Raw genomic sequence first — 99,303 nt, 5'->3', positions numbered from 1 at the left:
GGTGGGCGTGGACCGGGGGGTGGTCACGGCCGCCGTGACCTCGGACGGGGAGTTCTTCGACCGCCGCCACGCCGGAACCAGCGGTGTCTCCTCCCGGCAGCTGCCCCGGGAGACGAAACGGGACCGGCAGGGCGACCTGGGGTATGTCACGCCCGGCGAAGCGGAACGGTATCTGCGGTTGCAACGCCGACTCGCCCGCACGCAGAAGGGATCGAGGCGCCGCAAGAGGGTCAGGGCTGCGATGAGTGAGGTCATGCGGCGAGTGCGGTGGCGGCGCGCTGACTTCAACGCCCAAGCCGCGCACCGGCTCACCCGCGCCTACGGGCACGTGGTCATCGAAGACCTGAACACCAAGGGCATGAGCGCGGCCGTCAAGCCGAAGCCCGACCCCGACTGGCCGGGCAGGTTCCTGCGCAACGGCGCGGCGGCGAAATCCGGGCTCAACACGGCGATTCTCGACAAGGGCTGGTACGGGCTGGAAGTCGCTCTCCGCTCCAAGGCCCGCTATACCGGCAGCGTCATCCATAAGATCAACCCTGTGTACACGTCCCAGACGTGCCCGGAACCTGCGTGCGGGAAGGTGGACGAGAAGAGCCGCAAGAGCCAAGCGATCTTCTCCTGCACCTCTTGCGGGCACACCGAGCACGCCGACATCATCGGGGCGAGGAACATCAAGAGCAAAGGACAGGCGGCCGGGCTGGTCGTCTCAGGGCGTGGAGACCCACCCGGGTCCGCGAAACGTCAAGCACCCCGTCCCACAGCACGGGCCGCGCAAGCGGCACGAGCTGCCGCATAGCGGCACGGGAATCCCCGCCCCTTCAGGGCGGGGAGCAGGTCAAGAGGTTCCCCGGCTTGCCGCCGCCCGTTACGACTCGTCCCTTGGCCGTCTAGATCCTTTGGTGCGACCCCTGTGACGGTCCGGCGGAGTGGAGGAAGGCGGTCCGTCGCGGTCGGGGTCCCTGGGGAGGGATAGCTCTTTCGTGGGAGAAGAAGAACGACCCTCGGTGAGGGGACCTCGTGCCGGTGCTCCGCCCGCAGGGGGATCGGGCGGATGGCCGGTTGCCCTACGTAGTGAAGATTGCCCAGAGTGACGGGCGGCAAACCACAAGTCACGAGACGGCCAATGACACGCCGGTTCGTTCTCCGCTCTAGTCGAAGAACTGCCAGATGCTGAACCTGCGCACGTAGAGAGGCGTGGCATCCCGGCCGAGCACTCGGATGCGCCTGATGCGTGTCTTCTGGTTCATCTTGACCTTCACGCACTTCAGGTGCGCGCCATGGAACCCAGGCAGGGCGGAGTAGGAGATGGACACGGCGCGGTGCGCCAGACCCCGGTCGGAGAGTCCCAGCCCCACCTCCCGGTAGAGGCGCCTCGAACCCTTCAGGGCGAACGCGGTGGAGCCGATGAGCGCGTGATTCGCCTTCGGCGGGCAGTGCACGAAGATCCGGACGTGGCTGGCCTGGCGGGGATCCCAGGGGAGGACGCGGAGCGACGGGACGTTCTTCAGCTCCGGGGGGATGGCGGTCTTGGAGCTCTTCTTGTTGGTGTTCGCGGTCGATGTGGGTGTGGGCGTAGGTGCGGGGGTGGCGGTCGGCTCGGGTGGAGTGCCCTGGCTCACCAGGAGAGTGGCGGCCACTCCGATTCGTGTGACGAGACGCATAGGTTCCTCCTGCCGGACGTCCGGGTGGTGTGACGTGGGCGTCGGTGCAGGGGGAGGTGCCCGGGATTGACGCGGATGGGGGCGTCAGGTTGATCGTCTTTATTATGTCGGTGGCGTGGCGAACAGAGCGGAGCCGCGCTGGTACGAACCTGGAACGAACCGGGTCAGGGCCGCGCTGGGGTCAAGCCGCCGTGGTCAAAAGCCGTCGTGGTCACAGGGGGAGGGGTCTGCCCACGATCGCGTACTGCTCGTAGCCGCCCGGGAAGAGGAACGGGCTCAGCAGATCGGTGAACCCCATGCTGGCGTACAGGTGGCGGGCCGTGGTGGGGCGGTCGTGGGTGGACAGGACCGCCGAACGCTCGCGGCGGCCCGCGCACAGCGTGGCGATCATGGCCCGGCCGATGCCCTTGCCCTGGTAGTCGGGGTGCAGGTGGATCTCGGCCAGTTCGAACGCGTTGCCCAGCCAGGCGTCGGCGACCTCCCTGCCCGCCTGGTTCTCCAGCGCGCGGAACACGACGTCGTGCCACCACTGGCCCGGCGCGCCCCGGAAGCCGTAGGCGAAGCCGACGATCTTCGGGGGGTACGCCTCCGACTCCCCACGCAATTCAGCGAAATAGCACTGGAAATATGGGTATGTCCCGTGATTCCGCATGATGGCCTTGCGGCCGGTGATCTGGTCCGCGGGCGGGCGCATGGCGGCGGCGTAGATGCCGATCACCGTGTCCAGGTGTTCGGTGAACTCCGCCTGTCCCGCCCCACGAAACTCGATCACGCGTCGCACACTACTCGACGTCGACGGGGGTGCCACCGGTGATCCGCACCAGCTCATCGAATGTGGTGGGAAAGACCGTGAGCGGATGCCCGCCGGCGGCCCATACGACCTCGTGCTTGCTCAGCCAGTTGTCCACCAGGGTCCGCACCGGGGCCGGATGCCCGACGGGCGCGACGCCGCCGATCGGCTGGCCCGTCGCCGCCCTGACGAACTCCGGTGTCGCCCGCCGTACCTTCTGGACCCCCGCCGTGCGGGCGATCAGCTCGACGTCGACGCGGTGCGCGCCGCTGGTCATGACGAGGAGCGGCGTGCCGTCCGCGTCGAAGATGAGGCTGTTGGCGATGGCGCCGACCTCACAGCCGACCTGCGCGGCGGCGGTGGCCGCAGTGGGGGCTTTTTCCGGCAATACGATGATTTCTCCCTCAGCACCTAGCGCGCGGAGGGCGGTTTCCACCAGAACGGCGTTGGCAGGCAACTTCTCAGGCATGGGCACACTCTAAACAGGTTGACCATTGCATTAACCTGACATGGTCCTTTGATAAGAATGTTCATGGTTTGAGAGGTGGTACGGGTGGGGGACCGACGGCTGCCCGGCGTGGCTGCTCTCTTGACGGCTGGCGCCCTAGTCCTGACGGGGTGCGGTACGACCGTCACCCATGCGCGGTCGGCGGCCGCGCCCGCGATCGTTTCCATCACAACGACACCCATCACAACGACACCCATCACAACGACACCCATCACAACGACACCCACCGCGGCGCCGCCGACTGTGGCGGCCTCCGAGGCCGGGCCCACCACGACCGTCGCCGCGCCCAAGAAGACCCTCAAGCTGGGCGCCAAGGGCAAAGCGGTCACCTGGCTGCAGACGCGCCTCAAGGAGCTCGGCTACCGTCCGGGCCGGGCCGACGGCAGCTACGGCGGGTCCACGATGACCGCCGTGTGGGCCTTCCAGAAGGTGAACGGCATCCGGCCCACCAGCACGATCGCCAAGCGCACGTGGACCGCGCTGGAGAACCCCAGGACCCCCAAGGTCCTGGTCAAGAACGGCAAGCCGACCCGCGCCGAGGTCAACCTGACCAAGCAGATCATGGTCCTGTACGTCGACGGCCAGGTGAAGCTGATCACCCACATCTCGTCCGGCAGCGGCGTCCCGTACTGCGAAACGGCGAAGTGGCAGGGCAAGAGCCAGCGCTTCTGCGGCTCGGCCAGGACGCCCACGGGCGACTACAAGACGACGTGGCGGGCCAAGGGCTGGCACAGGTCGTACCTGGGGCAGCTGTACAACCCGATCTTCTTCAACGGCGGCATCGCGTTCCACGGCGCGCTGTCGGTGCCGCTGTACCCGGCGTCGCACGGGTGCGTGCGAATGCCGATGAACGTGGCGGTCGAGCTGCCCGGGCTGCTGGGCAAGGGCGTGCCGGTGCACGTGCGACGCTAGCCTCGCCGGTGACAGGTCCGTGAGCTTCGGGAAGTTCTCGCCCGAGGTTCGCGGACCTTTCGGCATCCCGGGCCCTGCGGATGATCGTTGCAGGACGGTCTCGTCGTGAGAGGGTCCGGCGCTTACGACGGCCCCCGCGGGCTCCCTGGCGGCCCGTCGGCGGGGGAGCCGGGGGTGATCAACCCCGTCTCGTACGCCAGTACGACCGCCTGAACCCGGTCCCTGAGGCCGAGCTTGGACAGGATGCGCGCGACGTGGGTCTTCACCGTCGTCGGGCTGAGGCTCAGCCGGTCGGCGAGTTCGGCGTTGCTCAGCCCGGTGGCGAGCAGGCGCAGCACCTCCAACTCCCGGGGCGTCAGCTCCGACAGGTCGCGGTGGACGGCCGCCCTGGCCTCGTCGCGGCGGGCGAAGCGTTCGACCAGGCGGCGGGTGATCGACGGGGCGAGCAGGGCGTCACCCGCGCGGACCAGGCGCACCGCGGCCACCAGGTGCTCGGGGGTGACGTCCTTGAGCAGGAACGCGCTGGCCCCCATGGTGAGCGCCGCATAGACATAGTGATCGAGGTCGTAGGTGGTCAGGATGAGGACGCGGGTCTCGTCCGCGGCGCCTGCCATGATCTGCCGGGTGGCTTCGAGGCCGTCCATCTCCGGCATCCGGATGTCCATCAGCACGACGTCGGGCCGGGTGCGCCGGACCGCGGCGACGGCTTCGGCGCCGTTGGCCGCCTCGGCCGCCACCTCGATGCCGTCGGCGGCGAGGATCATCCCGAACCCGCTGCGTACCAGCGCCTGGTCGTCGGCGATGACCACGCGCAGCGGCCGGTTCATGTGATCGTCCATGGAAGCCTCGCCTTGATCTGGTAGCCGCCGCCGCTCCTTGGTCCCGCCTCCAGGGTGCCGTCGTAGAGCGCGAGCCGTTCGCGTAGCCCGACCAGGCCCCGGCCCTGGCCGTCTCCGGCGTGCGTCGCCCGCCTGCCGCCGGTGTCGGTGACCTCGATCTCCAGCCAGTCGCCGCTGTGGCCGATCGTTACGGCCGCCGCGGCGCCGGCCGCGTGCTTGATGGTGTTGGTCAGGGCCTCCTGTACGACGCGGTACGCGGCCAGGTCCACCCCCGGCGGCAGCGGGCCGGGCGGTGGAGAGACCTCGACGCTGACCGGTATTCCGGCTTCGCGGACCCGTTTGATCAAGGAGTCCAGCTGGTCGAGTCCCGGTTGTGGTTCGAGCCCGTCGGCGCTGCCCACCGCCCGCGCGCTTTCCGGACCGGCCAGCAGGCCCATGACGTGGCGGAGTTCGGCCATGGCGGCCCGGCCGCTGGCCTCGACCGCCAGCATGGCCTGCTTCGACCGATCCGGCGCCGCGTCCATGACCTTGCGCGCCGCTCCGGCCTGGATGACCATCACGTTCACATTGTGGGTGACGACGTCGTGGAGTTCGCCGGCGATCCGGGAGCGCTCCACCTCGACGGCCCGGCGCATGTCCTCCTCCTGAGCCTGCCGCAGGGCGTCGAGCTGTCGCCTCCAGAACCGGCCGAAACTCGCGGCGACTCCAGCGCTGAGCAGTACCACGAACGGGCCGAGCCAGCTCGGCAACGGCGGCACGGAGTCCTTGAAGGCCGCGCCGGCCAGGACGGTCGCGAGGACGATGCCGCCCATCGCCAGCGCCCGGTAACGACTGTGGGCCACGGCGCCATAGGCGGCGATGGCGAACGTCAGCACGGTGATCCAGGTCGCGTCGTCGGCCGTGGCCAATGCCGCGACCAGCACCACCCCGAAGGTGGTCAGCGGATACAGCCGCCGTACCGCCAGCGGCAACGCCGTCAGAACCACCAGGAGGGGAAGCGGGCCCGACGGGTCGTCGGCGGGCCGTACCAAACGGTCGGGCCGGACATCGCCGCTTCGTGGCTGAGGAGCGGGCCGCAGTCGCAAGGGCTCCATCAGGGAGTGCTGTCGCACGTCGACGCGGCGGAGATCACCGTCGGTCGTGCTCGCCGTCGCGGCCACCGCGACAACGGTCAGGAGGATCGCGAGCAGTAGGTCGGCGAGGAGTAACCGGCGCGAGGGCCGGGCGGGTTTCTGCTCGGGGCGCAGCACATCCAGCCCGAGCTGCCACCATCCACGTCGTTCGCTCACTGTCACTGATGCATTGTCCCGACTGCGCGGTACGTCCGCGTCAGCCTCTGTGACCGGGCCCGACGTCCTCCAGGAGTACATCGCAGGGATGACACGGCTGGGAGTCGTCCCGATGAAGGGGCCGATATCGGCATGACAGACGACGCGGGCGGATCTGCTCCGCGCATAGCTTGCTTGCTGCCATCGGCCGCCCGTGGAGACTCCATCGAGGCGGCCGCTCTCATCCGGAAGGACAGCAGTTCATGGGTCATGTGATGAATCCGACGCCGCGCCGAGGCGTCATCGCCGTCGCGGCTCTGCTCGCCTTCGCGGCCGTCACCTCCTGCGCCCCCGCCTCCGCGGCCGGACCGGCCCGGGCCGACGGCCCCGCGCGTACGACGTCGCCGAACCCCGCCAGGCCCGCCTCCGCCGGTCAGGCGTCTCTCCGGAGCGGCACGCCGTACCTCCCCAAGCCGACCGGATCCCAGCCGGTCGGCACCACGTCCTTGTACCTCAAGGACACCTCCCGCGCCGACCCCTGGGTGCCCAGCGTGAAGGCGAGGGAGCTCATGGTCTCCCTGTGGTACCCGGCGAAGTCCCGCGGCCGGAAGCCGGCTCCGTACATGACGCCCAAGGAATCAGAACTTCTCATGAAAGAGGGGGAGATAACCGATCTGCCGCTCGACCTGCTGAGCAAGACACGGACGAACGCGACCACCGACGCCGAACCCGCGGGTCGTCGGCGCGGGCTGCCGCTGGTGGTGCTCTCCACTGGCTTCACCGAGCCACGGAGCTCGCTCACCGCACTGGCCGAGGACCTGGCGAGCAGAGGGTACGCGGTGGTCTCCATCGGCCACACGTACGAGACCGCGACGAGTTTTCCCGGCGGCCGGATCACCACCTGCGTGGCCTGCGAGGTCAAGGAGAAGGACCAGACATTCTGGGACAAGGTTGGCGCGACCCGGGCGGCCGACGTGTCCTTCGTGCTGGACGCGCTGACGCGCGCACACCCCCAATGGAAGAGCGCCGCGCTGATCGACCCGTCCAGAATCGCGATGGCCGGTCACTCGGCGGGCGGCGCGAGCGCCGTGGGCGCCATGCTCAAGGACCCGAGGGTACGCGCCGGGATCGACATCGACGGCACCGCGTTCGTCCCGGTTCCGAAGAGCGGGTTGTCGCGGCCGTTCCTCTTCCTGGGCACGCAGGCGAAACACAGCCCGGGCGGAAAGGACGTCTCATGGGACAGCGTCTGGCAGAACCTGACGGGATGGAAGCGCTGGCTCGTGGTGGCGGGGGCGGAGCACGTCTCGTTCACCGACATCGCCGTGCTGGGCGAACAGATCGGGATCTACCGGAACACCGACCTGCCTCCTGCCCGCTCTATGGGGATCACCCGTACGTACGTGGCGGCGTTCTTCGACCTGCACCTGCGCACGAAGCCGCAGCCGCTGTTCGACGAGCGGTCACCCCGTTTCCCCGAAGTCAAGCTGTGTGAGGTCGAGCAGAAGGCGTGCGCCTAGCCACCCCTACCCGACCCCTACAGATGAGGTGCGGAGGGGGTTCATCGGACATTTCCTCCGCTGTGCCCCCTAAATATCCGGAATTCGCTGGCCGAAATCACCGCAAGCGTCCTGTCATGGAGTCCCACACCCCACCGAGAGGTGCTGTGCCATGCGGAGACGCCTGCGCGCCGGAGCGGCGCTGGCCGCCGTCCTTGTGCTGAGCCTGACCGCGCCGCCGGTCGTGGCGCAGTCACGGCAGGCCACGGAGCAGGTCGTCCCGGGGCTCAGGCAGCCGGTCGAGCTGGTGGTGGACGAGTGGGGTGTGCCGCACATCTACGCCCGAAACACCGACGACCTCTTCCTCGCCCAGGGGTTCAACGCCGCCAGGGACCGGCTGTTCCAGATCGACCTCTGGCGCCGCCGCGGTCTGGGAGAGCTCTCCGCGGTGTTCGGCTCCGCGTACGTGGAGCAGGACAAGGCGACGAGGATGTTCCTGTATCGCGGGAACATGGACCGGGAATGGGCGAGCTACGGCCCCGGAGCCAGGCAGGCGGCGACCCGCTTCACCGAGGGCGTCAACGCCTACGTACGGTGGCTCGAACGGAATCCGGACCGCATGCCGCCCGAGTTCCGGCAGCTGGGATACCCGCCCGCGCTCTGGCGGCCGGAGGACGTGGTGCGGATCAGAAGCCACGGCATCTCCAAGAACGTCTTCAGCGAGGTGCTCCGCTCGCTCATCGCCTGCGCGGGCGGAATCGAGGCCGCCGAAGCCCTGTGGCAGCTGGAACCCGAACACACCACGACTCTGCCCAAAGGGCTCGATCCCTGCTTCGTGCCCGTGGACGTGCTGCGAACCTACGATCTGGCCACGCGGGGCGTGGTCTTCCAGAACGGCGCGCTACGCCTGGCCCCTGCCGACCCCGCGGCCAGTGAGGGCAGCAACAGCTGGGCGGTCTCGCCGGGCCGCTCCGCGACAGGCCGTCCCATCCTGGCCGGCGACCCGCACCGGTCGTTGACGGCGCCCTCCCTGCGCTACATGGCCCATCTGTCGGCGCCCGGGATCGACGTCATCGGGGCCGGTGAACCCGCGCTTCCGGGGATCTCGATCGGGCACAACGGCACGGTCGCGTTCGGCCTGACCATCTTCGGCACCGACCAGGAAGACCTCTACGTCTACCAGCTCGACCCCGCCGACCCGGGCAGGTACCGGTACGGCGACGGCTGGGAGCGCTTCACGACGATCACCGAGAAGGTGCCGGTCGCGGGCGGCTCGCCGGTCGACGTGGAGTTGCCCTTCACCAGGCACGGCCCCGTGCTCAAGATCGACAAGCAGCGCAACCTCGCGTACGCCCTGCGCACCACCTGGCTGGAGCCCGGCACGTCGCCCTACTTCGGCAGCCTGACGTACATGGGCGCCCGCGACTTCAAGCAGTTCGCCGCGGCGATGAGCACCTGGGGCGGCCCGCCCGAGAACCAGGTGTACGCCGACACCTCCGGCAACATCGGCTGGGTGCCCGGCGGCCTCACCCCCCGGCGCACCGGCTATGACGGCCTGCTGCCCGTGCCGGGCGACGGCCGCTACGAATGGAAGGGCTTCTACGACGGCGCCCGCCTGCCCCGCTCCTACAATCCGCCGCGAGGGCTGATCTCTTCGGCGAACGAGTTCGACCTGCCCGCGAACCACCCGGTCCAGGTGGGGTTCGAGTGGGATCCTCCCTACCGCAAGCAGCGGATCGACGAGGTGCTCGCGGCGAGGCCGAGGAGTTCGGTCGATGACTCGATCCGCCTGCAGGCCGACAAGGTGTCCAAGCCCGCCCAGCGGATCGTGCGCCTGCTCGCCGGCCTGACGAGCGCGGATCCGGACACCCAGCGGGCGCTGACGCTGCTCCGGCCCTGGGACGGGGCGACGGACGCGGATTCGCCGGAGGCGGCCCTGTTCGAGCCGTGGTTCTCACGTCACCTCGTGCCCGCCGTCCGCCGCGCGGTGCTGCCGCCGGCGGTGGCGGACGCCATCCCCGTGCTCGACGTCCGCGTGCTGATCGACGCGCTGGAGAACCCGGAACGCTGGTTCGGGACCGGAGGTAAGGCCGCGCGGGACGACCTGCTGGCCACGACACTGGCCGCCGCCTACCGCGAGGTCGCCGGGCGGCTCGGTGCCGACCCGCGGCTGTGGAAGTGGGGCGCGCTGCAGTACACGGAGTTCACCAGCCCTGTCGGCGCGAACGTGGGTCCCTTCCCCCGGGGCGGCTCGGCGTACACGGTGGACGCCTCCTCCTACAACGCCGCCACCTACCAGCAGTCGTCCGGAGCGTCGTTCAAGATGGTGCTCGACGTCGGCAAGTGGGACGACTCCCGCGCGGTCAACGCCCCCGGCCAGTCCGGCGATCCGCGCAGCCCGCACTACCGGGATCTGGCGGAGCGCTGGCGGACGAGCGACTACTTCCCGCTGCTGTACAGCCGCGCCCAGGTGGAACGGCACGCCGAAAGCACGATCAAGCTGCTTCCGCAGCGGTAGCTTTGCGTGCCATGTCGTTCAGTCACAATGACCACTATCATCCGCTTCTGCTCAAGCAGATCCCCGAGGGCGCCGGGACCGCCCTGGACGTGGGCTGCGGGACCGGGCTGTTCGCGCGGCGGCTGGCCGCGAAGGGGCTGGTGGTCGACGCGATCGACTCCTCCGCCGAGGCCGTCGAGGCGGCCCGCTCGATCCCGGGTCCCGTACGGTACGAGCGGGCCGACATCGCGGTGGCCGAGCTGCCGCGCGGCAAGTACGACTTCGTCTCGTGCCTGGCCAGCATCCACCATGTGCCCTTCGAGACGGTCAGCCTGTTACGCCGATCGCTCGCGCCCGGCGGGGTGCTCGCGATCCTCGGCTGCTATCGGGAGAGCACACCCGCGGACTACGCGGTCAGTCTGTGCGCGGCGCCGGTGAACGCGGTCGCGCGCCTCCTTTCAGCGGCCCGGCCGCAGGAGGCGGAGGCTCCCACCGAGATGGTGGTCGCCAAAGCCATGATGACGCTGCCGGAGATCACCGCCGAGGCGGCGACGCTGCTGCCCGGAGCCTCGATCCGCCGCCTGCTGTTCTGGCGCTACCTGCTCGTCTACAAAGAGCCGATCAGCTAGGTCCCAGGTCCTGCCACAGGGCGTCAGGTACGGAATGGCGCAAGGCGGCCAGGTTGGCGGTGATCTGGCCTGGTTCGTGGGCGCCGACCAGGATCGAGTGCACCGCGGGATGCCGGAACGGGAACTGCAGGGCCGCGGCCGTGATCGGCACCTCGTGCTCCTGACACGCCGCCGCGATCCGCCGCACCTCCTCGGAGGCGTCGGCCGGCGGCCCGGCCAGCTCGCCACGGTGCAACAGGCTGGCCGCGACGACGGGGATGTCGCGCTCCTGGCACAGGGGCAACAGCTCCTCGAACGCCGACCGGCGCAGCAGCGTGCACTGGTTGGCGGCGAGCAGGAGGTCCGGGTCGGCGCGCTTGACGAAGTCGACGAGCATCCGCGACTGGTTCATGCCGACGCCGATCGCCCGCACCACACCCTGGGCGCGCAGGTCGGCCAGGGCGGGGTACGCCTCGTCCAGGGCCTGCGGCCAGTGGTGGTCGGGGTCGTGGATGAGCAGAATGTCGATCCGGTCCAGGCCGAGGCGCTCCAGGGAGTCCGAGACGCTGCGCAGGACGCCGTCGCGGGTGAAGTCCCACTCGACGTGCCGATCGTCGGGCACCGCGAAGATGCCCGCTCCGGGCGACCCGTTGGCGCCGGGCCGGACCAGACGGCCGACCTTGGTCGACAGGAGGTACTCCGACCGGGGGCGGCCGCGCAGCGCCTTGCCCAGGCGCTGCTCGGCCAGCCCGAAGCCGTAGAACGGGGCCGTGTCGAAGTAGCGGACCCCGGCCGCCCAGGCCGTGTCGATGACGGCCTGGGCCTGGGCGTCGGAGATGGGATGGAGGTAGTTCCCGAGGGGTCCGCCGCCCAGGCCCACCCTGGGGAGGGCTATCACGCCGACGCCAGATGAAGCCTGCTACGCATCGACACCCGCTTCCTTGGCGGCTCGGTCGATCTGGGCCAGTTCGTCGTCGGTGAAGTCGAGCCGGTCGACGGCCGCGACGTTCGCCTCCAGTTGCTCGGGGCTCGACGCGCCCACCAGGACCGACGTGATGCGCGGGTCGCGCAGCGCCCAGGCCAGCGCCAGCTGGGCCACCGACTGCCCGCGGGCCGAGGCGAGCTCGCCCAGGGCGCGGACGAAGGCCAGCACTTCGGGCGTGACCCGGTCAGTGGTCAGGAAGCGCCCCTCGGCCGCCCGCGAGTCCGCCGGGATGCCGTCCAGGTAGCGGTCGGTCAGCAGGCCCTGCGCCAGCGGTGAGTAGACGACGCAGCCGACGCCCTCCTGCTCCAGCACGCCCAGCAGTGACTCCTCGATGCGCCGGTTGAGGAGGGAATACGAGGGCTGGTGCACGATCAGCGGGGTGCCGAGCTCGCGCAGCAGCCGGGCGGCCGCCGCCGTACGCTCGGGGGAGAAGTTGGAGACCCCGGCGTAGAGGACGCGGCCGGTGCGCACCATGTGGTCGAGCGTGCTCACCTGCTCTTCCAGCGGCGTCTCCTCGTCGTCGCGGTGCAGGTAGAAGATGTCCACGAAGTCCAGGCCGAGCCGGTCCAGCGAGCGATCGAGCGTGGCCAGCAGGTGCTTGCGCGAGTTGCCCTTGCCGTAGGGGCCGTCCCACATGGGGTTGCTGCCCTTGGTGGTGACCACGATCTCGTCGCGGTGGCCGCGCAGGTCCTGGCGGAAGATCGTGCCGAACGTCGACTCGGCGGCGCCGAGCGGCGGACCGTACCTGTCGGCGATGTCGAAATGGGTGATGCCAAGGTCGAGCGCCTTGTGCAGGATCGCCCGCTGGCTGTCCAGCGGCTTGCCGCCGCCGAAGTTGTGCCACAGGCCCAGCGAGACCGCGGGCAGTCGCAGACCGCTGCGGCCACATCTCCTGTACGGCTGGCGTTCGTAGTTCAACAGCTCACCTTCCCGCTATTCCGGTCAGCGTCACGCCCCGGATGAACGTTTTCTGGGCAATGAAGAACAGTACGACAATCGGCATCATCGCGATGATCGAGACGGCCATCATCTGGTTGTACTGGGTGGCGTACTGGCCGGAGAACATCCCGAGGCCCAGGGGGATGGTGAACTTCTCGGTGGTCCGCAGGTAGATCACCGACTCCAGATACTGGTTCCAGTTGCCGACGAACGAGAACAGCATGATCGCGGCCAGCGCCGGCTTCGACAGCGGAAGCATGATCTTCCACAGGATCCGCCACTCCGACGCGCCGTCGATTCGGGCCGCGTCGATGAGCTCCTGCGGGATCGTGGTGAAGAACTGGCGCAGCAGGAAGATGTACAGCGCCACCCCGAAGAACTCCGGCACGATCAGCGGCAGGTAGGTGTCCACCCAGCCCAGCTTGGCGAACAGGATGTACTTCGGCACCAGCGTGATCTCGCGCGGGATCATCATCGTGCCCAGCATGAGCGCGAACAGGACGGCGCCCAGCCGGGCCCGCATCCTGGCGAAGGCGTAGGCGGGCAGGACACACGAGATCAGGTTGCCGGCCATCGACAGGGCCGTGATCAGGACGGTGTTGAGCAGGAACCGGGTGAAGGGCAGGTTCCCGCTCCAGCCTCGGGTGTAGTTCTCGAAGTGGAAGGAGTCGGGCAGGAACTGGGGCGGGAAGGCCAGGTTCTCCGCGTCCGACTTCAGCGACGTCGTCACCATCCAGAGGAACGGCAGCAGGAACACGCCGGTGGCCGCGATGAGCAGCACGTACGCGCCCGCCCGCTGGGCCCGTCTGATGCGCTCGGCCTGACCGGCGGTTATGGCGGCGCGCCCCGGCCGCCGGATGTCGGGGGCGGCCTTCGTCTCGACCAGCATCCCGGCCCTCCTCTCGAAAGATCAGTTGAACTCGTAGTGGACCCAGCGCCTGGCCAGGCCGAACTGGATCAGGGTGACGATGATGACGATCAGGAACATGGCCCAGGACAGCGCGGCGGCGTAGCCCATGTCGAAGAACACGAACGCCTGCCGGTAGATGTAGAGCCCGAGCACCATGGTGGAGTTGGCCGGGCCGCCCTCGGTCATGATGAGGATGAGCGTGTACGCCTGGATGCTCGCGATGAAGCCCGTCACCACGTTGAAGAAGATCACCGGCGACATCATCGGCACGGTGACGCTCCAGAACCGGCGCCACCAGCCGGCGCCGTCGATCTCGGCGGCCTCGTACAGCGTGGCCGGGATGCCCTGCAGTCCGGCCAGGTAGATGACGATGGTGTTGCCCGCGCCCCAGACGCTCATCAGGATGAGGGCCGGCATCGCCCACTCCGTCGAGCCCAGCCACGGCGGGCCCGAGATGCCGACCATGGCCAGCAGCTTGTTGATCAGGCCGAAGTCGGGATGCAGGATGTTCAGCCACAGCAGCGCGGTCGCCACGCCCGACACCACCGACGGCAGGTACATCACCGTGCGGAACAACCCCTGGAAGCGCAGCGGCTGGTTGAGCAGCAGCGCCAGCGCGAAGGTGAAGACGACGCCCAGCACCACCGCGCCCAGGCCGTAGTAGAACGTGTTGACGATCGAGTCCCAGAACTCCGGGTCGTTGACCATCTTCTGGTAGTTGGCCAGGCCCGCCCAGGTGGGGCTGCGCAGCAGGTTCCAGTCGGTGAAGCTGATCGCGATCGAGGCGAGGATCGGCCCGCCGCTGAAGAAGACGAACCCGATCACCCACGGCGAGACGAACAGGTGGAAGCGCCGGGCCTCGCGGCGGGCCAGTGTGCTCTGGCCGCGCCGCGAGAAGACGGCGGCGACAGCGCTCATGCGATCTTGTTCTCGGCCAGCAGCGGGGTGATCTTGTCGGTGATCTCCTTCAGGCCGCTCGCCAGATCGGTCTTGCCGATCATGACCCGCTCCCAGATGGGCTTGGCCGTCTCGACGACCTTCTTGTTGGCGGGCAGCTTGAGCACGCCGTCGCCGGTGCCGTACTCCTTCATGGCGCTCTTGACGGTCTCGACGACGTCCTTGGGGATGCCGAGCGCCTCGGCGTTCGGCTCCCAGGCCGACTGCCGGGCCGGGGCGCTGATGCGGCGGAACTGCTGCCCGGTCGAGGAGAGGTACTCGTTGAGGTAGATCCAGGCCGCGTCCTTCTGCGGCGACTTGGCGTACATGGCCAGGGCGCTGCCGATGACCGGCGTGAAGCGGCCCTTCGGGCCCTTCGGCGTGGGCGCGACGCCCCACTTGAACGCCGTCTGCTTGGCCAGCTCGGTCAGGATCCACGCGCCGTTGATCGACATCGCCGCGTGCCCGACCTTGAACGGCTCCACCTTCTCCAGCACCTGGTTGAGCTCGGCCAGACTCGGCACCGCCTTGTCCTTGTTCAGCAGGTCGAGCCACATGCCGAAGACCTTCTGCGCCTCCGGCTCGGAGATCATGGAGACCGACTCGTCGGCGTTCAGGTAGCGCCCGCCGTACTGCGCCAGGGCGCGGGGCGTGATGTCGGGCTCGGGCAGCAGCATCGGGGTGAAGCCGTAGACCTTCTCGGCGCCCGAGCCGCTGGTGAGCTTCCTGGCGACCTCCATCATCTTCTCGACGGTCCACGACTCGTCGGGGTACTTCTCGCCGGCCTTGTCGAAGACGTCCTTGTTGTAGAAGAGCAGCTTGGGCGCCATGTCGGTGGGTAGGCCGAACAGCTTGCCGTCACGCTCGTAGTAGCCGAGCGCGTTCACCGGCAGGTCCTGCTTGTCGAACTCGGGTGTCTTGGCGATGAACTCGTCCAGCGGCTGGAAGATGTCGTTGGCGATGAAGTTCTGGGCCCAGCTGTAGTGCGTGTACATCACGTCGGGCATGGAGCCGCCCGCCGCCTGGGCCATGTACTTGGTGAGGTAGGAGTCGAACTGCGAGGTCTCGCGCTTGATCTCGATGTTCGGGTGGCGCTTGTGGAAGAAGAAGTCGAACTGCGCGTTGCGTACCTCGGCGATCACGTCCGCGGTGATCGCCACGGTCAGCGTCACCTTCGACGCCGGGTCGGCCACCTGGGTCGTCGGCCATTTCAGCGCGTTGTTGAGCTGCTCGGCCTCCTCGAACGGCCAGGTGTCGTTGCCGGGCCGGTTCGGATCCAGCGTCGGCACGCCGGACTTCGTGGGCGCCGCGGCCTGCCGCTGCTGACGGGTGTCGCCCGCGCAGGCGGACAGCATGGGCACGGTCGCCGCGGCCACCGCGAGGGCCAGCATCTGGCGCCGGTTCATCTCCATGGGGGGTGGGCCTTTCAGAGAAAGAGCTCGATCACTGCTATCGCCTTGTCCGGGCGCTGGAATTCGGCCAGCCGAGCGGGAGAGATCCGATGTGTGGATCCGTCATCGTCCGATGCGCGAGGCATGGCCGTACCGTAGACCTGGTAATTAACTTCGTCAAGAATTGAATTGCAAGCGCTTGCAACCTAGGCTCAGGCACGTTGTGAGGAGTTCAGCGGGGTTGGCGTCGGCCGCCCTGCCCGAGCCGGCGGTCCCGAGCGGGTTACCGATGAGTCCGGCTCACTCCTCCTATCTCTGCTTGGAGGCCCTGTGTCGCAATGGACGCTCACTGACGAAGACCTGGAAGTCGCGATCGCGCTCTCGGCCGATGGCGAGCCGACCCTGGAGGTGCGGCGCGACGGCCGGGTGGTGGTGCGGCCGTCCAGGCTGGGCCTGCGGGCCGCGCACGAGGACCTGAGCACCGGCCTGGCCTTCGACGGGATGTCGTCCAGGCAGGTGACGGAGTCCTATGAGACGGTGACCGGCAAGCGGCGCGAGCACCTGTACACGGCCAAGGAGTGGACGCTGTCGTTCACCAAGGGCGCGCACCGGCTCCACCTGGAGGTGCGGCTCGGCGGCCACGGCGTGGCGTACCGGTACGTGGTGCCATGGACCGGACCGGTGACGGTAATTGACGAAATTTCGGAGTATGTGGTGCCGAGGGAGGCCCGTGCGGTGCTCCTGCCGTACGAGAACGGGCGCTGCGACTACGAGGAGATCCACCGGCACGGCCCGGTCGCCGACGCCGAGCCCATCCTGTACGGCTACCCGTCGCTCTTCCAGATCGGCGACACCTGGCTGTTCGTCACCGAGTCGAACCTGGACAGCGGCTACGCGGGCACCCGGCTGCGCTTCGACGGCCACGCCTTCCACCTCGACCTGCCCGACCCGTACGTGACGGCGGCCAGCCCGCTCATCACGCCGTGGCGCACGATGATCATCGGCGAGCTGGCCACGATCGTCGCCAGCGACCTGGTGACCAGCCTGGCCGCGCCCTCGGCGGTGGACGACACCTCGTGGATCCGGCCCGGCGCGGCGGCCTGGTCGTGGTGGTCCGACGGCCCCTCCACCCGTGACCTGGACGAGCAGAAGCGCTGGGTCGACTTCGCCGCCGCGCACGGCTGGCCGTACGTGCTGGCCGACGCCGGCTGGAACAAGCAGTGGATGCCCGAGTTGATCGCCTACGCCGCGGCCAGGAACGTCGGCGTCTGGCTCTGGTCACACTGGCAGCACGTCGACACCGAGCTGGAGCACCGCGAGAAGCTCGCGCTCTGGAAGGAGTGGGGCGCCGTCGGCGTCAAGATCGACTTCACCGAGTCCGACGGCCAGGACCGGATGCGCTGGTTCGACGCCATTCTGGCCGCCACCGCCCGGCTGAAGCTCATGGTCGTCTTCCACGGCGGCACGATCCCGCGCGGCACCGAGCGCACCTGGCCGCAGTTCATGACCGCGGAGGCGGTCAAGGGCGCCGAGTGGATCAAGCCGAAGCCCGGCAAGCTGCCGCTCTACCCGCCCGCGCACTACCTGTCGCTCGCGTTCACCCGCAACGTGCAGGGCCCGATGGACTTCACCCCGTGCACCTTCACCGCGGTCCGCACCATCTCCGCCGGATTCGAGCTCGCGCTATCCGTGATCTTCGAATCGGGCGTCCAGCACTTCGCCGACGGCATCGAGGCATACGAGGCCAGGCCCGAGGCGCTGCGGCTGCTGTCCGGCGTCCCCACCGCATGGGACGACACGCGGCTGCTGTCCGGCGACCCCGCCGACCACATCCTGCTGGCCAGGAGGAGCGGCGGCGAATGGTACGTCGGCGCGGGCGTGTCGGGCGAGGCCCGCACGCTCACCGTGCCGCTCGACTTCCTGGACGAAGGGGAGTGGACGGCCGAGATCTACCGGGACGCCCCCGACGACGGCATCCTCGCCGAGACGGCGACGGTGTCGGCCGGGGGCAAGCTCGACCTCGCCGTATCCCCCAACGGCGGGTTCACCCTCCATCTGAGGAGAGAAACCTCATGATCAAGCGCCTGAGCGGCACCCTCGCCGCCGTCACCCTCGTCTCTTTATCGGCGATACCCGCCTCCGCCTCCACCGCCGCGGCCGTCTGGACGCAGCGCTGGAACCCGAACCCGGCCAATCAGACGGTCGCCCAGGCCTTCGAGGGCATCGAGGACGACCGCTCCGACTCCCACCCCGGCGTCACCCACATCTACGTCTCCGGCGACGCCTACCGCTTCGACATGCACACCCAGGACCGCGACGGCGACGACCGGCAGCGCAACGAGGTCAAGGGCATGCGGACGAGCAGCAGCTCGTACCTCAAGATCCTCAAGAACCAGGTCTGGCGCATCTCCTACCAGCTGTACATCCCGACCTCGCTCGACGCCACCAGCTCCTTCACCCACATCGCGCAGATGAAGGTGCCCGGCTCCGGCGCGCCCCTCTACACGATGTCGCTGCCCATCTCGGGCGGCACCCCGAAGATCAACGTCCGCTACTGGGACGAGGACGAGCAGACGCACGAGGTCGGCAACACCAACCTGAACCCGATCCAGGGCAAGTGGCTCGACACCACCTTCGAGTTCAAGGCCGCCGACAACGGCTACCTGCGCTGGACGCTCAAGGACGGCTCGACGACGCTGGTCGACAAGCGCCTGGACAACACCGACCTCTGGCGCGCCGACACCGACTACCTCCGCCCCAAGTGGGGCATCTACCGCAGCATCAAGAGCTCCGGCCTGCAGAACACGTACCTGCTAATCAGAAACCTGCGCGCCGAACAGCAGACCGCCGGCGCGGCCGACACCGACGAGGTAGCCAACCCGTGAAGAAGTACGGCGCCCGCCTCGCGGGTGCGCTCGCCACGCTCGCCCTGATCGCGACCGCCACCCCCGCGGTGGCGGCCCGCACTCCCACCCCGTCGGAGGGGCCGTCGCAGACCCAGACGGCCCGGCCGCCGCGCTGGGAGCTGCGCTGGGACCCGAGCGTCAAGAAGGACGGTGTCCAGGCGTTCGAGGCGCTGGAGGACGACCGGCGCGGCTCCCATCCCGAGGGCCTGCCGCACGTCTCCACCGACAAGGACGCCTGGCGCTTCACCGCCCACCTGGAGGACCGCGACGGCGCCGACCGCATGCGCAACGAGGTACGCGGCATGCGCGACGGCAAGGGCGCCCCGCTGGAGATCCGCAAGGACGAGACCTGGCGGATCAGCTACCGCATGTACATCCCGGACACCCTCGACGCGACCACCTCCTTCACCCACATCTGGCAGCTCAAGAACTCCGACGTCGGCACCCCGATCGCGCAGATCTCGCTGCCGGTCATTGGGGGCGTGCAGAAGATCGCCGCCCGGTACTGGACGCTCCCTGACAACACCTCGCACGACTTCGCCACCGCCGACCTGGAACCGATCCAGAACAAGTGGGTCACCACCACGCTGGAGTTCAAGTCGAGCGACGACGGCTACATGCGCTGGACTCTGTCGGACGGCCGCCGGACGATCGCCGACCAGAAGATCGAGCACATCGACCTGTGGTGGACCCAGGAGCAGTACAACCGGCCCAAGTGGGGCATCTACCGCAGCATCAAGAGCGCCGGGCTGCAGGAGACGTACCTGCTGGTCAAGGACCTCAAGGCGTGGCAGCTCGGCCCGGCGACGCCGCCGGTCAAGCTGCCGGCGCCGGACCGGAGCCCGGGCGCCTATGAGGCCGAGCGGGTGGGCAACGTGTGGGAGGGCGCGGCCGAGCCCGCCTACTGCGCGGTCTGCTCGGGCGGCAGGAAGGTGATCCTCATCGGCGGCAACGTCTACGACTACGCCGTGGTCAAGGGCGTATTGTCGGAGACCACCGGCACCCGGCGGATGACCGTGCACGCGCTGGTGGACGGCGCGCAGACGTTCGCGGTCAGCGTCAACGGGGCCGACTCCATCCAGGTGCCGATGACCGGGACCAAGGACACCGTGACGACCACGACCGTGCCGGTGGACCTGGTGGCCGGGGTCAACACGATCCGGTTCTTCAGCCTGACGGCCAGGGGTCCCGAGCTGGACAAGATCGTCATCAGCTGAGCCCGTACGGCCCACGTCCTGCTTGGGCGTGGGCCGTAGCACCACCCCAAGGATGGAGTCAGGCCACATGGCACACGACCTCAGCAGACGCGGTTTACTCGTGGCGGGCGGCGCGCTGGCCCTCGCGGCGGCGACCGGCATCCAGCCCGCTGCCGCGGGCACGTTCTGGCAGTCCAAGCTGCTCTCCTACGACCGGCGCGGGCGCCTGACCTACGCGCAGGACGCCGAGGGCAACCGGTTGCCGGACTTCAGTCACGCCGGATACCGCAACGGCGAGCGGCCGATCCCGTGGGCGCGGGTGGTCAAGGCCATCCGGCCGGTCGAGGGCGACAACACCGCCCATATCCAGGCGGCCCTCGACGAGATCGCGGCGCTGCCCCGCGAGCGGCGCGGCGCGCTGCTCCTGCTGCCCGGCCTCTACCCGGTCGCCGGAACCCTGTACGTACGCGCCGACGGCATGGTGCTGCGCGGCAGCGGCGACGGCGAGGACCCGGCGGGCAACACGATCATCAAGGCCACCGGCAACAGCCCCAAGGACCGCGACGTGATCGTGGCCGGCGGCACGTCGGCGGGCGGCTGGGCGGGGGAGGTGCCGGGTACCCGTACCGACATCACCACGGACTTCGTGCAGGTGGGCGCGCGCGAGTTCGAGGTGGCGAACGCCGGGTCGCTGCGGCCCGGCGACAACATCGTGATCTACCACCCGTGCTCGGAGGGGTGGCTCAAGGCCATCGACTACGGCGGCCACGACGTGGGCCCGGCCTGGCAGGTGGGCGAGCACCCGATCATCTACAACCGCTACATCCGGGAGATCTCCGGCAACAGGCTGAAGATCGACGTGCCCGTGTTCAACCACCTGAACCGGGCGCTGTCCCAGTCGTCGGTCTACAAGTGGGACCGGGCCGGGCTCGTCACCCAGGTGGGCGTCGAGCGGCTGCGCGTGGACATCGAGTATCACGGCGACCCCGAGCAGGACGAGGATCACGCCTACAACGCGATCGTGCTGCTGCGCACCGAGGACTCGTGGGTGCGCGACTGCACGATGCTGCACTTCACCCAGGCCGGGGTGGCCACCCAGGAGACGACCCGCGCCACGGTCGAGAACTGCCGGGCCGTCGACCCCGTCAGCATCGTCACGGGGAGCAGGCGGTACAACTTCAACACTTATGTCTACTCGCAGCAGGTGCTCTTCCGTGACTGCTACGCCTACAAGTCGCGGCACGCCTTCGTCTCCAACGGGCACAGCACGGTGTCGGGCGTGGTGTTCGTGCGCGGCACGGCCGAGTACGCGCTGAACTCCAGCGAGGGCCACCGCCGCTGGTCCCAGGGCCTGCTGTACGACGGGCACCGCGACATCGACCCGCACTACGACTACACGCTGGGCCTGTACAACCGGGGCCGCTACGGCACCTCGCACGGCTGGTCGGCGGCGCACTCGGTGGCGTGGCGGTGCGACGTGTCGACCAGCAGGCTCATCGTCCAGAAGCCGCCGACGGCCCAGAACTACGCGATCGGCTGCCTGGGGACGGTCACCGGGGACGGCCCCTTCCAGCAGCCCGCCGGGTACATCGAGGGCACCGGCCAGGCGGGTCTCCTGCCGCCCTCGCTGTACGAGGCGCAGTTCCTCGACCGGCTACGAGGCGGCTTCTGAGCCCAGGTCCAGCCGGAGCAGCCCGCCGGTGGGCACTGTGATCGTGTGCGTGCCGGGGGACAGCTCCAGCGTCGTGTCGCTCACCGTACGGCCCCGGCAGGTCTGGACCCTGGCGCGGGCCGTACCGGAGTGGCCGACCTGGAGCAGCACGTCGGCCGAGTCGTCGGCGTTGGCCAGCCAGAACGTGCCCGCCTCCGGGACCGCCACCGGCAGCGGCGCGTAGCGGGCCGTGATCACCGTGCCCGCCGAACGGGCCGTCACCTGCGGATAGACCAGGTCCGGGCGGGCCGGCTCGAACGAGCCGTGCTGCAGCACATCGGCGTGCTCCTTGACGAAGCCCAGCCAGAATCGCAGCACCTCCAGCTGTCCGGGCGTCTGCGTGGTGAGGTCCACCGAGATCTGCGGGACCGCGAACAGCACGTTGACCAGCTGCGCCGCGACCCGCTCCGGGGTCTCGTCCGGGTGCCACATCAGCATGTCGGCGTGCACGGCCAGCGGCCCGGCGATCAGGCGCAGGTCCACCGTGCGCTGGCGGTTGTGCGCCGGGCTGAGCGGGCAGTCCGAGGCGCGGACCATCGTCGCGTACGGCCACAGCCCCGGGCTCACGTACGGCTGGCGCAGCTCCACCAGGCAGTCGCGGGGCAGCATGGCCAGCAGTCTGCGCACGCCCTCGTTGACCGTCGCGCAGTCGGCCTCGGGCCCCGGCTCGGGCGGGTCCTCCACGGCGAACTGGTCGATGAAGTCGATCTTCAGGCCGTCCATGCCCCACTCCTGGACCGCGCGGGTCAGGTGGCCGGCGAGCAGCTCGCGGATGTAGGGGTAGCGCGGGTCGACGATGACCGCGTTCATGTGCTCCTTGTAGGCCAGCGAGTAGGGCTGTACGCGGTCCCAGAGCGCGGTGTGGCGGCCGACGAACGGCAGGGCGTACCAGAGCAGGTAGGCGAGCCCCGCCTGCTTCACCGCCGCCACGTGTCCGGAAATATCGGGAAAAGACGTGGCGGAGGGCTCCCACTCGCCGACGTGCCCGTAACCGCGCCCGCGGTCGTCGCTGTGCCAGCCGTCGTCCACGATGATCGCCTCGCAGCCCAGCTCGGCCGCCGGGCCCGCCTGCCGCTCCACGCTCACGGCGTCGACGTGCTGCTGCATGGCGTACCAGGTCGAGTACGCGGGCATCCGCGCCACCTCGGGCACCTCTCCCGCCGGGCCGCGCCACCCCTCGGCCACGTCCGCGCGCTCGCGGACGTCGGCGCGCCACCACTCTGCCACGTCCGCGAGTGTGCGGGCGAACGGCCGTCCGGTGAGGTCGAGCCGTAGCACCAGGCCGGTGCCGGGCTCGGCGTCGTGCTCGGCCCAGAAGCCGAAGTCCCCGGTCTCCTCCACCACCCCGGTGCGGATGCGCACCGGCCGGACCACCTCGCCGACGGCGTACGTGCACAGCGACACGTCACCGGCGCCCACCAGGCAGCCCACGGGGGCGTTCTTCTCCAGGGCGGCCACCCGGGGCTTGCGCCAGAACGGCGGCAGCCCTCTGTGCTCGCCGCCGTCGGGCGCCCAGAAGGCCGTGGCGGCCACGCACGGCACCCGCCACGCCACGCGGACGACCGCCGGCCGGTCCGGGGTGATCCGCACCTCGTGGACGCCCTCGGCGTCCTCGGTGACGGTCCACGTCAGCTCGGCCGCCGCCGTCGCGGTCAGTTCCGTCGCGCCCGCGTGGACGCGTACCTCGCGGGTCTCGCCCGGAGCGCGGTCGTGCGGCTGCCAGATCCCGGTCGTCGCGGTCACTGCCACTCCTGAGTCACTGTCGCTCCTGGAGAGTGAAGAAGGTCTGGATGGCGACCGAGGCCGCGCCGCGCGCCCACTGCTCGAAGGGCCGGGGGCGCAGGAAGATCCGGCAGTCGGCCGCCGCCCCGAACGCCTGGCTCGCGAACGACCGGCTGATCTGCTCCTCGAACAGGTCGTAGGCCGCCAGCCCCTGCACGTCGCCGGTCACGATGATGCGCTCGGGCCCGATGAGGTTCGCCATGGCCGCCATGGCCAGCCCGATCGCGTGCCCCGCCCTGGCGAACACCTCGCGCGCCGCCACGTCGCCCGCGTGGGCGGCGTCGATGGCCGCGTCGATGGTCAGCGACGCGTCGCCGGTGGCCTCGCGGACCGCGGCCACGATGGGCGCGGTCCCGGCGATCGCCTCGACGCAGCCGCGTCCCCCGCAGTGGCACGCGGGCTCCTCGCCGCCGACTGGGACGTGCCCGATCTCCCCGGCGACGCCGTGCGATCCGGCCACGATCCGGTCGTTCACCACCAGCCCGCAGCCGATGCCCACCCCCACCGTGACCACCGCGAACGACGACGCGCCGATGCCCTCGCCGAACCACTGCTCGGCCACGGTGAGGGACTTGACGTCGTTCTCGACGGTGACCCGCAGGCCCGTCGCCTCGGCGGCCAGCCGGGCCAGCGGCACCTGCCGCCAGTTGAGGAAGGGGGAGTAGCGCACCATGCCGTGCGCCTTGTCCACGTCGCCCGACACGGCCAGGCCCAGCGCGTGGCAGCGCTGCCGGTAGGCCGGGTCGGCGGCGAGCAGCTCGGCCACGAGGTCGGCCAGCGTCGCCACCACGTCCTCGGGCGAGGACGCCGTCAGAGGGCGGTGCGCGCCGACGAGCACCTGGGCGCGCAGGTCGGTGACGACGCCGATGAGCTCGTCGTCGGTGATCTTCACGCCGGTGAAGAACTCCCGGTCCGGCTTGATGGCCAGCGGGCTGGCCGGTCGGCCCGCGCCGGGGCCCGGCCGGTCCGTGGCCTCCAGCTCTTCCAGATAGCCCGCCTCGATGAACGGGCGCGCCGCCTTGGTGACGGCGGCGGACGACAGCCCCGTCCGCCTGGCGATCTCCACCCGGGAGACCGGCCCCTGCGTCAGGACCATGGTGAACACGGTGGCCGCCGCGGGAGTGGTGAGCGGTGCAGGCATGATGGGCATCGTAACACTAATTAACTTCGTTAAGAATTGATTCGAAGGGCCCATCGATCTAGGCTCCGGGACATGCCTTCGGTGACCTTCGACGCGGCCAGCCGTACGTATCTGCTGCCCACCTCAACCGCCAGCTACGTCCTCGGGCTCGACGCCGACGATACCCCCGTCCACCTGCACTGGGGACCCCTTCTGACCCAGGAGCAGGCGGCGTCGCTGCCCCGCCCGGCGGCACCCCCCGCGAGCAGTTTCGACGGCGCGGGACCGGCCGAGGAGCTCGGCACCGAGGCGGGCGCGCGCTTCGGCACTCCGTCGCTGCAGATCGCCTTCCCGGACGGAGCCCGGGGCGTCGACTGGCGCCATCTCGGTCACACGATCGACGGGGGACACCTGACGGTCCACTTCCGGGACGCCGTCCAGCCGTTCGAGGTGGACCTGCACTACCGGGTGCGCGGCGACGTCGTGGAGCGGTGGACCGCGCTGCGCTCGGAGGTGCCCGTGACGATCCTGCGGTGCGACTCGGCCGCGTGGAGCGTTCCGCCGCTGTCCGGGTACCGGCTCAGCCACGCCGTCGGTGGGTGGAGCGCCGAGCACGGGCTGCGCCGTACCGACCTCACCGTGGGCGAGACGACGCTGACCAGCAGGCGAGGGCTGAGCAGTCACCACGCCAACCCGTGGCTCACCGTCGACGGAGGCGACGCGGGCGAGCGCCACGGCGAGGTGTGGAGCTGCGCGCTCGCCTGGAGCGGCAGCTGGCGCATCACGGTCACCCGCGACCCGTCGGGGAGCGCGGGGTGGACGGGCGGGTTCGGCCACGAGGGCCTCACCTGGCGGTTGGAGCCGGGGGAGGAGTGGGTGACGCCGGTGTTCGCCGGGGTCTATGCTCCCGACGGGTTCGGCGGGGCCAGCCGCCGCTGGCACGAGCACATCGCCGGGTACGTGCTGCCCCAGCCGGAGGAGCTGCGCCCGGTGGTCTACAACGCCTGGGAGGCCGTCGGGTTCGAGGTGGCCGAGTCGAACCAGAAGGAGCTGGCCGCGCTCGCCGCCCGCGCGGGGGTGGAGCTGTTCGTCATGGACGACGCCTGGTTCGGCGGGCGCACCGGCGACAGCGCCGGGCTCGGCGACTGGTGGCCGAACCCGGACCGCTTCCCCAACGGGCTGGCTCCGCTCATCGACGAGGTCCACGGGCTGGGCATGCGGTTCGGCCTCTGGGTCGAGCCCGAGATGGTCAACCCCGACAGCGACCTCTACCGTGCCCACCCCGACTGGGTGCTGCACATGCCCGGCCGCCCGCGTACGCTGCTGCGCAACCAGCTCGTCCTCAACTTCGCCCGGCCCGACGTCGCGGACTGGGCGCACAAGTGGCTGCACCGGCTGGTCGGCGAGCACGGCGTGGACTTCCTGAAGTGGGACTTCAACCGGGCCTTCACCGAGGCGGGCTGGCCCGGCGCCGCCGACCAGGACCGGCTCTGGATCGACCACGTGCGAGCCGTCTACTCGATCATGGACCGGCTCCGCGCCGACCATCCGCACCTGCGCATCGAGGCGTGCGCGGGCGGCGGCGGCCGTACCGACCTGGGCATGCTGGCCCGTACCGACCAGGTGTGGACCTCCGACAACACCGACGCCCACGACCGCGTCGCCATCCAGCACGGCTTCAGCCAGATCTACCCGGCCCGCGTGATGGCCGCCTGGGTGACCGACAGCCCGAACCCGCTCACCCGCCGCCTCACCCCGCTCAGCTTCCGCTTCCACGTCGCCATGGCCGGCGCCCTCGGCCTCGGCGGCGACCTGCTGAAGTGGAGCCCGGCGGAGCTGGCCGAGGCCGCCGAGCTGGTCGCCGTCTACAAGGACATCAGGCCCGTCGTCCAGCTCGGGCGGCAGGACAGGCTCGAGTACGGCGTGCAGTACACCTACGGCGACCGGACCGTCGTACTCGCCTGGCGGGGGCCCGTCGCGCACGGGACACCGCTCGTGCCGCTCCGCCTGGCCGGGCTCGACCCGCTGGGCCGCTACCGCGACGAGGACACCGGGCAGCTGCATCACGGAGCCCTGCTGATGTCGGCGGGCCTGCGGCCGGACCTGCCTCCGGGCGACTACACCAGCGCACTGATCCGCCTGCGCTCGGTGTAGTCGAGTCGGTCTTATCCGATTGATGAAAGGCCGCGCAGGGCGAGCTGGGCGGCGCGCACGGCCGACTCCTCCGCCTGCTCCAGCGACCCGCCCCGGTTGATGGTGGAGATGACCGCGAGCTTGGTGGCGCCGATCAGCGCGCCCACGGCCGCCGCCGCGTCCACGTGGTCGAGCTCGTCGGGAAAGGCGTCCTCCAGTGCCCGCGCCAGCTGGAGCTGGCTGTCGAACAGCAGATGCAGCGCCCGTGCCTGCAAGGAGGGGACGGTCATGATGAGCCGCATCCGCAGGGGCGCGTCCAACACTCGGAAGTCGTCGTCGCTCGCCCACCGCAGGCTCGTCCGTACGAGCCGCAGCAGCAGGTCCGCCACGCGTTCGCCGGGCATCCTGGACGAGATCATCTCGATCGCCCGCGCGATGCGGGACGCGCTGTCGAAGAACAGCACGTCCTCCTTACTGGCGAAGTAGCTGAAGAACGTCCGCGTCGACACCTCCGCCTCGGCCGCGATCTCGGCCAGCGTGGTCTCCTCGAAACCCTTCTCGTCGAACAGCCGGAGCGCGGCCTCGATCAGCGCCCGGCGTGTGCGCTGCTTCTTGCGCTCCCGTAGTCCCACCATGCCGGGAACTGTACCGCCAAACTTAGGGATTTTCATCCATTGAAGTTTTGCAGCGAATGAGGTTTTCTGGTGGAGTTGACCAAGCGAAAAGGAGCCACACCATGTCGGATCTGACCCTCACCACCACCCGCCAGCGCCCCTTCGATCCACCTGACGAAATCGCCGAGCTGCGAGAACAAACGCCGATCCACCGCATGACCTACGCCGACGGGCACCTCGGCTGGATCGTGACCGGCTACTCCGCCGCCCGCGCCGTGCTCGCCGACGCGCGCTTCAGCAACCGCCCCGAGCTCATCCACCCGCCGATCCCGGCCCGGCTGCAGCTCGCGAAGGAGCAGGGTTTCCGGGTGCCGCCCGGGTTCTTCCTGCGCATGGACGCCCCCGAGCACACCCGCTACCGCAAGCTCCTCACCGGTCAGTTCACCGTGCGCAGGATGAAGGAGCTGGAGCCGAGGATCGCCGAGATCACCGACGCCTGCCTGGACGCCATGGAGGCCGCGGCCAAGCCGGTCGACCTGGTGCAGGAGTTCGCGCTGCCCATCCCGTCGCTGGTGATCTGCGAGCTGCTGGGGGTGCCGTACGAGGACCGGGCGCAGTTCCAGGAAGACACCAAGGTGCTCGTCAACCTGGAGATCAAGGCCGAGGACGCCATGGGCGCGATGACGCGCATCTCCGCGTACCTGTACGGGCTGATCCAGCGCAAGCGGGCGAAGCCGGAGGACGACCTGCTCAGCGGGCTGATCGAGGGCGGCGAGCTGAACGACGAGGAGCTCACCGGCGTCGCGTTCCTGCTGCTGGTGGCCGGCCACGAGACGACCGCGAACATGCTCGGCCTCGGCACGTACGCGCTGCTCACCAACCCCGCCCAGCTCGCCCTCATGCGTGACGACCCGTCGGCGGTCGAGAACGGCGTCGAGGAGCTTCTGCGCTACCTCACGATCATCCACCTCGGCCCGGTCAGGAGCGCCCTGGTCGACGTCGAGATCGAGGGCCAGCTCATCAAGGCCGGCGAATCGGTCGCGATCCACCTCCCGGTGGCCAACCGCGACCCCTCCCGCTTCCCGGACGGCGACACCCTCGACCTGGCCCGGCCCGCCACGGGCCACCTCACGTTCGGCCACGGCATCCACCAGTGCCTCGGCCAGCAACTGGCCCGGGCCGAGATGCGCATCGCCTACCCGGCGCTCCTGCGGCGCTTCCCCGGCCTACGCTTGGCCATATCACCGGAGGAGGTGCCGATGCGCTCGGACATGAGCATCTATGGTGTGCACCGCCTCCCTGTCACCTGGTAGGTCAATGATGGAGATCAAGGCAGACACGACGGTGTGCATCGGTGCGGGCATGTGCGCGCTGACGGTGCCGGCGATATTCGACCAGAGCGAGGAGGAGGGGACCGTGGTGGTCCTTGACTCCACCCCACCGGCCGAACTGGAAGAAGCCGTCCGCCGCGCCGTGACGCTGTGCCCGTCAGGCGCCATCTCGGTGGTCTGATTTCGATTTGCTGGGTCCTTCGTGTCGACGGCGGGTGCCTTCTGTCGTACCGGTCTGGCCGGCCAACTTACGGCTCGCCCAGCCCGAACCTTCCCCGCCGTCGCCGCGACCGTCTTCTGGGGCGCTCGTCCATCGGGGCTGACCCTTACTGGGCCGACCGCCTATCGGGCTGACCGTGTGCCCGGATGCCCCCACGGGCCCGATCGCTTACCGGCCGGATCGCCCACCGGCCCCACCCTGCACTGGCCCACTGCGCACCGCGCACTGGCTCATGGGGCACCGGCCCATCGCCCCTCGGTTGCAGGCAGCCAGCGCGGATGCGCCAGGTTCGCGGACCTGCTGAGGCGCCGACCAGTTGGGTGCGGACCGCTGATCCCAGACCTCCGGATGGTCCTTGAGCGCGCTGCCCGTTCCGCGGACCTCCGCGTCCTCCTGCGGACCGTCATCTCACTGCAGCTGTTCGCCCCCTGGAGCCTGGACCCCCACCTCCCTGGACTTCCACCTCCCTGGGGACCCCCGCCCCCCTGGACCTCAATCCCCTTTCTGGACCTTCACAGCCCTCTGGAGACTCCGCCGGGGCGGCCTGGGCGCCGGATCTCCGCTGAGGCGGACCCTCGCCAAGGGGTCGGCCTCTACGTGTTCGCGTGCCTCTCGCATGGCCTCTACACGCCTTTGCCCGTCCCTCAACCTCGGTCCCTCAACAACCTTGGCCACCAACCTCGTCCCGCCGCACGTCAATGGGCATGTAGTCCACCCTCCCCCACGCTGATCGAATCTGTGTTCGTAGAACAGGTTGACACCGAGCGTGATCGAAATTATGTTCGACCTAGTGACGTGAGGCTCGCGGCTCACGTCGTAGGACCTGGTCGCGGGCCGTTCGCTTCCCCCAAGCGAGACCCGCGATCAGGCTCCAGGGCGAAGGGCGTGTCCTCGTCGTCGGCGGAGACGAGTGGGCGCGTCCTGGCCGGACGGGGTGCGGGGAAGCTCCTCGTCCGGCCAGCCCGGCGGAATTGTCGGTGGAGTCTGCAAACCTTGGCTTCACCGGCGGAGACGCCGGGAGCCGCCATGACTCCAAGGAGGCGCGCAAGATGGCACCAAGGCTCAGCGATACGCAGGGGCCCCGGCTGTCGCCCGCAGTTAGGGCGCACCTGACGGATTCACATTCCTGCCTGGCGGAGGCGACAGCCGCTCGCACCCCGGCATCCCGATACGTGGCAGCGCACCTGGCAGCGCTACGAGCGGCGGCGGCGATCCTGGCCGCCCGCCCACGCCCCATGGAAGGCCGCAGGCGCCGCCTGCGCAGCGCCTGGGAGCTGCTCCCGGAGGCGGAGCCCAAGCTCGCGGAATGGGCCGCCTACTTCTCGGTGAGCGCCGCTAAGCGCGCCGCCGCCGAGGCCGGCATGGTCCGTGGCGTCAGCGCGGCCGACGCGGACGAGCTTTTGGCTGAAGCCGACACCTTCGTCGCCGTAGTCCAGGACATCCTGGGCGTCCCCGCTCAACCCCCACTCCCGGTCGAGGTCCCCCTGGCCGGCTGACCACACCGCTCGCGCCGCCGACCCCGACGGCGAGTGGGCAGCCGGACAACTCGAACACGAGCGAACACACCGACCCAGGCGAGGGCCAGCAGACCATCCCGACCAAGGACGACCCCGCCCAACCGGTGGAAGCAGAGCGCGACGCCTGAAGCATGCGCAAAGACGCCGCATGCAGACGATCGAACGCCCCGAACCAGAGCGGCCAGGGGGCCAAGGAGGATCTCCGCCGCCCCGAACTTGGGCGGGCAGGCGGTCGAGGAGGCTCTCCGCAGAATTGAACGGTAGGCCAAGGGGCCTCGTGGTCCATCGGCAGGGCGGCAGGGGGAACGTCAGGCCGTCCAGTTCTCAACGGCGATCGCGCTGCTGCCGGCCTGGGCCAGCTCGATGATCTGCGTCATGGACAGGGTCTTGCGGAACCTGTGACCCATCCGTTCCTCCATGGCCGCGCGGCCGAACTCGAGGATGTCTCTGGCGTCACCCGGCTACCGGACCGACTCTGACGTGAGCAGGACTCCTATGAGTTCCTTGAGGCGGCCGGTGATGCGGCGGTACCCCTGCGTGTCGATCTGGACCAGGTCTCCGGTACGCAGCCGGCCGTTGAGGGCAACAGTGTCTTGGCGGCCTGGGGTCGGCCAGGTAGCCGGGGCTGGTCGTGGCGGCCAAGGACCTCGCGCGGCCACCGCCGGGAGGACCCCGCGCGGCCACCGCCGGGGGCCGTGCCAGGCCGAATACAGCGGGCTGGGCCCCGCTCGCCCGCTACCGCGAGGGTCCTCGTCCCTTGCCCGACCTCGTCAGGGCCGTGTTACGCCACTCGCGGCGGAAGGGGGCGGCGTTTCCGCCTGCGTCTCCTCCGTTGTGCGTTAAGTCTCATCCGCGGGTTGTTACACCGGATGCGCGGCTGGTGTCTCCATGTCGAGTTCACAACACGAGGGAGACATGATGAACGGGAACGTCGCGGTGGTCGTGGTCGGTGGCGGGTACGGGGGCGTGACGGCGGCCAATCGCCTGGCTCGGCGCGATGGCGTGTCGGTGACCCTGGTCAATCCGCGTCCCGACTTCGTCTCGCGGATCCGCCTGCACCAGCTCGTGACCGGCTCCGATGACGCGGTCGAGGACTTCGGTGAGGTTCTGGGTGGGAACGTCCGGCTGGTGGTCGACACCGCGACCCGGATCGACGCCGCCGAGCGACGAGTGTCGCTGGCGGGCGGTGGCACGCTCTCCTACGACTACCTCGTCTACGCGGTGGGCAGTGGCGCCGCCGATCCCGGCGTGCCCGGAGCGGCGGAGTTCGCTCATTCGGTGTCGACCCTCGAGGGAGCGCGACGACTGCGGTCGGCCCTGGCCGCGACGCCCGCGACGGCTCCGGTGACCGTGGTCGGGGCCGGCCCGACCGGCCTGGAGACCGCCGCCGAGCTGGCGGAACTGGGCCGCAAGGTCACCCTGGTCTGCGGCAATGTGCTGGGTCCCTACCTGCATGCCCGGGTCCGCCGCCTGGTCGCTCGCCGGCTCGCCGAGCTGGGTGTGACCATCCTCGAAGGTCCCCGCGCGCGGGTGGCGGAAGTGACACGCGAGGCGATACGGCTCGACGACGGCCGTCAGCTGCCCAGCGCGGTGACGATCTGGACCGCGGGATTCCGTGTCCCGGACCTGGCTGCCCGCAGCGGGCTGCGCACCGACACCGAAGGCCGCCTGATCACCGACACGACGCTGACCAGTGTGGACGACGTGCGCATCGTCGCCGCTGGGGACGCGGCGGCGATGACGGACCGGCCATTCCGGATGAGCTGCCAGGCCGCCGTGCAGCTGGGCCCGGGGGCCGCCACCACGATTCTGCGGCGGATCGCGGGGAAAACACCCGCTCCCGTCCGGTTGCTGTTCGCCGGGCAATGTCTCAGCCTCGGCCGCAACGAGGGCGTCACCCAGTTCTCCTACCTGAACGACAAGGTGAACGCGCTCCACATCAGCGGGCGGCTTGGTGCCCCCGTCAAGGAGATCGCCTGCCGGTTCACCCTCAATCAGTTGGTGTCCGGGGCACGCAAGGCCACCTCCGGCGCATCCCACCTGACCTGATCAGTGGGGAGGCCGCTGCCGACGACCCCGTCTTTGGACTGGGTACATATCCACGGTCTGCTTCCGGCTTGTGAGGCCGACCACGAGAGAGTGAAGCGCACGACATGAACGACCACGTCACCGACCCCGCGACCGAGGCCTTCGTCGCCCACCGAGACCTGCTGTTCACCGTCGCCTACGAGATGCTCGGATCGGCGGCGGACGCCGAGGACGTCCTCCAGGAGGCCTGGCTGCGGTGGGCGAAGGTCGACCTGGGGCAGGTGCGGGACCAGCGCGCATACCTGGTACGGATCACGACCCGGCAAGCACTCAACCGGCTACGGACTCTCCAACGGCGCAAGGAGGCCTACGTCGGCCCCTGGCTGCCCGAGCCCCTGCTCACCGCGCCGGACGTGGCCGAGGACGTCGAACTGTCCGAGAACCTGTCGATGGCACTCATGTTCATCCTCGAAACCCTCTCACCGACCGAACGCGCCGTCTTCGTGCTGCGCGAGGTCTTCGACATCGGCTACGACGACATCGCGGCCGCGATCGGCAAGAGTCCCGCCGCCGCACGCCAGATCGCCTACCGCGCACGCCGGCACGTCGACGCCCGCCGACCGTCCACACCGGTTTCCCAGGAAGAAACCCGGGCGGCGTTGAATTCGTTCCAGTCCGCGCTCGTGACCGGGGACCTGCAGGGGCTGCTCGACGTACTCGCCCCGGATGTTGTTTTCGTCAGCGACGGCGGCGGCCTCAAGCTGGCGGCCCTGCGGCCGGTCGTCGGCGCCGACAAGGTGCTCAGTTACATGGCCGGCAGTCTCGGCAAGGCCGGCGGCACCTTCACCAGTGAGCCCACGACGGTCAACGGCAACCCCGGACTCATCCTGCGCCTGGACGACGTGATCGACGGCGTGCTGGCCTTCCGCGTGGACAACGCCCGCGTCACGGGCCTCTACTACGTCCGCAACCCCGAAAAACTCACCCGCGTCGAGTCGGAAACCCCCCTCACCTCCCGCTGACCCTGCCTCGACGCGGCAGACGATCCCCCCAGCACGATCAGCCGGACGACCAGCACGAGCACACCGACCCCGGCTCACAAAAACCCCACTGACCAGCGCTTTTATGGGAGCCCAGGCAAGTGCCACCTACCGAAGGGGCGAGGAGAGTCTTCCCCCTCCCACCGGCCGCTCCCCCTAGAGAAAGTAAGAGCAGACGCATGTCCCACACCTACCGCAACGCTGTCATCCCCGAGCGAGTCGTGAACCTGGACGAGGCCCGACAACGGCACGGTGCGATGGCCGACCACGCGGCCCAGCTGGTCATGGCCGGAGACCCGCTGGCCGACGCCGTGATCGCCGAACTCGACCAGCTGGGCAAGGAAGGCCGCCACATCCTCAACAGGGGACTCGCCGACGGTCTTGCCAGCCTGGGCGAACAGCCGCCCAGCGCCATCGAGGCGCTCCTGCGGCAACTGGAGACGGTGCCTTCCTGGGTCGATCCCGCGCAGATCGACCGTGGTGAGGTCGCCCTGCTGTCGGTGCCCCAGCCGTGGTTCGAAATCTGCGCGATCAGCAGCGCCCTGGTGCACACCTATGCCTCGCCCGCCATCGCCCGGCTGCTGGCGCAGACGGGACAGCTGACGAAGATGGCTTCCCGCCGACTCGTCGAGACCGGGATGTGGGGGCGTCAGAGCACGCTGCCCGGAGGTCTTCACCGAGGAGCTCCCGGCTACATCAGCACCGCGCAGGTCCGACTGCTGCATGCGCGGATACGAGCCACCGCTGTCCAGCACGGCTGGGACACGGCCGTCTGGGGCCTTCCCATCGGGCAGACCGACATGGCCCGCACGTGGCTGGACTTCACACTCACTCCTTTCACAGCCCTCGCGGCAGTCGGTATCGATTTGAGCGCCGAAGAACAGAAGAGCCTGTACCAGTACTGGTCCTACATCGCCTATCTGCTCGGGATCGATGAACGCTTCTACCAAGGCGTCACGGACCACGCCAGCGCTCGTCGTCTCCAGAACCTGCTGGACATGACGAACGCTGAGCCGGACGACAACTCACGTGCGCTGACCGCGGCCATGGTCAGAGCCACGGCCAGCGCCATGGCCTGTGCGCCCACCCCCCTGATGGCCGAGGACCGACTCCGCGATCTCCTCCACGGCCTGCTGCGGCGTGCCTTCGGCAGCGAGCTCTCCGACCACCTGGGCATCCCTGAATCGGACGCCACTCCGCTGCTGTCTCTGGTCGCTCTCCTCAACAGCCAGGCCAGGCGCTGGCAGACCTTCACGGCTGACTCCGCCGAGATGGCCCGCCGCGAGAACGCGCAAAGTCCCGGCCCCGATGAAGCCTTCCGCCTTCCCGGCGGCACCGCTTACGAGCAGAACATCGCCGTGCCCACCACGGCATGAACGATCCTCGCGCGATCTGCTCGCCCCGAGCGCTCAGATCCGCTCCACGCGCCTCAACATGCTCGCTCTGCGAGGCCCGGCCCGCTCGGCGCACGAGTCCCGGCCGGGCTGCCCGCCCGTCCTCAGTGGCGCGTCAGGAGGTGGTTCACATCGGATCGCACAGCGGTACGGTGCTGTAATCCTCGCCGTTCACCGGTCGGATGTCCTGCCAGCGCACCCACCGGGCCTGGCCCATGTGCTCGGTGCCGTCGTCGGTGTTCAGCGTCTGCGGGGGCCATAGCAGGAATCCCCACCGCTCTCCCTCCGTATCGCCCCAAGCCAGCAGATAACGCGCCTCGCCGCCGCAGTCGGTGGTCGAGAACGTCGTCGCGGCATGTTCGACGATCGGTGGCCGCCACAACCCTGGTAGGCCTTTCATGTCGAGATGCATTGATCCATTATACGAACTGGAGTTCTATATCGCTAGACGACACGCCGTTTCCCGGGCCCCGTCTGGGCGAACGCGATGGGCATCTGGACGGCCAGACTCCGCTGGACCTGCGTGGCCGGGCCTGCGTGTACGTGTGTGGGCGTGCGGGCACGGCGGGGGTGCGGCTGGGCCTGCGCTGTTAACGCGCCCGGATGGGCATGGGGTGCGGAGGGGTGTTCGGCGGGCTTGTGCGGGGACGTGCCGCTGGGCCCGCGGCGGTGAACTCGCGCAAAGGGTCTACGGGATCGCGAAGGGCCTTCGGGGCTGCGAAGAGAAGGCAGGCGCGGCTCTTGGCAGCGTGCGTCGCGAAGGGCCTATGGGATCGCGCAGGGCCTACGAGTGCCGGAGGTGTGCGGCGGGGTCCGCGTGAGAGACCTGTACGGCAGGACCACGGGCCTGGAGGCGTGCGGAAAGGGCCGCCCTACTGGGGTCTTCGGCCTGGTCGGCGGGTTGTGGGTTCCCGTGCGTGCCCGGACAAAGCCCGTCCTCGTGCTCCCGCACGAAGGTTCGTCGTGCTCCCGTACGGAGGTTCACCGTGCCGCCGTACGCGAGCACCAAGACGAAAAAGCGGGACGCGCCCGTCACATGGCGCGCCCCGAAAAACAGGAGCGGTCAGAAGGACTCGACGGCGCGGCGGGCCTCCGCGTCGAGGACGCCCCAGCTGATGAGCTCCTCCGTCAGCTCGCTCGGCGACTTGTCGTAGATCACGGCCAGGGAACGCAGGTCCTCCTGGCGGATCGACAGGACCTTCCCGTTGTAGTCGCCACGCTGGCTCTGGATGGTGGCCGCGTACCGGGCGAGTGCCCCGGCCTTCTCCTTCGGCAGCGTCGCAAGACGTTCCAGGTCGATGACAAGCTTCGGTGTCGGGCCGAGCGGGCTCGGCGCGGCACCGCCGGGCAGCAGCTCGGAGACGGGCACCCCGTAGAAGTCGGCAAGCTCGGCAAGTTTCTGAACCGTTACAGCACGGTCGCCACGCTCGTACGAGCCCACGACCACGGCTTTCCACCTGCCACGCGACTTCTCTTCGACTCCGTGCAGGGACAGGCCCTGCTGGGTGCGGATGGCGCGGAGTCGTGCACCCAGCGACTTTGCGTACTCAGACGGCATCGTGTGGCCCCCCGGCTCTCGTATGTAGCGCTCTCAGTAGATTGTGCTCCCTTGCGGCGAATGCCCCGGCCACCGGGGGGTGTGTGCCTTGTTAGGCACCATCGGTAGCCATGGCTCTGGGTTTACCCCATAACGCCGCGCAGTGTGGTTACGCACAGTGACGGTAAAGGGGCGGACGCCGAAGGTCAAGCTGATTGGAAAAAAGATGCCGAATCCGATCCGGGATGGAACGACTTAATAGCCCCTCTTGTCCCCTGAGTAACAATACTTCGTCACTGTTTGTCCGGTGACATGCATGGTGGAAATCACCTCTAAACCATGTCAGTGATCGCGTGGAGACCGAGGTGAGAGGCACTGAGAAGGGCTGGCCGGGGCCATCCAAGAGCGCCGCGAAGGGCGGTGGACCCGGCGATGGGGCGGGTGGTGTGGCGTCGGGATCAGTCTTGACGGGTTAGGATCATGACCGGACACGTGGCCGCACGGACGATTTTGAGCGACGTGTCACCGAGGAACACCCGCCGCAACGGCCCCGCGTTGCTGGAGGCGCAGATGAGCAGTTCGCCCGGCGACCACGACGTCTGGCCCATGGCCTGTGCCACGTCGCGGCCCTCCAGGATCTCGAACTCCGCCCGGATGTGCCGCCGCTGCCCGGTGGCCGCCGCCTGCAGGTCGTCCGCCACCTGGTCGCGCAGCCGCGTGAGCATGTCCTCTTCGATCTTGGCGCGGCGGGCGCCGCGGATCAGCAGGGTGACCAGCCGCAGCGGCACGTCGAGGATGACCGCGGCCTGGGCGGCGTCGCGCACCGCGGCGTCGGCGCACGGGCCGCGGCGGTAGGCGACGGTGATCCGCTCGACGGCCGGGGGCAGTGCGTCCGCGTAGCCGCGCGGGGCCAGCATGACCGGCACCGTCGAGGAGTGCAGCAGCTGGTCGGCGGTGCTGCCGACGGAGATGCGGCCCCTGCCGCCGCCCGGCGCGGAGCCGATCACGACGACGTCGGCCGCGCGTTTGCGGGCCAGGTCCACCAGCCCGCGCCCACTGCCTTTGTTGGTGTGGACGATGTAGTCGGCCTTGTCGCCGGTGAGCGCCCGGGCCTGCCCGAGCGTGGCCTCCGCCTGTTCCTGCAGATACTTGCGCCACTCCGTCAGGTCGGCGCGCGCGGGCCCCGGCGTGGTCCACGCGGGCGGCTGCACGTACGCCACCGTCAGCTGCCCCTTGACCTGTCCGGCCAGGAGCATGGCCAGCGCCAGCGCGTCACGTCCTCTCGGCTCGGGGATGAATCCGGCCAGTACGCTTTCGAGCTTCATCGAGGCACCTCGGTGTTCAACCGCGAGTGGCGATAGCCGTACAGGAAATAACAGATCAGGCCCACCAGCATCCAGAGGCCGAACGCCTGCCAGGTGACGCCGGCCAGACCGGCCATCACGATGACGCAGAAGATCGTGCCGAGGATCGGCGTGGCGGGGAAGAGCGGCGTGCGGAAGCTGCGCGGCAGCTCGGGGCTGCGGTAGCGGAGCACGAGCACGCCGATGTTGACGATGGCGAAGGCGAACAGCGTCCCGATGCTCGTGGCCTCGGCGAGCTGGCCCAGCGGCACCAGTCCGGCCAGTACGGAGATGAACGCCGCCACGATGAGCGTGTTGGCGACGGGCACCTGGCGGCGCGGGTTCACCTTCTGGAAGATGTGCGGGATGAGCCCGTCGCGGGACATGGCGAACAGGATGCGGGTCTGGCCGTAGATGACGGTCAGGACGACGCTGGCGATGGCCACGACCGCGCCGAAGGAGACGATCAGGCCCGGCCAGGTGGCGCCGGTGGCGAGGTCGACGATGTAGGAGAGGCTGGCTTCGGTGCGTTCGGGGTCGAAGTCGGTCCACGGCATGGCGCCGATCGCGGCCACGGCCACCACGACGTAGATGATCGTGACGATGGCGAGCGACAGGATGATCGCCAGGGGCAGGTCGCGCTTGGGGTTCTTGGCCTCCTCACCGGCGGTGGAGGCGGCGTCGAAGCCGATGTAGGAGAAGAACACCTGCGAGGCGGCGGCCGTGACGCCCGCGACGCCCATGGGCGCGAACGGCGAGAAGTGCCCGGCCCTGAACGCGGTGAAGGCCACCACGCAGAAGAAGATCAGCACGGCGACCTTGATGAGCACGAACACGGCGTTGGCCGTGGCGCTCTCCGACGCCCCGCGCAGCAGCAGCCAGGTGGCCAGCAGCACGATGAGGATCGCCGTGACGTTGACCACACCGCCGTCCTGGCCGGGGGAGTGGGTGATCGACGCGGGCAGCTCCCAGCCGAACAGGCCCTTCAGGAAGGAGTTGAGGTATTCGCCCCAGCCGACCGACACCGCCGCGACCGACACCGCGTACTCCAGCATGAGGCACCAGCCGCAGATCCAGGCGACGATCTCGCCCAGCGTCGCGTACGCGTAGGAGTAGGACGAGCCGGACACCGGGATCGTGCCGGCCAGCTCCGCGTACGACAGCGCGGAGAACAGCGCCGTGATCGCGGCCAGCACGAAGGCCAGCACGACGGCGGGACCCGCCTTCGGCACGGCCTGGCCGAGGATGACGAAGATGCCGGTGCCGAGTGTGGCGCCGACGCTGAACAGCGTGAGCTGCCACAGCGACATCGTGCGGCGCAGCTCACCGCCCTCGCCGTGGCCGCCTTCGGCCACGATCTGGTCGGTGGGCTTGATGCGGAAGAGCCGTTGGGCGAGTGCCATCGAAACCTCCTAGAGCCCTAAAGCGTGCTGGTCAGCGGCCAGCGGGCGTTCGGCGTGACGATCGTGCCGGCGGTGCCTTCCAGGATCTGCTCCGCCTGCCCGAGCTCGCCGATGGCCGCCATGTCGCCGGTGGTCTCCACGAAACGGCAGACCGCTTCCACTTTCGGCCCCATGGAGCCCGCTGGGAAGTCGAGGGCGCGTAGTTCGTGCGGGGTGGTGTTCGCGAGTTCGCTCTGGTGCGGCGTGCCGAAGTCCTTCAGTACGCGCGGCACGTCGGTCAGGATGAGGAAGGCGTCGCATTCGAGCGCCTCGGCCAGCATCGACGCCGTGGAGTCCTTGTCGATGACCGCCTCGACGCCGGACAGGCGGCCGTGCTCGTCGCGGATGACCGGGATGCCGCCGCCGCCCGCGCAGATCACCACGACCCCCTCGCGGACCATCTTGCTGATCAGCCGCGTCTCCACCACGCGCTGCGGGGTGGGGGAGGGGACGACGCGCCGCCAGTCGTGGCCGTCGGCGGCGACCGTCCAGCCGTACTCCTTGGCCAGCTTCGTGGCCTCCTCCTGGTCGTAGACCGGGCCGACGAACTTGGTCGGGTTGTCGAAGGCCGGATCGACCGCCGACACGAGCGTCTGCGTCACCATGGCCAGGACCTGCCGGCCGGGCAGCGCGTTCTGCAAGGCCTGCAGCATCCAGTAGCCGATCATGCCCTGCGTCTCGGCGCCGAGCGTGTCGAACGGGTAGGGCTTGGTCAGGCGGGGGTCGTTGGCGCTCTCCAGCGCCAGCAGGCCCACCTGTGGCCCGTTCCCGTGGGTGATGATCAGCTCGTGCTTCTCCGCGAGCTTGGCCAGCGTCTTGGCCGCGTTGGCGACGTTGGCGATCTGCGGCTCCACGTCCGCCTGCTGGCTGCGCCGGAGCACCGCGTTGCCCCCCAGGGCGACGATGACCCTCATCGCTCAGAAGCCGTCCCGCTCGAGCGGGCAGCTCATGCAGCGCGGCCCGCCGCGCCCCCTGCCGAGCTCGCTGCCCCGGATGGTGATGACCTCGATGCCGTGGCCGCGCAGGAAGTTGTTCGTCGTGGTGTTGCGTTCGTAGGCGACGACCACGCCCGGTTCGATGGCCAGCGCGTTGCAGCCGTCGTCCCACTGCTCCCGCTCGGCGGCGTAGACGTCCTGCGTCGGGATGAGGACCTTGATGTCGTCCAGGTCCAGGGCCCGCGCCATGGCGCGGTGCATGTCCTCCGGCGGGTGGTCGGTGACCTTGAGCTCTTTCTCGGTGTCGCCCGGCTCGATCGTGTACGAGGGCAGCATGCCCAGCCCCGCGTACTTGGTGAACACGCCCACGTCCACCATCGTCATCACGGTGTCGAGGTGCATGAACGCGCGGGCCTTCGGCATGTTCAGCGCGATGATCTTCCGCGCGGAGCCGGCCTGGAACAGCCGCTGCGCGAGCATCTCGATGGCCTGCGGCTGGGTGCGCTCGCTCATCCCGATCAGCACCACGCCGCGCCCGAGGACCAGCACGTCGCCGCCCTCCAGCGTGGCCGGGGCGACCGACTGGCCGGGCAGCCACACGTTGTAACCGCCCTTCTGCGGCCGGCCGAACCCGTCGGCGAAGGTCGGGTGGAACTCGTAGACGGCCTCCATGTTCACCGTCTCGCGCATGCGCGCCTTCTTCTTCATCGCGTTGATCGAGACGCCGTCGTACACCCAGCAGGAGGTGTCGCGGGTGAACAGGTGGTTCGGCAGCGGCGGCAGGATGAAGTCGTCGTCACCGGCCGCGTGGTAGGACATCGACTTGGGGTCACAGCCCGCCTCGACCATCTCGCGTTTGGTGATGCCCCCCGTCAGGTACATCTGCAGGGTCTTGGAGTCCATGGAGTCAAGGGTGTTGCGGATGTCGTCGACGGCCAGGGGGCCCATGAAGCGCTCGTCGAGGATCCCGTCGAGGATGTGCTTACGCGCTTCGGGGATCTCGATCGTCTCTCTGAGCAGGTCCGCCAGCATGTGGACCTTGACGCCGCGCTCCCGCAGCACCTGCTGGAACTCCTCGTGCTCCTCCATCGCGCGCTGCACCCACAGCACGTCGTCGAAGAGGAACGCGTCCTTGTTGGTCGGGGTGAGCCGCTTGAGCGCCAGGTCAGGCTTGTGCAGCAGCACCTGGTAGAGCTTGCCCACCTCGGAGTCGACATGGAAGGTCATTGTCCCTGTATCCCCTCGAAGCAGGCGGACGTCAACGCGCTGGCACCGCCCGCGATGCCCGTCACGTGCCCCGCGTGGACGGTTCCGACACGGAAAGGGCGGGGAAATTACCCAACCGTGGGCGGCCATGGGGAGTAGGTGGCAAGAGTTCTGGCTGGTAGCCCCTGGTACTGTGTGTCACGACCAACACCCTTTTAAGACCCGTCCCGTGAGGCGGGAAAGGTGGTGAGCTCTGCCGTGTCCGAATCCCCAACGTCCGACCTGACACCCTTGTCGAGGGCTGTTCTGGAGGGCCCGGACATCCACCGGGCGCTGACTCGTATCGCGCACGAGATCCTCGAACGAACCAAGGGCGCCGACGGTGTCGTCCTCCTCGGCATCCCGACCCGCGGCGTCACTCTGGCCCGCCGGCTCGGTGACCGCATCGAGCGCTTCGAAGGCGTCAAGATCCCCGTCGGCTCGGTCGACATCACGATGTACCGCGACGATCTCCGGCTCCGGCCCGCCCGGCCGCTCGGCCACACCGAGCTGCCGCCCGACGGCATCGACGGCAGGATCGTGGTGCTGGTGGACGACGTCCTGTACTCCGGCCGCACCGTCCGCGCGGCGCTCGACGCGCTCAACGACCTCGGCCGCCCGACCGCCGTACAGCTGGCCACGCTGGTCGACCGCGGCCATCGCGAGCTGCCCATCCGCGCCGACTACGTCGGCAAGAACCTGCCGACCGCCAAGAGCGAGAAGGTGAAGGTCTACCTGCAGGAGACCGACGGGCGCGACGCCGTGCTGCTGATGAAGGAGGAGGCCAAGTGAACCGCCATCTCATCTCCGCGGGCGACCTCGGCAAGGACGACGCCCTGCTCATCCTCGACACGGCCGAGGAGCTGGCGAGGGTCTCGGAACGTTCCATCAAGAAGCTGCCGACCTTGCGCGGCCGTACGGTGGTCAACCTGTTCTTCGAGGACTCCACCCGGACCCGCATCTCCTTCGAGGCGGCCGCCAAGCGGCTGTCCGCCGACGTCATCAACTTCTCCGCCAAGGGCTCCAGCGTCTCCAAGGGCGAGTCGCTGAAGGACACGGCGCTGACGCTGGAGGCGATGGGCGCCGACGCGGTCGTCATCCGCCACGGCGCCTCCGGCGCGCCGCACCGCCTGGCCAACTGGGTGCACGGCAGCGTCGTCAACGCCGGCGACGGCACCCACGAGCACCCCACGCAGGCGCTGCTCGACGCCTTCTCCATGCGCCGCCGCCTGGGCGGCCTGGAGGGCCGCAAGGTCACGATCGTCGGCGACGTCCTGCACAGCCGGGTCGCCCGCTCCAACGTGCTGCTCCTGGCCACGCTCGGCGCCGACGTCACACTGGTGGCGCCGCCCACGCTGCTGCCGGTCTCGGTCGACACCTGGCCGTGCGCGGTCTCCTACGACCTCGACGCGGTGCTGCCCAAGTCCGACGTGGTGATGATGCTGCGGGTGCAGAAGGAGCGGATGAACGCCGCCTACTTCCCGAGCGAGCGCGAATACTCCCGCCGCTACGGCCTCGACCGCGACCGCTTCGCCAAGATGCCCGACGAGGCCATCGTGATGCACCCCGGGCCGATGAACCGGGGCATGGAGATCGCCGCCGAGGTGGCCGACTCGCCGCGCTCGACCATCGTCGAGCAGGTCGCCAACGGTGTGACCATCCGCATGGCCGTCCTTTACCTGCTGCTCGGGGGAGAGACTTCGTGATCATTCGCAACGTACGGATCGTCGGTGGCGAGCCCGTCGACATCCGCGTCGAGGACGGGGTGATCGCCGAGATCGCCCCGCGGATCGACGGGGAGGCGGCGATCGACGGCGGCGGCGCGATCGTGCTGCCCGGCCTCGTCGACCTGCACACCCACCTGCGCGAGCCCGGCCGCGAGGACGCCGAGACCGTGCAGACCGGCACCCAGTCGGCCGCCCGCGGCGGCTACACCGCCGTGCACGCCATGGCCAACACCTCGCCCGTCGCCGACACCGCCGGCGTGGTCGAGCAGGTCTGGCGGCTGGGCCGGGAGTTCGCCCACTGCGACGTCCAGCCGGTCGGCGCGGTCACCGTCGGCCTGGAGGGCAGGCAGCTGGCCGAGCTCGGCGCGATGGCCGACTCCGCCGCCCGGGTCCGCGTCTTCTCCGACGACGGCAGGTGCGTCGACGACGCCGTGCTGATGCGCCGCGCCCTGGAGTACGTCAAGGCGTTCGACGGCGTGATCGCCCAGCACGCCCAGGAGCCCAGGCTGACCGGCGGCGCCCAGATGAACGAGGGCGTCGTCTCCGGCCGGCTCGGCCTGACCGGCTGGCCGGCGGTCGCCGAGGAGGCGATCATCGCCCGCGACTGCCTGCTGGCCGCGCACGTCGGCTCCCGGCTGCACGTCTGCCACGTCTCCACGGCCGGCTCGGTGGAGATCCTGCGCTGGGCCAAGTCCAAGGGCTGGAACATCACCGCCGAGGTCACCCCGCACCACCTGCTGCTCACCGACGACCTCGTCGAGGACTCGCCGGTCGGCGCCTACAACCCCATCTACAAGGTCAACCCGCCGCTGCGCACCCGCGCCGACGTCGAGGCGCTGCGCGCCGCGCTGGCCGACGGCACGATCGACATCGTCGCCACCGACCACGCGCCCCACCCGGTCGAGGACAAAGAGACCGAGTGGTCGGCCGCGGCCATGGGCATGGTCGGCCTGGAGACCGCGCTCAGCGTGGTGCAGGAGGCCATGGTCGACACCGGGCTGCTCGACTGGGCCGGCGTCGCCGAGCGCATGTCGATCGTGCCCGCGCGTATCGGCCGCCTTTCGGGGCACGGGCAACCGATCGAGGTGGGCGTACCGGCCAACCTCACGTTGTACGACCCGTCCGTCCGTACAGAGGTGGATCCGTCCGCCTTCGCGTCGAAGAGCCGCAACACGCCGTACGAGGGCATGACGCTCCCCGGCCGGGTCGTGGCGACCTTCCTGCGCGGCAAGCCGACAGTACTTGAAGGGAAGCTGGTGTGACTTCTGCGCTGCTCGTTCTGGAAGACGGTCGCGTCTTCCACGGAACCCCGTATGGCGCCGCGGGCGAGACGTTCGGCGAGATGGTCTTCAACACCGGCATGACCGGCTACCAGGAGACCCTCACCGACCCGTCCTACCACCGGCAGATCGTCGCGATGACGGCCCCCCACATCGGCAACACCGGCGTCAACGACGAGGACCCCGAGTCGGGCCGCGTCTGGGTCGCCGGCTACGTCGTACGCGAGCCGTCCCGCGTGGTCTCCAACTGGCGGGCCAACCGCTCGCTGGAGGACTACCTCAAGGAACAGGGCGTCGTCGGCATCGCCATGCCGGGCACCCGCGCGCTCACCCGCCACCTGCGCGAGCGCGGCGCCATGCGCGCCGGGATCTTCACCGATCCGACCGCGCCGGTCGATGAGCTCGTCAAGCGCGTACGGCGGGTGCCGGTCATGGAAGGCGCGAACCTGGCCGCCGAGGTGGCCACGGCCGAGCCGTACGTCGTGCCGGCCATCGGCCAGAAGCGGTTCACGGTCGCGGCCGTGGACCTGGGCATCAAGGGCATGACCCCGCACCGGATGGCCGAGCGCGGCTGCGAGGTGCACGTGCTGCCGGCCACCGCCACCTTTGAGGAGATCATGGCGGTGGGCCCGGACGGGGTGTTCTTCTCCAACGGCCCCGGCGACCCGGCCACCGCGGACGTCTCCGCGCTGCGCGGGGTGCTGGAGGCGAAGGTGCCGTTCTTCGGGATCTGCTTCGGCAACCAGCTGTTCGGCCGGGCCCTGGGCCTGTCCACGTACAAGCTGCGCTACGGCCACCGGGGGGTGAACCAGCCGGTCCAGGACGTACGGACCGGCAAGGTAGAGATCTCCGCCCACAACCACGGCTTCGCGGTCGAGGCGCCGCTCGGCGAGCCGTTCGACACCCCCTACGGCCGGGCCGAGGTCAGCCACGTCAACCTCAACGACCGCTGCGTGGAAGGGCTGCGCCTGCTCGACGGGCGTGCCTTCAGCGTGCAGTACCACCCGGAGGCCGCCGCCGGCCCCCACGACGCCGCCTACCTTTTCGACGAGTTCTGTGAGGTCATGAACCGTGCCCAAGCGTGATGACATCAGGTCCGTCCTGGTGATCGGCTCGGGGCCGATCGTGATCGGGCAGGCGTGCGAGTTCGACTACTCCGGCACCCAGGCCTGCCGCGTGCTGCGCGACGAGGGGTTCCGCGTGATCCTCGTCAACAGCAACCCGGCGACGATCATGACCGACCCCGAGTTCGCCGACGCCACCTACGTCGAGCCGATCACCCCCGAGTACGTCGAGAAGATCATCGCCAAGGAGCGCCCCGACGCGCTCCTGCCGACCCTGGGCGGCCAGACCGCCCTCAACACCGCCGTCGCGCTGCACGAGTCGGGCGCGCTGGAGCGCTACGACGTCGAGCTGATCGGCGCCGACTTCGACGCGATCCAGGCGGGGGAGAACCGCGAGCGGTTCAAGGAGATCGTCGCCAAGGTCGCCCGCGAGCACGGCCTGAACGCGGAGTCGGCCAACTCGGTCGTCTGTCACACGATGGACGAGTGCCTGGCCGCCGCCACCGAGCTCGGCTACCCGCTGGTCGTGCGGCCCTCCTTCACGATGGGCGGCGTCGGGTCCGGGTTCGCCTACGACGAGTCGGACCTGCGGCGCATCGCCGGCGCCGGGCTGGACGCCTCGCCGACCACCGAGGTGCTCCTGGAGGAGTCGATCCTCGGCTGGAAGGAGTACGAGCTCGAGGTCATGCGCGACAAGCATGACAACGTGGTCATCGTCTGCTCCATCGAGAACATCGACCCGATGGGCGTCCACACCGGCGACAGCGTCACCGTCGCGCCCGCGCTGACGCTGACCGACCGCGAATACCAGAACATGCGCGACGTCGCGATCGCGGTCATCCGCGAGGTCGGCGTCGACACCGGCGGCTGCAACATCCAGTTCGCGGTCAACCCGGCGACCGGCCGCATGATCGTCATCGAGATGAACCCGCGCGTGTCCCGATCGAGCGCACTGGCCTCGAAGGCCACCGGCTTCCCGATCGCCAAGATCGCCGCCAAGCTGGCCATCGGCTACACCCTCGACGAGATCCCCAACGACATCACCAAGGAGACCCCGGCCTCCTTCGAGCCCACGCTCGACTACATCGTGGTCAAGGTGCCGCGGTTCGCCTTCGAGAAGTTCAGGGGCGCCGACCAGACACTCACCACCCACATGAAGTCGGTGGGCGAGGCCATGGCCATCGGCCGCTCCTTCCCCGAGGCGCTGCAGAAGGCGCTGCGCTCGCTGGAGAAGAAGGACTCCTCCTTCACCTGGGCCGGCCCCCAGCGGCCGAAGGCCGAGCTCATCGACGAGTCCCGCGTCCCGCACGACGGCCGGCTGCGCACCGTGCAGCAGGCCATCCGGGCCGGCGCCACCGCCGAGGAGCTCTTCGAGGCCACCCACATCGACCCCTGGTTCCTCGACCAGCTTTTCCTGCTGGACGAGGAGGCGCGGACCCTCGGCGAGGCCACCGAGCTGACCGCCGAGGTGCTGGAGCGGGCCAAGCGCCACGGCTTCAGCGACGCGCAGATCGGCGAGATCCGCGGCATCGACGAGGCCCGCGTACGCGACCTGCGCCACGCGCTCGGCCTGCGGCCGGTCTACAACACGGTCGACACCTGCGCCGCCGAGTTCGCCGCCAAGACCCCCTACCTCTACTCGGCCTACGACGAGGAGAGCGAGGTCCCGTACGGCGAGCGGGAGAAGGTCATCATCCTCGGCTCCGGGCCCAACCGCATCGGGCAGGGCATCGAGTTCGACTACGCCTGCGTGCACGCCTCCTTCGAGCTGTCGCGGGCCGGGTTCGAAACCGTCATGGTCAACTGCAACCCGGAGACGGTCTCGACCGACTACGACACCTCCGACCGGCTCTACTTCGAGCCGCTCACGCTGGAGGACGTGCTGGAGGTCGTACACGCCGAGCAGCAGACGGGCCCGGTCGCGGGCGTGATCGTGCAGCTCGGCGGGCAGACGCCGCTCGGCCTGGCGCAGGCGCTCAAGGACGCGGGCGTGCCCGTGGTCGGCACCTCGCCCGAGTCGATCCACCTGGCCGAGGAGCGCGGCGCGTTCGGCCGGGTGCTCGCCGAGGCGCAGCTGCCCGCGCCCAAGCACGGCACCGCGACGACCGTCGCCGAGGCGCTGACCGTGGCCGAGGAGATCGGCTACCCCGTGCTCGTCCGGCCCTCGTACGTGCTCGGCGGGGCCGGCATGGCCATCGTCTACGACGACGCGACGCTGACCACCTACATGGCGGCCCAGGAGGGCGGCCATCCGGTGCTGGTCGACAAGTTCCTCGACGAGGCCATCGAGATCGACGTGGATGCCCTGTTCGACGGCGAGGAGCTCTACCTGGGCGGCGTCATGGAGCACATCGAGGAGGCCGGGATCCACTCCGGCGACTCGGCGTGCGCGCTGCCGCCGATCACGCTCGGCAGCAACGACATCAAGCGCATCCGCGCCGCCACCGAGGGCATCGCCCGCGGCGTCGGGGTCCGCGGGCTGCTGAACGTCCAGTACGCCATGTCGGCCGGCGTCCTGTACGTCCTGGAGGCCAACCCGCGCGCCAGCCGTACCGTGCCGTTCGTCTCCAAGGCCACGGCGGTGCCGCTGGCCAAGGCGGCGGCCCGCGTGATGCTGGGCGCCTCGATCGCCTCGCTGCGCGAGGAGGGCATGCTGCCCGCCACGGGAGACGGCGGCACTCTGCCGCTGGAGGCGCCGATCGCGGTGAAGGAGGCGGTGCTGCCGTTCAACCGCTTCCGCGGCGTCGACATCGTGCTCGGGCCCGAGATGCGCTCCACGGGCGAGGTCATGGGCATCGACGAGTCCTTCGGCGTCGCCTTCGCCAAGTCGCAGGCGGCCGCGTACGGGGAACTGCCCATCAAGGGCCGGGCCTTCGTGTCCGTGGCCAACCGGGACAAGCGTGCGATGATCTTCCCGGTACGGGCTCTCGCCGACCTCGGGTTCGAGATCCTGGCCACCGAGGGGACCGCTGAGGTGCTGCGCCGCAACGGTGTCCATGCCAAGATCGTGCGAAAGCAGAGCGAGGGGCCCGGAGCCGGAGGTGAGCCCACGAGTGTCCAGTACATCCTCGACGGCGAGATCGACCTGATCGTCAACACGCCGTTCGGCAGTCCGGGCCAGTCGGGCCCGCGGCTCGACGGCTACGACATCCGCACCGCCGCCGTGCTGCGCGGCATCCCGTGCATCACCACGGTCGCCGGCCTCGCCGCCGCGGCCGCGGGCATCCAGGCCATCGTGCGGGGCGACGTCGGCGTACGGTCCCTCCAAGAGCACGGGCGGGCGCTGCGGGCGGCAGGGGCGTAGGGCTCGATCGACGGCAGGCTCCCGCGGGAGGTGAAGAGGACTGGCCGGCACTCCGGTGCAGGTGACGGGCACGGTGCTGACGACGCGCCGGGTCGACGCCTACCATGCCCTCACCGTGGTGGCGCCCGGCATCGCCGAGCGCTACCGGCCCGGCCACTTCGTGTCCGTCGCCGTCGGCGGGGCCCACACGTCCATGGTGACGCGGCGGGCCTTCTCCATCCACGACGTCAAGCCCGACTACGGCGGCACGGTGGAGCTCGTCTTCACCGTGCGCGGCCCCGGCACCGCGTGGCTGGCCGAGCGCAGGGCGCGTGACACGATCGACCTCGTCGGGCCGCTCGGCCGGCCCTTCCCGCTGCCGCGCGACCCGGTCCACTGCGTGCTGGTCGGTTCCGAGTACGGCTCCGCGGTGCTGTTCCCGGTGGCCGACCAGCTCATCGAACGCGGCTGCCGCGTCGACTTCGTGCTGGGCGGCGCCAGCGCGGACCGGGTGTTCGGCGCCATGCGGGCCAGGCGGATGGCCCAGACCACCACACTCACCACCGAGGACGGCTCGCTCGGGCTGCGCGGCCGGGTGACCGACGCGCTGCCCGCGGTGATCGCCGACACGCGGGCCGACGTGGTCTACGCGTGCGCGCCCATGGAGACACTGCGGGCGGTCACGGCGGTGGCGATGGAGTTCGACATCCCGGTGCAGGTGGCGGTGGAAGAGGCGATGGCCTGCGGGATCGGGGTCTGCATGACGTGCGTGCTGCCGGTCATCGGCGACGACGGCGTGACCCGGATGGTGCGGGCCTGCGCCGAGGGGCCGGTGTTCCGGGGGGAGCGGGTGCGGTTCGAGGATGTGGGGACGATCCCGTTCGACGCGCTGGGGGCGCCCGGGGGCCAGGGCGGTGCGCGCCATGCGGGCTGACACTGACTGCCCGCGCTTTTTCTGCCGCGTCCTGCGCGATCTGGCGGCTGTCTCTCTGCGGCGCCCGGGTCCCGCTCCTCTGCGGCGCCTGCGTTCCGCTTCTCCACGGCGTCTGCGTCCCGCGCGATCTGGTGGCTGTTTCTCTGCGTTGTCTGCGGTTTCTCTGCGGCGGGTGGGCTGACGTGTCGGTAGATATGCGGACATTTCTGGCGCATGTGGAGCTCGCCAACCCCATCACCACCGCCGCCGGCTGCGCCGCCTCGGGCCGCGAGCTGGCCCAGTTCTTCGACCTCCACCGCCTGGGCGCCCTGACCACCAGCTCGATCACCATGGCCCCCCGCGCCGGCCGCCCCACCCCCCGGATGGCCGAGACCCCCTCGGGCATGCTCAACGCCGTCGGCCTCCAGGGCCCCGGCATCGACGCCTTCCTCGAACGCGAGCTGCCCTGGCTGGCCCAGCGCGGCATCAGGACCATCGTCTCGATCGGCGGCGGCACCGTGGCCGAGTACTCGGCGCTGGCCCGCAGACTGGCCGACGCGCCCGGCGTCACCGCCCTGGAGGTGAACCTGTCCTGCCCGAACATCGAGGACCGCGGCCGGGTCTTCGCCCGCGAGGGCAGCGCCGCCGCCGAGGTGATCGCGTCGGTGCGCTCCATCATGCGGTACGACGTCCCGGTGGTCGCCAAGCTGGCGCCCGACGTGGCCGACATCGTGGCGGTCGCCCGCGCCTGCGTGGACGCCGGAGCCGACGCGCTGTCCATGATCAACAACCCGCTCGGGATGGCCATCGACACCGAGGCGCTGCGGCCCTCGCTCGCGGCCGTGACCGGCGGGCTGTCGGGACCGGCCATCCTGCCTCTTGCCGTACGGTGCGTGTGGCAGGTGCACGCCGCCCTGCCCGGGGTGCCGCTGATCGGCGTCGGCGGCGTGACGACCGGCAGGGACGCCTTCCAGCTCATCCTGGCGGGCGCCTGCGCGGTCGGGGTGGGGACGGCGCTGTTCCACGACCCCTACGCGTGCCTGCGCATCGAGCGAGAGCTTGAGGACCTGCTGCGGGCACGCGGCTTCCAGCGGCTGGCCGACGCGGTCGGCCTGGCCCACCGTCCGCCGGGGAGCGCCCCCCGGCACCTGCTCGTCGACTCCGAGGAGAGCTCCCTTTGACGCCCGCACCCATCGCCGTCGCCCTCGACGCCCCCGACCTGGAGACCGCCGCCAGGTGGGCCGCCCTGGTGACCCCGCACGTCACCACGGTGAAGATCGGGCTGGAGCTCTATCTGCGCTACGGCCCCGACGTGATCGCCTCGATCCGGGGCGCGAGCGGCGTACAGGTCTTCCTGGACCTCAAGCTGCACGACATCCCCAACACGGTCGCGGCGGCGGCCAGGGCGGTCGCCCGGCTGCGCCCGGCCATCCTCACGGTCCACGCGGCCGGCGGCCCCGCGATGATCCGCGCGGCCGTCGAGGCGGCCCCGGACACCCAGATCGCGGCGGTCACGGTGCTGACGTCGCTCTCGGAGGCCGACCTGAGCCGCATCGGACTCGCCGGCCCCGCCTCGGACGCGGTCCGCCGCCTGGCCGTCCTGTCGGTCGAGTCGGGCGCCACGGCCCTGGTGTGCTCGCCGCACGAGGTCGTCGACCTGCGCTCGGAGGTCGGGCCGGAGATCACCCTCATCACACCCGGCGTACGCCCGGCCGGGGCGGACAGCCAGGACCAGGCGCGGGTGGCGACGCCGGAGCAGGCATTGGCGGACGGCGCCGACCTCCTGGTCATCGGCCGCCCGATCACCGCCTCCCCGGACCCGGGCGCCACGGCCGCCGCCATCGCATCCTCTTTGCGGCGCACGACCCCCTTCTGAGGGGGTTCGCGCTCCCAAGGGTCGTTCCGTGTTCCTGATGGGCCTTCGTGCGTGGCCCATCGTGACGTGGCATCGGTGTGCAGCGGTAAAGCCAGGCACGGCTCGGCCCACCGTACGGCGGACCGGTCGGTCGGGCCCCTGTGTGGCGGGCGGATGTGCCGGGAGCACAGCCGTTGTCACCCGGCCGTGGTGGGACCGCTCCCGTGGGCACACGTACGGCGGGTGGCCGTGTACGCACGGTGAGCGCCTCCCCGGAGGGACGCCGACCCCAGAACGGCGTCCCACGGCGACCGTACACGATCGTGAGGACACCCCCGCAGGGCATACGGATGCCCACCTCGGGCGGGGTTTCGGACGTAAACCCGCGCACGTTTCGGACACCACTCCCTGACGGGTGGGTGATCATCATCGTACCCCCACGGCGCTTCCTGTGTGTAAGGAAGAAGCGGGAAGTGGGGGCGATTTGATCAGCACTCTGTAGTTTTACATACACGGAGAGTGATGAAGTGGATTTTGTGAGGAGAGAAACCGCCATTGACGTTGCTTAGGGGGCGATGACCAGCTAGTTTCCCTTCCCGTCCGAGTACATCGACAGAAATTCGAGGTGACCCGGCGTGGCTCTTCCTCCCCTGACCCCTGAGCAGCGCGCCGCAGCCCTGCAAAAGGCTGCCAAGGCCCGTAAAGAGCGTGCCGAGGTCAAGAACCGGCTCAAGCATGGCGCGGTTTCTCTGGCTGAGGTGCTCAAGGATGGGCAGACCGACGACGTCATCGGCAAGATGAAGGTGTCGGCCTTGTTGGAATCGCTCCCAGGCGTGGGCAAAGTCCGCGCCAAGCAGCTCATGGAGCGGCTTGCCATCGCCGAGTCCCGCCGCGTGCGGGGTCTCGGTGCGAACCAGAGGGCATCCCTCGAGCGCGAGTTCGGTGGCAACGAGAGCTAATCTCGGTTCCACACGAAAGCGCAGGTTCAACGGGGGGTAGGAAGTGACCGACAGGTCCAGGTCCGGCAGTGTTTGGGCCCATGAGGCAGTCGGATCTGGAACGAGGGTCGGCGACTTCCTCCCCTCGAGCGAGCGGCGCCTGACGGTCCTGTCCGGACCGTCGGGCGTCGGTAAGTCAACGGTCGTCGCCGAGATTCGGCGGGCACACCCCGAGGTGTGGCTGTCGGTCTCGGTGACAACCAGGAAGCCCCGGCCCGGTGAGGTGCACGGGCTCCACTACTTCTTCGCCGACGACGAGGAGTTCGACCGGCTCGTGGAGTCGGGGGAGCTGCTCGAGTGGGCGGAGTTCGCGGGCAACAGGTACGGCACGCCGCGCGCCCCGGTGCTCGACCGGCTCGCCGCGGGCATGCCCACGCTGCTCGAGATCGACCTCGAAGGCGCCAGGCAGGTCCGGCAGAGCATGCCGGAGGCCCTGCTGGTGTTCCTGGCCCCGCCCTCCTGGGAGGAGCTGGAGAAGCGGCTGCGCGGCCGCGGCACCGAGCCGGAGGACGTCATCGCCCGCCGCCTTGAGGCCGGCCACGTCGAGATGGCGGCCGAGAAGGAATTCGACCTCACGCTGGTGAACACAAGTGTCAAAGAGGTGTGCCGCCGGCTGATAGCCTTGATGACTGACCCTCAGGGGGTCATCAAAACCACCAACCGAGAGGTCTGACAATCGTGGCAGGAATTGCCCCGGTCGCAGAGGGCATCACCAACCCGCCGATCGACGCGCTGCTCGACATCGTCGACAGCAAGTATTCCCTGGTGATCATGGGTGCCAAGCGCGCCCGCCAGATCAACGCCTACTACTCCCAGCTCGGCGAGGGCCTGCTCGAATACGTCGGGCCGCTGGTCGAGACGCACGCGCAGGAGAAGCCGCTGTCCATCGCGCTGCGTGAGGTGGCCGAGGGCCTGCTCAACGCCGAGCCCATCGAAGGCGCGGTCTGACCCGCTAAATGAAGAGGGTCGTCCTGGGCGTCAGCGGGGGCATCGCCGCGTACAAGGCGTGTGAGCTGTTGCGCCTGTTCACCGAGTCCGGGCACGAGGTGCGGGTGGTTCCGACCCGCGACGCCCTGCGGTTCGTGGGCGAGCCCACCTGGGCGGCGCTGTCCGGCAACCCGGTGACGACCGATGTGTGGGAAGACGTTCACGAGGTGCCCCACGTACGGATCGGCCAGCGGGCCGACCTCGTCGTGGTGGCGCCCGCGACCGCCGACGTGCTCGCCAAGGCCGCTCACGGCCTGGCCGGCGACCTGCTCACCAACACGCTGCTGACCGCGCGCTGCCCGGTGGTGTTCGCGCCCGCGATGCACACCGAGATGTGGCAGCACCCCGCCACCCGGGCCAACGTCTCGACGCTGCGCGAGCGGGGCTCCGTGGTGATCGATCCCGCGGTCGGGCGCCTCACCGGCGCCGACACCGGGCCCGGGCGGCTGCCCGATCCCGCCGAGATCTTCCAGATCTGCCTGCGCGTACTGGCCGGCCGCCCGCGCGACCTGACCGGGCGGCGGGTCGTCGTCTCGGCCGGCGGTACGCGTGAAGCCATCGATCCGGTCCGCTACCTGGGCAACCGGTCCTCCGGGCTGCAGGGGTACGCCCTGGCCCGCACGGCCGTCGCCCGCGGGGCCCAGGTGACGCTGGTGGCCGCCAACGTGTCCCTGCCCGATCCGGCCGGAGCCGCCGTGGTGCGGGTGGAGTCGGCGGCCGAACTGCGCGAGGCGGTGCTGACCGCCTCGGCCGCCGCCGACGTGGTGGTGATGGCGGCGGCCGTGGCCGACTTCCGGCCCGCCGCGCGGCAGGACTCCAAGATCAAGAAGACCGAGGGCGACCCCGAGCCCCTCTATCTGGTGAAAAATCCCGACATCCTGGCCGAACTGGGCGAACGCCGACGCGCCGCAGGATCGCCTCCCGAGGTGGCCGCAGTGCCACCCTCCGAGGTGGCGGCCGGGTCGGATTCGGTTGCGGCCGTCGGGCCGGAGTCCGAGGTGGTCGCCGCTCGTCATCCCGAGGTGATCGTCGGGTTCGCGGCCGAGACCGACGACGTGCTCGCCAACGGGCAGGCCAAGCTCGCCCGTAAGGGCTGCGACCTGCTCGTCGTCAACCAGGTCGGCCCCGACCTGGCCTTCGGCACGCCCGACAACGCGGCGACCGTGCTGGTCGCGGGCGGCGAGCCGGTGGAGATCCCCCGCGGTCCCAAGGACGACGTCGCCGACGCCGTCTGGGATCAGGTCGCCAAGCTGTTGCGGCATCCCCGAACGCCTGCCGATACTTAAGACAAAGGGGGCAAAAGGGGGCGGGGAATGCCGGTGAGTTCCACTGTCAGAGATCGATGCAGAACGTTGCTCGGCGATCAGGGGGAGATCCGCTACGTATTCCCCGCGCTGTCCCTGGGCCCGTCGGGTACGGGCAACTTCCTGATCGTGGTCACCGACACGGCCATCTCCGTCCTCGCCACCCGGATGCTCCGGAGCGACCGCCCGGTCTCCGTCCACGCGACGTTCCCCCGCCACACCAGGCTCGGGCCGATCATGCAGGCTTCCGGGCCGGTGATCGAGCTGGGCGTGATGGCGTTCGAGTTCGAGGAGGAGTACGCCGCCGTGGTCGCCGCCGCCGACGCGGAGATCTTCGCGCCGGAGACGCTGCCCCCCGACCCCCTGCCCGACCTGTGAACGACCCGTTTCGCGACATGCCCGTGGGTAGGGCTAGACTTCGGCGAGGCACTGGCCGGGGTGTACAGTCGCCGGAGCCCGCACGTCCGTCAGCAGCCGCTGCATGAGGAGCCACTGAGTTGTCACGTCGCCTGTTCACCTCCGAGTCGGTCACCGAAGGCCACCCGGACAAGATCGCCGACCAGATCAGTGACGCGATTCTCGACACCATGCTCAAGGACGACCCCAAGAGCCGGGTCGCCGTCGAGACGATGATCACTACCGGCCAGGTCCATGTCGCAGGCGAGGTCACGACCGAGACCTACGTCGACATTCCCGGCGTCATCCGGGAGAAGATCCTGGAAATCGGCTACGACGCCTCCCACAAGGGCTTCGACGGCGCCTCCTGTGGCGTGTCGGTGTCCATCGGGGCGCAGTCGCCCGACATCGCCCAGGGCGTCGACGACGCCTACGAGCACCGGGTCGACGGCGACATCGACGAGCTCGACCGCCAGGGCGCGGGCGACCAGGGCCTGATGTTCGGCTACGCGTGCCGCGAGACGCCCGAGCTGATGCCGCTGCCGATCACGCTCGCGCACCGGCTGGCCCAGCGCCTGTCCGAGGTGCGCAAGTCCGGCACCGTCCCCTACCTGCGGCCCGACGGCAAGACCCAGGTCACCATCGAGTACGACGGCGACCAGCCGGTCCGTCTCGACACCGTGGTCGTCTCCACGCAGCACGCTGCCGAGATCGACCTCAAGGAGATGCTGACGCCCGACATCAAGGAGCACGTGGTCGACCCCGTGCTCGCGGGCCTCGACATCGACATCGAGGGCTACCGCCTGCTGGTCAACCCGACCGGCCGCTTCGAGATCGGCGGCCCGATGGGCGACGCCGGCCTCACCGGTCGCAAGATCATCATCGACACCTACGGCGGCATGGCCCGCCACGGTGGCGGCGCCTTCTCCGGCAAGGACCCGTCCAAGGTCGACCGCTCGGCCGCCTACGCGATGCGCTGGGTCGCCAAGAACGTCGTGGCCGCCGGGCTCGCCGACCGCTGCGAGGTCCAGGTCGCCTACGCCATCGGCAAGGCCCAGCCGGTCGGCCTGTTCGTCGAGTGCTTCGGCACCGAGAAGCTGCCGGTCGAGAAGATCCAGGCCGCCGTGCTCCAGGTGTTCGACCTGCGCCCGGCCGCGATCATCCGCGACCTCGACCTGCTGCGCCCGATCTACTCGGAGACCGCCGCTTACGGCCACTTCGGCCGTGAGGGCTTCTCCTGGGAGTCGACCGACCGCGCCGAGACCCTGAGGTCCGCCGCCGGTCTGTGACCGTTCCCGTCAGATGCCGCACCCCGGCTTCGGGGTGCGGCATCTGCGTGTTCACGGCCGGTCGGGCGGGGGCCCGTTCTCTGAGGGAGGCCGTGGAGACGTACCGTGGTCTCCTTGGATCTTCCGGAAACTGGGGAATGGATCATGCCATGGCGTGCCACGGCGACCAGCTTCGTGGGTCGCCGTCAGGAGGTCGCTGACGTCCGGCGGATGCTCCAGCGCAGCCGCCTCGTCACCGTCACCGGCATCGCCGGGGTGGGCAAGACCCGCGTGGCCGTACGGGCTGCGCAGTTCATGCGGCGGGCCTTCACCGACGGCAGCCGGTTCGTCGAGCTGGCCGGGCACACCGACCCCGAGTCCCTCGAGGAGGTCATCGCCCAGAGCCTCGACGTCACCGGTGACCTGACCGCGCAGCTGTCGCGCCGCCGCCTGCTCCTGGTGCTCGACACCTGCGAACACCTGACCGCCGCCTGCTCCGCCCTCGTACAGTCGCTGCTGCGCGCCGCCCCCGGCCTGCACGTGCTGGCCACGAGCCGGCAGGCGCTGCGCGTCCCCGGCGGGCACGCGGTCATCGTCCGGCCGCTGGCCGTACCAGGTGGCGAGTCGGCGCCCGCCGACGTGGCGCGCGTCGAGTCGGTGTCGCTCCTCCTCGACCGGGTCGCGGCCGTCGACCCCGGCGTTGATCCCGGCTTCGAGCTCACCGAGCGGAACGCGGCCTCCGTCGCCGAACTCTGCCGCCGCCTGGAGGGCATTCCGCTGGCGATCGAGCTGGCCGCCGCCCACGTCCGCCGGTCGCCCGTGGACGAGCTGCTCGCGCGGATGGACGCGTACGGCGACCCGCTCGGCCGCCCGGACCCGCTCGGCCGCCCGGACCTGGACCGGCACCCTGACCCGAGCGGCCGCTCGGACTCGCTCGGCCGCCCGGACTCGGACGGGCAGCCGGTGGCGTCGGACGACAACGGGCGGCGGGCCACATATCCCGTGGACGTGGGTGGGCAGCGGGCCAGGAACGTGGCAGATGCGGGCAGACGGCTCAGGCCCTCAGCGGACGCCCGGGGGTTTCGGGGGAGCGACTCAGCGGACGTGCGCGGGCCGCAGGGGAGCCATCCAGCGGAGACGGGCGGCCCTTGGGGGAGACGTTCGCCGGACGCGGGTACGCACCGGGGCGGAGACGTGACCACGCGGGCCGTGATCGCGTGGAGCCACGGGCTCTGCTCGCCCGAGGAGCGCCTGCTGTGGGAGCGGCTGAGCGTGTTCGCGGGGACGTTCGAGCGGGCGGCGGCCGAGAAGGTCTGCGCCGGCGGTCCGCTGCCCGCCGCGCGGCTCCGCGCCATGCTGGCGGTGCTGGTCGAGAAGGCGATCGTGACCAGGGAGCAGGACGAGGGGCGGGCGGCGTACCGCATGCCCGACAGCGTGCGCGAGTTCGCCGCGGCTCGCCTGGCGGGCAGCGGCGAGCGGGAACGCCTGCGGGCACGCCACCGCGAGCACTACTACACGCTCGCCGAAGCGGTGGGTCGTGACCGGGGTGAGGCGATTGTCCGGGTCAGGGATGAGTGGGCCGATCTGCGGGCCGCGCTCGAGTCCTTCGCCGCCGACCCGGCCGCCCGCGAGCGCGGGCTGCGGATGGGTCTGCGGCTGGGCCGGCTGTGGACGTTCGGGGGCATGGCCGGGTACGGGCGCCGCTACCTGGAACGCCTGCTGCCCATCACCTCCTGCCCCGATCCGGTACGGCTCGACGCCCTGCTCCTGCTCGCGCACCTGGCGGCCGGCAGCGGAGACCTGGGCGCGGCCCGTAAGGCGCTGGAGGAGGCCGAGGCACCCGCGGCCCAGCTGGGCCCGCGCGGCGCCCTCCACCTCGCCAAGGCGCGCGGCACGGTGAGCCTCTGCGCGGGCGACCTGACCGCGGCCGAACGCCACCTGACCCGGTGCGTCGACGGCCTGCCGCCCGACGGTGGCGTCCATCCGCTCGATGCCACCGTCGAACTGGGCCTCACCCTGCTGCTCGCCGGCCGTACCGGCGAGGCGGAGGAGGTTCTCGCCAAGGCCGGCACGCTCGGCCGGGAAGCGGGCGACGCCGCCACCGCCGCCTGGACGGAGCTCGCGCTCGCCCTGGCGCGGCGGACGGCCGGACAGTACGCGGAGGCGGACACCCTGGCCAGGACGGCACTGCGGACGCAGGTGTCGCTGCACATGACGTTCGGGCGGGCGCTCTGCGTCGAGCTCCTCGGCCGGCTCGCCGCCGACCAGGGCCGGCCCGCCCGCGCCGCCCGGTTACTGAGCGCGGCGCAACGGTTGTGGGGGTACGAGGTGAGCCCCCTGCTCGGCGCGCCGATCCTCGCCGCCGAGCGCGACAGCCACCTCAGGGAACTACGCGAGACCCTCGGCCGGCAGCACGGCAAGGCCGTCGCCGAGGGCCGGGCCATGTCGGAGGAGGAGGTGATCGCCGACGCGCTCGCCCCGGGCGTCACGCCTCCTGCCCCGGCCGTACCGTTCTGGGCGCCGCTCACCCCGCGCGAGGCGGACGTCGCCGAGCTGGTCGCCGCCGGGCTGACCAACCGGCTGATCGCGCAGCGGCTGGTCGTCGCCCGGCGCACGGTGGACTCTCACATGGAGAACATCCTCGCCAAACTCGGATTCTCCGGGCGGAGCCAGGTCGCCGCCTGGGTGATCGGGCGGCGGCAGCGCGAGCAAGGCTGAGCCCCGTCCGCGGCTTGGGGACCGAGCAGCAGTGGGGCTGGGGACCGGGCAGGCGTGGGGCTTGGGTCCGACAAGCGTGCGGGCGTTACGGGGGGTCCGGGTCTGGTAGACGTAATGCGTGACCGACTCCAACGCCCTCCTGCCGCTCGACGCCGTGCGGAGGGTGGAGCCGTCCAAGCCCGGTAAGGGGGCGCCGGTTCCCGCTCCTTCGCGGCCGGTGGCCCGGGTGGCGGTCGACAATCCGCTGCCGCACCTCGACCGGCCGTTCGACTACCTGGTGCCGGCGACGATGCACGAGACGGCCGAGCCGGGGGTGCGGGTGCGGGTGCGGTTCGCCGGTCAGCTGGTGGACGGGTTCGTGCTCGAACGGGTCGAGGAGAGCGAGCACGCGGGCAAGCTCACCGCCCTCGAACGGGTCGTGTCGGGCGAGCGGGTGCTGACCGGGGAGATCGCGGGCCTGGCCAGGGCGGTCGCCGACCGCTACGCGGGCACGCTCGCCGACGTCCTGCGCCTGGCCATCCCGCCCCGCCACGCCAGGGCGGAAGCGACCCCCCCGAGTCCCGCCGAAACGACCGCCGCGCCGCCCGAACCGGTTCCCGGTACGCCTGGTGACGCGGCTTGGGACGACTACCCGATGGGGCCGTCGTTCCTCGACGCGCTGCGCAACGGCCGGGCGCCCCGGGCCGTGTGGTCGGCCCTGCCGGGGGCCAAGGGCTGGGCCGGGGCGGTGGCCGAGGCGGTCCGCGCGACGATCGACGGCGGGCGGGGCGCGGTCGTCGTGGTGCCCGACGGCAAGGACGTGGCGCTGGCCGACGCCGAGCTCACCCGGGTGCTCGGTGACGGGCGGCACGTGGCGCTCACCGCCGACCTGGGCCCGGCCGAACGCTACCGGCGCTGGCTGCGCGTCCTGAGAGGGCAGGTACGGGCGGTCGTGGGCACCCGGGCCGCCGTGTTCGCCCCCGTGGCCGCGCTCGGTCTGGTGGCCATCTGGGACGACGGTGACGACCTTCACGCCGAACGGCTGGCCCCCTACCCGCACGCCCGCGAAGTCCTCGCGCTACGAGCCCATCGCACGGGCGCGGCCATGCTGATCGGTGGTTACACGCGTACTGCCGAGGCCACGCAGCTCATCGCCAGCCGCTGGGCCAGGCCGATCGTCGCCGCCCGCGCCACGATCAGAAGCCTCGCCCCCCGCGTACATCCCGCCGGAGAGGACGCCGAACTCGCCAAGGACCAGGCCGCGCGCCAGGCCCGGCTGCCCAGCCTGGCCTGGCGCGCGCTGCGCCAAGGGCTGGAGTCCGGTCCGGTGCTGGTCCAGGTGCCCCGGCGCGGCTACCTGCCCGCACTGGCCTGCCAGAACTGCCGCGCCCCCGCCCGTTGCGCGCTCCCGCCCACCCGCCTCGGCGCGGCTCCAGGAGCCGAGGCGAGCGAGCCGTATGCCGACATACCCGGCCTGGCCATGGCGGCGACGGCCGGCCGCGGGACGAAGCAGAGCGGGCTGAGACTCGAAAGTGAGCTCAGTTCCGCGGGGCCCTCGTCGTGTCATGGCCCGCTCGGCCTGCGAGGCGGTCACTCCGCCCCCTACTGCCGCTGGTGCGGCCGGGTGGACGCCGGCTGGCGCTGCCCGAACTGCGGTGGCCACCGGCTGCGGGCGGTCGTCGTGGGCGCCCGCCGTACCGCCGAGGAGCTGGGCCGGGCCTTCCCCTCGGTCCCGGTACGCACCTCCGGACGCGACGGCGTGCTGGCCACCGTGCCCGCCACCCGGGCCCTGGTCGTCGCCACGCCCGGCGCCGAGCCGGTGGCGGAGGGCGGCTACGCGGCGGCCGTGCTGCTGGACGCGTGGGCGCTGCTCGGCCGGCCGGACCTGCGGGCCGCCGAGGAGGCGCTGCGCCGCTGGACGAACGCCGCCGCCCTGCTCCGGCCCGGCGCCGAGGTGGTGGTGCTCGGCGACGCCGCGCTGCCGGTCGTACAGGCGCTGCTGCGCTGGGACCCGATCACCCACGCCGAGCGTGAGCTGGCCGAACGCGCCGAGCTGGGCTTCCCGCCCGCCGTACGGATGGCGACGCTCACGGGCAGCGCCGCCGCGGTCCGGCAGATGCTCGACGAGACGCGCCTGCCCGACGGCGCCCAGGTGCTCGGCCCCGTGCCGGTGGACGAGGCGGGCAGGGAACGCGCCATGATCCGCGTCCCGCGCGGCGGCGGCGCCGCGCTGGCCGCCGCGCTCAAAGGGGCCAGTGGGGTGCGTGCGGCCCGTAAGGCACCTGATGTCGTACGGGTGAGTGTCGACCCGCTCGACCTGATTTAAGCGGTTTCCCCGATTCGCTCATCTGTAAGCCAGCCGTTAGCGTGCCCCTGTGTCGATCGAATGGGTGAACCAGGCCATCGACGACCTCCGTGCCTGGGGACGCGCGCGGGGCGTCGTGGTGGACGCGGACGAAATCCGCTTGCTCTGCGACTACGCCAGCGACTATCTCAACGTCAACGAGCTGGGCGACTTCACTCCCGCGACCTTCGACGAGCTGCTGCTGTCCATCTACCCTCGCAAGGTCATCGCCCCGCCGGAGAGCGCGCCGGAGACCGTGGCCGCCGCCCGTACCCTCGTCGATTTCCTGCAGCAGGCCGGCGCGGTCGGCGAGGAGACCGCGGCGGCGATGCGCGAGGAGCTGGCCGGCATCGAGCCGAAGATGCCCGTGGCGCTCGCCGACACGGCCAACTTCGGCATGGCCAAGAGCCTGTTCAGCTCCATCGGTCCCGAGTCGCTGGAGCAGTCGGTCGCGATCCCCTCGGGCGAGCTGCCCGACCTGGGGGAGGCGCCCTGCGACTGCCCGGGGTGCGCGCCGCTGCCGGCCGTACGACTGGCGGAGCCCGACGCGCTCGTGGCCGAGCTGGCGAACGTGCCGCTCCTGGCGGGGACCGCCGGACCGTACCAAGATCTGGAAGAGGAGCTGCGGCGCGACGTCGGCGACGACCCGCTCCAGGCGTGGGCCGAGATCGTCGCCCACATCGTCGAACGCGACACCCGCGGCACGGTCACCGGCTCGGCCGAGCTCGACGAGGAGCTCTACGACCTGTTCGACATGCTCTACCGGCTCCGGGCGCCCGTGCCCATCACTGTGATCGGCGACTACCTGGAGGAGGTCGCGGACGCGGGCGGCGCCGAGCTGGGCACGGTGCTCGACCGGCTGGCCTGGTGCGGCATGGTCGCGGTCGAGGGCGAGGCCGCCGGGCTCACCCCGCTGGCCGTGTGGGGGCTGCGCGAGCACTACCTGGCGCTCGGCCTCGACGCCCCGCAGGCCGGTGACCTGGCCGAGGCCGACGCGACCGGGCTGATCGAGGGCCTGCTCGACGGCATGCCCACCGAGCTGGCCGAAGAGGACATCAGCCGGTGGCTGGCCGGCCGCAGCCCGGTCACGGCGGCGGCCGAGCTGCTCGCCGCCGCCTCCGGCGCCCCCGCCGTGGCGCGCGGCATCGCGGTGACCATCGTCGACCGGCTGGGCGCCGAGGCGGAGCCCGAGGTACGCGCCTGCCTGGAGGACCAGGAGCTGCGCCCGCACGCCATCCACTGGCTGACCGCCCGAGGGCTGGCCGCCCCGCAGCTCAGCCAGGAGGAGCTGCTGTGGGTCAGCATCGACATGCTCGCCCTGGCGCTGCCCGCCGCCGAAGAGGCCCCCGAGATCTTCGCCGAGAACATGGCCGCCTCCGGCCCGCCCGCCCACCTCATCGAAGAGATGTGGCGCGTGGACCACCCCGACGTCGTAGAGGTGCTGGAGCTGCTCGGACGCTCGCTGCCCGACGGTACGGTGGCCAAGGCGGCCCGCAAGGCCGCCTTCAAAGCGCGCTCCCGAGCCATCCGTTGAGTACGCTCATGTGACTCGTGTGCAGTAAGTTTCGTGGGGTGGCAAACAACGTCTTCGACCTCGCCGAGCTGCGTAAGCTGATCGATGAGCAGTCCGCCGTGCCCCCACGGCCACCCGAGGAGACTCCCGTGGCGGAGCAAGAGGCGTTGACGTTCCCACCTGTGCTGCTGGCGCCCGACGCCGAGCTGGCCGGAATCGTGCCCACGGTGCCGCTCGTCGCCGACGCCATCCGGCTCATGAAGTGGACCGGCACCCGCGAGGTCACCCCGGAAGGGCTGCCGGTCGCGGCCGACGCCCACGCCGCCGCCGCCGAGCTGGGCCTCGACGCCGCCCGGCTCCGCCTCGTCTGGATCGTCGCCGTCAACACCGGGCTGCTCCAGATCGCCGGCGGGCGCGCTTCGCGAGGGCCGCTGCCCGAGCGGCTTTCGGTCGAGGCGACGCTGGAGTTCTGGGACGGCGTGGTCATGGACGTGCTCGACCGCGCCGACGAGGGCCTGACCGGCTCGGCCGTCGTCGACGAGCACCTGGCGGAGATGCTGGCCACGGTCTACTCCGTACGTTCCGGCGTCGCGATCGCCAACCTCGCCCGGGGCATCCTGCAGTCGCACGAGGTCGCCTGCGAGCCCGGCGCCATCGAGATGCGCAGACTGGCCGCCTCGCTGCCCGCCGAGCTGCTCGACGCGCTGGCGCTGCTGGCCTACTGCGGCCTGGTCGAGCAGACCGCGGCCGGCCGCACCGCGCTCACCCCGCTCGGCGTCTGGGCCGTACGCAGGGATCTGCTGCGCGAGGGGCATGACGCGCCGACGACGGCCGAGGTCGAGGTGTTCGCCGACCTGTCCGCCGCCGAGCTGGTCGAGGCCCTGGTCAAGGGTGCCGCCACACAGAGCGCGGTGGCCGGCTGGCTGGAGCGCCGCCCGCCCGCGCAGGCCGCGCACGATCTCATCGAGATCGCGGCGGAGGGCACCGCGGGGCAGCGCGGCGCCGTGGGCGCCATCCTGGAGGAGCTCGGGCCCGAGGCCGAGGCCCCCGTCCGCGAGGCGCTCGAGCTGCCGCTGATGCGCCGCTACGCCGCGTCCTGGCTGCACATCCGTGACCTCGACGCCCCCACGCTCAGCCCCGACGACCACACCTGGATCGCGGTCGACTCGCTGGCCGCCCTCATGCACCTGTCCGGCCCCGCCGCGGGCCGGCTGGACCCCGAACCGGGCGAGGACCTGATCCGGCTCGTCGGCCAGATGCCCGCCGTAGGCCACCCGGACACGATCGCGGTGCTCGACATGCTCGCCGCCGCGCACGACGACAAGGCCGTGGTCAAGGCAGCCCGCAAAGCCGCGATGAAGGCCCGATCGCTGGCGCACACTAAACTGGGCTGACCCACTGACGAAACGGAGTGACCCTTTGGCGATCCAGTCGATCCGCCTGTTCGGAGACCCGGTGCTGACCACCGCGGCGGCACCGGTCGTCGACTTCGACAAGGAGCTCCGCAAGCTGGTCAAAGACCTCACCGACACGATGATGGACGCCCCCGGCGCCGGGCTCGCGGCCCCGCAGATCGGCGTCGGGTTGCGGGTGTTCACCTACTACGTCGACGAGCAGCTCGGCCATCTGATCAACCCCGATCTCGACCTGTCCGCCGACATCGACGAGGAGGGCGAGGAGGGCTGCCTGTCCTTCCCCGGCCTGTCGTTCCCGACGCCGCGGGCCATCCGCGCCGTCGCCAAGGGTTTCGACATGTACGGCGAGCCGGTCACGCTGGAGGGCACCGACCTGATGGCCCGCTGCTTCCAGCACGAGACCGACCACCTCGACGGCATCCTGTTCATCGACCGGATGGACCCCAAGCAGCGCAAGCTCGCGATGAAGGCCGTCCGCGAGGCGGAGTGGAGCGGGCTGTCCGTCCCCATGGTCAAGTTCTCCCCGCACACCACGGGCGGGAAGGCACTCTGACGATGCGCCTGGTCTTCGCGGGCACGCCCGAGACGGCACTGCCGTCACTACGCGCACTGATCGACTCGCCGCGGCACGAGGTCGTCGCGGTCGTCACCCGGCCCGACGCCCAGTCGGGGCGCGGTCGCAAGGTGCACCCGTCGCCGGTGGCCGAGCTGGCCGAGGAGGCGGGCATCGAGGTGCTGCGCCCGGTCAAGGCCGGCGACCCGGAGTTCCTCGACCGGCTGCGCGGGCTGGAGCCCGACTGCTGCCCCGTGGTCGCTTACGGGGCGCTGCTGCCGCAGTCCGCGCTCGACGTGCCGCCGCTCGGCTGGATCAACCTGCACTTCTCGATCCTGCCCGCCTGGCGGGGCGCCGCGCCCGTCCAGCGCGCGATCCTGCACGGTGACGAGATCACCGGCGCTTCGACGTTCCAGATCGTCAAGGAGCTCGACGCCGGGGCGGTCTTCGGCGTCGTCACCGAGGAGATCCGCCCCGACGACACCAGCGGCGCCCTGCTCGAACGCCTGTCGGTCTCGGGCGCCGAGCTGCTGTCGGCCACGCTCGACGGGGTGGCCGACGGCAAGCTGCAGGCGGTTCCCCAGCCGGCCGACGGGATCAGCATCGCGCCCAAGATCAACGTGACCGACGCCCGGGTCGACTGGTCCGCGCCCGCCATGCGCGTCGACCGCCTGATCCGGGCCTGCACCCCCAACCCGGGCGCCTGGAGCGAGTTCCGCGGCCACCGGCTGAAGCTCGGCCCGGTCCGGCTCGCCCCCACGGCCGAGCCGCTGCCGCCCGGCGCCATCGCCGCCACCAAGAACACCGTGCTGGTCGGCACCGCGACCCACCCGGTCGAGCTGGGCGAGCTCCAGCCGCAGGGCAAGCGGCTGATGAGCGCGGGGGAGTGGGCGCGCGGTGTGCGTCCTGAGAGCGACGACAGGTTCGAGTGAGAAACGATATGGGACAGGGCCCGCGCCGCCAGAACGACGGACGGCCGACCGGGACCGGACATGGCAGCGGCGGCCGGGCCGGTCAAGGCGGCCAAGGCGGTCAGGCCAGCGGCCGGGGTGGTCAAGGCGGCAGCCGAGCCGGTGGCCAGGCCGGGCGTGGTGGTGGCCGGGGCGGTCAGGCCGGGCGTGGTGACGGTCGTGCGGGTGAGGGCGGCGGGCAGGCCGGTCAAGGTAGTGGCCGGGGCGGTCAGGGCGGGGGTCGTGGCGGTGGCCGGGGCCGGTCGCGGGGTCCCGCGCGTGACCAGGCGCGCAATGCCGCCTTCGACGTCATGCGGGCCGTCGACGAGCGTGACGCGTACGCCAACCTGCTGATGCCACGCCTGCTGCGCGAGCGCGGGGTGAAGGGGCGTGACGCGGCGCTGGCGACCGAGCTGGCCTACGGGACGCTGCGCGGGCTCGGGACGTACGACGCGATCATCGAGATGTGCGTCGACCGGGCGCCCGACTCCGACGTGCGCGACGCCCTGCGGCTCGGCGCCCACCAGCTGCTCAAGATGCGCGTTCCCCCGCACGCCGCCGTCGGCACGACCGTCGATCTCGTACGGCTGCGCATCGGGGCGGGCGCCGCCAAGTTCGTCAACGCCGTGCTGCGCAAGATCGGGTCACGGACCATCGAGGAGTGGGTCCCGATCGTGGCCCCCGACGAGGCCCACGACCCGGCCGGGCATCTGTCGGTGGCCTACAGCCATCCGCGGTGGATCGTGAGCGCGTTCCGCGACGCTCTGGGCGGCCGGGCCGACGAGGTCGCCGATCTGCTGGCCGCCGACAACGCGCGGCCGCTGGTGACGCTGGTCGCCCGGCCCGGCCGCAGCTCGGTCGAGGAGCTGACCGACAGCGGCGCCGATCCGGGCCGCTACTCGCCGTACGCCGCCTATCTGCCGGAGGGCGACCCGGGCAGGATCCCGGCAGTCGCCGAGACCCGCGCGGCAGTCCAGGACGAGGCCAGCCAGCTCGTGGCGCTCGCTCTGACCCGCGTGCCGCTCGACGGGCGCGACGAGCTGTGGCTCGACATGTGCGCAGGGCCGGGCGGCAAGGCGGGCCTCCTCGACGCCATCGCCACCTACGGCGACCTCGCGGCCTCCGACGACCGCTACCGGGAAGACCGGGACCGGAATGACTGGGGCGGTCGGGATGACCGGTCGGGTCGGCCCGATCGTGTGGGGTCCGGGGTTCGGGCGGTGGCCCATCCGGGTGGGGCCCGGCTGCTGGCCGCCGACGTGCAGTATCACCGGGCGCGGCTGGTCTGGCAGACCACTCGGGACGCCGCCGTGGTCACCGCCGATGGGACCGAGCCGGCCTGGCGGCCGGGTGCGTTCGACCGGATCATGCTGGACGCGCCCTGCACCGGGCTCGGAGCGCTGCGCCGTCGCCCCGAGGCGAGGTGGCGGCGGGATCCCGCGGACATCGCCGAGCTGGGCCGGTTGCAGCGGCGCCTGCTCGACGCCGCACTCGAGGCCGTACGGCCCGGCGGGGTGGTCGCCTACGTCACCTGTTCGCCGCACCTGGCCGAGACCCGGGTCGTCGTCGGTGACGTCGCCGGTCGGCGCGGCGACGTGGAGCAGCTCGACGCGCGCGACTACCTGCCGGAGATCGACGGGCTGGGCGACGGCCCGCACGCGCAGTTCTGGCCGCACCGCCACGGCACCGACGCGATGTTCCTCGCCCTCCTCCGCAAGCGCCCGCTCTGAGCGGATCATGTTCGCGTTCCCGGCGTGATGGGCGCCGGGAATCAGCTCTGCTCGTCCTTCGACCGGAAGCTGGGATTGGTCACCGCATCGAGAAGGCCGTTGAGGAGCGGGACTCGGCGTTCGGTGTGGTCGTTGAGCGCAAGGAGAGCCACGCTCAGGTCCAGGTCGGGTACTCGGGCGTGTAGGGCACGCAGGCCTGTCCAGCCTCCTCCGTGCCGATAGACGCGGTGCCCGGCGTGGGATCGGACGCCGATGCCCCAGGCGTAGTCGATCGGCGTTCCGTCGTCGAGGCGTCCAGGAGTCTGCATGAGCTCCGAGATGCCGAGTTCATCGGCGTTGAGCGCCTGGCCCCAGCGCAGCAGATCGCTGAGAATCGTCCATACCCCGCCGTCACCCAGGGACAGCGGGGCGGGATGAAGGCGGGCAAGCGGCGCGGCGCCCGGGGGTGTCGGGTCAGGCCCGGGCCAGTACCGGGTGCCCGCCATCGCCAGCGGGACGAAGAGGTGGCGCTCGGCGAAGTCGGGCAGCGGCGTGTCCGCCGCTCGTTCCACCACCGCGGCCAGGCAGACGTATCCGGCGTTGGAATAGCGGTGTTCGGCGCCCGGCCGGTGGTCCAGGTCGGGTAACTGGGCGAGCGCTTGGATGATGCCCGGGGAGGTCCGGTCGGCGTCGCCGGAGATGATGGCATCGATCTCGGAGTCGGGGGGAAGGGCGGCTGTGTGATGGACGAGGTGCCGGAGCCGGATGGTGCCGGCCCACGCCGGTAGCTGGGGCAGCCACCGTGACAGAGTCGATTCCATGTCCAGTACGCCATCTTGGGCCAGCAGCGCCACGCAGGCCGCGGTCATCTGCTTCGACAGTGACGCCGCGTAGGCGAGCGTCGCGGCGGTCACTGACAGCCCTTGGGCGAGGAGTACGGGTGGCGCGCCGCCTTGCCGCATCCCGACCACGATCGGTTCGTCGCTGCGGTAGCCGGCTTCGGAGACGAGAGTTGTCATGCGTTGGTGCGTCTGGGACACGAAATGATCCTTCGGGCTGCCCCGCACCCCCGCTAGCGGCCTGGATTGGGGAGTAGGGCGTCAACGAGCAGGTCGAGGAGCCGGCCGGTCTGCTCGGGGGTATCGCGGGCCGCTGTGGCGAGAAAGATGCCCAAGAGCATCGTGGCGACGTCGTCGGGGTCGACGTCCGCACGGAGTGAGCCCGTGTCGGCTCCCTTGGCGAGGATCGCCGTGATCGCGGCGGTGATGCGTTCCCTGGTGGTGGCTGTCGGGATGCGGCCTGAGGCCTGCCCGGCGCGCAGTGCGTCGGCCATGCCGCGTTTCATCGCGGCGAACGCCGCGTAGCGCTCCAGCCAGGCGCGCAGCGCGAGCTGCGGCGGGAGTTGTTCGAGCAGCGCCGGGGCGCTCGTCGTGATGTTGTCGAGTTCGGCGGCGTAGACCGCCTCCACGAGTGCTTCGCGGGTGGGGAAATGGCGATAGAGGGTGCCGATCCCGACGCCCGCCTCACGGGCGATGCTTTCGAGCGGGACGGTGTCGTCGGCGGCCGCGAAGGCGGTCCGGGCGACGGCGATGAGGTTGTCCCGGTTGCGCTGGGCGTGGGCGCGGAGCGGGCGCTGTGTCGTGGCCGGCTGTCCTGCGGCGGTTTCGGCGGACGCCGGTTCGGGCGAAGTCAAAGTGGAGGTACCTCCGATATTGCTCTATAGTCGGTCAGAGATAGCGGAGGTTCCTCCGTTATCTCTGGCATCTTACCTGGATGGGATTATCATGACCTCCAGCAACACCCTTTCCGATGAGCCGGTCAATGTTCCTCGGCCCGGCGGCACCGCTCAGTTCGCCGGGCGTACCGTGTCCCGCATCGGATATGGCGCCATGCAGCTCAGCCGCCTGCACGACGACCGTGACGCGGCCCTGGCGGTCCTGCGCCGGGCGATCGACTCCGGCGTCGACCACATCGACACCGCCCAGTTCTACGGCAACGGCTTCGTCAACGGGCTCCTCCGCGAGGCGATCCGGCCGGAGGACGACGTCATGGTCGTCAGCAAGGTCGGCGCCACCCCCGACCCCGACGGTCCGATCCCGCTGCGGCTCGCACAGCGGCCCGAAGAACTCCGCGCCAGCGTCGAGGACAACCTCATCAGCCTCGGCCTGGAGCAGATCCCGGTCGTGAACCTGCGCCGTCCCGACTCCGGTCCCGGAGTGCGGGCCACGGGCGATCAGGTGGTCGACATCGACGACCAGCTCGCCGTGATGACGGCGATGCGCGACGAGGGCAAGATCGGCGCGATCGGGCTGGGCAGTGTCACCCTCGACGGGCTGCGCCGAGCGATCCCCGCCGGCATCGCCTGTGTGCAGAACGCCTACAGCCTCGTCACCCGCGACGACGAAGCCGTGCTCGAACTGTGCCGGACCGAGGGCATCGCCTGGGTGCCGTTCTTCCCCCTCGGCGGCGCCTTCCCCCAGATGCCGAAGGTGACCGACGAAGCGGCCGTCCACGCTGCCGCGACGTCCCTCGGCCGCACGCCCGTACAGGTCGGCCTCGCCTGGCTGCTGCACCACGCGCCCCACGTCCTGCTCATCCCCGGTACCGCCAGCATCGAGCACCTCGACGAGAACATCGCCGCCGGTACGATCACCTTCGACCGCGACATGCTCGGCACACTCGACGCCATCCCCTCCCGCTCGTCAGACGTCCCGCTCGGCTGATTCCTGCAACCCGCTGCGGCTCGCCGGTGTTCCTCTTGCTGTTGGCTCGCTCACGGGCCGCGATCGACCCTCGCGAACCCGTGATCGAGCACTCCGACGTACGAGAGCATCAGGCGAGAGGAACAGCATGACGGAGCTCGACTCCACGCTCGATCCGGGCAAGCAGGCGCGGGACGAACCCATCGAGAACCAGATGACGTCCCGGCACAAGTTGATCCTGGTTCTCCTGCTCGGCGCCCAGTTCATGCTCGCGGTCGACTTCTCGGTACTCAACATCGCCGTGCCGACGATCGGCTCCGAGCTGGGCTTCGAGCTGAGCAACCTGCAATGGATCGTCACGGGGTTCATGCTGCCCGCCGCGGGCTGCACCCTGCTGTTCGGCCGCGTCGCCGACCTGTTCGGCCGGCGCAACCTCTTCCTGGCGGGAATGCTGCTCCTCGGCGTGGCATCGCTGGTCGGCGGCCTGGCGCAGTCGCCGGGCATGCTCCTGGCCGGGCGTATCGGGCAGGGGCTGGCCACCGCGATGGCGACACCCGCCGCGATGTCGCTGCTCACCACGTCCTTCCCGGAAGGCCCGCTCCGCCGGCGCGCCCTCGGGCTCAACGGCACCCTGCTGACCGGCGGCTTCGCGCTCGGGTCGGTGCTCGGCGGCGTGCTGACCGAGCTGCTGAGCTGGCGCTGGGCCTTCCTGATCAACCTGCCGGTCGTCGCGCTCATCGTGCTCATCGCCCCGCGCGTGCTGAGCGACACCGGCGAGCGGATTCGCCGCCGCCTCGACATTCCCGGCGCGGTCGCGGTCACCGGCGGCCTGGTGAGCCTGGTCTACGGCATCTCCGCGACCGAGCGGAACGGCTGGGGCGATCCCGTCGTCATCGGCTGCCTGATCCTCGCCGCGCTCCTGCTGGTCGCGTTCTGGTTCATCGAACTACGCAGCCCGCACCCGCTGGCACCGGTCAGTGTGCTCAAGAGGCCCACTGTCCGCTGGGGCAACTTCGCCGGGATCATCGTCATCAGCATGCCCAGCGCGGTCGTCTTCCAGATGACGCTCTATCTGCAGGACGTCCTCGACTACCAGCCGCTCGCCTCCGGCCTGGCGTTCGGCGGGTCCAGCATCGCGGCCATCGCGGGCGGGCTCCTCGCCCCCCGGGTGATCGGCGCCATCGGCGGCAAGCGGACCCTCGTCATCGCCCTGGCGGTCCAGGGGCTGGGCCTCCTGGGGCTGCTGACCGTGGGCGAAGGCGCCGCGGGCATCTACATCGTCCTCGCCGCCGTCGCGGTCGCGTTCTTCGGCCATGCCATGGGCCTGGTCTCCTACACGGTCATCGCCACCTCCGGCCTGCCTGACGAGGAGCAGGGCCTGGCCACCGGTTTGAGCACCATGAGCCAGCAGATCGCCCTGACCCTCGGCACTCCCGCGCTGGCCGCCGTCGCGCTCTACGGCGCCGGCACGGTCACCGGCGTCGAGGCGAACGTCGACGGCGTCCTGAACGGCATGCATCTGGCGGTGCTCGTAGGCGCCGTGACCAGCCTCGCGGTAGCGGCGCTGGTGGCCGCTCTCTTCCGCCCCGGTAACCCGGCCAAAAGCTGAGATCGTGCGATGCAGAAGTTCATGCCCGGATTCGCCGCGAACGCTACAGCTGACCCGCATCCCACCAGCCTGGGCTTAGCGCGGAGGCGTTTGCGGTAGAGCCATCAGGAGTTGGTCCAGTTTGGCGTCAACCTGACCGAAGCGCGCTTCGATCAGGTCTTTCAGGCGCCGCTCAAGCTGGTCCAACTGCTCCTTCACGGCCGGCGAAGCGTTGCCCGCCATGATTTTCTCGAAGACCGGCTCGATGTATCCGAGGATCTCCTGGCGGATCGTGTGCGGGAGTTGGTCCACCGCGTCCTTGATGTCTCCCCCAGGTCGAAGCCGAGCGTGAAAGCGGCCGCTTCGAGCCGTTGGACGCGGTCGGCAAGTTGCGCGCGGTGCTGGAGAGCGGTCATGCGGTGAGCGTAGCCCGCGACTCATCCTGTGCCGCAGGGCTTCGGGGAACTGCATGCTCAACTGATTGCCGCACGTCAGGCATACCGCCGCCATCCGGGCGTGGACACAGGCGCGATCGAGATGGCGGGTCAGGAGGGTGTCGTGGCCGTGGGTGAGTCGGTGGGTTGTGCCCGCGGCGCCGAGACTTCCGCGGGCTTGGACCTCGCCAGCCACAGGCCCGTGAACACGGCGCCGGCCAAGGTGACGGCGCCGGCCGCGATGAAGGCGCTGTTGAGGCCGGCCTCGAAGGAGGCGCCACCGGATTCCCGGGTACGGACGATGGCTCCGAGCACCGCCACGCCGAGTACCGCGCCGATCTGCCGGGTGGTGCTGCTGATGCCCGAAGCGAGGCCGCCCTCCTGCGGGCTGACCGCCTGGATGGCGGCGCCGGTCAGCGGGGACATGGTCAGAGCGAAACCGATGCCGACGATCGCCAGCCGCCACCACACGTTCCCGTAGCCGGTGTCCGCGTGTACGAGGCCCAGCGCCAGCAGTCCCAGCCCGGCCAGGGCCAGGCCGCTGGTGACCACGATCCGGAAGCCGTATCTGGCGGCGAGCCGGCCCGCGTACGGGCTGACGATCACCATGGCCAGGGAGGCGGGCAGGGTCTGCAGGCCGGCACGCAGAATCGAACTGCCCTGGACGTACACGAAGAACTGGGAGAAGAAGAAGGCCGAACCCATGAGCGCGAACCCCACCACGACCATCGCCGTGTTGGACACCGTGAACAGCCGCTGCTGGAACAGCCGCAGCGGCAGCATCGGCGTCGAACCACGTCCTTCGACGACGACGAAGACGGCGAGCAGCACCATCGCGGCGGCGAAGCTCCCCAGGATCACCGGCGAGGTCCAGCCACGCGAACCGCCCTCGATCAGCCCATAGGTCAGCGCCCCCACGCCCAGGACGGACAGGACCGTCCCCGGGATGTCGATCGCCGGCGCGCCGGGATTGCGGGACTCGCCCAGGATGCGCAGACCGGCCAGCAGCAGGACCGCGCCGATGGGCAGATTGACGAGGAATATGGCGGGCCAGCCGAAGGAGTCCACCAGAATGCCACCGGCCAGCGGACCGGCGGCCAGGCCGATTCCGCTGTATCCGGCCCACAGCCCGATCGCTTTGACGCGTTCCTGCGGAACGGGGTACGCGGCGGCGAGCAGGGCCAGCGAGGCGGGGCTCAGCGCCGCGGCCCCGATGCCCTGCACCACCCGGCCGGTGATCAGCCAGCCGATCGAGGGCGCGACGGCGCACAGCAAGGACGCGACGGTGAACACCGCGACGCCGGCCAAGAACACCCGCTTGCGGCCGAAGCGGTCGGCGAAGACGCCGCCGGACAGCAACAGCATGGCGACCAGCAGGACGTAGGCGTCGACGATCCATTGCAGACCGCTCAACTGGATGTGTAACCGGTGCTGCATGTCGGGCAGTGCCGCACCGACGATCGTGCTGTCGAGCAGCACCATGAACTGGCCCAGGCAGGTCACCGTGAGCAAGGCCGCTCGGCTCGATCCAGCCGTCGTCGCGTCTTCGTGTGCGGTCAACGCTGTTTCCTCTCGTGAGGTGGATGCTCCCGCACACCATAGTTCCATAATTCCGAACTATCGAACGATCGGGTATCGTCGAGGCATGCGACCGCTACCCCAGCCCGCGCGCGAGGCGCTGACGCTCGCGCCAGTGCTGCACGCGCTCAGCGATCCGGTACGCCTGGAGTTGGTACGGCGGGCCAGGGGCAATCCCGAGTCGACCTGTGCCGTTCTGGCCGACGGGTTGGATGTGCCGATATCGACGCTGTCCAACCACTGGCGGATCCTGCGCGAGGCCGGGCTGATCAGCATGACCGTCGACGGCCGACATCGGCGGATCCGGCTGCGCTCCGACGATCTACGCGACCGCTTCCCGGGCCTGCTCGACCTGATCCTGCGCCTCGCCGCGGCCGAGTCGCCCGACAGCGGCCCGCTGTGAGGCTGCTGCTCAACCGCTGATCCCTGGTGGCCAGAGCAGGAAGGAGCACGATGGCGCGCGAGTGGGGTGTGCTCCCGCGGGCTACGGGCGGCAGGAGGATCGCCTGGGCGGCCGTGCCCGAGGAGGTGGCGGCGGGGATCGAGCGGCTGCTCGGTGACAGGGTGGTCGGCGCGGTCAGTCAGCCGGGCGGGTTCTCCGAGGGCTTGGCCGCGCGTGTGCGTCTGGCGGGTGGCGGGGGCGCGTTCGTGAAGGCGGCGAGTACGTCGACGGCGCCCTCGGTGGCGGCCTTCCACCGTAGGGAGATCGCGATCTCGCGGCGGCTTCCCCGGACGGTGCCGGTGCCACGGTTGCTGGACGCCTATGACGACGGTGACTGGGTCGCGCTGATATTCGAGGAGATTCCGGGACGGCTGCCCGCCCAGCCGTGGCGGCGTGCGGAACTCGAGCGGGTTCTGGCGGCTGTCACCGATCTGGTGCGGGCCTTGACTCCGTCACCGGTGGGCGGGGCGTTCCTGGGTGGGCCGCGGCTGGGTGGCTGGGCGGCACTGGCGAAGGGCGCCGCCGGCGTCGAGAGCGCCGTCGTGCGGAGGATCGGTGCGCTTTCGCCGTGGGCGGCCGGCCATCTCGACGAACTCGCCGCGATGGAGGAGGGCGCCGCACCTGCTCTGGCTGGTCAGACGCTGCTGCATGGGGACCTGTATCCGTTCAACATCATGCTGACCGCGGAGCGCGTCTTCGTCGTCGACTGGCCGCACGCATGGGTCGGGGCCGGTCACTGCGACGTGGTGACGCTGCTGGCAAGCGTGTCGCTCAGCGGGATGGATCCGCAGTCGCTCGCCGAGGAGCATCCGCTGACCCGCGACCTCGATCCGGCTCAGATCGATGCGGTGCTGGCGATGCACTCCGGGTTTCTGCTCCGGATCGCCGCCTCGGCGGGAGCGGGGGCCGATCGCCACTTGGTGGACATGATGGTCGCGCTGGGGCTGGCCTCGCTGCGCTGGCTACGAGACCGTCAGTGAAACCCACCTGTGAAACCGTCCGTGAAGCGGCGAACGCCCCATGAAGGCGGCGCGGGAACCGGTGAAGGCCCCGCACCGCTGCGGGTGTGAGCGCCGTTCAATAGACTCTGACCATCATGGCCCTACAGATCTCGCCCAGCATCCTGTCCGCCGACTTCGCCAGGCTCGCCGACGAGGCCGCGGCCGTCACCAATGCCGACTGGCTGCACGTGGATGTCATGGACAACCACTTCGTGCCCAACCTGACCCTCGGGCTGCCCGTGGTCGAGGCGCTGCGCAAGGCGACCTCGATGCCGCTCGACTGCCACCTCATGATCGAGGACCCCGACCGCTGGGCCCCGCCCTACGCCGAGGCGGGCGCGGGCAGCGTCACGATCCACGTGGAGGCGGCGAAGTCGCCGGTGCGCACGCTGCGCGAGATCCGGTCGCTGGGCGCGCGGGCGGCCATCGCGTTCAACCCGGCCACGGCGATCGAACCCTACGAGGATCTGCTGGGTGAGGTCGACATGCTCCTGCTGATGACGGTCGAGCCGGGGTTCGGGGGGCAGAAGTTCCTCGACATGGTGCTGCCCAAGATCCGCCGGGCCCGCGCCCTGATCGAGCGGCACGGCGGGCAGATCTGGCTCCAGGTGGACGGGGGCGTGGACGCGGACACCATCGAGCGCTGCGTGGTGGCCGGCGCGGACGTCTTCGTGGCGGGCAGCGCCGTCTATGGTGCCTCGGACCCGGCGGCGGCGGTCGACGCCCTTCGATTCCAGGCCGAACAAGCTCAGGCCGTACCAGAAAAACGGTTGTGAAAGACGTCCGGCCCGCCGCGAGAAGCACGACGGGCCGGACGGTCGATCAGAGCGGCGTGATCACGCCAGCGCCGGGTCCAGCACCACGTCCTCGCCCTGTGTGGTGGGGGCCTCGGGGAAGTGGCAGGCGGTCAGGTGGCCCTCGTGGTTGCCCGACAGTCGCGTCAGCGGCGGCTCCTCCACCGCGCACTTCTCCTGCGCCTTCCAGCACCGCGTACGGAAGCGGCACCCCGACGGCGGATTGAGCGGCGACGGGACGTCCCCCGCCAACCGGATCCGCTGCCGCGCCGGCCCCTCCACGTCCGCGTCCGGCACCGCCGACAAGAGCGCGTGCGTGTACGGATGGCGCGGCCGCTCATAGAGCGACTCCCGGTCCGCGATCTCGACGATCTTCCCCAGGTACATCACCGCGACCCGCTGCGAGAAGTGCCGGACCACCGCCAGGTCGTGCGCGATGAACAGGAACGCGATCCCCATGTCCCGCTGCAACTGCTGCAGCAGGTTGATCACCTGGGCCTGGATCGACACGTCCAGCGCGGACACCGGCTCGTCGGCCACGATCAGCCGGGGCTCCAGGGCCAGGGCCCTGGCGACGCCGATGCGCTGCCGCTGGCCGCCGGAGAACTCGTGCGGGAAGCGGTTGTAGTGCTCGGGGTTCAGGCCGACGATCTCCAGCAGCTCCCTGGCGCGGGCCTCCCGGCCGCCGGGCGGGTTGATGTCGTTGATGTCCATCGGGCCACGGATGATCGAGCCGACCGTGTGCCGTGGGTTCAGCGAGGAGTACGGGTCCTGGAAGACCATCTGGATCTCGGGCCTGATCGGCTTGAGCTCGCGGCGGCCCGCGTGGGTGATGTCGCGGCCGTCATAGGTGATGCGGCCGCCGGTCGGCTCCAGCAGCCGGGCCGCCAGCCGTCCGGTCGTCGACTTGCCGCAGCCCGACTCGCCGACCAGGCCGAGCGTCTCGCCCGCGTGCACGGTCAGGTCGATGCCGTCCACCGCGTGCACCACGCCGACCTGGTGCTTGACCAGGAAGCCGCCTCTGACGGGGAAGTGCTTCACCACCCCGGACAGCTCCAGCAGCTTCTCCGTCACTTCGTCTCCTCAACTGGTCGCCTGAGCTGCTCCGCCTTCTGTTTGAGCGTCAGGAAGCAGGCGTCGCCGTGGCCGTGTTCGGGCGACAGCTCGGGCCGGTCACCGGCGCACACCTCCTTGCCCAGCAGCTTCATGTAGTCGCAGCGCGGGTGGAACGCGCAGCCGGACGGCAGGTTGATCAGGCTGGGCGGGGTGCCGCGCACCGGCTCCAGCGGCAGGTCCACCGGGCGGCGCAGGCTGGGCATCGAGCCCAGCAGCCCCCAGGTGTACGGATGGCGCGGCTCGCGCAGCACCTCGTGCATCGTGCCCCGCTCCACGGCCCGCCCCGCGTACATGACCAGCACGTTGTGCGCGGTGTTGGCCACCACGCCCAGGTCGTGGGTGATCAGCACGATCGCCGTGCCCGACTGCTCCTGCAGCTCGCTCAGCAGGTCGAGGATCTGCGCCTGTACGGTGACGTCGAGCGCGGTCGTCGGCTCGTCGGCGATCAGCAGACCGGGGTCGCAGACCAGCGCCATGGCGATCATCGCGCGCTGGCGCATGCCCCCGGAGAACTGGTGCGGGTAGTCGTCGACGCGGACCTTCGGCTGCGGGATGCCGACCCGGTCCAGCATCTCGATCGCCCGGTCCCGCGCGGACGACCGCGAGACGCCCTTGTGCTTGCGGTACACCTCGGCGATCTGCGCGCCGATCGTGTGGAACGGCGACAGCGACGTCAGCGGGTCCTGGAAGATCATCGCGATCCGGTCGCCGCGCAGCTTCTCCATCGTGGACCTGGACGCGCCGATCAGCTCCTGGCCGTCGAAGGTGATGCTGCCGGAGATCTTCGCCGTCTCCGGGTTGTGCAGGCCGAGCACGGCCAGGTTCGTCACCGACTTGCCCGAGCCCGACTCTCCCACGATGCCGAGCGTGGTCCCCTGCTCCACCTGGAAGGAGAGCCGGTCCACCGCGTGGACCACGCCGTCCTCGGTGTGGAAGTCGACGGTGAGCTCGTTGACCTCAAGGAACATCAGCTCAGCCTCACGCGGGGATCGATGACGGCGTACAGGGCGTCGACGACGATGTTCATCACCACGATCGCGCCCGCTGCCACCAGGACGGTGGCCATCAGTGTGGGCAGGTCGGAGTTGTCGACCGCGCGGACCGACAGGCGGCCGATCCCCTGCAGCCCGAACGTGGTCTCGGTGATGATCGCGCCGCCGATGAGCATGCCCAGGTCCACGCCGAAGATGGTGATGATCGGGGTCAGCGTGCCGCGCAGGGCGAAGCGCAGCACCACGCTCCTGCCGGACATGCCCTTGGCCCTGGCGGTTCGTACGTAGTCCTCGGCCAGGTTCTCCACCATCGTGGAGCGGGTCATCCTGGTGTAGTTGGCGGTGAAGATGATCGCCAGCACGATCCAGGGCAGCAGCAGCCCGCCGAACCAGCCGAGCGGATCCTCGGTGATCGGGATGTACTTGGGCTGCGGGAAGATGTGCGCCTGGTAGACGAAGAAGTACATGGCCAGCGTGCCGACGAAGTAGATCTGCATCGAGGCGCCGACCAGCGACGAGATGCTGGCGATCTTGTCGAGCGGCTTGCCCTGGCGCAGCGCGGCGAGGATGCCGGTCGCCACGCCGAACGTCAGGAAGATCACCGAGGCGCCGATCGTCAGCGCGATGGTGACGGGCAGCCGGTCGATGATGGTCTCGAAGACCGGGGCGCGGTTGACGAAGGAGTAGCCGAGACAGGGCGCGGGGCAGTTGCCGAGGCCCTCGAAGTTCCGGCCGAAGAAGATCCCCCCGAGCCACGACACGAACTGCACCACGACCGGCTGGTCGAGGCCCAGGTTGTGCCTGGCCTGCGCCAGCGTCTCCGGCGGGCAGACCTTGCCGCACGCCAGCCGAGCCGGGTCGGCGGGGATCACGAAGAACAGGAAGAAGGTCACCCCCGAGATGATCACGAGGATGACCGCGGCGCCGATGACGCGGCGGGTCAGGAATCGAAGCACGAGATCTCCAAAAGGGTGCTCCGGGCGCCGCGACGGCGCCCGGAGCGGCGGTGCTACTGCTTCACGAAGATGGTGTTCGGCGAGACGATCCACTGCTGCGGATCGATCTCGGCGCCGCCCACCTTGGAGCCGTGCAGGAAGGTGCCGATCCGGTTCTCGGCCACGACCAGCGGGGTGATGGTCTCCTGGATCTGCTTGTCGAGGTTCATCCAGGCCTCGTTGGCCGCGTTGATGTCCGGGTTCTCCGAGATCTTCTTCATCTCGGCCTTGACCGTCGGGTCGTTGAGGTGGCTCATGTTCTGGCCGCCGTCGGAGACCGGGCCGAAGATGATCGGCATCACGGTGGAGCCGGACGGCCAGTCGGCGCCCCAGCCGCCCCAGTACAGGTCGAACTCGTTCTTCGTCTGGCTGATCGAGTCGTAGTACGTCTTACGGTCCAGCGACTTGGCCACGACCTTGATCCCGGCCTTCTCCAGGGCGTTCTTGATCACCAGGGTGACCGGCTCCTGGGTGGGCAGGTTGTTGTAGGCGTAGACGATGGTCGGGTGCGGGTTGCTCGACTCGGCCAGCAGCTGCTTGGCCTTCTCGATGTCGCCCTCGGGCTTGGCCAGCTTCCCGAACAGGTCGTACGGCTTGTAGCCGACCGTGGTGTTCTCGTTGAGGATCGTCGTCGGCAGCGCCACGGCCTGCGGGCCGCCCAGGGCCTGCTGGATCTGCTTGGCCGGCCAGGCGTAGTTGATCGCCTGACGGATCTTCTGGTCCTTCACCCGGTCGAGGTTGAAGTAGTAGTAGTTGCCGTACGGCGACGGGCTGATCATGCGGCGGTCGGCCAGGCTGGCGTCGCCCAGCACCTGCTGCAGCCGCTCCGCCGGGGTGTTGGAGTAGAACGTGAACGCCGTCTGGTCGGGTCCTGAGTCGGCCACGAACCGGTCGGTCACCTGAGTGGCCTCCTGGCCGAACTCCATCTTCCACACGTCCGGGTACGCGCCGCGGATCGGGTCGGTGGCGGCGTCCCAGTTGGGGTTGCGGGCCAGCTCGAGGGACTTGTCGACGACGTGCGACTTGATGATGTACGGACCGGAGGAGACGGGCTCCTTGTCGTACTTCTCCTTGGTGTCCTTGGCCTTGGGCACGATGTTGTAGCCCGCCATGGCGAAGGCGTAGTTGGCGTCGGCGTGCGGCGACTTGAACTTGAAGACGACCGTCTTGTCGTCAGGGGTCTCGATGTTGTCGAGTTCCTTGCCGCCGTACGGGCCGGGGTAGGCCTTCTTGTAGTCCTCGGAGGTGAGCCACGTCTGAATGTAGTTCGGCCCGAACGTGACGAAGGGGGCGAACATCCGCTCGACGGACCACTTCACGTCGGCTGAGGTGATCGGGCTGCCGTCTTGCCACTTCACCCCGTCCTTCAGGGTGAACGTCCAGGTCTTGCCGCCGTCGGACGGCGTGCCCGCGTCAACGGCCAGGTCGCCGACCAGCTTGTACTCGCCCTTGGCGATCCGCTTGTAACCGGTCAGGCCGCGGCTGATGAGCAGGCCGAAGTTCGCGTCGGTGTTCACGTAGATCTGGGCCGGGTCGAAGTGGGCGAAGTCGTCCCGGTCGATCATGGTGACGGTGCCGCCCTTGACGACGCCCTCCGGCGGGATGGCGGGGCCTTTGGAGTCCTCCGCGGTGCCCAGGGTGATCGTCGGGGGCTTGTAGGCCGCCGCCGGCGCAGACGAGGCGCCCGCGCTCGCGGGGGCGCTCGACGGAGCGCCCGCGTTGCCCGGCGCGCAGGCGCCGACCAACGCCAGCGAGGCCGCCGCGACAACCGCGAGAGCCGACCGTTTGCGGTGATTCATTTCTCTCCTCTAGCGCTTGATCTTGGGGTCGAAGGCGTCGCGGACCGAGTCACCGAGCAGGTTGAAGGCGATGACGAAGATCAGCAGTGCGACGCCGGGGAAGATGAGATAGGTGATGTCGTTCTGGTAGACCTGCGTGGCCCGCAGGAACATCCGGCCCCAGTCGGGGACCTGCTCGCCCATCCCGACCCCCAGGAAGGACAGCGCCGCCTCGGCCGTGACCAGGGCGGGCAGCAGCAGCGTCGACTGGATGAGGATCGGGGTCCAGAGGTTGGGCAGCAGCTCCTTGAACACGATCCTGGCGGGGGAGGCGCCGGTGACCTTGGCGGCCTCCACGAACTCGCGCTCGCGCATCGACAGCACCTGGCCGCGCAGCAGCCTGGCCAGCCCGGCCCAGCCGAAGACGGTGAGCAGGATGGTCAGCGTGACCGCCCGCAGCCACACCGGGGTCTCCTCGTTGGAGGGCACCAGCAGCTGGTCCACCACCGGCGTGAACGCGATGATGAACAGCACCTGCGGGAACGACAGCATCAGGTCGATGATCCGGCCGATGAAGAAGTCGGTCTTGCCGCCGGCGTACCCGGCGATGATGCCGACCACGATGCCGATCAGGGTGGTGAGGATGGTCGCCACCACCGCGATCAGCAGCGAGGTCCTGATCCCGTAGATGAGCTGCGTGAACACGTCACGGCCCAGGTTGGGCTCGATGCCGAACCAGAACTCCGAGCTGATCCCGCCGTTGGGCGCCATCGCGTAGCCGAAGTCGTTGAGCAGTCCGGGCCGGTCCTGGCCGTACAGGGTGTACGGGTCCTTGCCGTACACCAAGGAGATGACCGGCGCGAGGATGGCGACCAGGAAGAAGAAGATCACGATCGCGGCGGAGATGACCCCGGTGCGGTCCCGCCGGAAGCGCAGCCACATGAGCTGGCCGGGCGATCGGCCCACCGCATCCGGTGCTTCGGTCACGGACGTCGCGTCGATCTCTGGTGCGGTGGACGTCGGTGTGGTCATCTAACAGGACTCCCAAGGAACATGCCAGAACGGGAAGTTTCAGGCCATATGGCAGATTTGCAGGCCTGATCAGCTGGAGGCAATGCTTCGCCAGGGTTTGATTGTTTTGTTGTGAAATATCGATGCGGTCGTGCCTTCTATGCCGTTGACCTGGTCATGTATGCGATGTCATGATCTGCTGAGGTGATGTTTTCTTAATCACGGAATCAATGCATAAACAAGATGATGCTGTGACATGAAGCAGGCGTTACCTGGGTAACTGTCCGCTTATGGAGGACCATGGGCTCTTCGGGCCCGATTCGGTGACCTGGCGGGTGATGGGCGAGCCGATCCTGCTGGTCGGCGGATTGCGGGCGCTGCTGATGCAGGGGCTGCACCCCAAGGCGATGCGCGGCGTGCTGCAGAACTCCTCTCTGATGGACCCGAACGAGGCGTGGTCGCGTTTCACGCGGACGACGGAATTCGTCCGGGTCCGTACGTACGGGACGCACGAGGAGGTCGAGCGGGCCGGCCGCCGGGTCCGCAGGATCCACGCCAAGCTGACCGCGTGGGATCCGGACACGGGCGAGCGCTTCCACCTCGACGATCCGAATGCGCTGCGCTGGGTGCACGTGGGGGAGGTCGACTCCTACCTGTCAGTGGCGCGCCGGGGCGGCGTCAAGCTGACGGACGCCGAGGCGGACACCTTCGTGGCCGAATGGCGACGGGCCGCCGAGGTCGTCGGCCTCGACCCGGCCTCCGTCCCCGGCACCGTGGGCGAGTTGCGGGACTACATCGAGGGGGAACGTCCCGGTCTGCGATTCGTCCCCGAGGCGGCGCACCCGCTCCGCCTGTCGCTCACCGCGCCGCTCCCGCTGCTGCTCACCCCGCTCAAGCCGGTCCTGCCGGGGGTGACGCTGCTGGCGTTCGCGACGCTCCCGCGCTGGGCCAGGCGGCTGTACGGCCTGCCCGCCACCCCGGTCGGTGACCTGTGGGCGACGACCACGCTGAAGGCGCTGCACACCGGGCTGGGGCTGATCCCGGCGCAGGTCCGTTACAGCCCGGCCGCCCGTCTCGCCCGCCGTCTCATGGCCGCCTGACCTGCGGCTGTCTTGGCACCTGGTCTCCCGCCGTTCCACCGTCTGACCTTCGGCTGTCCCACTGCCTGACCTTCTGCCCTTCCATCACCCACTGTCAGTCGTCCCGCCGCGCGTTGACCAAGCGAGCGCTTGTTTGGCATAGTAGGGGGCGGTCGCATCCGCTTTTGTCGGCATGGCAGACTGGTGTGAGAAGAGAGCTAGCGTGCTCCGGGGTCGGTGAAATTCCGAACCGGCGGTTACAGTCCGCGACCCGGCCGATGCCATCGGCCGGTTGACTCGGTGAAATTCCGGGACCGACGGTTAAAGTCCGGATGGGAGGAAGCGCGCGGGTGTCCGGCCTTGAGCCGGGCGCCACTGCGGTGCGTACGCGCACCGCCATACCCCCCGGGGCCCGCCGTGGCTTGGAGCTACTGGCGAGTAGGAGGCCCGGGGTGGAGACACCCGCTGAAGACACCGCGCACATGGCGCGGGCCGTCGAGCTGGCCGCGTGCGGGCGGGGCGCCACCAGCCCGAACCCCGTCGTCGGCTGCGTCGTCCTCGACGCCTCGGGGAACGTCGCCGGCGAGGGCTTCCACGCCTACGCCGGTGGCCCGCACGCCGAGGTGGTCGCGCTGCGCGCGGCGGGGGAGCGGGCCCGCGGCGGCACCGCGTACGTGACGCTCGAACCCTGCGACCACACCGGCCGGACCGGGCCGTGCAGCCTGGCGCTGCTCGACGCGGGCGTCGCGCGGGTGGTGGTGGCGGTCGCCGATCCCACGCCCAAGGCCGCCGGAGGCGCCGCGCGGCTGCGCGCGCACGGGGTCGTCGTGGAGTCCGGGCTGCTCGCCGAGGAGGCTGAGCGGGTCAACGCCGAGTGGCTCACGTACGCCCGGCTCGGCAGGCCGTACGTGACCTGGAAGTTCGCCGCCACCCTCGACGGCCGGTCGGCCGCCCCCGACGGCACCAGCCAGTGGATCACTTCCCCCGAGGCCCGAGCCGACGTCCACCGGCTGCGCGCCGAGTCCGATGCGATCATCGCCGGCATCGGCACGGTCCTCGCCGACGACCCCCACCTCACCGCCCGCCCGAGCCGCCCGGCCGACGCGAGCGATCCGACCAGCCCGGCCGACGCGAGCGGTCCGACGAGCCCGGACGGCGAAGCCCGGCCCGCCGTACGCGTGCCGCTGCGCGTCGTGGTCGACTCCGAGGCGTGTACCCCGTCCGGCGCCAGGGTGCTGGACGGCGCGGCGCCCACGCTCGTCGCGGTCGCCGACGACGTCGAGACCCGCCTCAAGGCCGACCTGATCCGGCTGCCGCGCCAGGACGGCGGCCTCGACCTGCACGCCCTCCTCCGCGAGCTGGCCGCGCGCGAGGTCGTCAGCGTGTTCCTGGAAGGCGGCCCGACGCTCGCGGGCGCGTTCCTGCGCCAGGGCCTGATCGACCGCGTCATCGCCTACCTCGCCCCGGCCCTCCTGGGCGCCGGACCGGCCGCGCTCGGCGAGGCGGGCGTGGCGACCATCGCCGCCACCCACCGGCTGGCCTTCGACGACGTTTCCCCCATTGGACCGGACCTGCGGCTGACCGCGCGGCCGGTGCTGGCACCACCACGCAAGGAGAGTTGATGTTCACCGGAATCATCGAGGAAAAGGGTGACGTCGTGGCCGTCGAGGCGGTGGGCGACTCGGCGCGGCTGTCCGTCCGCGGCCCGATCGTCACCTCCGACGCGCGCCACGGTGACTCGATCGCCGTCAACGGCGTCTGCCTGACGGTCGTGGACGTCCAGGACGACGTGTTCACCGTGGACGTGATCAAGGAGTCGCTCGACCGCAGTTCGCTCGGCGCCCTGGACGTGGGGTCCGCGGTGAACCTGGAGCGGGCCGTACGGGCCGACCAGCGTCTCGGCGGCCACATCGTGCAGGGCCATGTCGACGGCACGGCCGTTCTGCGATCCCGGGAACCCGGGGCGAACTGGGACAACCTCCGCTTCTCCCTCCCCGAATCCCTCGCCCGTTACGTGGCGGAGAAGGGTTCGATCGCCATCGACGGAATCAGCTTGACGGTCACCACGGTTGACGACGACGGCTTCGGCGTGAGTCTCATCCCCACCACGTTGAAGCTGACCACGATGGGCGAGCGCGAAGTGGGCGACATGGTGAACATCGAGGTCGACGTGATCGCGAAGTACGTGGAAAGGCTGGTGGGCAAGCAGTGAACTGGGCCAACGCCGGATTCGAGGTATTCGGTACGCATGTCCTCTGGACGGACCTGGTCGGCAACATCGCCGCGCTGAGCACCGTCCTGCTGGCGATACGCAAGTCGGTGTGGACGTGGCCGGTGCAGCTCACCGGCTCGGTGCTGCTGTTCATCGCCTCGATCAACGCGGGCATCACCGGCAACGCGCTCAAGCAGGCGATGTTCGGGGCGCTGGCCGTCTACGGCTGGTGGGCGTGGCGGCGCGGCACGGAAGGCGGCAAGCAGCTGACCGTACGCCCGGCCACGGCGCGCGAGCGGACCGCCTACATCGGCGTGATGGCGCTGGGCACCGTCCTCGTCGGCGTGTTGTTCTTCTTCGCCCACCTGTCGTGGGGGGCCAGCGTGCCGCTGCCGAAGGGCGCGTTCCTGGTGGCCGCCGACGCCTACATCTTCGTCGGCAGCGCGGTCGCCACCTGGGCGCAGGGCCGGGCGCTGGTCGACTTCTGGATCATCTGGGTGGCCGTCGACCTGGTCGGCGTGCCGCTGGCGTTCAGCTCGGGCCTGGTCGTCTCCGGCGCCGTCTACGGGGTGTTCTTCGTGCTCGTGCTGTACGGCTTCGTGAAATGGCTCAGGGAGTACCAGAGCGCTCCCGCGGAACTGGCGGTGGCATCATGACCGAGACCATCCTCGACCCGGTCGAACGGGCGATCGACGACATCCGTAACGGCAAGCCCGTCCTGGTCGTCGACGACGAGAACCGGGAGAACGAGGGCGACATCATCTTCGCCGCCTCCAAGGCCACTCCCGAGCTGCTCACGTTCACCATCCGGCACACCAGCGGCGTCATCTGCGTGCCCATGGAGGGCAAGGAGCTGGACCGGCTGGGCCTGCCCCTCATGGTGTTCCAGAACCGGGAGCGGCTGCGCACCGCGTACACGATCAGCGTCGACGCCCGCGACGGCGTGACCACCGGCATCTCCGCCGCCGACCGCGCCAGGACGATCCGTACACTCGCCGACTCCGCCACCGAGCCCTACGAGCTGGTCCGGCCGGGCCACATCTTCCCGCTGCGCTACCACGAGGGCGGCGTGCTGAGCCGGCGCGGCCACACCGAGGCGGCCGTCGACCTGGCCAGGCTCGCCGGGCTCAGCCCCGCGGGCGTCCTGGCCGAGATCGTCAACGACGACGGCACCATGGCCCGGCTGCCCGAGCTGCGGACCTTCGCCGACGAGCACGATCTGGCGCTCATCTCCATCGAGCAGCTGGTCGACTACCGGCGCAGGACCGAGAGCATGGTCACCAGGGTCGCCGAGACGAACGTGCCCAACGCGTACGGGATGTGGCGGGCCTACGGCTACGCCAGCGCGCTCGACGGCGGCGAGCACATCGCGCTCGTCTACGGCGACCTGTCCGGCGACTCGGCCGGCGAGAACATCCTGGTCCGCGCCCACTCCGAATGCCTGACCGGCGACGTGTTCGGCTCGCTGCGCTGCGACTGCGGCGTGCAGCTCGACCACGCCATGTCCGCCATCGCGCAGGAGGGCCGCGGCGTCGTGGTCTACCTGCGCGGTCACGAGGGCCGGGGCATCGGCCTGCTGGCCAAGCTCAGGGCGTACAGCCTCCAGGACGCCGGCAGCGACACCGTCGACGCGAACATCGAGCTGGGCCTGCCGGTCGACGCCCGCGAGTTCTCCAACGCCGCGCAGATCCTGGCCGACCTCGGCGTCAAGTCCGTACGCCTGCTCACCAACAACCCGGCCAAGCTCAAGGGCATGGACGGCTACGGCATCAAGGTGCTCGGCCGCGAGCCCATGCCGGTGGCGATGAACCCCTACAACGAGCGCTACCTCAAGGCCAAGCGCGACCGCCTCGGCCACGACATCTCGGAGGCTTCATGAGCGGGGAAGGACGTCCAGCGGCAGCCGCGGCACCGGACGCCGCGGGACTGACGGTCGGCGTGGTCGCCGCCGGCTGGCACGCCAAGATCACCGACCAGCTCCTCGCCCGCGCCCTCCAGGCGTGCGAGGACAGCGGCGCCACGGCCACCGTCGTACGGGTGCCCGGCTCGCTGGAGATCCCGGTCATCGCCCAGGCGCTGGCCCGCCGCTGCGACGCGGTGGTGGCGCTGGGCGCGGTCATCAAGGGCGAGACCGCGCATTTCGCGTACGTCTGCGACTCGGTGACCGCCGGCCTGACCCGGATCTCACTCGACGAGGAGACCCCGGTCGGCAACGGCGTGCTCACCTGCGAGACGCTCGACCAGGCACTCGACCGCTCGGGCCTGCCGGGCAGCAAGGAGGACAAGGGCTATGAGTCGGCCATCGCCGCGCTGGAGACCGCCCTCCTCCTGAAGACCCTCCACTGACCTGCGATAGGTTTCCGTTCGTGTCCGAGCCGATGACTCCCCCGCCGCTGCCCATCACCTGGCGTCCCCGCCGGGGGAGAATCGTCGCGTACGGCTCCGCGACGGTGATCGTCCTCGGCTCGGTGGTGATGGCCGTCCTCATCGCCGAGCCGTTCCAGCTGGTGGACCGGATCGGGCTCGTGCTGTTCGGCTGCCTGGTGGCCTTCGTCCTGCACCTGCTGGGCCGGGTGCGGGTCGAGGCCGACGAGACGGGCCTGACGATCGTCAACGCCATCCGTACCCACCGCTACAGCTGGCCGGAGGTCCTGGACGTGACCCTGCTGGTCGGCGAGCCCTGGCCCAAGCTGGACTTCTCCGACGGCCGCACCATCGGCGCGATGGGCATCCAGGGCTCGGAGAAGGCCCGCGCCCACCGCGCCACGGCCGAGCTGGCCGCCCTGATCCACGAGCGCGGAGAGGCGAAGGGCGGAGAGGACGCGGAGGAGCGCTGAGCGCGGGATTCTCGCGTGGACCAAGTGGCGCGTAGCCTGAAGGCGTGCTGCGGCGGACAATCACGGCAATGGACATCCAGTCTCCGGACAACCTCATCGAGCTGCTCGACCGGCACGCCTACCTGGCCGACGAGGGCCTGGCCACGGCCGCGTTCCTGGCGCTCAGGATGGGCCGGCCGCTCTTCCTCGAAGGGGAGGCGGGGGTGGGCAAGACCGAGCTGGCCAAGACCCTGGCCGCGCTGCTGGAGGCGCCGCTGATCCGGCTGCAGTGCTACGAGGGGCTCGACGCCGCCCAGGCGCTGTACGACTGGGACTTCGCCCGCCAGCTGCTCCACCTCAAAGCCGCCGAGGCCGCCGGGATCACCGACGTGGGCCGCCTCGAAGGCGAGATCTACGATCGCCGGTTCCTGATCGCCAGGCCGCTGCTCAAGGCCGTCGAGACGCAGCCCAGCGTGCTGCTCGTGGACGAGATCGACCGGGCCGACGACGAGTTCGAGGCGTTCCTGCTGGAAGTGCTGTCGGACTTCACCATCTCCATCCCCGAGCTGGGCACGGTCAGCGCCAAGACACCGCCGGTCGTGGTCGTCACCTCCAACAGGACCCGTGAGGTGCACGACGCGCTCAAGCGCCGCTGTCTCTACCACTGGCTGGAGCACCCGGACTTCGACAGGGAGGTGGCGATCCTGCTGCGCCGCCTGCCCGAGTGCACCGAGACGCTGGCCGCACAGGTGGCCCAGGCGGCGGCGCGGCTGCGGCAGGCCGGGCTGGTCAAGCCGCCGGGCGTCGCCGAGACTCTCGACTGGACCGAGGCGCTGCTCACGCTGGGCGCCAAGGAGCTCGACCCCGGCCGCGCGGCGGCCACGCTGGGCGCCGCGCTGAAATACCGCGAGGACGTCGAGAACGTCCTGGGCAACGGGCTCCTCCATGCGTGAGCTGGCCGCCACCATGACGGGCTTCGCCAGGACGCTGCGCGCCGCGGGCGTCGCCGCCGACCACGAGCGCACCCGCAACCTGCTGCTGGCCCTCGACCGCCTCGACGTGGCCGCTCCGGCCGACGTCTACTGGGCCGGCCGCTTCACGCTCTGCGCCACACCCGACGACCTGCCCAGGTACGACCGCTGCTTCGCCGCCTACTTCGGCGGCCGGACCGCCAAGGTCAGCCGTACCAGCACCACGACCGTCACCCGCCACACCGCCGCCACCGAGCAAGAGGAGCAGGAGGGCGAGGCCGAGGCCGTGCCCGGCACCGCCAGCCGTACCGAGATCCTGCGCAACCGGGACGTGGCCCGGCTGACCGAGGCCGAACGGGCGGAGGTGCACCGGATGCTGTCCATGCTGCGCGGCCGGCGCGCGCAGCGGCGCTCGCGGCGGTTCGAGGCCGCGCACCGGGGCGTTCTGGACCAGCGGCGGACGATCCGGGACGCGCTCAGGAAGGGCGAGGTCGCGCGGTTGCGCCGCCGGCGGCACACCACCAGGCCGCGCCGCGTCGTGCTGCTCGTGGACGTCAGCGGCTCCATGGCTCCCTACGCCGAGACGCTGCTGCGCTTCGCGCACGCCCTGGTCAGGAGCGAGCCGCGGGCCACCAGGGTCTACTCCATCGGCACCAGGCTCACCCCGATCACCGCCGAGCTGCGCCACCGCGACCCCGGCACGGCGCTGAACGAGGTGTCCAAGGCCGTGCCCGACTGGAGTGGCGGGACCAGGCTGGGCGAGGAGCTGAGGGAATACCTCACCCGCGCCAGCGCGAGAGGGGCGATCGCGGTGATCGCCTCGGACGGCTGGGAACGGGGCGACCCGGAACTCCTCGGCACACAGATGGCCCGGCTGGCCAGGCAGGCGCACCGGGTCATCTGGGTCAACCCGCACAAGGGGTACGCGGACTACCAGCCGCTGACCGGCGGCATGCGGGCCGCTCTGCCGTACCTGGACGATCTGGTGGCCGGGCACAGCCTGGCCGCCTTCGAAGAACTCAGTGAGAGGCTCGCCCATGCGTGACGTGCTGCCGGAGATCATGCGCTGGTGGAGATCGGGGCACAAGTTCGGGCTCGCCACAGTGGTGAGCACGTTCAGCAGCGCGCCCCGCGCGCCGGGCGCGGCCATGGCGGTGCGCGGCGACGAAGTGGTCGGCAGCGTGTCCGGCGGGTGCGTCGAGGGCGCGGTGTTCGAGCTGGCCACCGAGATCGACACGCCCATCCTGCAGAGGTACGGCGTGAGCGACGACGACGCGTTCGCCGTCGGGCTGACCTGCGGCGGCATCATCGACATCCTCGTCGAACCCATCTCGGCCGAGACCTTTCCCCAGCTGGGCGACATCGCGGCGTCCGTGAACGCGCACGAGCCCGTGGCGGTCGCCACGATCGTCTCCGGCCCCGGGCGGATGGGCGCCCGGCGCGTCATCTGGCCGGACCGCTCCTCGGGCACGCTCGGCCTGGACCGGCTCGACGAGGCCGTCGACGATGACGCCCGCGGCATGCTGGCCCAGGGCGCGACGGGCATCAGGCACTACGGCGGGCAGGGCGAGCGGCGGCTGGACGACCTGGCGGTGTTCGTGCAGTCGTTCGCGCCGCCGCCGCGGATGCTGGTGTTCGGGGCGATCGACTTCGCCGCGGCGGTGGCGCGGGTGGGCAAGTTCCTGGGCTATCACGTGACCGTCTGCGACGCGCGGCCCGTCTTCGCCACCCCCAAGCGCTTCCCGGACGCGGACGAGGTGGTGGTCAAGTGGCCGCACGACTACCTGGCCTCGGTACAGGTGGACGAGCGCACAGTCATCTGCGTGCTCACCCATGACCCCAAGTTCGACGTGCCGCTGCTGGAGGTGGCGCTGCGTACCGGCGCGGGCTACGTCGGCGCCATGGGCTCGCGCCGCACCCACGACGACCGGCTGGCCCGGCTGCGCGAGGCGGGCCTGACCGAGGACGAGCTGGCCCGGCTGAGGTCGCCCATCGGCCTCGACCTGGGCGCCCGGACCCCCGAGGAGACGGCGGTGTCGATCGCCGCCGAGCTGATCCAGCTGCGCTGGGGCGGTTCGGGGCGGCCGCTGACCCACACCGAGGGGCGCATCCACCAGGAGACGCCATGAAAGGCTCCCGGGTGGCCGGGCTGCTGCTCGCCGCCGGGCAGGGCGCCCGGTTGGGCACGCCGAAGGCGCTGGTCGAGTACGAGGGCGAACGGCTCGTGGACCGGGGCGTGCGGCTGCTGGAGGACGGCGGCTGCCATCCGGTGGTGGTCGTGCTCGGGGCGGCGACCGTACAGGTGCGCCGGGCGGTGACCGTCCGCAACCCGGACTGGGCGACGGGCATGGGCTCGTCCCTGAGGGTGGGGCTGGCCGCGCTGCCCGAGGAGGCCGAGTCGGTGGTCATCGCGCTGGTGGATCAGCCGTTCATCGGGCCCGCGGCGGTACGCGCCCTGGTGGACGCCGGTGCCGAGGTGGCCGTGGCGACCTACGGCGGCCGGCGCCGCAACCCCGTGCTGATCGCCCGCCGCCACTTCGCCGCCGTCGCCGCACTGGCCGTGGGGGATGTGGGGGCGAGACCGTTTCTGAAGGCGCATCCCGAGCTGGTCACGGAGGTGCCGTGCGACGGGCTGGGCGACCCGGCCGACATCGACACCCCTGAGGACCTGTCGCTGCTGGAGACCTGACCGCGAACGTTCGCCGGGCATCCGTTCTTCCTCTCCCCCGAAGGGGGTACCCCGCTAAAAGGACCCCAGCCACGACGGGACCGTCACAGGGATCGAGACGGTCGTGTGGACGGACCACCCGGGGACGGTCACCGCACTTGCGCGCTAGAGGCGCAGTGACGCGATCGCGGCGCGGTGGTCGCTGCCCGTCGCCGGGGCCACCCCCGCCTTGGTCGCCGTCATCCCCTTGAACAGGATGTGGTCCGGCCTGGTGATCGGGAACTCCGACGGCCAGGTGAAGCCGAAGCCGTCGCCCGCCGTGAGCTGCGCGTCCGTCAGCGGCGGAGTGAGTCCCTGCATGCCCCGGTCGGTGGTGGCGGTGTTGAGGTCGCCGAGCAGCAGGATCCGCTTGCTCGGGTCGGCGTCGATGAGCTTGCGGGCGTGGGCCAGGGACTCATCGCGCGAGGCGGTGTGGCCGGGGCGGGCGGAGGCCAGGTGCATGACGTACACGGTGACCTTGCCCTTGGGCGTGGCCACCACGGCCCGCAGCGCGCGCGGCCAGCCCATGCCGACGTCGAGCGGCTTGGTCTCGGTGATCGGGTAGCGGCTCCACAGGCCGACCGTGCTCACCGGATAGTGGTACTTGAACATCTTGTTGAGCTGCTTGGCGGCCGGGCCGCCGCTGGTCAGCTCCTGGGCCGCCAGCAGGTCGAGGTCTTCGGCGATGCGACGCACCGCCTCGCCCGAGGCGCTGTTGGTGACGCCCACGTTGACCGTGCCGACCGCCAGGTCGCTCTGGCCACCGGGCGGGGTGCGCATCAGCGTGGAGCCGAACATGGACGCCCACACCACGCCGGGCACGAGCGCCGCGGCCGTGGCCAGCTTGGAGCGTGCCACGACGGCCGCCACGAGCAGCATCGGCACGATCAGTCCGAACCAGGGCAGCAGGCTCTCCATCACCGGGGTGAACCCGCCGAGCACCGGGATCAGCTGATGCCCCGCCAGTCCCACGGCGAGCACGGCGGACACGGCGATGACGACGCGCTTCAGCATTCGACCCAGGCTAGCCGCTCGCTGCCGGTGACGCGGCGCGCTAACCTGTTGCCGTCGCAACGGAACAACATTCGGTTCATCGGGAGCCCGGCATGCGCATCGGTATGGCACTGAACTACTCGGGCGGCTTCAAGGAGTCGGTCGCCGAGTTGGCCGACTACGAGAAGGCGGGTCTCGACATCGTCTTCGTCGCCGAGGCCTACAGCTTCGACGCCGTCAGCCAGATGGGCTACATCGCCGCCAAGACCGAGCGGCTGGAGATCGCCTCCGGGATCCTGCCGATCTACTCGCGCACCCCGGCGCTGCTGGCGATGACCGCCGCGGGCCTGGACTACGTCTCCGACGGGCGCTTCACGCTGGGTCTCGGCGCCTCGGGGCCGCAGGTGATCGAGGGCTTCCACGGCGTGCCGTACACCGCGCCGCTGGCCCGTACGAGGGAGATCATCGAGATCTGCCGCCAGGTGTGGCGGCGCGAGCGGCTGGAGTACGAGGGCAAGCACTACACGCTGCCGCTGCCGCCCGGCCAGGGGACCGGGCTCGGCAAGCCGCTGAAGATCATCAACCATCCGGTACGCCCCCGCATCCCCATCGTGATCGCGGCCATCGGCCCCAAGAACGTCGAGCTGGCCGCCGAGCTCGCCGAGGGCTGGGAGCCGATCTTCTACGTACCCGAGAAGGCCGCCGACGTGTGGGGCCCGTCGCTGGCCGCCGGGCGGGCCAAGCGGCAGGACGAGCTGGGCGAGCTGGACGTGATCGCGCAGGCGTCGCTGGCGATCGGCGACGACGTGGCGGGGCTGCTGGAGTTCGGGCGGCCGATGGCGGCGCTGTACATCGGCGGCATGGGCGCCAAGGGCCGCAACTTCTACAACGACCTCGCGCGGCGCTACGGCTACGAGAAGGAGGCCGAGGCGATCCAGGAGCTGTACCTCGACGGGAAGAAGGAGGAGGCGGCGGCGCTGGTGCCGCATGAGTTGCTGGAGAGCATGTCGCTCATCGGGAGCGACGGGTTCGTCCGGGACCGGGTGGCGGCGATGAAGGAGTCCGGCGTGACGACGCTCAACATCGCGCCGTTCGGGGCGACGCACGAGGACCGGGTGAAGCTGATCGAGCGGATCAAGGAAATCGCCTCCTGATTTCCGCCGGGCGACCGAAGCACTCCCCGGATCCGATAGTCTTTCTCTTGCGACGCGGGGTGGAGCAGTTCGGTAGCTCGCTGGGCTCATAACCCAGAGGTCGTAGGTTCAAATCCTGCCCCCGCTACCAAGACGAAAGGGCCCTTCAGGATAATCCTGGAGGGCCTTTTCGCGCGTCCAGCCACAATGGGCCTCGCTTCGCTCGGGCTGTGCTTCTGGGGGCGCCGTGCCGGCGCGCAAAGGGCTTCGCCTGGTGCGCTTACCCAGAAGTCGAGGTTCGTGTTCGGCCCAGGCCACAATGCGTCCAGCTCTTCTCCAGGAGGGCGGACGTTCTTCATGTCGGGCTGGCTTCGGATGCGTTGGTCGTCGGCGCGTCACCGAATCCGGGCATACAGAAGTTCGCGTGGTGAGTGCGGGTTGCGAAAGACTGCCCAGGACGGTAAGCGGTCTCCTGGGCGAATCGATGCGCATCGCACCGGCTGAGGCGGCATGCTGGTTCGGGTGCCCCAGGGCGCCAATCCCTCCATGCCGGAAGGTGCACTAGTCATGACAGGCAGCCCTCAGCGGGGCGCTTTCCTCAAAGAGCACATGAACGCCGTGCTGGCGATGGTCACCGTCGCTCTGGAAGCACGGGAGAGCGGCGACACCAGCGACCCCATCGGCCTGCAGGTGATCGGCCGGGTCATTAACGAGGTTCCGCGGGAGGTCGCCGCGATGGCCTCCCTGCATCTCATCCTCCTGCTCGTACGGCACCTCGCGCGGGTGCAGGGACGACCCGTGGACGAGGTGTGGCAAGAACTCGCGCTGATCTACGCCGAGGACTGGCCCGAGGATGATGCGCCCCGGGCGTGACGCGCTCGTCCGTCATTAGACGTCTGGGTACCCCAGCGGGTTGACAGTGGCGGCGTCCTGCCCTGATCGCTCCTTGTGGGGCGGCAGAGGCCCGAGGGGGCCTAGGGTGGGTCGAAATTGCCGTTTCTGTAGTTATTGGCGGAAATAATGTCCGACGCGACGCCGTCTTTGGTCGCCGGCCGGTATCGGCTTGATGAGCTCATCGGCAGCGGGCCGACAGGCGAGGTGTGGCGCGGCTACGACCAGCGCGCCGACTGGACCGTGGCCGTGAAGGTGCTGGACGCCGGGGCGGCCACGCCCGAGGTGCTCCGGCAGCATGCCCAGGCCGTGGCCCGGGTGATCCATCCGAACGTGGCCATGGTGCTCGACGTGGGTGACCACGAGGGGGCGCCGTTCCTGGTGATGGAGTTCCTCACCGGGGAGAGCATCGGCGAGGAGGTGGCCGGGCAGGGACCGCTGCCCATCACCGAGGTCTGCGACCTCATCGGGCAGGCGGCCGCGGGACTGGAGGCGGCGCACCGGGCCGGGGTGGTGCACGGCCAGATCGGGCCCGACAGCTTCCGGCGGGCCGGGAGCGGGGTGCTCAAGGTCGTGGGGTTCGGGCTGGCCGACCAGGTGTCCTCGGATGACGGCGTACTGTATCGGGCGCCCGAGGTGATCGACGGACGCGGCGGGGAGGCCGCCGCGGACCTGTACGCGCTCGGGTGCGTCTGTTACGAGGCGCTGTGCGGCCGCCCGCCGTTCGAAGGCTCGCCGGACGAGGTCGGTGAGCGGCACCTGCACGCCGAGCCCGAGCCGCCGAGCCGCCACCGGGCGGAGGTGCCGGGCGAGCTGGACCGGCTGGTGCTGGCCATGCTCGCCAAGGATCCCGCCGCACGCCCGGCCGGCGGTGAGACGGTACGCCGAGCGCTGGCCGCCATCGCCCGCCCACCCCGCACCCAGCCCGCCCCGGCCACGGGACCCCACCCCGGTCAAGCCACGTCCCCCATGGCGCCCCAGGGCGGAGCATCCCAGGGTGCTCAGGCGGGCCCGAACCAGGGCGGTGCGCCTCAGCCCGGTCAGGCCACATCCCACCCGGGCGGCGTTCCGCAGACCGGCCAGATCTTCGCCCAGCCGGGCGCGGGTGGGCCTGCGGGGCGTGGGGTGGATGCGGCCCGGGCGGGTGCCGGTGACACTCGCGCCATGCCCGCCGGGGTGTTTCACGACGGCGGCGGCCCGCGTAAGGGGGATACGGCGATCTATGACGCGCCGCCACCTCCGCCGTCGTCCAAGCGCCGCCTGTTCGTGCAGCTGGGCGCGGCCTTGGCCGTGATCGCGGTCGTCACCGTGGGCCTGGTCCTGTGGGCGGGCTCGCGCGGCAGACCCGAGGCCGGGCCGACGCCCTCGGCGACGCCCATCGTCACCACGTCGGCCCCGGAGCCGACGCCGACGGAGACCCCCGAGCCGTCCACGTCCATCGCGCCCCTCCCGACCGACGCGGGCCCTACCCCGAAACCCAAGGGCACGCTGGCCAACAGCGTTCCGCCCGGAGGGTGGGTGAAGTGGCTGGGTGAATTCGACGCGTCCTTGACGGCTCAGGAGACCATCGGCGACATCGAGCCCCGCGCCGCCAGGAAGGCCCACGAGAAGATCAGGAAGGCCGGCCGGAAGTTCCTGGAGAACCACGACGACTCGGCACTCGACCAGGTCACGGGCATCATGCGCGACCTGCGCAAGGGCCAGGAGAAGGGCGACGTACCCACCTCCGGACCCCTCAACGACTTCCTCGACAACTGGAAGCCCTGACCCCGACGCCCGGTCCGAGGATCCCTCGGACCGGGCGCCCCGGGATCGCCCGAATGCTCGGTAGCTCCCCTGAAGGGGCGTCTCTCCGAAGGGACGCCTGCCGCGACGGACCGTGGATCCGTGACGGCCCGTGGTGGCTGAGGCCTTTGGGAGGGATCACCCTTCGGGGGCGGAAGAAGACAGGCGGTCGTGTGACGAACCACCGCCCTCAGCGCGACATCAGCGAGAGCGCGTAGACGCCGATGGCCGCGAAGTCGTCCGCCGGTTCCGACGCCTGCCAGGACCGCACGTCGTCCACGAACCGGCTGCCCCGCCCGGTGAACGGCGCGTAGCGGTCCACGCCGTCCGACGGGCAGGGCACCATCCCTTCCAGGTGGCCACCCAGCCCGTCGTGGAACAGTGACGCGTCGTTCGGCCCGTTCACCACGGCCCCCGTGGCGGGCTTCCGGGTGATGTCGGAGATCTGGTAGTGCGGGCACCGGATCGCGTTCTCGCCCGCCCCGGCGACGAACGAAACGCCCCAGGCGTTGGCGCCGAACACCCAGCCGCGCTGCCGCGTCCCGAAGGCGTCGTAGGCCCGGTCCCCGCTCACCGACGCGTACAGTCGCGACGTCGCCGCCAGCCCGAACGCGTGCGGCACCGCGTCGAACTCGGCGTACGCGGCCCCCGCCCGGAACGGATCCTTGGCCGCCCGCGCGGAACCGATCTCCAGCTGGGCCCGCAGATCGTCAACCAGCTGCTGCTCGGAGACCGCCAGCCCGTCGGAGATCTTCTGCTGACCCCCCGAGCCGACCAGCGCCGGCTGCCCGTCCGGGCCCATCACCTGGTCGGCCTGCACCGGGCTGGACGCGTCCGCCTGCCGGATCGCCTTGACCAGGTCGGTGTGGGCGAGCGCGCTCACGTCGTACAGGTTGAGGGTGTCGTCCCCGGCCTCGTGCTCCAGGTACTGGCCGGCCCAGCGCGCGGCCTGCTCCAGCCAGCCCACGGCCCGGTCGTCGCCGAGCCGCAGCGCCGCCAGCGCCAGCTCGGCGCCGCCCAGCTCCATGTCGTCGCGCCAGGCGCTCTCCGGGTAGAAGGCGTGCGGCAGCGACGTGACGAGCTGCCCCACCTTCTCCGTCTTGGCCATCGCGTAGACCGCCGCCGCCTTGCCCAGCAGTGCCGTCGCCCGCTCCCGGGAGGGTTCCAGCTGCGCGGCCAGCGCGAAGGCCGCCGCGGTACGGCCGGCCAGGTTCGGGCTGATCGGCTTGCCGGGGGCGGCCGCGCGGAAGACCGGCCGGTGGCGCAGGTAGCGGTGCTTGGAGGAGTCGTCGGACTCGGGCAGCCGCCAGACGTCGTGGTCTCCGACGTAGGTGGCCGCCTTGTCGCCCGCGCCGATGCCGACCTGGATGTAGAGGGTCTTGGAAGCGCCGTCCCACATTTTGTCCAGATATTTCAGGCCATGGGTGGCTTCGCGATTGAGACTCTGGTCGGGTCCGCCGTCCCGGACCGAGGCCCAGAGCAGTGTGTCGACATAAGCCAGGATGTGGGTGAACTTGAGATAGTCGCCCGCGTCGAACCAGCCACCCTCGACGTTCACCGGCCCGCCGATTTTCCGCAGCCCGCCCTTGATCTCGTCGGTGTCCGGCCCGGTGAACACGGGCCAGTCGTAGACCGAGGCGGCTTTGTCGTTGGCATGCCTGCGGCCGCCGTCGCGCTGCCCCTCGAAGAAGGTGAGGATCTTCGAGGTGGGCGAGGCCGGGGCGATCCGGAAGGCGGGGGAGGTGATCGTGCCGGACTTGATCCGGTAGCGGCCCGGGTCCTTCAGCGACGTGAGGTCCAGGCCGTACACGTGCCCGTACGTGCCGTTCCAGGAGCCCAGGTCGCGGCCCGCCGTACCCTTGAGCACCTCGCGCCCGTCGTCGCGGACGACGCTGAAGCGGGCGCCCGCGGACCGCGCGCGGGTCATCAGGAAGGCGTGCTTGGACTCCGCGGGGGCGAAGCCCACTTGATCGACCCGGATGTGACCGGGCGACGGCGGCGCGGCGGCGGCCGGGACACTCCCCATGGTCAGAACGGTCAAGGCGACAGCTAAGGCGTACCGCATCATGGGGCGCTCCATGGAATTATGAGAACAGCGTTCGGCACGGTATTCGCGTGTGACAGGGGAGGTCAATAGTGGCGCGAGGGTTAATACACGTACATTGACGAAATGACCGTCAATTATCCGGAACGCCGGGCGCGGGTCGCGGAAATGCTGCCCGCGCGCGAGGTCGACGCGATCCTCGTCACCTCGGGCGTCAACGTGCGCTACCTCACCGGGCTGGAGAGCTCGAACGCCGCGGTGCTCGTCAAGGCCGACGGCTCCGCGCTGCTGGTGACCGACAACCGCTACATCGAGAAGACGCGCGGGCTGGACGTGGCGGCCGTCGAGGCGTCCGACGTGGCGGCCCGGCTGGCCGCGCCCGGCATCGGGATCGAGGCGGCCAGCATGAGCGTGGCGACGTTCAACCGGCTGAGCAGCCTGCTGGAGAGCGGGCCCGTGCCGCTGGAGCCGGTCGTGGAGGTGCTGCGGGCGGTCAAGGACGACGACGAGCTCGAACTCCTCCGTACGGCCTGCGCGATCAGCGACCAGGCACTCGCCGACGTGATGGGCAACATCGGCCCCGGCGTCACCGAGCGCGACGTCGCCCGGCTGCTCGAGGCCCGGATGATCGAACTGGGCGCCGACGGTCCGGCCTTCGCCACCATCGTCGCGGCGGGCGAGAACGGCGCCATCCCGCACCACGCGCCCACCGGCAGGGAGCTGCGCACGGGCGACCTGGTCACCGTCG

At 70.3% G+C, this 99,303-nt stretch carries 88 protein-coding genes, 1 tRNA gene and 1 riboswitch (1 of these 90 running past the window's edge); of the genes, 59 read left to right on the top strand and 30 right to left on the bottom strand.

The window, feature by feature from the left end; all coding sequences use genetic code 11:
* On the top strand, positions 1-796 hold a 796-nt coding region (locus AB0B64_RS29735), incomplete at its 5' end, for a transposase (RefSeq protein WP_358181206.1).
* 352 nt (positions 797-1,148) lie between these two features.
* Here AB0B64_RS29735 and AB0B64_RS29730 read toward each other — a convergent pair.
* The 3 genes from AB0B64_RS29730 to AB0B64_RS29720 form a co-directional block, all read right to left on the bottom strand.
* The gene (locus tag AB0B64_RS29730) at positions 1,149-1,661 is read right to left on the bottom strand and encodes a hypothetical protein (RefSeq protein WP_358181204.1); all 513 of its coding nucleotides are present in this window, start codon (positions 1,659-1,661) and stop codon (positions 1,149-1,151) included.
* A gap of 211 nt (positions 1,662-1,872) precedes the next feature.
* Positions 1,873-2,433, bottom strand: a complete 561-nt coding sequence (locus AB0B64_RS29725) for a GNAT family N-acetyltransferase (RefSeq protein WP_358181201.1) — start codon at positions 2,431-2,433, stop codon at positions 1,873-1,875.
* 10 nt (positions 2,434-2,443) lie between these two features.
* Complete coding sequence (locus AB0B64_RS29720; protein ID WP_357945173.1) at positions 2,444-2,920, bottom strand: YbaK/EbsC family protein; 477 nt, start codon at positions 2,918-2,920, stop codon at positions 2,444-2,446.
* 282 nt (positions 2,921-3,202) lie between these two features.
* Between AB0B64_RS29720 and AB0B64_RS29715 the strand changes: the two genes are divergently transcribed.
* Positions 3,203-3,871 carry a L,D-transpeptidase family protein gene (locus tag AB0B64_RS29715; protein WP_357639797.1) on the top strand — a complete coding sequence of 223 codons (669 nt, stop codon included), beginning with the start codon at positions 3,203-3,205 and terminating at the stop codon, positions 3,869-3,871.
* Between the two features lie 122 nt (positions 3,872-3,993).
* Here AB0B64_RS29715 and AB0B64_RS29710 read toward each other — a convergent pair whose 3' ends face one another.
* Entirely contained in the window at positions 3,994-4,710 is a 717-nt protein-coding gene (locus AB0B64_RS29710) for a response regulator transcription factor (protein ID WP_357945176.1), read from the bottom strand.
* Positions 4,695-5,999: a histidine kinase gene (locus AB0B64_RS29705; RefSeq protein WP_357945178.1), complete on the bottom strand. Its 1,305-nt coding sequence runs from the start codon at positions 5,997-5,999 to the stop codon at positions 4,695-4,697. The genes AB0B64_RS29710 and AB0B64_RS29705 overlap by 16 nt, the downstream gene beginning before the upstream one ends.
* A 242-nt stretch (positions 6,000-6,241) precedes the next feature.
* Between AB0B64_RS29705 and AB0B64_RS29700 the strand changes: the two genes are divergently transcribed.
* From AB0B64_RS29700 to AB0B64_RS29690, 3 genes are all read left to right on the top strand, one after another.
* Positions 6,242-7,498: an alpha/beta hydrolase gene (locus AB0B64_RS29700; RefSeq protein ID WP_358181198.1), complete on the top strand. Its 1,257-nt coding sequence runs from the start codon at positions 6,242-6,244 to the stop codon at positions 7,496-7,498.
* Between the two features lie 151 nt (positions 7,499-7,649).
* Complete coding sequence (locus tag AB0B64_RS29695; protein WP_358181195.1) at positions 7,650-9,995, top strand: penicillin acylase family protein; 2,346 nt, start codon at positions 7,650-7,652, stop codon at positions 9,993-9,995.
* An 11-nt stretch (positions 9,996-10,006) separates the two neighbouring features.
* Positions 10,007-10,603 carry a class I SAM-dependent methyltransferase gene (locus AB0B64_RS29690; protein WP_357945185.1) on the top strand — a complete coding sequence of 199 codons (597 nt, stop codon included), beginning with the start codon at positions 10,007-10,009 and terminating at the stop codon, positions 10,601-10,603.
* Here AB0B64_RS29690 and AB0B64_RS29685 read toward each other — a convergent pair.
* The 5 genes from AB0B64_RS29685 to AB0B64_RS29665 are packed head-to-tail and all read right to left on the bottom strand — an operon-like array spanning position 10,596 to position 15,758.
* Positions 10,596-11,480, bottom strand: a complete 885-nt coding sequence (locus AB0B64_RS29685; protein WP_357945187.1) for an aldo/keto reductase — start codon at positions 11,478-11,480, stop codon at positions 10,596-10,598. The two genes, AB0B64_RS29690 and AB0B64_RS29685, sit on opposite strands and share 8 nt — an antisense overlap.
* Positions 11,481-11,501: 21 nt before the next feature.
* Positions 11,502-12,485: an aldo/keto reductase gene (locus AB0B64_RS29680; protein WP_357945190.1), complete on the bottom strand. Its 984-nt coding sequence runs from the start codon at positions 12,483-12,485 to the stop codon at positions 11,502-11,504.
* A 4-nt stretch (positions 12,486-12,489) separates the two neighbouring features.
* Positions 12,490-13,395 carry a carbohydrate ABC transporter permease gene (locus AB0B64_RS29675; protein ID WP_358181192.1) on the bottom strand — a complete coding sequence of 302 codons (906 nt, stop codon included), beginning with the start codon at positions 13,393-13,395 and terminating at the stop codon, positions 12,490-12,492.
* A 21-nt stretch (positions 13,396-13,416) separates the two neighbouring features.
* Positions 13,417-14,334, bottom strand: a complete 918-nt coding sequence (locus AB0B64_RS29670) for a sugar ABC transporter permease (RefSeq protein ID WP_357945196.1) — start codon at positions 14,332-14,334, stop codon at positions 13,417-13,419.
* The gene (locus AB0B64_RS29665; RefSeq protein ID WP_358181189.1) at positions 14,331-15,758 is read right to left on the bottom strand and encodes a sugar ABC transporter substrate-binding protein; all 1,428 of its coding nucleotides are present in this window, start codon (positions 15,756-15,758) and stop codon (positions 14,331-14,333) included. Before AB0B64_RS29665 ends, AB0B64_RS29670 begins: the two co-directional genes overlap by 4 nt.
* A 315-nt stretch (positions 15,759-16,073) precedes the next feature.
* On the opposite strand from AB0B64_RS29665, the gene AB0B64_RS29660 reads away from it, so the two are divergent.
* From AB0B64_RS29660 to AB0B64_RS29645, 4 genes are all read left to right on the top strand, one after another.
* Entirely contained in the window at positions 16,074-17,819 is a 1,746-nt protein-coding gene (locus AB0B64_RS29660; RefSeq protein ID WP_358181186.1) for a glycoside hydrolase family 97 catalytic domain-containing protein, read from the top strand.
* Entirely contained in the window at positions 17,816-18,628 is an 813-nt protein-coding gene (locus AB0B64_RS29655; RefSeq protein WP_358181183.1) for a hypothetical protein, read from the top strand. Before AB0B64_RS29660 ends, AB0B64_RS29655 begins: the two co-directional genes overlap by 4 nt.
* Entirely contained in the window at positions 18,625-19,866 is a 1,242-nt protein-coding gene (locus AB0B64_RS29650; RefSeq protein WP_357945206.1) for a hypothetical protein, read from the top strand. Before AB0B64_RS29655 ends, AB0B64_RS29650 begins: the two co-directional genes overlap by 4 nt.
* A gap of 67 nt (positions 19,867-19,933) precedes the next feature.
* Entirely contained in the window at positions 19,934-21,517 is a 1,584-nt protein-coding gene (locus AB0B64_RS29645) for a hypothetical protein (protein WP_357945208.1), read from the top strand.
* Here the strand turns inward: AB0B64_RS29645 and AB0B64_RS29640 are convergent.
* Positions 21,500-23,299 carry a glycoside hydrolase family 36 protein gene (locus AB0B64_RS29640; RefSeq protein ID WP_358181180.1) on the bottom strand — a complete coding sequence of 600 codons (1,800 nt, stop codon included), beginning with the start codon at positions 23,297-23,299 and terminating at the stop codon, positions 21,500-21,502. The genes AB0B64_RS29645 and AB0B64_RS29640 overlap by 18 nt on opposite strands.
* A gap of 13 nt (positions 23,300-23,312) precedes the next feature.
* Complete coding sequence (locus tag AB0B64_RS29635; RefSeq protein ID WP_357945213.1) at positions 23,313-24,479, bottom strand: ROK family transcriptional regulator; 1,167 nt, start codon at positions 24,477-24,479, stop codon at positions 23,313-23,315.
* A 72-nt stretch (positions 24,480-24,551) separates the two neighbouring features.
* Between AB0B64_RS29635 and AB0B64_RS29630 the strand changes: the two genes are divergently transcribed.
* Positions 24,552-26,612: an alpha-galactosidase gene (locus tag AB0B64_RS29630; RefSeq protein ID WP_358181177.1), complete on the top strand. Its 2,061-nt coding sequence runs from the start codon at positions 24,552-24,554 to the stop codon at positions 26,610-26,612.
* Between the two features lie 11 nt (positions 26,613-26,623).
* Here AB0B64_RS29630 and AB0B64_RS29625 read toward each other — a convergent pair whose 3' ends face one another.
* The gene (locus AB0B64_RS29625; protein ID WP_357945218.1) at positions 26,624-27,226 is read right to left on the bottom strand and encodes a helix-turn-helix domain-containing protein; all 603 of its coding nucleotides are present in this window, start codon (positions 27,224-27,226) and stop codon (positions 26,624-26,626) included.
* Positions 27,227-27,327: 101 nt separating this feature from the next.
* Here AB0B64_RS29625 and AB0B64_RS29620 point away from each other — a divergent pair, with 101 nt between their 5' ends.
* The 6 genes from AB0B64_RS29620 to AB0B64_RS29595 all read left to right on the top strand — a co-directional run bounded on the left by AB0B64_RS29620 (position 27,328) and on the right by AB0B64_RS29595 (position 34,717).
* Positions 27,328-28,518: a cytochrome P450 gene (locus AB0B64_RS29620; protein ID WP_357945220.1), complete on the top strand. Its 1,191-nt coding sequence runs from the start codon at positions 27,328-27,330 to the stop codon at positions 28,516-28,518.
* A 7-nt stretch (positions 28,519-28,525) separates the two neighbouring features.
* The gene (locus AB0B64_RS29615) at positions 28,526-28,717 is read left to right on the top strand and encodes a ferredoxin (protein WP_357946339.1); all 192 of its coding nucleotides are present in this window, start codon (positions 28,526-28,528) and stop codon (positions 28,715-28,717) included.
* A 1,088-nt stretch (positions 28,718-29,805) separates the two neighbouring features.
* Positions 29,806-30,252 carry an SAV_6107 family HEPN domain-containing protein gene (locus AB0B64_RS29610; protein WP_357945223.1) on the top strand — a complete coding sequence of 149 codons (447 nt, stop codon included), beginning with the start codon at positions 29,806-29,808 and terminating at the stop codon, positions 30,250-30,252.
* Positions 30,253-31,188: 936 nt separating this feature from the next.
* Positions 31,189-32,322, top strand: coding sequence for an FAD-dependent oxidoreductase (locus AB0B64_RS29605; protein WP_357945226.1), 1,134 nt, complete (start codon positions 31,189-31,191; stop codon positions 32,320-32,322).
* A 104-nt stretch (positions 32,323-32,426) separates the two neighbouring features.
* Entirely contained in the window at positions 32,427-33,323 is an 897-nt protein-coding gene (locus tag AB0B64_RS29600) for an RNA polymerase sigma-70 factor (protein ID WP_358181174.1), read from the top strand.
* A 197-nt stretch (positions 33,324-33,520) separates the two neighbouring features.
* Positions 33,521-34,717: an oxygenase MpaB family protein gene (locus AB0B64_RS29595; RefSeq protein WP_357945232.1), complete on the top strand. Its 1,197-nt coding sequence runs from the start codon at positions 33,521-33,523 to the stop codon at positions 34,715-34,717.
* A gap of 145 nt (positions 34,718-34,862) precedes the next feature.
* Here AB0B64_RS29595 and AB0B64_RS29590 read toward each other — a convergent pair whose 3' ends face one another.
* From AB0B64_RS29590 to AB0B64_RS29565, 6 genes are all read right to left on the bottom strand, one after another.
* A complete protein-coding gene (locus AB0B64_RS29590) occupies positions 34,863-35,147 on the bottom strand; it encodes a hypothetical protein (protein ID WP_358181171.1) in 285 nt (94 codons plus the stop codon).
* Positions 35,148-35,798: 651 nt separating this feature from the next.
* Complete coding sequence (locus AB0B64_RS29585) at positions 35,799-36,293, bottom strand: transcriptional regulator (protein ID WP_026214021.1); 495 nt, start codon at positions 36,291-36,293, stop codon at positions 35,799-35,801.
* Between the two features lie 437 nt (positions 36,294-36,730).
* Positions 36,731-37,597, bottom strand: coding sequence for a universal stress protein (locus tag AB0B64_RS29580; RefSeq protein ID WP_357945237.1), 867 nt, complete (start codon positions 37,595-37,597; stop codon positions 36,731-36,733).
* Positions 37,594-39,018, bottom strand: a complete 1,425-nt coding sequence (locus tag AB0B64_RS29575; RefSeq protein ID WP_357945239.1) for an amino acid permease — start codon at positions 39,016-39,018, stop codon at positions 37,594-37,596. Before AB0B64_RS29575 ends, AB0B64_RS29580 begins: the two co-directional genes overlap by 4 nt.
* 17 nt (positions 39,019-39,035) lie before the next feature.
* The gene (gene arcC / locus AB0B64_RS29570) at positions 39,036-39,971 is read right to left on the bottom strand and encodes a carbamate kinase (RefSeq protein ID WP_358181169.1); all 936 of its coding nucleotides are present in this window, start codon (positions 39,969-39,971) and stop codon (positions 39,036-39,038) included.
* Between the two features lie 3 nt (positions 39,972-39,974).
* Complete coding sequence (locus AB0B64_RS29565) at positions 39,975-41,219, bottom strand: arginine deiminase (RefSeq protein ID WP_357945243.1); 1,245 nt, start codon at positions 41,217-41,219, stop codon at positions 39,975-39,977.
* Between the two features lie 237 nt (positions 41,220-41,456).
* On the opposite strand from AB0B64_RS29565, the gene pyrR reads away from it, so the two are divergent.
* From pyrR to AB0B64_RS29455, 22 genes are all read left to right on the top strand, one after another.
* On the top strand, positions 41,457-42,029 hold the full coding sequence (pyrR, locus tag AB0B64_RS29560) for a bifunctional pyr operon transcriptional regulator/uracil phosphoribosyltransferase PyrR (RefSeq protein WP_357945245.1): 573 nt from the start codon (positions 41,457-41,459) through the stop codon (positions 42,027-42,029).
* The gene (locus AB0B64_RS29555) at positions 42,026-42,943 is read left to right on the top strand and encodes an aspartate carbamoyltransferase catalytic subunit (RefSeq protein ID WP_358181166.1); all 918 of its coding nucleotides are present in this window, start codon (positions 42,026-42,028) and stop codon (positions 42,941-42,943) included. The genes pyrR and AB0B64_RS29555 overlap by 4 nt, the downstream gene beginning before the upstream one ends.
* Entirely contained in the window at positions 42,940-44,226 is a 1,287-nt protein-coding gene (locus tag AB0B64_RS29550) for a dihydroorotase (protein WP_358181163.1), read from the top strand. Before AB0B64_RS29555 ends, AB0B64_RS29550 begins: the two co-directional genes overlap by 4 nt.
* Positions 44,223-45,329, top strand: a complete 1,107-nt coding sequence (gene carA / locus AB0B64_RS29545; RefSeq protein WP_358181160.1) for a glutamine-hydrolyzing carbamoyl-phosphate synthase small subunit — start codon at positions 44,223-44,225, stop codon at positions 45,327-45,329. The genes AB0B64_RS29550 and carA overlap by 4 nt, the downstream gene beginning before the upstream one ends.
* Entirely contained in the window at positions 45,316-48,612 is a 3,297-nt protein-coding gene (gene carB, locus AB0B64_RS29540) for a carbamoyl-phosphate synthase large subunit (protein WP_357945256.1), read from the top strand. The genes carA and carB overlap by 14 nt, the downstream gene beginning before the upstream one ends.
* A gap of 55 nt (positions 48,613-48,667) precedes the next feature.
* The gene (locus AB0B64_RS29535; protein ID WP_225298671.1) at positions 48,668-49,525 is read left to right on the top strand and encodes a dihydroorotate dehydrogenase electron transfer subunit; all 858 of its coding nucleotides are present in this window, start codon (positions 48,668-48,670) and stop codon (positions 49,523-49,525) included.
* Positions 49,526-49,719: 194 nt separating this feature from the next.
* The gene (locus tag AB0B64_RS29530; RefSeq protein ID WP_357639719.1) at positions 49,720-50,685 is read left to right on the top strand and encodes a dihydroorotate dehydrogenase; all 966 of its coding nucleotides are present in this window, start codon (positions 49,720-49,722) and stop codon (positions 50,683-50,685) included.
* On the top strand, positions 50,682-51,380 hold the full coding sequence (gene pyrF, locus AB0B64_RS29525) for an orotidine-5'-phosphate decarboxylase (RefSeq protein ID WP_357945259.1): 699 nt from the start codon (positions 50,682-50,684) through the stop codon (positions 51,378-51,380). The genes AB0B64_RS29530 and pyrF overlap by 4 nt, the downstream gene beginning before the upstream one ends.
* Before the next feature lie 614 nt (positions 51,381-51,994).
* A complete protein-coding gene (gene mihF, locus AB0B64_RS29520) occupies positions 51,995-52,318 on the top strand; it encodes an integration host factor, actinobacterial type (RefSeq protein WP_214637712.1) in 324 nt (107 codons plus the stop codon).
* A gap of 139 nt (positions 52,319-52,457) precedes the next feature.
* Positions 52,458-53,030 (top strand): guanylate kinase, encoded by a 573-nt coding sequence (gmk, locus tag AB0B64_RS29515; protein WP_357946341.1) that lies wholly within the window; start codon positions 52,458-52,460, stop codon positions 53,028-53,030.
* Positions 53,031-53,035: 5 nt separating this feature from the next.
* Positions 53,036-53,305 (top strand): DNA-directed RNA polymerase subunit omega, encoded by a 270-nt coding sequence (gene rpoZ, locus AB0B64_RS29510; RefSeq protein WP_214637710.1) that lies wholly within the window; start codon positions 53,036-53,038, stop codon positions 53,303-53,305.
* Positions 53,306-53,313: 8 nt separating this feature from the next.
* Positions 53,314-54,630 (top strand): bifunctional phosphopantothenoylcysteine decarboxylase/phosphopantothenate--cysteine ligase CoaBC, encoded by a 1,317-nt coding sequence (coaBC, locus tag AB0B64_RS29505; RefSeq protein ID WP_357945263.1) that lies wholly within the window; start codon positions 53,314-53,316, stop codon positions 54,628-54,630.
* A 66-nt stretch (positions 54,631-54,696) separates the two neighbouring features.
* Complete coding sequence (locus tag AB0B64_RS29500; protein WP_357945266.1) at positions 54,697-55,026, top strand: hypothetical protein; 330 nt, start codon at positions 54,697-54,699, stop codon at positions 55,024-55,026.
* 119 nt (positions 55,027-55,145) lie between these two features.
* Positions 55,146-56,333, top strand: coding sequence for a methionine adenosyltransferase (gene metK / locus AB0B64_RS29495; RefSeq protein ID WP_219532887.1), 1,188 nt, complete (start codon positions 55,146-55,148; stop codon positions 56,331-56,333).
* Between the two features lie 144 nt (positions 56,334-56,477).
* On the top strand, positions 56,478-59,030 hold the full coding sequence (locus tag AB0B64_RS29490) for a LuxR C-terminal-related transcriptional regulator (RefSeq protein ID WP_358181157.1): 2,553 nt from the start codon (positions 56,478-56,480) through the stop codon (positions 59,028-59,030).
* Positions 59,031-59,148: 118 nt separating this feature from the next.
* Positions 59,149-61,335: a primosomal protein N' gene (locus AB0B64_RS29485; RefSeq protein WP_358181154.1), complete on the top strand. Its 2,187-nt coding sequence runs from the start codon at positions 59,149-59,151 to the stop codon at positions 61,333-61,335.
* Positions 61,336-61,384: 49 nt separating this feature from the next.
* On the top strand, positions 61,385-62,887 hold the full coding sequence (locus AB0B64_RS29480; protein ID WP_358181151.1) for a hypothetical protein: 1,503 nt from the start codon (positions 61,385-61,387) through the stop codon (positions 62,885-62,887).
* 38 nt (positions 62,888-62,925) lie between these two features.
* Positions 62,926-64,260, top strand: coding sequence for a hypothetical protein (locus AB0B64_RS29475; RefSeq protein WP_357945277.1), 1,335 nt, complete (start codon positions 62,926-62,928; stop codon positions 64,258-64,260).
* A 25-nt stretch (positions 64,261-64,285) separates the two neighbouring features.
* Complete coding sequence (def, locus tag AB0B64_RS29470) at positions 64,286-64,834, top strand: peptide deformylase (protein ID WP_357945280.1); 549 nt, start codon at positions 64,286-64,288, stop codon at positions 64,832-64,834.
* Between the two features lie 2 nt (positions 64,835-64,836).
* Positions 64,837-65,766: a methionyl-tRNA formyltransferase gene (gene fmt, locus AB0B64_RS29465; protein WP_358181149.1), complete on the top strand. Its 930-nt coding sequence runs from the start codon at positions 64,837-64,839 to the stop codon at positions 65,764-65,766.
* Positions 65,767-65,826: 60 nt separating this feature from the next.
* Positions 65,827-66,138, top strand: coding sequence for a hypothetical protein (locus AB0B64_RS29460; RefSeq protein WP_358181146.1), 312 nt, complete (start codon positions 65,827-65,829; stop codon positions 66,136-66,138).
* Positions 66,096-67,514, top strand: coding sequence for an RsmB/NOP family class I SAM-dependent RNA methyltransferase (locus tag AB0B64_RS29455; protein ID WP_358181143.1), 1,419 nt, complete (start codon positions 66,096-66,098; stop codon positions 67,512-67,514). The genes AB0B64_RS29460 and AB0B64_RS29455 overlap by 43 nt, the downstream gene beginning before the upstream one ends.
* A 41-nt stretch (positions 67,515-67,555) precedes the next feature.
* Here the strand turns inward: AB0B64_RS29455 and AB0B64_RS29450 are convergent, their stop codons facing one another.
* Positions 67,556-68,533 carry a serine hydrolase domain-containing protein gene (locus tag AB0B64_RS29450; protein ID WP_358181141.1) on the bottom strand — a complete coding sequence of 326 codons (978 nt, stop codon included), beginning with the start codon at positions 68,531-68,533 and terminating at the stop codon, positions 67,556-67,558.
* A gap of 32 nt (positions 68,534-68,565) precedes the next feature.
* Positions 68,566-69,186 (bottom strand): TetR/AcrR family transcriptional regulator, encoded by a 621-nt coding sequence (locus tag AB0B64_RS29445; protein WP_357945292.1) that lies wholly within the window; start codon positions 69,184-69,186, stop codon positions 68,566-68,568.
* 91 nt (positions 69,187-69,277) lie between these two features.
* Between AB0B64_RS29445 and AB0B64_RS29440 the strand changes: the two genes are divergently transcribed.
* Together AB0B64_RS29440 and AB0B64_RS29435 are read left to right on the top strand one after the other, a co-directional pair.
* Complete coding sequence (locus AB0B64_RS29440; RefSeq protein ID WP_357945295.1) at positions 69,278-70,216, top strand: aldo/keto reductase; 939 nt, start codon at positions 69,278-69,280, stop codon at positions 70,214-70,216.
* A 127-nt stretch (positions 70,217-70,343) separates the two neighbouring features.
* Positions 70,344-71,804, top strand: coding sequence for an MFS transporter (locus AB0B64_RS29435; RefSeq protein ID WP_357945298.1), 1,461 nt, complete (start codon positions 70,344-70,346; stop codon positions 71,802-71,804).
* A 75-nt stretch (positions 71,805-71,879) separates the two neighbouring features.
* On the opposite strand, the gene AB0B64_RS29430 is transcribed toward AB0B64_RS29435, so the two are convergent.
* Together AB0B64_RS29430 and AB0B64_RS29425 are read right to left on the bottom strand one after the other, a co-directional pair.
* The gene (locus tag AB0B64_RS29430) at positions 71,880-72,095 is read right to left on the bottom strand and encodes a hypothetical protein (protein ID WP_358181138.1); all 216 of its coding nucleotides are present in this window, start codon (positions 72,093-72,095) and stop codon (positions 71,880-71,882) included.
* 233 nt (positions 72,096-72,328) lie between these two features.
* On the bottom strand, positions 72,329-73,777 hold the full coding sequence (locus AB0B64_RS29425) for an MFS transporter (protein WP_358181135.1): 1,449 nt from the start codon (positions 73,775-73,777) through the stop codon (positions 72,329-72,331).
* 85 nt (positions 73,778-73,862) lie between these two features.
* Between AB0B64_RS29425 and AB0B64_RS29420 the strand changes: the two genes are divergently transcribed.
* From AB0B64_RS29420 to rpe, 3 genes are all read left to right on the top strand, one after another.
* Entirely contained in the window at positions 73,863-74,198 is a 336-nt protein-coding gene (locus tag AB0B64_RS29420) for a helix-turn-helix domain-containing protein (RefSeq protein ID WP_358181132.1), read from the top strand.
* Between the two features lie 50 nt (positions 74,199-74,248).
* Entirely contained in the window at positions 74,249-75,217 is a 969-nt protein-coding gene (locus AB0B64_RS29415; RefSeq protein ID WP_358181129.1) for an aminoglycoside phosphotransferase family protein, read from the top strand.
* Between the two features lie 116 nt (positions 75,218-75,333).
* Positions 75,334-76,014, top strand: coding sequence for a ribulose-phosphate 3-epimerase (rpe, locus tag AB0B64_RS29410; protein WP_357945312.1), 681 nt, complete (start codon positions 75,334-75,336; stop codon positions 76,012-76,014).
* Positions 76,015-76,074: 60 nt separating this feature from the next.
* On the opposite strand, the gene AB0B64_RS29405 is transcribed toward rpe, so the two are convergent.
* Genes AB0B64_RS29405 through AB0B64_RS29385 form a run of 5 tightly spaced genes read right to left on the bottom strand, consistent with a single transcriptional unit; the run spans position 76,075 to position 81,945 of the window.
* A complete protein-coding gene (locus tag AB0B64_RS29405) occupies positions 76,075-77,106 on the bottom strand; it encodes a dipeptide ABC transporter ATP-binding protein (RefSeq protein WP_357945315.1) in 1,032 nt (343 codons plus the stop codon).
* Entirely contained in the window at positions 77,103-78,116 is a 1,014-nt protein-coding gene (locus AB0B64_RS29400; RefSeq protein WP_357945318.1) for an ABC transporter ATP-binding protein, read from the bottom strand. The genes AB0B64_RS29405 and AB0B64_RS29400 overlap by 4 nt, the downstream gene beginning before the upstream one ends.
* Entirely contained in the window at positions 78,116-79,096 is a 981-nt protein-coding gene (locus AB0B64_RS29395; RefSeq protein ID WP_357945321.1) for an ABC transporter permease, read from the bottom strand. Before AB0B64_RS29395 ends, AB0B64_RS29400 begins: the two co-directional genes overlap by 1 nt.
* A gap of 53 nt (positions 79,097-79,149) precedes the next feature.
* Positions 79,150-80,934, bottom strand: coding sequence for an ABC transporter substrate-binding protein (locus AB0B64_RS29390; protein WP_357945324.1), 1,785 nt, complete (start codon positions 80,932-80,934; stop codon positions 79,150-79,152).
* 9 nt (positions 80,935-80,943) lie between these two features.
* Positions 80,944-81,945, bottom strand: coding sequence for an ABC transporter permease (locus AB0B64_RS29385; RefSeq protein ID WP_357945326.1), 1,002 nt, complete (start codon positions 81,943-81,945; stop codon positions 80,944-80,946).
* Positions 81,946-82,214: 269 nt separating this feature from the next.
* On the opposite strand from AB0B64_RS29385, the gene AB0B64_RS29380 reads away from it, so the two are divergent.
* The 11 genes from AB0B64_RS29380 to AB0B64_RS29330 all read left to right on the top strand — a co-directional run bounded on the left by AB0B64_RS29380 (position 82,215) and on the right by AB0B64_RS29330 (position 91,691).
* A complete protein-coding gene (locus AB0B64_RS29380; RefSeq protein ID WP_357945328.1) occupies positions 82,215-83,024 on the top strand; it encodes an oxygenase MpaB family protein in 810 nt (269 codons plus the stop codon).
* A 198-nt stretch (positions 83,025-83,222) separates the two neighbouring features.
* A riboswitch (FMN riboswitch) is annotated at positions 83,223-83,353 on the top strand.
* A 102-nt stretch (positions 83,354-83,455) separates the two neighbouring features.
* A complete protein-coding gene (ribD, locus tag AB0B64_RS29375; protein ID WP_358181126.1) occupies positions 83,456-84,625 on the top strand; it encodes a bifunctional diaminohydroxyphosphoribosylaminopyrimidine deaminase/5-amino-6-(5-phosphoribosylamino)uracil reductase RibD in 1,170 nt (389 codons plus the stop codon).
* Positions 84,625-85,215, top strand: a complete 591-nt coding sequence (locus tag AB0B64_RS29370) for a riboflavin synthase (RefSeq protein WP_357945333.1) — start codon at positions 84,625-84,627, stop codon at positions 85,213-85,215. The genes ribD and AB0B64_RS29370 overlap by 1 nt, the downstream gene beginning before the upstream one ends.
* The gene (gene pnuC / locus AB0B64_RS29365; RefSeq protein ID WP_358181123.1) at positions 85,212-85,871 is read left to right on the top strand and encodes a nicotinamide riboside transporter PnuC; all 660 of its coding nucleotides are present in this window, start codon (positions 85,212-85,214) and stop codon (positions 85,869-85,871) included. Before AB0B64_RS29370 ends, pnuC begins: the two co-directional genes overlap by 4 nt.
* Positions 85,868-87,094, top strand: a complete 1,227-nt coding sequence (locus AB0B64_RS29360; protein WP_357945337.1) for a bifunctional 3,4-dihydroxy-2-butanone-4-phosphate synthase/GTP cyclohydrolase II — start codon at positions 85,868-85,870, stop codon at positions 87,092-87,094. The genes pnuC and AB0B64_RS29360 overlap by 4 nt, the downstream gene beginning before the upstream one ends.
* Positions 87,091-87,561: a 6,7-dimethyl-8-ribityllumazine synthase gene (ribH, locus tag AB0B64_RS29355; protein WP_357945340.1), complete on the top strand. Its 471-nt coding sequence runs from the start codon at positions 87,091-87,093 to the stop codon at positions 87,559-87,561. Before AB0B64_RS29360 ends, ribH begins: the two co-directional genes overlap by 4 nt.
* A 20-nt stretch (positions 87,562-87,581) precedes the next feature.
* Positions 87,582-88,052, top strand: a complete 471-nt coding sequence (locus AB0B64_RS29350; RefSeq protein WP_358181120.1) for a PH domain-containing protein — start codon at positions 87,582-87,584, stop codon at positions 88,050-88,052.
* A gap of 68 nt (positions 88,053-88,120) precedes the next feature.
* A complete protein-coding gene (locus AB0B64_RS29345) occupies positions 88,121-88,984 on the top strand; it encodes a MoxR family ATPase (RefSeq protein WP_357945345.1) in 864 nt (287 codons plus the stop codon).
* Positions 88,977-90,047 carry a VWA domain-containing protein gene (locus tag AB0B64_RS29340; protein ID WP_358181117.1) on the top strand — a complete coding sequence of 357 codons (1,071 nt, stop codon included), beginning with the start codon at positions 88,977-88,979 and terminating at the stop codon, positions 90,045-90,047. Before AB0B64_RS29345 ends, AB0B64_RS29340 begins: the two co-directional genes overlap by 8 nt.
* A complete protein-coding gene (locus tag AB0B64_RS29335; protein WP_357945351.1) occupies positions 90,040-91,131 on the top strand; it encodes an XdhC/CoxI family protein in 1,092 nt (363 codons plus the stop codon). The genes AB0B64_RS29340 and AB0B64_RS29335 overlap by 8 nt, the downstream gene beginning before the upstream one ends.
* Entirely contained in the window at positions 91,128-91,691 is a 564-nt protein-coding gene (locus tag AB0B64_RS29330) for a nucleotidyltransferase family protein (protein WP_357945353.1), read from the top strand. The genes AB0B64_RS29335 and AB0B64_RS29330 overlap by 4 nt, the downstream gene beginning before the upstream one ends.
* Before the next feature lie 144 nt (positions 91,692-91,835).
* On the opposite strand, the gene AB0B64_RS29325 is transcribed toward AB0B64_RS29330, so the two are convergent.
* Positions 91,836-92,723, bottom strand: a complete 888-nt coding sequence (locus AB0B64_RS29325) for an endonuclease/exonuclease/phosphatase family protein (RefSeq protein ID WP_357945356.1) — start codon at positions 92,721-92,723, stop codon at positions 91,836-91,838.
* A 92-nt stretch (positions 92,724-92,815) separates the two neighbouring features.
* Between AB0B64_RS29325 and AB0B64_RS29320 the strand changes: the two genes are divergently transcribed.
* From AB0B64_RS29320 to AB0B64_RS29305, 4 genes are all read left to right on the top strand, one after another.
* On the top strand, positions 92,816-93,856 hold the full coding sequence (locus AB0B64_RS29320) for an LLM class F420-dependent oxidoreductase (protein ID WP_358181114.1): 1,041 nt from the start codon (positions 92,816-92,818) through the stop codon (positions 93,854-93,856).
* Positions 93,857-93,909: 53 nt separating this feature from the next.
* Positions 93,910-93,986: transfer RNA gene (locus tag AB0B64_RS29315), tRNA-Met, on the top strand.
* Positions 93,987-94,402: 416 nt separating this feature from the next.
* Positions 94,403-94,708 (top strand): hypothetical protein, encoded by a 306-nt coding sequence (locus tag AB0B64_RS29310; protein ID WP_225291804.1) that lies wholly within the window; start codon positions 94,403-94,405, stop codon positions 94,706-94,708.
* Positions 94,709-94,855: 147 nt separating this feature from the next.
* Positions 94,856-96,493 carry a protein kinase gene (locus AB0B64_RS29305; RefSeq protein WP_358181111.1) on the top strand — a complete coding sequence of 546 codons (1,638 nt, stop codon included), beginning with the start codon at positions 94,856-94,858 and terminating at the stop codon, positions 96,491-96,493.
* Between the two features lie 208 nt (positions 96,494-96,701).
* Here the strand turns inward: AB0B64_RS29305 and AB0B64_RS29300 are convergent, their stop codons facing one another.
* Positions 96,702-98,591, bottom strand: a complete 1,890-nt coding sequence (locus AB0B64_RS29300) for a glycoside hydrolase family 9 protein (RefSeq protein WP_358181108.1) — start codon at positions 98,589-98,591, stop codon at positions 96,702-96,704.
* 90 nt (positions 98,592-98,681) lie between these two features.
* On the opposite strand from AB0B64_RS29300, the gene AB0B64_RS29295 reads away from it, so the two are divergent.
* On the top strand, positions 98,682-99,303 hold the 5' portion of the coding sequence (locus tag AB0B64_RS29295) for a Xaa-Pro peptidase family protein (protein WP_358181105.1). It continues 428 nt past the right edge of the window; only the first 622 of its 1,050 coding nucleotides appear in the window; the start codon lies at positions 98,682-98,684; the stop codon falls past the right edge of the window.

The organism is Nonomuraea sp. NPDC049129 (genome assembly GCF_040648495.1).
Classification (GTDB): Bacteria; Actinomycetota; Actinomycetes; order Streptosporangiales; family Streptosporangiaceae; genus Nonomuraea.
This window is presented reverse-complemented; position numbering and strand designations above follow the sequence as displayed.

Excerpts from the sequence above, each read along its gene's own strand:
- AB0B64_RS29320 (WP_358181114.1), top strand. The coding sequence starts at position 92,816 with ATGCGCATCGGTATGGCACTGAACTACTCGGGCGGCTTCAAGGAGTCG.
- AB0B64_RS29490 (WP_358181157.1), top strand. The coding sequence starts at position 56,478 with ATGCCATGGCGTGCCACGGCGACCAGCTTCGTGGGTCGCCGTCAGGAG.
- ribH (WP_357945340.1), top strand. The coding sequence starts at position 87,091 with ATGAGCGGGGAAGGACGTCCAGCGGCAGCCGCGGCACCGGACGCCGCG.
- AB0B64_RS29360 (WP_357945337.1), top strand. The coding sequence starts at position 85,868 with ATGACCGAGACCATCCTCGACCCGGTCGAACGGGCGATCGACGACATC.
- rpe (WP_357945312.1), top strand. The coding sequence starts at position 75,334 with ATGGCCCTACAGATCTCGCCCAGCATCCTGTCCGCCGACTTCGCCAGG.
- AB0B64_RS29460 (WP_358181146.1), top strand. The coding sequence starts at position 65,827 with ATGGCAGCGGCGGCCGGGCCGGTCAAGGCGGCCAAGGCGGTCAGGCCA.
- AB0B64_RS29615 (WP_357946339.1), top strand. The coding sequence starts at position 28,526 with ATGGAGATCAAGGCAGACACGACGGTGTGCATCGGTGCGGGCATGTGC.
- fmt (WP_358181149.1), top strand. The coding sequence starts at position 64,837 with ATGCGCCTGGTCTTCGCGGGCACGCCCGAGACGGCACTGCCGTCACTA.
- AB0B64_RS29330 (WP_357945353.1), top strand. The coding sequence starts at position 91,128 with ATGAAAGGCTCCCGGGTGGCCGGGCTGCTGCTCGCCGCCGGGCAGGGC.
- AB0B64_RS29710 (WP_357945176.1), bottom strand. The coding sequence starts at position 4,710 with ATGGACGATCACATGAACCGGCCGCTGCGCGTGGTCATCGCCGACGAC.
- AB0B64_RS29580 (WP_357945237.1), bottom strand. The coding sequence starts at position 37,597 with ATGAAGCTCGAAAGCGTACTGGCCGGATTCATCCCCGAGCCGAGAGGA.
- AB0B64_RS29310 (WP_225291804.1), top strand. The coding sequence starts at position 94,403 with ATGACAGGCAGCCCTCAGCGGGGCGCTTTCCTCAAAGAGCACATGAAC.
- AB0B64_RS29630 (WP_358181177.1), top strand. The coding sequence starts at position 24,552 with ATGCCTTCGGTGACCTTCGACGCGGCCAGCCGTACGTATCTGCTGCCC.
- AB0B64_RS29600 (WP_358181174.1), top strand. The coding sequence starts at position 32,427 with ATGAACGACCACGTCACCGACCCCGCGACCGAGGCCTTCGTCGCCCAC.
- AB0B64_RS29565 (WP_357945243.1), bottom strand. The coding sequence starts at position 41,219 with ATGACCTTCCATGTCGACTCCGAGGTGGGCAAGCTCTACCAGGTGCTG.
- AB0B64_RS29585 (WP_026214021.1), bottom strand. The coding sequence starts at position 36,293 with ATGCCGTCTGAGTACGCAAAGTCGCTGGGTGCACGACTCCGCGCCATC.
- AB0B64_RS29690 (WP_357945185.1), top strand. The coding sequence starts at position 10,007 with ATGTCGTTCAGTCACAATGACCACTATCATCCGCTTCTGCTCAAGCAG.
- AB0B64_RS29415 (WP_358181129.1), top strand. The coding sequence starts at position 74,249 with ATGGCGCGCGAGTGGGGTGTGCTCCCGCGGGCTACGGGCGGCAGGAGG.
- AB0B64_RS29325 (WP_357945356.1), bottom strand. The coding sequence starts at position 92,723 with ATGCTGAAGCGCGTCGTCATCGCCGTGTCCGCCGTGCTCGCCGTGGGA.
- AB0B64_RS29335 (WP_357945351.1), top strand. The coding sequence starts at position 90,040 with ATGCGTGACGTGCTGCCGGAGATCATGCGCTGGTGGAGATCGGGGCAC.
- AB0B64_RS29305 (WP_358181111.1), top strand. The coding sequence starts at position 94,856 with ATGTCCGACGCGACGCCGTCTTTGGTCGCCGGCCGGTATCGGCTTGAT.
- AB0B64_RS29420 (WP_358181132.1), top strand. The coding sequence starts at position 73,863 with ATGCGACCGCTACCCCAGCCCGCGCGCGAGGCGCTGACGCTCGCGCCA.
- AB0B64_RS29645 (WP_357945208.1), top strand. The coding sequence starts at position 19,934 with ATGGCACACGACCTCAGCAGACGCGGTTTACTCGTGGCGGGCGGCGCG.
- AB0B64_RS29300 (WP_358181108.1), bottom strand. The coding sequence starts at position 98,591 with ATGGAGCGCCCCATGATGCGGTACGCCTTAGCTGTCGCCTTGACCGTT.
- AB0B64_RS29665 (WP_358181189.1), bottom strand. The coding sequence starts at position 15,758 with ATGAACCGGCGCCAGATGCTGGCCCTCGCGGTGGCCGCGGCGACCGTG.
- AB0B64_RS29340 (WP_358181117.1), top strand. The coding sequence starts at position 88,977 with ATGCGTGAGCTGGCCGCCACCATGACGGGCTTCGCCAGGACGCTGCGC.
- AB0B64_RS29720 (WP_357945173.1), bottom strand. The coding sequence starts at position 2,920 with ATGCCTGAGAAGTTGCCTGCCAACGCCGTTCTGGTGGAAACCGCCCTC.
- AB0B64_RS29610 (WP_357945223.1), top strand. The coding sequence starts at position 29,806 with ATGGCACCAAGGCTCAGCGATACGCAGGGGCCCCGGCTGTCGCCCGCA.
- AB0B64_RS29435 (WP_357945298.1), top strand. The coding sequence starts at position 70,344 with ATGACGGAGCTCGACTCCACGCTCGATCCGGGCAAGCAGGCGCGGGAC.
- coaBC (WP_357945263.1), top strand. The coding sequence starts at position 53,314 with ATGAAGAGGGTCGTCCTGGGCGTCAGCGGGGGCATCGCCGCGTACAAG.
- AB0B64_RS29655 (WP_358181183.1), top strand. The coding sequence starts at position 17,816 with ATGATCAAGCGCCTGAGCGGCACCCTCGCCGCCGTCACCCTCGTCTCT.
- AB0B64_RS29455 (WP_358181143.1), top strand. The coding sequence starts at position 66,096 with ATGCGGGCCGTCGACGAGCGTGACGCGTACGCCAACCTGCTGATGCCA.
- AB0B64_RS29675 (WP_358181192.1), bottom strand. The coding sequence starts at position 13,395 with ATGCTGGTCGAGACGAAGGCCGCCCCCGACATCCGGCGGCCGGGGCGC.
- AB0B64_RS29370 (WP_357945333.1), top strand. The coding sequence starts at position 84,625 with ATGTTCACCGGAATCATCGAGGAAAAGGGTGACGTCGTGGCCGTCGAG.
- AB0B64_RS29590 (WP_358181171.1), bottom strand. The coding sequence starts at position 35,147 with ATGCATCTCGACATGAAAGGCCTACCAGGGTTGTGGCGGCCACCGATC.
- AB0B64_RS29530 (WP_357639719.1), top strand. The coding sequence starts at position 49,720 with ATGCGGACATTTCTGGCGCATGTGGAGCTCGCCAACCCCATCACCACC.
- AB0B64_RS29595 (WP_357945232.1), top strand. The coding sequence starts at position 33,521 with ATGTCCCACACCTACCGCAACGCTGTCATCCCCGAGCGAGTCGTGAAC.
- AB0B64_RS29440 (WP_357945295.1), top strand. The coding sequence starts at position 69,278 with ATGACCTCCAGCAACACCCTTTCCGATGAGCCGGTCAATGTTCCTCGG.
- AB0B64_RS29390 (WP_357945324.1), bottom strand. The coding sequence starts at position 80,934 with ATGAATCACCGCAAACGGTCGGCTCTCGCGGTTGTCGCGGCGGCCTCG.
- AB0B64_RS29385 (WP_357945326.1), bottom strand. The coding sequence starts at position 81,945 with ATGACCACACCGACGTCCACCGCACCAGAGATCGACGCGACGTCCGTG.
- AB0B64_RS29670 (WP_357945196.1), bottom strand. The coding sequence starts at position 14,334 with ATGAGCGCTGTCGCCGCCGTCTTCTCGCGGCGCGGCCAGAGCACACTG.
- AB0B64_RS29620 (WP_357945220.1), top strand. The coding sequence starts at position 27,328 with ATGTCGGATCTGACCCTCACCACCACCCGCCAGCGCCCCTTCGATCCA.
- AB0B64_RS29695 (WP_358181195.1), top strand. The coding sequence starts at position 7,650 with ATGCGGAGACGCCTGCGCGCCGGAGCGGCGCTGGCCGCCGTCCTTGTG.
- AB0B64_RS29345 (WP_357945345.1), top strand. The coding sequence starts at position 88,121 with ATGGACATCCAGTCTCCGGACAACCTCATCGAGCTGCTCGACCGGCAC.
- AB0B64_RS29625 (WP_357945218.1), bottom strand. The coding sequence starts at position 27,226 with ATGGTGGGACTACGGGAGCGCAAGAAGCAGCGCACACGCCGGGCGCTG.
- AB0B64_RS29380 (WP_357945328.1), top strand. The coding sequence starts at position 82,215 with ATGGAGGACCATGGGCTCTTCGGGCCCGATTCGGTGACCTGGCGGGTG.
- AB0B64_RS29635 (WP_357945213.1), bottom strand. The coding sequence starts at position 24,479 with ATGCCTGCACCGCTCACCACTCCCGCGGCGGCCACCGTGTTCACCATG.
- arcC (WP_358181169.1), bottom strand. The coding sequence starts at position 39,971 with ATGAGGGTCATCGTCGCCCTGGGGGGCAACGCGGTGCTCCGGCGCAGC.
- AB0B64_RS29400 (WP_357945318.1), bottom strand. The coding sequence starts at position 78,116 with ATGTTCCTTGAGGTCAACGAGCTCACCGTCGACTTCCACACCGAGGAC.
- AB0B64_RS29730 (WP_358181204.1), bottom strand. The coding sequence starts at position 1,661 with ATGCGTCTCGTCACACGAATCGGAGTGGCCGCCACTCTCCTGGTGAGC.
- AB0B64_RS29700 (WP_358181198.1), top strand. The coding sequence starts at position 6,242 with ATGGGTCATGTGATGAATCCGACGCCGCGCCGAGGCGTCATCGCCGTC.
- AB0B64_RS29605 (WP_357945226.1), top strand. The coding sequence starts at position 31,189 with ATGATGAACGGGAACGTCGCGGTGGTCGTGGTCGGTGGCGGGTACGGG.
- AB0B64_RS29575 (WP_357945239.1), bottom strand. The coding sequence starts at position 39,018 with ATGGCACTCGCCCAACGGCTCTTCCGCATCAAGCCCACCGACCAGATC.